Consider the following 114,027-nt stretch of genomic DNA (forward strand, 5'->3'; position numbering starts at 1 on the left):
TTATTGAGAGTTAGCACTGAAAAGATATTCTTCTAGATTATTCCTCCATATGAAAAGATTTTCTAGATAAGGGTTATTTATGTATTCTTGACTTCCTTCTCCTGAAAGAATTGGCCCTGCTGACTTTGGGAATTTAAGAAGGGATAATTGAGCTGCAATTGAAATATCTGCAATTGATAAACTATCTCCAACTAAATATTTTTTGTTGATCAACGATTTAGATAAAGCTTCTAGTAATTTTTGGAGTTCTAAATTATCTTTAGAAGACAAAACTACATTAGAGATTTTACTAAGATTTTTAAAAGGTAATTTATCAAAAATACTTTTAACTGAAGAAGGTATTTCATCTGGAAGTAATGCAGCTCTTAGCTGTGGATTCTCTATCGCAGATTTTATTAAAGTTTTTCTACAAGTTGTAGCCATTGTAGTATCTGCCCAGTCTTCAATTAGTTTGCATTGCGCAAATAATATTGGGTCTTCAGGAAAGAGTTGATTGTTATCATTTTTTTTATCTATATATTCGCAAATATTTGAAGAGTCATTAATAATTTGATCATTACTATCGACTATTACAGGGACTTGTTTTTGACCTGATAATTTGAAAATTGCAAATTGACCTATTCCAGGTGTTACTTCTTCCACTCGATATTGTAGTTTTTTTGCATGAAGAGCCATTCTTGTTTTTAAACAAAAAGCACTATGCCTAAATTGATATAATGTAATCATGCTGTTTAATGTTTTTTAAAACTTAGCTAAAAAAGTAATCTATTTGTGGAGCTGATGGGCGAATTTTTCTCTAATGTTGCAAGATATCCCAAGTATTTAATATCTATTATTATTGGAGGACTTGTTGCACTGCTTGAACCTTTATTCAAGAATCGATCAAATCCACTCACAATAGTAGGTTTAATATCTTCTGTTTTAAGTGCTTTCATAACAGTCTATTTTGTCTTGCAAGCAATGACAAATCCAATAAATTTACAATCATAATGCCAAATAATTTCCGTCTTGCAAAAGTTTCTTCTCTTTTAAAGAAAGAAATCACCCTTATTTTGCAAAATGATTTGGAAAATGATCTTATTAGAGATTATTTCGTCAATATTTCTAAGATTGATTTATCAGGTGATTTACAACACTGTAAAATTTACATAACTTCAACTGCTAAAGAGACAGTAAGGAAAGAGATTGTGGCAAATTTGAATACCGCTAAAAGCTTTATAAGAAATAATTTAGGAAAAAGAATAGAGATGAGAAGAGTTCCAGAGATAATTTTTAAAGAAGATATTGTTCTTGACAAAGGATTATCAGTCTTGAAACTTCTTGATGAATTAAAAAATAAACATCAAGACAAGAATTATGAGGATAAGGATGCCAATAGTTGATCGACCCCTTGATCAAAGAAATATAATTATCACTCGATCAAAAGAGGGGATATTGGATATCAAAAAGATATTCACAAGCAAAGGCGCTAATATATATGAGTTTCCTGCAATAAGTATTGGAGATCCTGATGATTTAGATCCTCTTGACGAAGCGTTAAATCAAATAAATGATTTTCATTGGATTATTTTTTCTAGTAGTAATGGGATCAAATTTGTTGATAAAAGACTTAGATATTTTCAAAGTTCATTAAAGGAGTGTTCTAAAAAAACAAAAATCGCTGTAGTCGGAGAAAAAACTGCACAAACTCTTGATGATTTTGGGATTAAGGCTGATTTCATACCCCCAGAATATGTTGCCGAAAGTTTAATTGATAATTTTCCAATATCTGGATATGGACTTCGAGTATTTTTGCCAAGAGTCCAAACAGGAGGAAGGGATCTAATTGCAGATCAATTTAGAAAGGCTGGTTCGCGTGTATTTGAGGTTGCTGCGTATGAAACTAGATGTCCGGATTCAATCCCAGAAGAGACAATTGATATTATTGTTAATCGAAAAGTCGATGCATTTATTTTCTCAAGTGGCAAAACTGTATCAAATTCTGCTGTTTTACTAGAAAAAGCCTTTGGTAAAGAATGGTTAAAATATTTAGATCAAACTAGGTTCTTAACTATTGGACCTCAAACAACAAAAATATGTAAAAAGATTTTTGGCAGAGTTGATAGTCAGGCACAAAAATATACTTTTGATGGACTACTGGATGTAGCAATTAGTATTTTTAGTTAGAAAAATCTTTTTTATAATTCTTTTCCACTAATTCTTTAAATCTATCAATATTAGCCTGTAATTCGTTAGTGACCATTTTGCCTAAAATATTCTCTTCCATAAACCGCGCAATCATTTTAGGTAGCTCATATGTTATTGCTAAATTTACTGTTGTTATTTGATCACTTTTGCTTTCGAAAACTACTGATCCTTCAGTTGGTAAACCTCCTATAGATTTCCACTTAAGTTTACTTTTATCAATTCTTTCTGTAATTTGAGCTTTCCATTTAAACTTAAAACCATTTGCAGCTAAAGTCCATTCTGTTAAATCTGGTAATGTCGTTGTTTCTTCATCAACTGTTTTTACTGATTCAATCCAGCTCATCCACAGTGACATTGAGTCTAAATCACTCCATGTATTCCAAACATTTTCAAGCGGCGCATTAACGACTGTTATTACGTCATGTTTTAGCCAGGTACCCATTAGTTAATTTACTGTAAGATTTTTTGCTAATTCAGCTTTCTTCTCTAAAATTGCTGCTGCAGCTAAATGCCCACTCATTGTAGCTCCCTCCATAGAGTCTATATAATCTTGTTTTGTGTAACTACCAGCCATAAAGAAATTAGGTATAGATGTTTTTTGATCGGGTCTAAATTTTTCCATACCTGGAGATTCTCTATAAAGAGATTGCGGAATTTGTACTACGTTACTCCAAAGCAATTTAAGGTTTTTTGAAGATGGGAATAGACGGCGAACTTCTTTATCAATTTCTTGTGTAATTCTTTCTGTAGATCTTCCCATCCATCTATCACCCGGAGTTAAAACACATTGAAGTAGTGATCCCACATCTTTTTTTCTATAATCTGCTGGACTTGCTAGTGCTAAATCAGCGAAACAACTGAAAGAAGCATCAGCAGAATATAGAAGGTTATCGAGTCCAGTAGGCGAGTTTCCAGTATTATCTTTTTGTAATTCAGTAACCCAACCGTCGTATCTTAATTGGATTGTGGCTACTGCAACTGCTCTAAGTTTTTTTAAACCTGCAAATTCTTTAAATTGATACCATTCTTCTGGAACTATTTTTTTTATCCCAGGAACGTCACAGGCAGCAAGAAATTTATCTGCAAAAACTGTCTTAGTTCCTTCAGGAGAGGATATTTTTAACTGATTAACGGAATAAGAGGAAGAATACTTTTCATAAATAATTTCTTCTACCTTATGGTTTAAATGGATTTTAGCCCCTTTCTTTGTGATGTAATCGACAATAGGTTGTGTAAGCCACTTATGAGGCGAACCTTTTAAAAGATTAAGTTTGGAGGCTTCCGTTTTTGAAGCAAACATCATGAAGATAGTTAGCATACATCTTGCTGAAATATCTTTGCAATTGATAAAGCCCAATGCATATGCAATGGGATCCCACATTCTTGCTAAACTTTTTTCACTACCACCATGGTTTAAGAACCATTCTTTAAAGCTAATCCTATCTAGATCCCTAATTATTTTCATTGCACCTTCATAATCTATTAATCCTCGAACTATTGGACTTGTCCCTAAAGCTAGAGCGTTTCTGAATTTGTCTACCCAAGTAAGTTGTTCAGTTGTAAAAAATGCTTTTAGCCCATTAAAAGGTGCACCTAATGGAAATCTGAAATCTAAAGATTTCAAATTGCCACCATTATTTATGAACAAATGAGTATGATCTTTCGGGAGTAAATTATCCAAAGCCCCCACTTTTTTCATTAACTTAAATAGATTTGCATAATTATAGAAAAATACATGTAATCCCATCTCTATATGGTTGCCATCCTTATCCTCCCAACTCCCAACTTTACCTCCCCAAAAAGATCTGCTCTCGTAAATTTCAACTTCGTGGCCTTCATCAACTAAATTGACTGCCGCTGTGAGACCAGCTAAACCAGAACCGACTATTGCAATTTTCACTTTTTTCTTAAAATTATAACAAATCAAGTTTGGATATTGGTTCATCTATGCACCCTAACGATTTAGTTTTTATATTATAAATAGTAGGAAATTTCTGGTTATGGAAAATTTAGAAGTTAAGCAGGAAATTAAGAATTCTGATGATGGTAAGGGCATTTTGATTACTAATGATGCAATAGAGCAAATTTCAAATTTATTAAAAGGCCAAATTGATAAGAAAGCACTCAGGGTTGGCGTAAGATCAGGAGGCTGCAGTGGGATGAGTTATACGATGGATTTTATAGGAAGTAATGAAATAAACCCCGATGATAAAGTTTATGATTATTCATTGAATTCTAATCAAAGCTTTCAAGTTGTTTGCGATCCCAAAAGTCTCTTGTATATATATGGAATGCAATTAGATTTTAGTAAGGAATTAATTGGCGGTGGCTTTAATTTTGTAAACCCTAATGCTTCTCAAACTTGTGGTTGTGGAAGTTCCTTTGCAGTTTAAATTACAATGAATAACGAAATTAATCCCATCGAAGAGGATTTTAATGCAGCTCTATCAAAGTATAAAGATGGGCAAGATTTAATTCCTATCGTTCAAGATTTTCAAAAAATTATACAGCAAATACCAAATCATTTTGCTGCCTGGACTTGTCTTTCATGGCTTCAATTACTTTTGAAAAATAATGAAGAAGCTTTAGAAGCAGCCAGACAAGCTGTTCGATTAAATCAGCAAGATCCACAAGCTCGAATGAATTTGTCTTTAGCGCTTTTGGCAACAAATAATAAAGGTGTTAGGGATCATGTTGAGTTAATAAAAAAAATGTCTATGATGATGCCAGATGTTAAAAGTGAGTTGAAAGAATCTGTTGAAGACGGATTTAGTAGATATCCAGATTGGCCTGAGTTAAACAAAGTTAAAAAATGGTTGGAATTTTAAATTGTCTAGAATTTTATTATTGAGTAACGGACATGGAGAAGATTTATCTGGGAGCTTGATAGCTAAGCAAATTGTAAAAAGTGGTCATTCTGTAGAAGCTTTACCAATTGTTGGTAAAGGAACTCATTACGAAAAAGAAAAAATTAAGATTTATGGAATAACTCAAGAATTTAGTACTGGAGGTATTGGCTATAATTCTTTTAAGGGGAGACTAATAGAGATATTTAGAGGAGAAGTAGTTTATCTTCTAAAAAGATTATATTTAACTTATAAATTAAGAAAAAAATATGATTATTTTTTTGTAGTTGGAGATATTGTGCCAGTTTTTTTTGCATGGATTTGTAAGAAAGATTTTTTTACATATCTAGTTGCTTATTCCAGTCATTATGAAGGAAAGTTAAAATTACCATGGCCTTCTAAATTTTTCTTGGTCTCACAAAAGGCAAAAAAAATATATACAAGAGATTCTCTTACAGCTAATGATTTAACTTTGCAATTAAAAAAGAAAGTGTCTTTTTTAGGTAATCCATTTATGGATAAGTTTTTTCCTAGAAATAAAGAATTAAAGAAATCTGAATTTAGTATTGGATTATTTCCAGGAAGTAGATTCCCCGAGATTTTAGATAATTTTGTTTTGATTTTAGAGGTATTAGAGGCACTGTCAGATTTAAGATATTTTCAAAAAATTGAGTTTAATTTTGCAATAGTTAATGCTTTATCTCCATCAAAAATCAAGGAGATATTTCAAAATAGAAAATGGTTATACCTAGAAAAAATAAAAGAGAAGTATCTCTTGAAATTTCAATATAAAACTATAGAAGTAAATATATATTGGAATAATTTTGACAAAATATTATTGAAAAGTAGATGCTGTATCAGCATGGCAGGAACGGCAGCAGAGCAAGCGATTGGATTAGGAAAACCGGTTATTCAGATTGAAGGTAAAGGTCCACAATTTACAAAATCTTTTGCAGAAGCACAAAGACGTTTGCTTGGAAAATTTGTTTTTTGTGCCAGTAATTATAAAGATAAGAATGATCAAATAAATGAGACAATAAAATTGATCATAAAAGTAATATATCTAATAAAGCTAAATAAGAGGTTTATGATCTCATGTAATGAAAATGCCAAAAAAAGACTTGGTGAAAAGAAAGCTTGTCTTAAGATGGTTGATGATATGAATATTGTTATCAAAAATGACTCAGGAAAATAATCAAAATTACTTAAAACAAATAATTGATAATTTGTTATTAATAAACTTATTTACAGTAATTTTTTTTGCAATATTTTTTATTTTTGCAATCATCATGCAATTAAATGGGATATTTATTTTTATTAATTTTATTCAGATAGTTTGGAATCCTCTTATAGTCCCATTAATAACAATTCTTATTATTGGTGCTTTACTAAACGGTATTAATTCTTGGTGGAGGCGTAAATTGCTTTCTCAAGAAGAGGATATTTAAAATTATAATTTTTGAGTTTACTGCTTATTACTTTTTGTCCTTCTAATACAACTTTTGCTCCATCTCCTAACAAAATTTTTAAAACCGCCCCAGGTACTGGAAGTAAATTAGGTCTATTCAGACATTTGCCTAAAGTCTCAGAAAAGTCTCTCATTAATACTGGATTTGGTGCAACAGCATTAAATACTCCTGAATACTTTTTATTATCTAATGCTTGAGTAATTAATGCACATAAATCACTCCTATGAATCCAACTCATCCATTGCTTACCATCTCCAATTGGTCCACCTAATCCAATTTTAAATATAGGTAGCATTTTTCCTAATGCTCCTCCATCTGCCTCTAGAACAATTCCAATTCTAAAAATAACTAACCTTGAGAAGAATGGTTTTTCCGCAGCTACCGCTTCCCATTTTTTGCAAAGATTAGCTAAAAAGTCTTTTCCTCCAATACTATTTTCAGTGAATTCACCAGACAAACTTGTACCGTAATAACCTATTGCTGATCCATTTATAATGACTTTTGGGTTTATTTTGAAATTTTTAAGGGTCTTCATCATAAATTTCGTAGTGTTAATACGACTATTTTCAATCTCCTGTTTTTGTGCAGAAGTCCATTTTTTTTCTGCTATAGGTTCTCCCATTAAGTTAATGATTCCATCTGTCTCTCTTAAAATATTTAGAAGATTTTCATTATTCCAGTTTTTTTCTTTTGATAAATCTATTTGCAAAAATTTAAATTTATTGAAATCTAAATCAAGCTTTAATTTACTTATGGGTTTTCTACTTACGATGTATATTTCGTGATTTTCATTGAGTATTGTTGGTACTAATTCTTTACCAACAAATCCAGTGCAGCCAATTAATAAAAGACGCATATTTTATAGATATTTATCATTTAAGCCTATTAAATTTTTTAGACGTTTGTAATTATTATTCTGTTATCAATTTTTTTAAATATTTATCAAATAAGTTTTTGTATAATAAATTTCAAATAACTTTGTTGACTTTATTATGACAGATTCTATTCCAAAGAAACCTCTCAAGAAAGGAAGCTTAGTTTTTGTCGATAGAGGAAATTATATAAAAAGTATCGAGGCGTTAGCCAGTGATAATGATCTCCCTAATTATGTCTTTGAAGGTCCTGGAGAGATTCTTTCTGTCAAGGACGAATATGCTCAGGTTCGATGGCGCAGGCCTGTGCCAGATGTTTGGTTTAAATTGGATCAACTTAAAGAATATATTCAATAAATTTTTTTATCTAAAAGTTTTTATTTTTTTTCTCTGCAGACATCTTTGATTGAATTCTTTTTGCTTCTTTAATCATTTCTTTACCATCAAATAAGTAATCATCTACGTATCCTTGTGTATATCTATCAAATTCTGATAGTGCATCTTTAACTTGTGAAAAACAATGATAAAGATCTAGGCCTAAAGCTGTAATAGACTTGGGAACTATTTTTTTGTTATAAATTTTTTCAACTTTTTCTATTTTCTTTTGTGAAAGACTTATATAACTGCAAAAATTTTCCATTAGTTGGTCATCATATGGATCCGCAGAAAGTTCTTTGATTTCGTTTTTCAAAGGTTTAATTATTTGGCTAATTGATCTATTGATCGGAGTGTAAATTTCTTTAAGCCATGTTTTAACTTCTCTGTCTTTAATTGACGAATTATATTTTTTTGAATTAAATTTCTCTTCCCAATTTTCATTTAATGAATCAAAGGATGAACTGGAAGAGAATAAACTTCTATCATATTGTTCTTTTTTTACAGGATCATTTAGAACCTCCCAGGCATTTTGTATTGCAAGAAATCGTTCTTTGTCTCCGCCTGCATCAGGATGATGTTGCTTAACTAAAGAACGATATGAAGATTTAATTTCACTTTTGGGTGCATTTTTTTTGAGGCCTAATTCTTCATATAAATTTTTTTCCATTTTTATAAATTAGGAATTAAAGATAACCATCTGTTCTTGCTTGAATTGAGGTATTGGATTCAAACATTGCGGTTGATAAATATCTTTCACCAAAACTTGGCAGAATTACTATCAATCTTTTATTAATTAGTTCTTTCCTTTCACCAATTTTTATAGTTGCTGCTAAAGCGGCTCCGCTGCTGATGCCTGATAAAAGACCTTCCAATCGAGCTAATAAACGCCCATAATAAAATGCTTCGTCGTCATCAATTTTTATAATTTCATCAATTAATTTAGTATTCAGGACTTTCGGTACGAAACCTGCCCCTATTCCTTGAATCGAATGAGATCCTGCTTTTTCTCCGGAAATGACAGCACTTTTTCTGGGCTCTACAGCATAAATTTTGCAATTTGGATTAACTTTTTTCAAAAAACGTGCGCAACCAGTAATTGTGCCTCCTGTGCCTACTCCCGTAACTAGTCCATCTAAATTGTTATTGGATTGGGCCCATATTTCTTGAGCGGTTGTTCTTTCATGAATATCTGGATTAGCAAAGTTTTCAAATTGATTAAATTGATAGCTATTTGCAATGCTAGAAGACAACTCATTAGCTAAATCTAAGGCTCCTTTCATTCCTTCTTGACCTGGCGTTAGCTGTAATTCAGCCCCATATGCTCGCAACATTGCCCTTCTTTCAATACTCATCGTATCAGGCATAGTTAATATCAATTTATAGCCTTTAGCTGCAGCAACCATTGCTAATGCGATGCCAGTATTTCCACTTGTTGCTTCAATCAATGTTGTTTTGTCTGGTGTTATCAATCCTTCTTCTTCAGCTTTGCATAACATTGAATAAGCAATACGATCTTTTACAGACGCTGATGGATTGAAACTTTCGAGTTTGGCTATTATTTCTGGATAACAATTAAAGTAATTTCTGATTCGACTTAATTTAACTAATGGAGTATTTCCAACTAGAGAAGTGATATCATTTGCTATTTCCATGAAATGATTATTTAAATTGCCAAATTAACTCTCCTCTTTACATAATAATTGTATTTAAAGATCTTTTATATGATTTTCATAAAAGAATTTAATTAAAAATAACTTTCTGCTGAAGAATATTATTATTATAAAAGTGAGTTTAATAATTTTTATGTATTCGCTGGAACTAAGTCTCAGATATTCACCTTTTCCGATTGCAATTCAGAAGAAAGAATTCGAGGATGTTAAAAGAATTTATGAAGAAATAAAAAATTCTATGAATGAACCTTTAGAAACTTCAAACTTGGTTGAATTAAGGTGTGATAAAGTGCAAGATAAATTAATTGCTGTAAGAGCTCAAGAAATCATTTCAGTGCAGATATATGAAAAATCATCAGTAGCAGGAGGAGCTAAAAGACCAGGATTTTCTCTCGATATAGATTAATAGAATTAATGCGAGATTCTCTAGAAAATGGAATACCTCATATTCATTTCAAAGATGTCTCTTTTTCATATCCTGGGAAAAAAGACAATTTAATTTTTAAATGTAATTTTTCAATAAAAAAACCTGGATTTTGGATGGTTGTCGGTAAAAACGGGAGTGGAAAAAGTACCCTTTTAAAATTAATTAATGGAATAATTAAACCCAAAAATGGAGTCATTAATTCTAAAGCAGATATAGGGATGGTATTTCAAAACCCTGATCATCAAATATTGATGCCAAATTGCAGAAGCGAACTTCTGATAAATATTAACCAAAATATAAGTGATTATGAAATTAATAAAAAAATTGAATATGTGCTTGCTCAGGTGGGATTGACTGGTTTTGAAAAAAGGCCAGTACACACGTTAAGCGGAGGTCAAAAACAACGCTTAACTATTGCATGCGTTCTTATTAGTAATAGGAATTTTATTCTTTTAGATGAGCCTACAGCGTTACTTGATCAAACCAGCCAATTAAAAGTTTTAAAAACTATTAAGAATCTTACAAGTGACCATAAAAAACCTTTATCCGCTTTGTGGATTACACATCGTTATGAAGAATTAAATTACGCTGATTCAGTAGCAGAGCTGAAAAATGGTTTTTTATCTAGATGGCAAGAACCATCAAAATTTCAATATAATTAAATCTTTTACTTGTCATAAGGCACTTTAAAGAGCTAAATTCATTTTATATTCCTCGGTAGCTCAGCGGTAGAGCGATCGACTGTTAATCGATTGGTCGCAGGTTCGAATCCCGCCCGGGGAGTCCTTAAGTCGCAAAAGTCATGCAAAGTCACCGAAAAAAGGTGACTTTTTTATGTCTATGAATACCTCCTCAATAAAAAATGTCTAGACAAATAGATACATATTAATAAATTGTTTATTAGTACATTTATTCGTACATATTTTTATCATTCTTTAGATATGAAATTATAGGTAATTACTTTCTTTCTGAATGCCGAAACAAGACGAATTTGATTATGAATTACAAAAGTATTTAGACAAGTAAATACCCTCTTTTTTTATTTTATATAACTCCATCTATTTAAAATCCACAAATTTTATGAACATTTGAATCATAAAAACCCACAAAACAATTTAAATATAAGATAAGGGAAAAGTAAAGAAGGAAGATTTTATATACTTTTTAGTATAGTTATGAGAACATATAAATTGATTAATTAACTAATGATTTAAATATATATTGTGACTAGAATGACAAGTTTTAAGAACAGTACTTGGAGCATTAATATCAAATTCCTCATAAAAAGTTCTTGGATTAATTTTTAAGTCCCATATAGTCCGTATATATTTTCTGTTTGTATCTTATGAATTACCCCTTTCAGGGAATTCTAGTCATCCCACATATCCTTTTTCTCTTGATCTAAGTTATTCCTTTCCAGTAATTCTATTCTTTGTTTCTGAGTATCTATTGCTGTGTCATGAACGTTTTTATCATTACTGTATTTTGTTTGCATTTCTAAGATAATAATTTCAAATTGCTCTCCAAAGAAATCTGACATTTCTCTCCATGCTTCCATTTCTTCTTCTTTGTCAATAGTATCGTTTATTTGATGAGAAATGCTTTCTAGTACATGTTGTTTAATTTCTTGATGACTCATCGATTCTACTTTTTTTTGAATATAAAATTCTTTAAGATTTTCGAGTTGTTTTTTTGATAAGTCGGAATAGATAAATGACTTCTTTTTCATAAATACTTAGATTTTTTTTAATATAGACAAAATTCTTAGCTTAAACACTCAGAAGAAATCAAAAATGGTGAAATCTGTTCAATCCTCTTTTAAAAAGGAGAAATATCATTTAATTCTATTTTGATATACCTTACTAAGAAAATTTGAATTGGATATTATTTCATATTGAATGAATATTTTTTATAAGTATTCTTTTGATTATTAAGAAATAATTAATAAAATCAAAAGAAATTGTGAAATTTAAACTTTTTAAAAATTTGTAATTTTTATCTAATAGCCTGCTATTATTAAGTTAATTGATAAATCTAATTGATAAAATTGTTTACACTAATTCAACAATCTTTCTAAATTCTTGAGAGAATCTTAATACTGAAACTTATTCTTAATTTAATACTGTATAAGTATGAAAATTTCAATCCTTTTAATTGAAGATGATCGTGATATGCGTGATTTGGTAGCTAGGCATTTAGAACATTCTGGTTTCGATGTCCAAAAAGCGGAAGATGGCATCAAAGGGCAGGCATTAGCTCTTCAATACTCGCCAGATTTAATTCTTTTAGATTTAATGTTACCAAGTGTTGATGGATTAACTTTATGCCAGAGACTGAGAAGAGATGAAAGAACTTCAAATATCCCAATTTTGATGATAACTGCCTTAGGTGGACTAAAAGATAAAGTTACTGGTTTTAATTCTGGTGCCGATGACTACATTACTAAACCATTTGATTTAGAAGAATTACATGTACGCATAAAAGCATTATTAAGAAGAACAAATAGAGCACAGTTGAACTCTAGTAATCAGCAAGAAATTTTAAATTATGGACCTCTCACTCTTGTGCCGGAAAGATTTGAAGCTATCTGGTTTGAATCTCCTGTTAGATTAACTCATCTTGAATTTGAATTAATTCATTGTCTTTTACAAAGGCATGGTCAAACTGTATCACCAGCATTGATTCTCAAAGAAGTATGGGGATATGAACCCGACGATGATATTGAGACAATCAGAGTTCATATTAGGCATTTACGTACTAAGCTAGAACCTGATCCACGTAAGCCTATATACATAAAAACTGTATATGGAGCTGGATATTGTCTTGAGTTACCTATTGGCTCTCAAGTTGAAGCTGCCAAGCAAGATTTTATTCAAGCACGAAATCCTAATCTAATGAATTCTGTAATAGATTAAATTTCATATATCTTCCATTGAAATTTTTAAAAAGGTTATTTCCCATGCCAACCTTGGTTGAATATTTGTTCTTAAATAAAATTTTAAATTTTCAAGCTTTTTTACTAGATCAATATTTTTTGTATTTCTCCACCAAATAATTTGAATAAAATTGACTAAGCAAATCTGTTGATAAATTTCTAATTTTTCATATATTAATTTAGATACTTCTAAAATTTCTAGACTATTTTTTATTGGAAAAATTAATTTATTTGTAATTTCACTTGGTAATTCATTCCAAATTTCAATATTTTTCAATAATTGCCCTGGAGATCCATTTGCAGAGTTTATTACATCTTCGAATTTCAATTTTGTATTAATGTTAAATTGAGAAGGATCTAAATAATCTTTGAAAAGAGAGTTTATTTGTTTACTAGAAAAGGATCGAAACCTGACTAATTGACATCTTGATATGATCGTATCTAAGAGAAGATTTAATTTTGATGTTAATAAAATAAAAATGCCATTGTTGGGTTCTTCTAGTATTTTTAAAAGGCAATTTGAGGCTGCTTCGTTTAGAAGGTGGGCATCAATAATTAAAACAATTTTTTTGTCTGAGTTTATTGATTTTTGACCAAGAAAAGTTTTGATATTACGTATTTGAGCAATCTTAATAATCTCAGATCCACTTTTTGTTGTTTTTTCAAGATCGGAACTTTTTGACCTTTTAGATTCCAAAATCGAATTAGGTTCGATAATGAGAAAATCCGGATGGTTATTGTTTGTAATTCTTTCTTCAATATTTCCGACTGGAGAAGATTGCTTGAAAATCTCTTTTATAAATTGAAGAGCAGTTTGTTGTTTCCCTACTCCTTCAGCACCATTAAATATGTAACCATTAGCAAATGATTTATTTCTAATTATGCTTTTAAGATATGTATTAACTTCTTCATTAAAGAATAATTTTTTTTTTACCTCAATCATTTGTCATTAGAAAAATTGTTTAATAGAGTCTCTTTAATTTGATTAGAAATAGTTTTAATATTTTGTGAGGCAGATATTACTTTCCATTTTTTTTCTCTGGCAATTAGTTTGAAGCCTTCATTTACTTTTTCTAAAAATCTGATACCTTCTGATTCTATTCTATCTGGAATTTCATTTTTTCTTCGCATGATACTCTCTTCTGGAGAAATTTCTAAGAAGAAAGTTAGGTCAGGATATTCTCCTTGACAAACAATCGATTCAACTTTTTTAATTATTTCTAAATTTATTTTTCTTCCATAACCTTGATAAGCCAGGGTAGAATCGGAAAATCTATCACTAATTACCCAATCATTGTTATTTAAAGCAGGAGAAATAATTTTTGAAATATGTTCAGCTCTATCAGCTGAATAAAGTAATAATTCCGCAAGCGATGAAGGCTTGTTAGTTTTATTGTTATCAAGAATTAGTCCTCTAAGTTTTTTACCTAACAGGCTGCCTCCTGGTTCTCTTGTTGTGATTAATTTAGACCCTTTTTTTATTAGACCACTTTTAGGAAGCCATTTAGATAGTTCATTTATTTGGGTAGTCTTACCACATCCATCAATACCTTCAATAACAATAAATTTGCCTTTCATTTAATCCAAAGATAAAGCATTAATGACAACTGTAATAGAGCTTGTAGCCATTAATAATGCTGCTATTGAGGGAGTAAGAAGAATGTCATATTTAGGAAACAAAATACCTGCGGCTATTGGGATCGCTAGTAAGTTGTAACCAAAAGCCCATATTAGATTCTGCTTTATTTTTCTCATAGTTTTTTTTGCAAGATTTAATGAGTATGGTAATCCATTAAGTTGATCTCCCATTAATACTATATCTGCATTTGCCTTCGCTATTTGAGTTCCTGATCCTACTGCAATTCCTAAGTCAGAGGATGCTAAGGCTGGGACATCATTAATTCCATCACCAACCATAGCCACTTTATTATCGATTTTTAAATTTTCTATAGTTTTAAGTTTCATATGAGGAAGAAGGTTCCATTTTACTTCCGTTTCTTTAAAACCAATTTTTTTTGCTAAAGCTAAAACTGTTTGTTTTCTATCTCCACTTAAAATATTAATTTTAAATTTGTTTTGTCTCAAATTTTGAACTGTTTTTATTGAATCCTCTCTGAGTAAATCTCCTAATAAGATAAATCCTAGTAACTTATCTTTTATACTGACTCCAATAATTGTATGCGTTTGTGTTTCTTCATTTTCAATGACTTTTTTTGCATTATTATCAATAACTATCCCTTTGCTTAGTAGCCATTCAATATTTCCAATATTGATCAGTCCTTCAACTGACTCAAGTTCTCCAGATATACCTCTCCCTGAATGAGTTAATATTTTTTTTATTGGAAATAAACTTAAATTTTGTTTTTGGGCCTCTTGAATTAAGGCATTTGCGATTGGATGTCTGCTTTCCTTTTCTAAACTGGCAGCAATTCTTAATAAGTATGTATGATCGTTATTATTTTTATAATCAACGATGAAAAGCTTACCTTTTGTTAATGTACCAGTCTTATCAAAAATAATATGATTAATTTTTGAAGCCATCTCTATTTTGTCACCTCCTTTGAATAAAACCCCTTTTTTTGCGGCTTTACCTGATGCGACAGTGATTACTGTTGGTGTGGCTAAACCTAATGCACAAGGACAAGCTATTACTAAAACAGCAATTGACAATTGAATTGCTAAACTCAGGAAATTCTCAGCATTACTACCAAGAGAACTATGAAGTGTGTGGCTTGAATTTGTTAATAATTGATGATGATTGTGACTTAATAAATCAGGCCAAATGTGTTTTGCCCCCTTCCACCAAAAAAAGAAACTTAAAGTGGCAAATATAAGTACAAAGTAAGTAAATTTTCCTGCAATTTTGTCAGCAATTCTTTGAATTGGAGGTTTATTAGCGTTTACAGACTCAATAAGACTTACTAGTTGTGCAAGAGAAGAATCCCCGCCGACCTTCTGTACTTTTAGTCTAAGAGTTGAATTAAGATTTAAAGACCCACTGGATAACTTTTCACCTTCTTTTACTTCGATAGGTTTGGATTCTCCAGTAATATGTGAAACATCAACATATGAATTACCCTGAGTAACAATGCAGTCAGCAGGGACTCTGTCACCTGCTAAAATTTGAATCTCTTGATCAGGCTTTAAAGCATTGACTCTTATTGACTTTATTTGATTATCTTTTGTGTAGATATTTGCCATTTCAGGTTGAAGATCTAATAACTCTCCAATTGATGAACCAGTTTGATATCTAGCTCTTTCTTCTAAGAAACGCCCAATCAATATAAAACCTAAAAGCATAACTGGTTCATTAAAAAAACAAGGAAAACCACTAGCAGGGAATATTAAGGATAGAAGACTTGTTATATAAGCGCTAGTTACTCCAAGAGCTACTAAAGAATCCATATCCGGACGATTCTTTATAAATGATTTAAATCCATTAATAATTATTCTTCTTCCTGGAAATAATAAAGCTATTGTTGCTAATGAGGCATGAAAAAATATATTACCTAATATTGGAAAATTTATATATTTTCCTTCTGCCAGATGACCTAAACCTGAAAATAGTAAAAGTAATAGAGCAAAAGTTAGCTTTTGCCATTGATTATTCCATTTCTTTTTTTTTGATAATTCTTCTTTATTTATTTTTTTTGAAAAATCATTTATGTAAATCTTTGATGGGAAACCATTCTCTTTAAGTTTTTCGAGAACTGTTTCTATTTCTATATGTTTATAGCTAATTTCAAAATATGCACTTTCAGTGAGTAAGTTAACAGAAACATTTTCAATACCATCAGAATTATTTAATATTGTTTCAACAGTACTAACGCAACCACCGCACTTCATTCCTGTAATGCTTAATTGAATGCTCTCCTTTCTTATCACAATAGAAGCAAATTAATTCTTGGTTTCATTTGTAATTATAATAAAAAATGTAATAGACTTTTTAAATAGTTATTTTAAATTACTATAATAATTTTATTGATTTAAAGCAGTGCCTAGTAATCAAAACAGAGACAATTTTATTGATAAAGCTTTTACTGTAATTGCTGAATCAATAGTTAAAATAATGCCTATTGAAGAGAAAGAAAAAAAGGCTTACATCTACTATAGAGATGGGCTGGCAGCCCAAAATAATGGAGATTATTCCGAAGCATTAGAGTATTACAAAGAGAGTTTACTACTTGAAGAAAATAAAATAGATAGGGGTGAGACTCTTAAAAATATGGCAATTATATTTATGAGTAATGGTGAAGAGGATTTGTCTATAGAAACTTATGAAAAAGCATTGGTAGAAAATCCTAAACAGCCATCATGCCTAAAAAACATAGGTTTAATTTATGAAAAAAGAGGGAGAAATGCTGAACAAAATGGTGATTTAGATCAGAGAGATATATGGTTTGATAAAGCTGCTGAAGTTTGGACTAAAGCAGTAAAATTATATCCTGGGGGGTATCTTGATATTGAGAATTGGCTGAAAAACTCAGGAAGAAGTTCAATTGATATGTATCTCTAATATTTTTACTCTGATAAAGAATATTCAACTGCTTCTTTAATATTCGAAATCTCTTTGATATTGATTAAATTTTGAAAATTATTTAGATCCTCCTCTAATTTTGGCACTACGATATTTTTGATTCCTAGTCTTGCAGCCTCTTCTATCTTTGTTCGAAGGTTATTCGATTTTCTAACTTGACCGCTCAAACCCAATTCTCCAATAAATGAGCTATTGGCCAAAGGAGGAATATTTTTTAAACTTGATAAAATTGATATGGCTACACCTAAGTCAGATGAAGGATCATTAATTTCAAAACCACCCCCAGTAGCTACATAACAATCAAATTCAGATAATTTAATGCCGACGTGTTTTTCAATAACAGCTAGAATTTGATGTAATCTGTTAATGCTAATTCCAGTTGTGGTTCGTCTTGGGTTACTGTAGAAAGTTTTATTTACCAGTGCTTGTATATCAACTGCAAATGGTCTAGTACCTTCTTTTGTAATCGTGGTTGTCACACCTGCAATATTCTCTTTATTTGTAAAGATTGAACTTGGGTTTTTTACCTCCCGTAAGCCTTTTTCAAGCATTTCAAAAATTCCAATTTCAAAGGTAGATCCAAATCGATTTTTTATACTTCTTAGTAATCTATGAGAGGAAATATTATCTCCTTCAAAGTTTATTACTGCATCAACTAAATGCTCTAGAGTTTTTGGACCAGCTAAAGTCCCATCTTTGGTGACATGACCAATTATTAGAAGTGCAATATTATTTTGTTTAGCGAGATTCTGTAATTCAGATGAACATTCTCTAACTTGAGAAACTGATCCTGGCGAACTTTCCATCTCATGATTATGGATGGCTTGAATACTATCGATAATTGCGAAACTTGGATTTACACGTTTTATCTCTTTAATTATTAGAGATAAATTGGTTTCTGCAAAAATTTTTAAATCTATACTATTTTGATTTAATCTTTCCCATCTGATTTTTACTTGTTCTAAAGATTCCTCGGCAGTTACGTATAAAACTTTCTCGTTGAGAGATATTTTTCCTGCTGATTGAAGAACTATTGTGCTTTTACCTATCCCTGGCTCTCCTCCAAGTAACACAACAGATCCAGGGACTATCCCGCCTCCAAGAACTCGATCAAACTCATTAAAACCACTTGTAAATCTTGATATTTTTTTAGATGAAATTTCATTAAATGGTATAGCTTTTTGACTATTATTTACACCTTGATGCTTAGATCTCTTGCTTTTAATTTCTTCAACAATGGAATTCCATGAGTTGCAATTAAGGCATTTCCCAAAGTATTGAGAAGTTTCAGTTCCGCAATTTTGACAAATAAAAGTTGACAATTTGCTAGACATTTAGTTTTTAAAAAAGTACATGGAACTAGAATGTTTGGGATATTGCCCCTCTACAAGTTAGATTAGGTTAATAACAAATTCTCATACTGATTAGCTAATAGAAACAAATGGCTGGATCTAGTCAAACTAAAGAAACAATCCTTGTCGCAGATGATGAGGCAAGTATTAGAAGAATTCTGGAGACGCGTCTCTCCATGATTGGCTACAAAGTTGTAACTGCAAGTGATGGTAAAGAAGCACTAAAGTTATTTAAAGATTATGAGCCTGATCTAGTAGTACTAGACGTCATGATGCCAAAGTTAGACGGTTATGGAGTGTGTCAAGAATTAAGGAAAGATTCTGATGTTCCAATTGTTATGTTAACTGCATTAGGAGATGTTGCAGATAGGATAACAGGTTTAGAATTAGGAGCTGATGACTATGTAGTTAAACCATTTAGTCCCAAGGAATTAGAAGCTAGAATTAGGTGTGTTCTTAGAAGAATTGACAAGGATCAAATTCCTGGGATGCCTAATTCAGGTTTGATTTTGGTTACTGATATAAAAATTGATACCAATAGAAGACAAGTTTTTAAAAGCGATGAGAGAATTAGATTAACTGGGATGGAATTTAGTCTCCTAGAGCTTTTGGTAAGTAGGTCAGGAGAACCATTTAGTAGAGGAGAGATTTTAAAAGAGGTTTGGGGATATACACCTGAGAGGCATGTAGATACAAGAGTAGTCGATGTTCATATATCGAGATTAAGGTCAAAACTGGAGGCCGATCCGGCCAATCCTGAATTGATACTAACAGCAAGAGGCACAGGATATCTTTTTCAAAGGATTGTCGATATTGCTCCTTTTGATGGTAAATAAATGGGAAAAGAAACTTTACCTAAAAATAATAAGTCCAGAGCTATCAGAAGATTGGTTATTTGGTATAAAAGAAACTCGGCTGTAACTTCTATAGTTGATACTGCTGCTAGTTCTGCAGTAACTGCTGGTAATGTAGCGGGCAACGTTGTTTCTGGTGCTGGATCTGTCGTAAGCACAGCTGGTAATGTTGCTAGCAATGTTGCAGGCAATGTTGCAGGCAATGTAGTTTCAAGCGCTGAGTCTGTTGTAAATACTGCTAGCAGTGTAGTTTCAAATGCTAGTACATTAGCTAAAAATACACTACAGCCATTAGTTTTTGACCCATTAAAAAGATTACAAAATAGCGATAATAACTTAGATAAGTTGGACGACTCGCAATCTAATAGAATTTGGATTGCAGTTGATGGTATGGGTGGGGATTATGCTCCTGGGCCAATTCTTGAGGGTTGTCTTGAAGCAATAAGCAGATTTCCGATAAATATAAAGTTTGTTGGCAACATTGAAAAAGTTAAAAATGCAGCAGAAAAAATTGGTTTAGTAGAATTACTTGAAAAAGAAATAGAAAATAATCGTCTTGAATTAATTGATAGTGGAGATCCTATAGGAATGAATGAAGAAGCTACTGCAGTCAGAAAAAGGAAAAACGCAAGTATAAATGTTGCAATGGATTTAGTAAGAAACAATAAAGCACAAGCTGTTTACTCAGCTGGTAATTCAGGAGCAATGATGGCTTCTGCGATATTTAGAGTTGGGAGATTAAAAGGGATCGATAGACCTGCTATAGGCGCATTATTTCCCACAAGGGATCAAACTCGCCCTGTCTTAGTGTTAGATGTTGGTGCAAATACCGATTGTAAACCCTCTTATCTTCATCAGTTTGCTCTTCTAGGTAATATTTATGCAAAAGATGTCTTGCAAGTAAAACAACCAAGAATTGGCCTCTTAAATATTGGAGAAGAAGAATGTAAAGGTAATGATTTATCCCTTAAAACATTCGAACTATTATCTGCTGAAAAAAATTTTGATTTTGGAGGTAATTGTGAAGGTCGAGATGTATTGTCAGGGAGTTTTGATGTGGTGGTCTGTGATGGGTTTACCGGTAATATATTATTAAAGTTTCTTGAGTCTGTAGGTGGCGTTTTATTAGACATTTTGAGATCTGAGCTGCCAAGAGGAAGGCGTGGGAAAGTTGGTTCAGCTTTTTTAAGAAGTAATCTACTCAGAATAAAGAAAAGGTTGGATCATGCTGAACATGGCGGTGCCTTATTACTTGGGGTAAATGGTATTTGTGTGATCGGCCATGGTAGCAGTAAGTCTTTATCAGTCGTTAGCGCTCTTCGCTTAGCTCACTCGGCAGTGAATCATAACGTGATGGAAAATTTAAATCAACTTCAAAAGCTTCAAGTTTTAAATTCATAAAACATATTTTGTCAAATTTTATGTTTGACTTATATAAGTAACTAAAAAAACTCTTTTGGAAGGAATAAAGTTTAATCAGATTGGAGTCTCATTTAAAGGTAGTGGAAGTTATGTACCCGATCAAATACTAACCAATGAAACAATTAGTCAAAAAGTAGATACTAGTGATGAATGGATAAAATCTAGAACTGGCATTTCTGAGAGGAGAATTTCTGGCTTAGGAGATAATGTCAATGATATGGCTTATGAGGCGGCACTATCAGCGATTGAAATGACTAATTGGGATATTAAAACGATTGATTTAATTGTCTTAGCTACTTCTACACCTCATGATTTATTTGGTTCAGCGCCATCTATACAAGCTAAATTGGGTGCCCATAATGCTGTAGCTTTCGATTTAACTGCAGCATGTAGTGGTTTTTTATTCGCCTTAATAACAGCCTCACAATTTTTAAAAGGAGGTAGTTTTAAGAGAGCTATTGTTATAGGAGCGGATCAATTATCAAGCTTTGTTGATTGGAATGATAGAAGAAGTTGTATTCTATTTGGAGACGGTGCGGGTGCATTGGCAATTGAAGCCACAAATGAATTTGATAATTTCCTTGGTTTTGATATGAGAACAGATGGGGAAAGAGGTTCTTTCCTAAATCTTCCATCAAAAAATAATAAGGATTTAATAATTGATAACATTGATTTTTTAAATGGGGGTTTTTCTCCAATTCAGATGAATGGTCAGGAAGTCTATAAATTTGCGGTTAGAGAAGTTCCGATAATTCTTGATAATTTGTTTAGAAAAACGAATTATACTTCTGACGAAGTTGATTGGCTCATACTGCATCAAGCTAATCAAAGAATATTGGATTCTGTAGGAGACAGATTAAAAATTCCTAGAGAAAAAATTCTTAGCAATTTAGCAAAATATGGCAATACCTCAGCAGCAACAATTCCACTAGTGATGGATGAGGCTATTAGAAATAATAGAATTAAACAAAATGATATTATTGCCACAAGTGGTTTTGGTGCTGGGCTAAGTTGGGGTGCAGCCCTCATTAAATGGGGTTAAAACAAAATTAGGAAAATTATGACAGTTGCATGGGTATTCCCTGGACAAGGTTCGCAAAAAATTGGGATGGCAAAACAAATTGAAAATTTGCCTAACACAAAGGAGAGGTTTAGATTCGCGTCTGAGATATTTGATAGAAATTTATTTGAAATTTGTGAGTTGAATTCTGAACCAATTAATTCCCTTAATGATTTAAATAACACAATAAATACACAAATTTGTCTTTTTTTAGTTGAATCGATTTTATTAGATGCACTAAAGGAAAATGGTTATAAACCAAATTATGTTGCTGGGCATAGTCTAGGAGAAATCACGGCACTCTATTGTGCAGATGTTTTTTCATTCGAAGATTGTGTATCACTAATAAAAGTAAGATCTCAATTAATGGTTAATACTGGGAAAGGATCTATGGCAGCATTAATTGGTTTTGATAGAGATCAACTTGATTTATTAGTAAATCAAATTGATGATGTTGTAATAGCTAATGATAATAGTTCCTCCCAAGTTGTCTTATCAGGATCTTATGAAGCATTAGATTATTTGTCTAAAGAAATTTCTTGTAAACGATTCCTCAAATTAAATGTTTCAGGTGCATTTCACTCACCATTCATGAATGATCCTTCAGCAAAATTTGCTGAGTATTTAAAAAAGATTGAATTTAAAAATCCTTCTTTTCCAGTCATAAGTAACTATAAACCTTCATTTTGTAGCGATCCAAACGAGCTTAAAATAAGATTGGAAAATCAAATGTGTAATGGGGTAAGGTGGCGAGAAACTATGGATTTAATGGCGAAAGATAGTGATCTTCATATTGTTGAAATTGGCCCCTCCAATGTACTTAGCGGTTTAGGAAAAAGACATTTGAAGGGTGTAAAAATTTCTCAAATTTCATCTTCTGATCAAATAACATATTAATTCCTATGAAAAATGATTTTTTTCAAAAATTAACCTATCAATTAGTTAGTAATTTATTTGTGTTACCTATTTATAAATTTGTATTTCGCGGTCATTTAATAGGTGAAGAAAATATTCCGCAAAAAGATTCTTTTATAATGGTCTCTAATCATGGCTCTTTACTAGATCCTCCTTTGTTAGGTCATGCTCTTGGACGTAATATATCTTTTATGGCCAAATCGGAGCTTTTTGAGATTCCTTTTCTTGGCTTTGTTATTAAGGCTTGTGGAGCATATCCTGTAAAGAGGGGAATTGCTGATAAAAATACAATTAAAACAGCATGTAAGAAATTATCAAATAATAATTGTATCGGAATTTTTATTGATGGTACTCGTCAAAAAAATGGACGAGTTAATAAACCAAAACAAGGTGCTGCATTATTAGCCTTTAAAAATCAAAAATTATTATTGCCTGTTGCGATAGTTAATTCACATAGATTAGTGAGATTTAAATTCTGCATTCCCTTCTTTTCAAAAATAGTTATTAAGGTGGGAAAACCTTTTCAACCTCCGCAAAGCTTATCAAGGGATGATTTAAATTCTGTAACCATGGATCTTCAAGAAAATATTAATAATTTGATTGGATAAATATCTAGTTAATGGGAGAAATTGGGTAAAGTGGTAAAACTTTTTGCCATGAATTTAAATTAGAATTTGATAAATTTTTATTTGATAAATCTAGTAATTCTTCTAAATCCTCTTTATCCTTAAAATTAGCCTCAAAAAAAAGTTCTTTACTCTCCAATTCTTTAACAACTTTTGGTAACACTATTTCTCGAATTATAAGACCTCCATTTTTTTGTTCCTTATTAAAAATCTCATACTTACCTGCAATAAATCCCTGTCGTTTTAATTTTTTGTAAATCCAGAATGATTGTTTTTTTTTAAAAATATCATTTTTTAATGCAATTCTTTTTGCCATTATTTCAAATGAACTAAAACTGTCTAGAGGACAATTTATTTGTTGTGAGATAGTTCTTGCTAAAACTACAATAAGTCTTGAAGCATTGAAATTTGCTGGCCCTGTACTTACAGAAAGCTTATTTACTTTTTGTAAATTTTCGCGGGAGATAAATTTATTAAAATCAACAATCAAGTTGTTAGATAAGTCTTTATCAAATTTTTTTATAAATAATTTATTAGATTCAATATTATTGTTTGCTCTAAATCCAAATCCAAAGGAATTGTCTGTGCTATGTATCACTAATGTAGTGAAGTTTTGCCTTCCTTGGGGGTTAAGTGTCATGTATTACCTTTAAACAGGTAATTCCAAGCCTGGATTACATTTAGACCATTTACCAAATTCTTTTATAAAACTTTCACAAGTTTGCACATCCCAATCTGTTTTATAAGCACCATTCTTATCTTTAACTATACTGACATGAATGAATGGTTTTTTTGCTTTAAAATCAGGCATAACGCAAATATTATCAACACCATGCTTATTTTCAACGTCATGATATGTGATACATCTATCAACCCATTTACAGTTGATGCAAATGCACATAATTAATAAATAAAATGAAGGGTAATAACGTTCTTACTGATCATACACTAATCATTGATGAATTAGAAAGAAGTATAAAATTTTATAATTGGCATTTTATCTTATCTTTTCTACCTAAAGGATCATTTTTAGTTGGTGGTTACATAAGGGATATTATTTTGGGAAGATTAACTGAAGATGTAGATGTTGATATTGTGGTACCCCTAAATGCTATTGAAATTGGGAAAAAAATTTCAGACAATTTCGAGTCTAAATTTATAATTTTAGATAAGAAAAGAGAAGTGGTAAGGGTTATTCTTGATCATATTTCAATTGATATTGCTAATCAGATTTCCTCCACGATCGAAGGAGATTTGAGTAGTAGGGACTTCTCGATTAATTCAATTGCTTTTTTATTTGATAATAAATGTTTGTTTGATCCATTTAATGGTCTAAAAGATCTAGAATCTTCCTTGCTGAGAACTCATTCAGAAAAAAATTTAATGAATGATCCTTTACGAATATTAAGATGTTTTCGATTTGTTTCTGAATTTAATTTTAAAATTGATCAAGATTTAATAACTTATATAAAAAAAAATAAAGGGAAATTATATTTTGTTGCCAAAGAAAGGATTAATTATGAAATTCAGAAGATAGTAACTGGGGCAAATGCTTTAGAGGCGATAATTTTAGTAAAAAATTTTAATATTTTTGGATCGGATAATTTATACAAAGATTCATTTTTTTTGGATTTACAGAATATTAATTATGAAGAACTTAATCAGTATGAAAAGAAGAATTTTTTACCATTTTTTTTTATTACCCAAATTTTAGATGAAGTATCTTTAAGTAAATATAAATTTAGTAGAGCTGAAATTGTAAGAACAAAGTTATTGCGAAAATGGCACGTTTTTTTAAAGAAAAAAAATATCACTCAGTTAAATGAATTAGATAGATTTGCATTACATCAAGAATTAGAAATGTTTCTTCCATCTTTTATTTTTTATTTACCTCAAAAATTACGTTTCGATTGGCTCAATAGGTGGCGGGACAAGGATGATAGATTATTTCATCCTTCAAATTTAATTAATGGTGATGTAATCAAAAAAAATTTAAAAATAAAGGATGGCCCTCTGTTAGGCAAGCTTTTACAATATCTTTCAAAGGAGCTTGCATATAAAAGATTGAATAATTTTGATGAAGCTATTTATAAAGCAAAGCAATGGATTGAACAAAATGCGCCAAAATGTGATTAAATACACATAGCTTAGTTTTGTTTAGAAGTTCAGACTTCAAAAATCATTTTTAAAAATTTATGAGTATTCGAATTTACATTGGCAATTTACCACAAGGATTTAATCAAAAAGAATTTGATAACCTTTTAAAATCAGTTTCTGATTCGATTAGATTTAAAGCAGTTTTAGATAAGGAAACCAAGGAATGCAGGGGATTTGGTTTTGCGACAGCAAGTAATGAAGAAAATGCTGATTTAATAATTCAGAAATTAAACGGTTTTGAATTTAATGGTTCCAAATTAAGAGTAGAGTTATCAGAAAAAAAAGATTCTCTTTCAAAAAAAAGAAATAGTGGAAATTTTAACAAGAATAAGAAGAAGAAAGATTTTAAGAAAATTGTTCATAGTGACGCCCCTAACCTTGAAGCACCTGATCCAAGATGGGCTGGAGAACTGTCTAAATTAAAAGATTTATTAGCTAATCAGAAGACACCTGCTTAGTTATTTAATTCGAGAAATTAAAAAAGATATTGGTATCTCAAAGGCTTTAACTGAATTCTTTACAAAAGCTCTATTATTAAAGACATCATAGTCTAACCTTTCAATTGAATCTAATATTCCTCTGTAAAGACGTAACGATGTCCAAACTGGCCATCTTGCGTCAGAGGAGAGCCACTTAATCCCTTCTTCAGATTTATGAAACCAATCGCGAGCCCTACTTAATTGAAACTTCATCAATGCTTTCCATTGTTTATTTATTTCGCCGTTTAAAAGTTTTTCTTCAGAATAATTAAATTTTTCAATATCTGCTTGTGGGAGATAAATTCTACCTCGTTCTCTGTCTTCTCCTACATCTCTCAATATATTAGTTAATTGGTTGGCTATTCCTAAAGCTATAGCTGCTTCTGAGGGGTCAGGCTTAGAACTCCATGGTGCGGATGTATAAGCTTTATCAATGCCCATGACATTCTGAGTCATTAAACCAACAGTCCCTGCCACTCTATAACAATAGAGTTTTAATTCATCAAAATCTTTGTATCTGAATTTATTAAGATCCATCCTCTGACCTTCTATCATGTCTAGGTAGGGTTGAATACTTTGTGGATATTTTTCGATGGTATCTAATAGAACTGAATCTAGTTCAGATTTAATATTCCCTTTGAATACATTCTTTGTATTTTCTTCCCATGCATCTAAATTATCTGAAAGCTCATCTTGCGATTTAGTTGAAGCTTCTAAGCTATCCATTATTTCATCTGTTCTTCTGCACCATACATAAATAGCCCAAATAGCTTTTCTCTTTTCTACTGGTAGTAGAAGAGTTCCCAAGTAAAAGGTTTTAGCCCATTGTTGAGTTTCTTTACGGCATATTTCATATGCTTGATCTAGTTGAGAAATTGAATTTTTCAAAAAGTTTTAGCTGAATTTAGAAATTTTTTTAATGTTTTTAAGAAACATTTTTGGGTTTTTTGGAATACTCTTTATTAATTGACTCCGCGCATAATTTACCACTTAAAACAGCTCCTTCCATAGAAGCTAAATATTTTTGCATTGTATAATCACCAGCTAAAAAGAAATTTTTAATGGGAGATTTTTGACTAGGTCTAAACTCTTGACATCCAGGAACTGCCTTATAAACAGATCTTGGAGTTTTGACTACTTTATATTTTCTTAATTTTGTCTTTTCATCGCCCATGAAATGCGTTGGGAATAATTTTTTTAGTTCTTCCATAGTTGCATCAACAATATCTTGATCACTTCTATTTATCCAATCTTTTGCTGGTGCGAAAACTAATTCAAGCATTGATCTATTTGGATCTTCATATTCTTTACATGTAATGCTCATATCCGCATAAACACTGAGAAGTGGTGATCTGCTAAATAGCAAATGGTCAATATCTGTTAATTTTTTGTCAAACCATAAATGAATATTAATAACTGGCACACCATTTAAACCATCTAATTTAGAAAAAACATCTAGCCCCTTCCATTGTTCAGGTATCATTAATTTAAAAAGATCTACTGGCATTGCACTAACATAAGCGTCCGCAGTTAACTCTTTCTTTTCGTTTTCATTTAAAGAAGCAATAGTAAAACTTTTAACAGTGCTATCTTCATTTAGGTTGATTTGCCTTAATGGGCTATTCATGTGAACTTCTCCACCACGAGCGGTTATATAGTCGACCATTGGTTGGCAAAGTCTTTCTGGAGGAGCTCCGTCAAGAAATGCCATTTTCGAACCATTTTTTTCTTGTAAAAATCTGTTTAGTGCTGTTAATAAAACTGTAGATGATATTTCATCTGGCCCAATGAAATTTAAAGCTTTACTCATGGCTATAAAAACTTCGTCATTAACTCTTTCAGGAATATTATGTTCTTTGAGCCAATCAGTCCATGATTTGCTATCACATTTATCTAGATACTTTTGACCTCTTAACATTGCAGGTACTAAACCCAATCCAAAAAGTATCTTTTCATTCCATGAAAGCATATCATTATTACTTAATATTGCTGAAACTCCATTTACGGGAGCTGGTATATCTGGAAAGTCAAATCTACTGTAAGTTCCTGGCTCAGATGGTTGATTGAAAATCATTGAATGGCTTTTCCATTGAAGTCTATCTTCAATATCTAATTCCTTGAAAAGTTGCAACATATTAGGGTAAGCTCCAAAGAATATATGCAAACCAGTTTCATACCAGTCTCCATCATCATCTTTCCAAGCAGCGACTTTCCCCCCTAGAACATCTCTAGCTTCTAACACAATTGGAATGTGACCATTATCAACTAGATATTTAGCGCAAGATAAACCTGCTAAACCAGCACCAGCAATTACAACACGCATTATTAAATTAATAAATAAATTAACACTTACTAATAAGCTACATTAAAGTTAGGACATTATAGTTTTTTTCGTTGATTATTTCGCAAAATTATGGAAAAAATGCTTTTAAAATCAACTACTCGACATGTAAGAATTTTTACTGCTGAAGTTGTTGACAATGAATTACAGTTTCATCCAAACAAACTGACTCTTGATTTAGATCCCGATAACGAGTTTATTTGGAATGAAGATTCTTTAAACGAAATAAATAAGAAGTTTAATGAATTAATTAAAGAGAGAGCAGGAAAAGATTTAGATGATTATGAACTTCGCAAAATAGGCTCAGAGATCGAAGGCTTAATTAAAATTTTGCTTCAAAATGGGCAATTAAGTTATAACCCAGATTGTAGAGTAATGAATTATTCCATGGGTTTACCAAAGACAAATGAAGTGCTGTGAATAGACCACCCTCAAATAGAAGGCCAAGGAGAGGCTCAAATAGAAGTTACTACTCTTCAAATCCAAGAGATATGAATCCTTATGGACAAAAAAATAGTCGATTGCCTGCTTCATCTCCTGAACAAAAGGTTAATTTTAGTACTGGAACCATTGCAGTTCTTGCGGGAGTATTAATTTTAGGAGTTGGCATTGGGAGCGCGATTACAAGTACAACAGATGGTGGACAGGGAAATATAGCTAGTCAACAACAATTAGATATGGCTGTTCCAGATCCTGAATTTTGCAGACAATGGGGTGCAAGCGCCTTCGTCATTGATGTTGAAATGTATACAACTTTGAATCCATCCACGAGTTTTGTGACTCAACCAGCTCTCCAGCCAGGTTGTGTGATTAGAAGAGAGAATTGGACAGTTTTACAAAAACAGGGAGCAATTAGTAATGAAGATGTAAGAGAATGTAAGCAAAGAATGAATACTTTTGCTTACATTGGATCTATAAGAGATAAGCCAATAGTTAAGTGCGTTTATCAGACTGATGTGAATGAAAATAAATTTATCATCAAAGGAGATGGACAAGCCGAAGATGGAGGAGTAGGAATCAATAAAGAAGCAATTCAGTTCTGATCAAAATTTATTTGCCTTAATGGACTTTTTAAACTAGCAAATTGTGGAAGAATATTTTTCTTAAAAACTTCTGATGCTCTTGATGTATATCTTGATGGATTAGTAATTAATTTCAGTTCTCTTTTAACCTCTAAGTCAGCAACAAATGCTTTATGGATTGTTCCAGCCGCTAATTCTCTTTCAATTGAAACAACAGGTAAAAACGAAGCTCCTAGACCTGATTGAACTGCATTCTTAATTGCTTCAAGAGAGTTAAGTTCCATCTCAATTTTTAATCGTTGAATATCAAGTCCAGAATCTTGAAGAAGTTTATCAACAACTTTTCTGGTTGTAGATTGAGAATCCAACGTTACAAAATTTAATTTATATAAATCTTCTTTTAAAAGTTCTTTTTTGTTAGAAAGTGGGTGTTTGGAATGTAAAACAAGTGCTAACTCATCTGTCGAATATGGAATTACTTGTAGTAAGTTTTCTAAATCTCCAGGTAATTGTCCTCCAATAATGGCTAAGTCAATTTGTCCATTGGCAACACTCCATCCAGTTCTTCTAGTACTATGCACCTGAAGTTGAACTGATACATCAGGATATTTTTGTCTGAATACTCCTATCATTCTTGGCATTAAATAAGTTCCTGTTGTTTGACTGGCTCCAATGACAAGAGTCCCACCTTTTAAACTATTTAAATCTTCGATAGCTTTACAAGCTTCGTCGCATTGATTCAAAATTCGTTCACAATATTCAAGTAGTAATCTTCCTGCTTCAGTTAAAAGAGCTTTTCTACCGCCTCTGTCGAAAATTGTAATTTCAAGTTGTTTTTCTAGATTTTGAATTTGTAAACTTACAGCAGGTTGGGTTACATATAAGAGATCTGCAGCTTTTTTAAAACTTCCTTGAGCTGCTATTGCTTTTAGTATTCTTAATTGATCGAGAGTAAATGGTAATTCGGGCATCCATTATGCCAACAATTATTTATAATTCTAATGCCTAGAAGTATTCTTGTTAAGAATTAAAATTATTTGAAAATTAAAATTTATGGAGATTCATGAAACTTCTTTAGTTATTTTATTATTGATTTTGATTTTTGCAGTCATTCATAGTGGTGGAGCTGCTTTAAGAATTAAGGCTGAATCTTTGATGGGACCAAGATTATGGAGGTTATGTTTTGTTTTTTTAAGTTTACCATCAGCCATTATCTTGATTAGTTATTTTTTGGCTCATAGATATGACGGAATTAGATTGTGGAATTTTCAAGGTAATAGTTTCGTTTTTATAATTGTCTGGTCTTTAACTGCAATAAGTTTTTTGTTTTTATATCCCGCCACTTACAATTTGCTGGAAATTCCATCGGTCTTAAAGCCTAAAGTGCGAATTTACGGAACCGGGATAATGAGAATCACAAGACACCCACAAGCATTTGGTCAGATAATTTGGTGTTTAGCACATACTTTATGGATTGGTTCATCATTCACATTAATAACTTCTATTGGCTTAATTTTGCATCATCTATTTGCCATCTGGCATGGGGATAAGAGATTAGCTAATAGATTTGGAGAAGAATTTGAAAAGTTTAAAAAAAATACATCTATAATACCCTTTCTGGCAATAATTGAAGGAAGGCAAGAATTTAAAATTAAAGAATTTTTTCGGTTATCTCAACTTGGTATATTAGTTGCAATAGGGGTACTATGGTGGTCCCATCAGTACATAAATATTGCTGTTAAAACATTTAATTCATCATTTTTGTCTGAATTTTTCAATTGACAGTTTAAAATCTAAAATATAAGTTTTTTAAAAATATGCCTCAAGCTTCAGAAATTGCCTGGTTAATTCCTGTTTTCCCACTTATTGGAGCAGTGCTTTCTGGTTTAGGACTTATAAGTATCAATAAGAAAATTAATAATTCTAGAGAAATAGTTTCTGTAGGTCTGATTTCTTTTGTTGGCATTTCTGCGGTAATTAGTTATAAAGCTCTGATTGAACAAGTGAATGGTTATCAATCTGTAGAAAAATTATTTGTATGGGCTAGTGCTGGCGATTTCACAATTCCGATGGGTTTTGTCCTTGACCCTTTGGGCAGTGTAATGCTTGCTCTAGTAACCACAATAACTTTGCTGGTTATGATTTACTCTCATGGTTATATGGCGCATGATAAAGGTTATGTCAGATTTTTTACATATTTAGCTCTTTTTAGTAGTTCAATGATGGGATTAATAATTAGTCCAAATTTGTTAGAAATTTACGTTTTTTGGGAATTAGTGGGAATGTGTTCATACTTATTGGTTGGTTTTTGGTACGACAGAGATGGTGCTGCCCACGCTGCACAAAAAGCATTCGTTGTTAATAGGGTGGGAGACTTTGGCTTATTACTAGGTATTCTTGGTCTATTTTGGGCAACTAATAGTTTTGATTTTAATGAAATAGCTATTGGAATTTCTCAATCAATATCTGACAATTCAATACCTATTTGGGCTGCTTTACTACTTTGTTTTTTGGTTTTTTTAGGTCCAATGGCCAAATCTGCACAGTTTCCTCTTCATGTATGGTTACCTGATGCAATGGAGGGGCCGACACCGATCTCTGCACTTATCCATGCAGCTACGATGGTTGCCGCAGGGATATTTCTAGTGGCGAGGCTGCAACCTTTGTATTCAATATTCCCCTATATTCAGTTTATTATTGCTTTAGTTGGTACCATTACTTGTTTTTTAGGCGCTTCTATAGCTTTGACCCAAATGGATTTAAAAAAGGGGTTAGCGTACAGTACTGTCTCCCAACTGGGTTATATGATGCTTGCGATGGGTTGTGGAGCTCCAGTAGCAGGAATATTCCATTTGGTTACTCATGCTTGCTTCAAGGCAATGTTATTTTTGGGATCCGGTTCTGTAATACATGCTATGGAAGAAGTCGTTGGTCATCAGCCTATATTGGCTCAAGATATGAGATTGATGGGCGGTCTAAGAAAAAAAATGCCATATACTTCCGCAACATTTCTAATAGGTTGTGTGGCAATTAGTGGTATTCCCCCATTGGCAGGTTTTTGGAGTAAAGACGAGATACTAGGAAATGCATTTATATCATTTCCAGCTTTTTGGTTTGTAGGGCTTTTAACAGCTGGCATGACTGCATTTTATATGTTTAGGCTTTATTTCTTGACATTTGAAGGAGATTTCAGAGGGGAGAATAAAGAATTACAAAAGGAGCTTTTAATCGCTTCCAACGTAAATTTAGATGAGGAAAATGTAGAAGAGCATGAAGAGCATGGCTCTATTCATGAGTCTCCCTGGTCAATGACATTTCCTTTGGTTTTTCTGGCTGTGCCATCTTTAATTATAGGTTTTATGGGACTTCCATGGGATAGTAAATTTGCAAATTTACTAGATCCTGAAGAAGCAGAGATTGCTGCAAAAACCTTCGAGATAAAAGAATTTATGCCTTTAGCGATAGCTTCAGTTCTTATTGCATCAGCTGGGATCGTTATTGCCTATCAGGCATATTTCTTGAAAAAAATTAATTTGTCAGTTTTATTTGCCAAGAAGTTTCCTTCTATTAATCAATTCTTGTCAAATAAATGGTATCTAGATGATATTAATGAAAAACTTTTTGTTAAGGGTAGTAGAAAACTTGCTAAAGAAGTTTTAGAAGTTGATTCTAAGGTTGTTGATGGCGTTGTTAATCTTACTGGACTCGTAACTTTAGGCAGTGGAGAAGGTTTAAAATATTTTGAGACTGGTAGAGCTCAATTTTACGCTCTTATTATTTTTGGAGGAGTTATTCTATTAGTTGCTATATTTGGTTTTCAATCTCCTCAAGTAACTTAATTACAATTGTGTGTCTTCACTGTCCATTGGGATGAAAAAATACAGATAATTTCTAGACTTTATTTAAGAGAAACTTCTTATTAAATTGAGTAATTATTATTTTACAAATTTTGCGACACAAATGTTGGGAACTTTGGGATCTGGATTCTCTAATTTTCCTTGGCTATCTGCCTCAATTTTGTTTCCAATTGGTAGTGCATTTGTTATACCTTTTTTCCCAGATAAAGGCGATGGGAAAGAGGTTAGATGGTTTGCATTATCTATTGCATTAACAACTTTTTTAATAACTGTAGGTTCATACATAAATGGCTTTGATATTAATAATGAAAATGTTCAACTGAAAGAAAATGTTAGTTGGCTCCCTGATTTAGGTCTTACTTGGTCTGTTGGTGCTGATGGTATTTCGATGCCGTTAATATTATTAACTAGTTTTATAACTGCTTTAGCAGTTCTAGCTGCATGGCCTGTCAAGTTCAAGCCAAAGTTATTTTTCTTTTTGATATTGGTCATGGATGGTGGGCAAATCGCTGTATTCGCAGTTCAAGATATGCTTTTATTCTTTCTAACTTGGGAACTTGAGTTAATTCCCGTTTATTTACTATTGGCTATATGGGGTGGCAAAAATAGACAATATGCAGCAACAAAATTCATTATTTATACAGCTGGAAGTTCTATATTTATCCTACTAGCAGCATTGGCAATGGGTTTCTACGGAACAGAAATTCCTAACTTTGAGTTTTCGCACTTGGCAGCTCAAGATTTTACTCAAAAATTCCAAATTCTTTGTTACGTTGGGCTTTTAATTGCATTTGGAGTAAAGCTACCAATAGTGCCTCTTCATACTTGGCTTCCAGACGCTCATGGAGAGGCTACAGCTCCTGTTCATATGCTGCTAGCTGGAATTTTATTAAAAATGGGAGGATATGCTCTTTTAAGATTTAATGCTCAATTATTACCCGCTGCTCATGCACAATTTGCTCCATTATTAATAGTTTTGGGAGTAGTAAATATAATTTATGCTGCATTAACTTCTTTTGCACAAAGAAATCTCAAAAGAAAAATTGCATACAGTTCTATAAGTCATATGGGTTTTGTTCTTATTGGAATAGGCAGTTTTAGTAGTCTTGGAACAAGCGGAGCAATGCTACAAATGGTTAGTCATGGATTAATTGGAGCTAGTTTATTTTTTCTTGTTGGAGCAACCTATGACAGAACAAAGACTCTTAAACTTGATGAAATGAGTGGTGTAGGACAAAAAATGAGAATAATGTTTGCCTTATGGACTGCTTGCTCCCTTGCTTCACTTGCTTTGCCAGGTATGAGTGGATTTGTTTCCGAATTAATGGTATTCACAGGATTTGTTACCGATGAAGTTTATACACTTCCGTTTAGGGTGATTATGGCCTCTTTAGCTGCTATAGGTGTAATACTTACTCCTATTTATCTACTTTCAATGTTACGAGAAATTTTCTTTGGTAAAGAAAATCCTAAATTAACCGAAGAACGTAAACTTATCGATGCAGAGCCCAGGGAAGTTTATATTATTGCTTGTTTACTTTTGCCGATAATTGGAATAGGTCTATACCCAAGATTAGTTACTGAAAGTTATCTTGCATCTATTAATAATTTAGTTGATAGAGATTTAACTGCTGTTAAAAGTGCTGTGAAAACAAATATTTTTTCAGGAACAAAAAAAAATGAGATCCTAAAAGCTCCAACAATATAATTTTTTAAATTAATTCAATATTGTTTGGCATTAAATAATTAAGGAGATATCTTATGGGTAGATATTTAAAATTTTAAAATACCTTATTTCAATTCCATTGATAGGCAACAATTAGGACCTAGATTGTTGATTAAGTTTCTTCAAGATGCCGCTGGAAAAGGTGATCTTGATCCATGGGATATTGATGTAATAAGTGTAATTGATAGCTTTTTAGAGCAATACTCACAATCTTTTGGAAGAAAATCAAATAATCAGAGTTCATATCATAAGGATTTATCTGAGACTAGTGAGGCTTTTTTTGCAGCTTCCGTACTAGTCAATTTAAAGGCTCAAGTTTTGGAATCTGATGTTTTCAAAGAAAATTCTTCAGATTTTGAAGATGATTTTGACGTGGATGATCATGATTGGATTGATCAAGAATTTGATATTCCAAAATACCCTGAAAAATATCTAAGGAGAAGATCAATAGCACAACCAATTCTCAAACGTACAACAACTCTTGGAGAACTGGTAAGTCAGTTAGAGTCTATTGCTGAAGTGATAGAAACCCAAGATCTCTTGCTAATGAAGAGAAAAAGAAATAAAAAATATTCTGATAAGGCTTTAATTTCTCAAGTTAAATCATTAGCGCATCGCGAGAAACTACCAGAAACCACTAAAGCATTAGGTGAATTTATTGAGGGGTGGGAAAAAGCATTACAGTGGACAGATTTTGAATGCTTAGTTGAGAAATGGAAAACAGTTGTAAAAAATGATTTAGATAAAGATCGTCTTGGGGTCTTTTGGGCTTTGTTATTTTTATTATCTGAAAACAAAATTGAAATTAAACAAATTAATTCCTTATATGGTCCAATTCAAATTAAAAGAATAATTCCTGAAGGGGGTTTAGCTCAATTGCCTATAGAAAATCTTGAGGCAACCAATACCTATCATTCTGCTGTTTAGGAGCTTAGTAGTAATAACGTATAATCTTTAAAAAGAGGTTTTGAATTCATGAAGGCAATGATACTTGCGGCAGGTAAAGGTACACGTGTTCAGCCCATAACTCATATTATTCCAAAACCAATGATACCGATTCTACAAAAGCCTGTAATGGAGTTTCTTTTAGAACTCTTAAAAGAGCATGGCTTTAAAGAAATAATGGTTAATGTTTCCCATCTCGCTGAAGAAATTGAAAATTACTTTCGGGATGGTCAAAGATTCGGTGTGGAGATAGCGTATAGTTTCGAAGGTAGAATTGAAGATGGGGAATTAATTGGAGATGCTTTAGGTTCGGCAGGAGGATTAAAAAAAATTCAAGATTTCCAAAAATTCTTTGATGAAACTTTTGTTGTGCTTTGTGGAGATGCTTTAGTTGACTTAGATTTGACTGAAGCAGTTAAGAAACATAAGGAAAAGGGAGCAATTGCAAGTTTAATAACTAAAAAAGTAACTAGAGATCAGGTATCAAGTTATGGTGTAGTAGTCTCTGATGAAAATGGTCGAATTAAGGCTTTTCAAGAAAAGCCATCTATAGATAAAGCTTTAAGTGATTCTATTAATACAGGTATTTATCTTTTTGAACCTGAAATTTTTAATTACATACCATCAGGTGAAAAATTTGATATTGGGGCTGATCTTTTCCCTAAACTTGTTGAAATGGATTTGCCATTTTTTGCACTACCAATGGATTTCGAATGGGTGGATATTGGCAAAGTTCCTGATTATTGGAGTGCTATTCGTAATGTATTGCAAGGCAAGGTAAGACAAGTAGAAATTCCTGGCAAAGAAATTAAACCAGGGGTTTTCACCGGATTAAATGTTGCTGCTAATTGGGATAAAGTTGATATTACCGGGCCAGTATATATAGGTGGAATGACAAGAATAGAAGATGGTGCAACAATTATTGGGCCTGCAATGATTGGTCCAAGTTGTTGTATTTGCGAGGGTGCAACAATTGATAACTCAATTATTTTCGATTATTCCAAAATTGGTAAGGGTGTTCGACTGGTGGATAAATTAGTATTTGGCCGTTACTGCGTAGGCAAAAATGGTGATCACTTTGATTTGCAAGATGCATCTTTGGATTGGTTGATAACAGATTCAAGAAGATCTGACATGACCGAGCCATCTCCACAGCAGAAGGCAATGGCGGAATTGTTAGGTACTGATTTGATTAATATTCCAGAGTAAGATCAGCTTTTTCAAGGATCTTAGGTATTAAATGCTCTGCCTTCACTGCCATTAGATGAATACCATTTGCGATGTTAATAAAATCATGAGCTTGCTCAGCGGCAATGTTAATACCTTCCTGTAAAGGGTCTTTAGCATCTTTAAGACGATTTAAGATTTTTTCAGGTATATTTGCACCAGGGACATATTTGTTTATAAAGAGAGCGTTTTTGTAAGACTTTAAAAGGAATACCCCTGCAATTACAGGAATTTCAAGAGGGTTGCTAATTTTTTCACAAAATTCTATCAAATTTTCTTTTTTCATAACCATTTGAGTTTGTACGAATCCAGCTCCGGCCTCTTTTTTCTTTTTCATTCTATTTTCTAAACTTCTTTGATTTCTGCAACTAGGATCAGCTGCAGCCCCTGAAAAAATAAATGTTTTTTTATCGGAAAGTTTTCCTAGAGTAGGATCTATTCCTTTATTGAAGGACTGAATTTGTTGAAGTAATCTAACTGACTCAAACTCATGTACTGCTTTAGCATCTTGTTGATCCCCGGCTTTTACTGAATCACCGGTAATGCATAAAATGTTTCTAATTCCTAAAGCATTTGCTCCCAAAATGTCTGATTGTAAAGCAATTTTATTACGATCTCTGCAAGATATCTGCATTACTGGTTCTATTCCATTTTCCAGTAATAGTTTGGACATTGCCAAGCTGCACATTCTCATTACAGCTCTGCTCCCGTCGGTAATGTTAACAGCATGTACCTTATCTTTCAAAAGTTGTGCTATCTTAAGAGATCTTATGGGGTTTCCACCTCTGGGCGGCATTAACTCTGCTGTTATCACCTTGGATTTTTTTTCTAAAGTCTGCTGAAGTTTTGATTTCAATTGCTTTTGTTTCCTACTTAGTTAACAAGTGTACTGAGATTGCTAAACTTATCTAATATAAAAAAGGAACTGTTTAAATGCAAATGGTTGAAGAAGAAGTAAACAACATTGATATGATGGGTCTCTCAACAAGAGAGATGGAAATCATTGATCTAGTAGCTGATGGGCTTACAAATCAAGAAATTGCGGTAAAACTAACTATTAGTAAAAGAACTGTTGATAATCATGTAAGTAATATGTTTACAAAAACTGGTTCTAAAAATAGAGTGGCACTTTTGAATTGGGCAATGGATAATGGAAAGATCTGTAGAGATGGATTTAATTGTTGTTCGCTTCCAGAGTCAGATCAAGATTAGTATTAGCCTTAACTTTTGTTGTATTATGAGCTAAATCCATCAAACAATAATTTGTAGAACCTAATTCGAAGAGTTCAGCATATGCAATGCATGCATCTTTGTCTGAATCAATAAATCTCAGGATTCCTTCTTTGTCGTAAAGACCATACATTTGAAGAAAATAAATTTACTTTAAAATATAAAGAAAATATAAAGGATTAGTGGATCCTTTGACTAGTTGCTTTTGAAATTTGTCAAATAGTCTTCTTCCCATTTTGAAAAAGGTTTTTTAGCAAGCCTGAAATTTGAGTAATGTTTCAGCCCAGTAATTTCTTTTGATATGAAAGATGGAAGACTGAAATCTTCTTCTTCATTGGAAAGTTCAATTTCGGCAATTTCAAGTGGATAATTAGTTTCTTTAAAGCAATCTATAATCCAAGATTTTTTTTCAACTTCTAAAAAGAATCTCTCTTTTTTAATTGTATTTGAAAGATTTGACATTATTGTTTCCCCGTCTTTTCGTGGAATGGAGTATTCAAATTCAAAGTTGGTAAAGCTTTCAATATGCTTTTTGAGTGCAATTTTAAAATCTTTACCTGTAAACCTTATCCTAATAATCCAATCATCTAAACTTTTTGATAAATATCCTTGTTCAATAAAGATTTTTTTAGTGATGAATTCTTTCCAGTTATCATTTTTTATAAGAAAGCGTCTTTCTATTTCTAAGGCCATTTAATTTTTGGAATTTTTTAGAGATAAATCACCTTTCCAATCTAGTTTTTTTATTAAAGTATTGTAATAGTTAGTGCTTTTTTTAAACTTTATTATTTTGCAGGGTGCTTTCCCTTTTTTGATCTCACAATAATAAGTTTCCTTAATGGTCATACATTTTGAACCATCTCGCCATAATTTAATTTCCCCTTTACTTTTTTTTACTGGTTTAATGATCACTTTACTTGTATTAGGTATGACAATTGGTCTACTAGCTAAACTCATTGGGCAAATAGGGTTAATTATCATTGCATCTATACTAGGATGTACTATTGGACCACCTGCAGCCATTGAGTATGCTGTTGAACCAGTAGAAGTAGATATAATCAATCCATCACCTTTATATTCATTCACTTTCTCATTATCGATTTCAATTTGTATTTGGTTCGTAGGAGAAATAGCCTCTTCCACTGATTTAAAATAAAAATCATTTAATGCGTCGTAGCTTTTTATAATTTTTTTCTCAGGACTTCTTTCACTAATACAGACATTACAATTTAATCTATTACGAGAATCAATTATATATTCTTCGTTTTCAAGGATTTCAATAAAAGATTTGTCAAATAAAAAATCTTTTTCCTGAGTAAGAAACCCCAAATTACCACCAATATTAATGCTCAATAAAGGAATATCATAATCTGCTAATGCATTTGCACATTTTAGGAAGGTTCCATCCCCACCAAGAACGATTCCAATATCTGGTTGAAATTTTGTATTATAAAGATTTTTTTCAATTTCATCTCTATGAAAATCACTTGCAATCCTGTTTGATTTAATATTTTTTGCTTTGAGGACCTCTTCACAGAATTTAGAAGCCTCTAAAGCGATAGAACTATCTGAACGATATATAATAAGCACTAATGAAAGTTTCATTTAATGCTTTTACCATTTTAATAAATTAAAACTTTCCATATCTACAGTAACCCTATTTCTGTAAAGCGATAGCAGTATAGCTAAGCCAACGGCTGCTTCTGCAGCTGCAACAGTAATTACAAAAATTGTAAAAACTTGTCCTTGAATTACATTATTATCAATATAAGAAGAAAAAGCCATCAAGTTTATATTTACCGCATTGAGCATTAATTCAATACTCATTAGAACTCTAACTGCATTTCTGCTATTTAATAATCCCCAAATACCAATACAAAATAGTACTGAAGATACTATCAAAAAGGCTTGAATAGGAATTGATTCTAAATTCATCATAAAAAAAGTGAAAGATTAATTTTTATTAGTAAGTAATGGTTCTGATGATTTTTCAATTAACTCTTGATCAACAGGTAATCCAGTTGAAATATCTTTGTTCATAACATCCCTTCTCGCTAAAACAATGGCTCCAATCATTGCCATTAGAAGTAAAACTGAAGCTAATTCAAATGGAAGTAAATAATCACTAAAAAGATGCTCCCCTATTCTAATAGTGGACTCTTCACCTATAGAGTTTTCGGGGCTTGCTAATCTCCATACATTTGTCAAGTCAACTCTTATTAAAAGGCTGAGTAGGGTTAAACAAATAGATGTTGATATGATTCTTCTTGATTTAATGTTATTGATGGGCTTTAAATCTTCTTTTTTATTAACTAACATTATCGCAAAAATTATTAGTACATTCACTGCACCCACATAAACTAAAACTTGCGCTGCAGCAACAAAACTTGCATTTAGAAGTAGATATAATCCTGCAACACTCATGAAAACTCCTCCAAGCAGAAAGGCTGAATAAACAATACTTTCGAGCAATACAACTCCTAGCGCTCCAATAAGAACAACTAAAGATAGAACTATAAAACAAATTATTTGAGTTGTTACTGCAATGGTCATAAATTAATGAAATTAATTATTTGAATTAGAAATTTTATCTTTATTTTCATTGGAGGTTGGTCTCATCCAATCATAAACTTCTTCAGGTAATTTACCAACTCTGATATCGGAAGCTGGTATCTCATGAGGATCCATTACGCCTTTGGGAAGATAGGCAAGTTCTCTTAGTGGTTTGATTGACGGATCTGTTGTGACGTTAGTAGGGAGCCTCCCAAGTGCGACGTTATCAAAGTTTAGATTATGTCTGTCAAAAGTAGCTAATTCGTATTCTTCTGTCATTGATAAGCAATTAGTTGGACAATATTCAACACAATTTCCACAAAATATACATACTCCAAAATCTATTGAATAATTTCTAAGTTCCTTTTTTTTGGTTTCTTTATTCATTACCCAATCAACTACTGGTAGATTTATTGGACATACTCTCACACAAACTTCACAAGCTATACATTTATCAAATTCATAATGAATCCTTCCTCTATATCTTTCAGAGGGTATTAGTTTTTCATATGGATATTGGACTGTAACAGGTCTTCTCCGAAGATGATCAAAAGTTACTGATAAGCCATTGTATAAATATTTGCCAGCATTAAATGCTTCTTTGATATAGCTATTTATTTGTTGAAGGAAATTTTTCATTTTGAAGAATTTACTTTGTTTTTGTATTTTAGTGGATTAATTTTAAATTTAAGTATTTTTACTTAAATTTAACCACCAAAGAATTGAGGAAAAGCAAGTTTTAATCCTGCAGTTATCAAAAGATTAGCAAGAGAAATTGGAAGAAGAAACTTCCATCCTAGATCTAAAAGTTGATCTATTCTTACTCTAGGAGTTGTCCAACGTAATAATATTGCGATGAAAACTAAAAGATACGCTTTCAATACAGTCATTACAATTCCTATTGATGCAGTGAAAACTTGTATGACGGGTGCATTAATGGGCAAATGAAGAAATTTAGCTATTAATTCAACTGGGATAGGAAAACCCCATCCTCCTAAATAAAGTATTGATACCAATAATGCTGAAAGTATTAGATTAATGTAACTACCAAGGTAGAACAAAGCGAATTTCATACCTGCATATTCAGTTTGATATCCTGCAACTAATTCTTCTTCAGCTTCAGGTAAGTCAAATGGAAGTCTTTCGCATTCTGCAAGAGCACAAATCCAAAAGACTATAAAACCAACGGGTTGTCTCCAAATATTCCAACTTAGGATTCCAGCACCACTTTGTTGGTTAACAATGTCAATAGTACTTAGAGAATTTGTCATTAGTACGATAGCTAGTACAGATAAAGCTAAAGGTATTTCGTAACTTATAGATTGAGCAGCAGCTCTTAATCCGCCTAATAATGAATATTTATTATTTGATGCGTAACCGCTCATAAGGAGTCCAATTGGTTGGATACTGCTTAAAGCAATCCATAGGAAAATTCCAATGCCAACGTTACTTATTAACAGGTTTTGTCCAAAAGGTACAATTAGCCAAGAAAGAATAACTGGAACAAGAACTAATATAGGTCCAGCGGTGAAGAGAATTCCATCTGCTTTAGCAGGGATTATATCCTCTTTGACAAGTAATTTAAGACCATCCGCAATTGGTTGGAGTACGCCTAATGCTCCTGCATATTCGGGACCTATTCTTTGTTGAGCAGCAGCAGATATTTTTCTTTCAAGCCAAACTGTTACTAAAACTCCAACAACTGCCGCTACTAAAACCAAAAGCATAGGTATAGGGAGCCAAATTATATGAGCGATTTCACTAGAAAGGCCAAAACCTTTGAAGAATTCATTAAAACTATATTCAAGATCTAATCCGTATTCCAAAATTTTAATGTTATTTACTTAATACATTAACTCGTCACCAACAATATGTGTGTTTTTTATGAAAAGCTGCAAATATTAATCTCTATTTTCTAAGCTTATCCATTCCCTTGGAGCTGAACCAGTATAGATTTGCGATGGTCTAAAGATTCTATTAGCTCCAAGTTGCTCTCTCCAATGAGCTAACCAACCAGCAACCCTTGATATGGCAAAAATTGGAGTAAATAAATCACGAGGAATACCAAGTTTCCTATAAACAAGACCGGAATAAAAATCTACATTAGGGAATATACCTTTTGGTCCAAGTCTTGGTATTGCTTCTGCCTCTAGTGATTTAGCAACTTCATACATTTCATCTGCCCCAAATCTAATAAAAAGCTCTTCTGCAAGTTTTTGAAGAATAATTGCTCTTGGATCTTTGACTTTGTATTCTCTATGACCGAAGCCCATTATCTTACTTTTATTTTTTATCGCGTTATCCAAAAAGGAGGCGGCATTTTTTGGAGTTTTGATTTCTTCTAACATTGCAATCACATCTTCATTTGCTCCTCCATGAAGCGGGCCAGCAAGGGTTCCTACTGCAGAGGCAATGACTGCATATGGGTCTGTAAGAGTGCTTGCGGTAACTCTAGCGCTAAATGTACTTGCGTTTAAACTATGTTCGGCATGTAGAATTAAACACCTATCAAAAACTTTTGCAGCTATAGGATCTTGTTCTTTTTCAGTAAGCATGTAAAGAAAATTTGATGAGTAAGTTAAATCATCTCGAGGTTGAATAGGGTCTTGTCCTTTTCTAATAAGTTGAAAGGCAGCAATCATAGTTGGTATTTTTGCTATTAGTCTTATCACTGCGTTGTAGATGTAATTAGGATCATCTATTGCTCTGCGTGAATAGAAAAGACCCAAAGAAGCTGCACTAGACTGAAGCGCGTCCATAGGATGACCTGTTGCAGGAAAACATTTCATCATATCTCTGACTCTAAAACTTAACCTTCGATGCATTTGAACTTCTTGTTCAAAATCTCTTAGTTGAATAGCTGTAGGTAAATCACCCCAAATCAATAGATAAGCAGTTTCTAAAAAACTGCTTTTTTTTGATAATTCCTCAATGGAGTAGCCTCTATATAATAATTTACCTTTGTTGCCGTCAATATCACAGATAGATGAATTAGTAACTGGGACACCCTCTAATCCGGGTTTTAAAATTAGTTTGTTGCTATCCAATTTCCTAATTCAATATCAAATACTTATAGATTAAAGATAGTCAAATAATTTTTAATTAACCACAAGTTATTAACCTCAAAAAAATTTATTTTGATTTTTTTTGAGGCTTTTTTGAATAACTTTATTAAAGTATTTTTAAACTTGTTTCTGTATAAAGAATTGGATTTTTTTCAGGAATAGATTGTCTTATGATTTCAAGAGATTCTTCATTTGATATTTTTAAAATATTTCTAATAAGAAAATTTAGATCTTCCAAATCAGAAAAATATTGTATTTTATTAGAATTTGCATCTTTGATATCAACTTCTGCATAAAGAAAAGCAGAATTATCTTTATTACTTTTTAGGTCAAAAAATTTTTTTGAGATTGTTTCTAGTTTTTTACCATCAATTAAATGGTTACTTATGATTTGCAAACCTCCAGATTCTATTGAATAGATATTTTCATAAGTTAATTTTTTTATTACATCGTCTTTTTCTTCAAGAATATCTTTGGAGTATATCGAGTAAATATCTTCATTTTTTTTCAAAGTGTATTTATTTAAATCTTTTATTTTTTTCATATCACTTAAATCAATTTGATCTTCAGTATTTTTTTCACATGTAATAATCCAATCTTTATTTGAATTGAGAATTAAAATATTTTGATTTACTTTTTGATTAAACTCTTCAAAAAAACTGTTTTCAAAATCATTAATCAAAGGTTTAAGATGGTTTTCAAAATTTTTTATATCACTAAAAATTGAAACTTGAGGATTATCTTTATTAGTATCCTCTTTATTAATTAGATTATCGTAAACATTAATATCAAGATTTTTTTTATTATTTAGTAAATATGATTTTAAAATTAAATGTTTATTTTTTAAATCAAATGTTGTTACTATAACATCCTCATTTTTCTCGGAAAAAATTTCATTATTAAAAAATATACTTTCGCCAAATTTCTTTGTAAATAGTATATTTTTTTCGTTTTTTAGTCCAAAAATTTCTCTCTCATATTGAAATTTTTTTTCTTTAAAATCATTATTAGAGCTTATACTATTTTTGATTAATTTCTTATTAGATGAAGCAATAATATAATTATCTTCGGTCCGATATATAAAGTTAAGAAAATTTATTTTATTTTCCCTATAAATTGGTATTATTTCGTTATTAATATCAATTTGATTAGAAAAATGCAATATATCATCTAGGTTTTTTTCTGGCTTAATTTTAAAAACCATTAAAATATCATCTTTAAGCTTTTTATTATTCTCAAAAGTTGAAATCAAAAGTTCATTATTATAAATATCTTGTAATTTATTATTGCCTAAATCTATACCTAAGTAATCTAATATAGAATCTTTTATTAAAGCAAAGTTATCTAGATTTTTTGGATTTTTATCGTTTTCAATATTATTAATAATTTTAGAACTATCTAAATTTGAAATGAATAATGATTTATTATTTTCTGGTAAATATTTTAATATTTTTAGTTGCTCAATATTTATACTTTCCTCCTTATTTTTATTGGCAGAAATTTTTTTAAAACCAAAAAAAAGTAATAAAGATAATAATAGTATTATTGCTACTACTTTAAGTTTCATTCTCAATGTTTATTTTTATTTTTAACAATAAATTTACTCCTGCAACTTAATTTATTAAATTGTAAATAACACATAATTTATCCTTGCAATTGGGAAATTATCCAAAATCTATAAATGCTTCTAGTCTCAATGATTGGTTTAATTCTGAGAAAGAAGATCCAGTCTTGATTGATGTGAGAGAACATTCAGAGCTCGAAATAGTGCGTTTCTCAAAAGAATTTTTACATATACCAATTAGTAAAGTTACATCTGAATACGTTGGAGACATATTTGCCGGTTTATTAGATAGAGAAATCGTTGTTACTTGTCATGCAGGAATAAGAAGTTATAACTTTTGTCAATGGGCCTTAGATAATAATTTTGTGAGTGAAATATGGAATTTGGAGGAGGGTATTGATGGATGGAGTAGATATATTGATCCATCACTTCCCAGGTATTGATTAAATATCTAATGAAGATGCAACAGTATTAACATCTTTGTCACCTCTACCAGAGCAATTGATAACTATATGAGTATCTTTTTCCAGAGTAGGGCATAATTTATCTAACCAAGCAAAGGCATGGGACGTTTCAAGCGCTGGTATAATTCCTTCAAGTTCACTAACAAGTCTCAAAGCATCTAAAGCTTCTTGATCTGTGACTGACCCATATTCTGCTCTGCCTATATCTTTTAAATGGCTATGTTCAGGTCCTACTCCAGGGTAATCTAACCCTGCACTTATTGAGTGGGCTTCTTGTACTTGACCATTATCATCTTGTAAAAGAAGACTCATTGATCCATGCAAAATTCCAACTGACCCTTTAGTAATAGTTGCAGCATGTTTGTCAGTATCAACTCCGCTTCCTGCGGCTTCAACTCCAATTAGTCGTACAGATGTTTCTTTAATGAAAGGATGGAAAAGGCCCATTGCATTTGATCCCCCACCTACACAAGCAAGTAAAATATCTGGTAAAGATCCAAACGATTCCTGACATTGTTTTTTAGTTTCTTCTCCTATAACTGCATGAAAATCTCGTACAATTTTTGGGAAAGGGTGCGGGCCCGCAACAGATCCTAAAATGTAATGTGTGGTTTCGACATTAGAAACCCAATCCCTAATAGCTTCACTAGTGGCATCTTTAAGTGTTGCAGTTCCAGAATTGACAACTTTAACTTCGGCTCCTAGCAGTTTCATTCTAAAGACGTTGAGGGATTGTCTTTTTATGTCCTCAGCACCCATATAGATAATACATTTCATGCCAAATCTGGCACAAACAGTAGCCGTAGCAACTCCATGCTGACCTGCTCCAGTTTCTGCGATTATCCTTTTTTTACCCATTCTTATTGCTAATAAAGCTTGTCCAAGGGCATTATTAATTTTGTGAGCACCTGTATGATTTAAATCTTCTCTTTTTAGCCATATTCTTGTAGTTGCATGTTTAGTTTTGTAATGTTCAGTAAGTCTTTTGGCTTCATAAAGTGGTGTTTCTCTTCCTACATAAGTCTTAAGTAGATGATTTAATTCTTTTACAAAAAGTTTATCTTTCCATGCATTTGATGCAGCTGTTTCAAGCTCAAAAAGAGCAGGCATTAGTGTTTCAGGAACATATTGACCACCATATTTTCCAAATCTTCCCTCTTTGGAGGGTTGATTTAAATCGTCATTTTTATAATTTTGATCTTGGCGAGAAAATGTACTTACCACTTTTCTATAGAATAAGTATTAACTAACTATAGATTATATTAAAAATAATGGGAAAAAAGAATTGGATCGAATTTGATAATCATGAGAATAAATCTGAAGAAACAGCTAAGGTAGATACTTTGAATAAAAGATCAAAAATAAATATTTCAAAACAAAAAAAAGGTAAAAAGGGCAAGACGATCACTTTAATTAAAGGTTTAGGAAGCGAAGATGAAATCTTATTAAAAGAATTGCTTAAAAAAATTAAAGTTTTTTGTGGTACTGGAGGGACATTAATTGATAGTAATATCCAGTTACAGGGCGATATGGTATTGAAATCAATTGAGTTTCTTCGTAAAGAGGGATTTCATAATTTATGAAGCAAGGGTTAAGATAGGTTTTTAATTTTGATGATGCAAAAAATGAAAGAACAAGATCAAACAAATTCAACCAATATAAAGTGGCACAATTTAACTATTGATAGAGATAAGTTAGAGAAAATGAGAGGTCATAAAGGAATGGTCATTTGGTTTACAGGTTTATCAGGCTCTGGTAAAAGTACTTTGGCCAACGCTTTAAATGAAGTTTTACACTTAGATGGTTTTTCAACTTACGTGTTGGATGGAGATAATATAAGGCACGGTTTATGTAGAGATCTTGGTTTTTCGGATGAAGATAGAGAAGAAAATATAAGAAGAATTGGAGAAGTTGCGAATTTATTTATGAATGCTGGGATAATAACTATTACAGCATTCGTTTCACCATTTATTAGCGATAGAGATAAGGTGAGAAAAATTATTGGATCTAAAGATTTTATTGAAGTTTATTGTGCTGCAGATATCAAAGTTTGCGAAAACAGGGATACTAAAGGTCTTTATAAGAAAGCTCGTTTAGGGGAAATTAAGGATTTTACTGGGATTTCTAGTCCATATGAAGCTCCTCATAATCCAGAAATTATTGTTGATACAGGTTCGTTAGATTTAAAGGATTCTGTTGAAAAAGTTATTAACTATCTTAAAAAAGAAAACTTCCTTAAAAAGGGTTAATAGAGAAATATAAGTTCATTTATTTTGAAGATAATTGTCCGCTCCAATATTTGATAACTTACTATTTTTAGTTCTTACCTGTGTATGAAGATTTTCTCTGAATTCTTTTAAATTTTTCTTTATGGATTCATCAAATAAACTGATCATCTCTATTGCCAATAATCCAGCATTTTGACCTCCATTAATTGCAACTGTTGCTACTGGTATCCCAGCAGGCATTTGAACAATTGATAAAAGAGAGTCAATCCCCTTAAGTGTTTTACTCTCTACTGGTACACCAATTACAGGAATGCAAGTTATCGATGCCAACATTCCTGGAAGATGAGCGGCACCACCAGCACCGGCAATTATTACTTTTATTTTTTCTGATTCTGCATTTTTTGCATATTCCATCATCTCAATAGGTGTTCTATGGGCAGAAAGTATACAAACTTCAGTTTGTATTCCAAATTCTCTTAAAATGTCAATAGCAGGTTTCAATGTTTTTAGATCTGAATCACTACCCATTACGACAGCGATTTTATAAATATCTTTAGAATTCAATTCTGACAAAATAACAAATCAATTCTTTCCTATAATGGCGTGCAATTAATTTAGCGCCAGTTAGTTAGGATAAAAAGAATAAATTTCCATTGAATATTATGACATCAAATAAGATTATCGAAAAAAGTGAAGTTAGGGAGTATTTTAATGGCACTGGCTTTGAAAGATGGAACAAAATTTATAGCAAATCTGATGAAATTAATACAGTTCAAAAAAATATTAGAAAAGGACATCAAAAGACTGTAGATGATGTAGTTTCATATATCAAAAATTATCCTGAACTAACAAAAAAAAGTTTTTGTGATGCAGGATGTGGTGTAGGAAGTCTATCTATACCTTTACTAAGACTTGGTATAAAAGATTTACAGGTAAGCGATATTTCTTGTGAAATGATTAAAGAAACAAAGAAACGCATAAAAGAATTAGCTTTGAACAAAGCTAAAATCAAATATGAAGTCTGTGATCTGGAACAATTAAAAGGATTATTTGATGTTGTAGTTTGTTTGGATGTATTTATTCATTATCCTCAACCGGTCGCAGAAGAAATGGTTCAACATTTATGCGATTTAAGCAAAGAAAAACTAATTGTTAGCTTTGCTCCGTATACTCCAGTTCTTGCTGTTCTAAAAAATATAGGTAAATTATTTCCTGGCCCAAGTAAAACTACAAGAGCTTATACTTTAAAAGAAAAGGGCATTATTAATGCTGCTAAAGAAAAAGGATTTAACGTCGTGAAAACGAAATTAAATCAAGCTCCTTTTTATTTTTCAAAACTAATTGTATTCGAAAAAAATAAATAATTTATTTTACTAAATTATTTTCAAGTGCATAACGAACTAATTCGGTTCGGCTAGATGTACCTGTCTTGATAAAAAGTCTACTTACATATTTTTCAACATTTCTAATCGATGTTTCAAGCTGTCTTGCAATTTCCTTGTTCATCAGCCCCTCTGCTACTAGTTGAAGTACACTTGCTTCTCTTGGAGTAAAACTAGGAAGATTTATTTTATTTTCTGAATTAGTCGGATTTTGGTCTGTTAGCATAGATTTTATTTCAGTAATTTGCTTAGCCATTTTGCTTACATCAATATCTGCGAATCGTGCTGCTTCTTTTAGTAAACGTTCTTGTCTATTGATTACATTTTTAACTCTCGCAGCTAATTCATCGGGGTCGAAAGGTTTGGAAATATAATCATCAACTCCTGCAAGATAACCCTCTGTTCTGTCTAAGGTCATTCCTTTTGCGGTTAAAAATATAACTGGAGTTCCTCCTAATTTTTCATCTTCTCTAATTTTTTCTAATAAAGCATAACCGTTAGCTCGGGGCATCATAACGTCGCTAATAATCAAATCAGGAAAAATTGTTTGAGCTTTTTCCCAACCGTCCTCTCCATCAACTGCAATAAATATTTCAAACCCTTCATCTTCTAGAAATGTTTTAACAGCTGTTCTTAAACCAGGTTCATCATCAACTAATAAAATTCTTGATTTTCTTACTGTTTCATTATTTATTTGATTAATTTCATTCATTTTTTAAATTCTTTAATTTGGTTTCTAGTAATAATGAGAATTTTATATACTAAATACAATGCTATCAACTCCCATACTACTAGACTACCAATCATCAACTCCTTGCTCTAAAGATGTTGTTGATTCTATGAAACCTTTTTGGAGTGAGATATTTTCTAACCCTTCAAGCAAATCTAATTTGGCGGGTATAAACGCAAGCGCTATCTTGGAAGCCTCAAGAGAAAGTATAGAAAAAACTTTATTTCTCCATAATAAAAAGGTTGTCTTTACAAGTGGGGCGACAGAATCTAATAACTTAGCCTTAATAGGTTTTGCAAGAAATTACTATAAAAAAACAAGGCATTATGGACATATTATTACCTTAAAAACAGAGCATAAAGCTGTATTGGAGCCCCTAAATCAACTAAAAAAAGAGGGATTTATGGTTACAGAAATCACTCCAGAAAGAGATGGGTTGATCTCAGAAGAAAAGTTCAAAAAGAACATAAGAGAAGATACATTTATGGTGAGTGTCATGTTGGCAAATAACGAAATAGGAGTTATTCAGCCCATAAAGAATATTTCAAAGATATGTAACTCGAGAGGAATAGCTTTTCACTCAGATTTTGCACAATGTTTAGGTTACATAGAGTTAAACGATCTTTTATCAAATGTAAATATGATAACGATGAGTTCTCATAAAATTTATGGCCCAAAAGGGATAGGTCTTCTTTTGATTGATGAAGAAATTAATCTGGAACCTTTAATTGTTGGAGGAGGGCAGGAATATGGTCTAAGATCTGGCACATTACCTCTCCCTCTAGTAGTAGGCTTTGCTAAGGCAATAGAGATAGCCGTTCTTAATCAAAAAAAGAATGCTGAAAAATTACTTTTGTATAGAAACAACCTTTTAAAGGGTTTGTTAGAAAATAATTCTGGTTTATTAATTAATGGCTCCATAAAAAAAAGGTTACCTCACAATTTGAATTTGACTGTATTGGATTTAAACGGAGCAAACTTTCATAAACTTTTAAAATCTAAAATAATTTGTTCTAGTGGATCAGCATGCAGTAATGGTGAACCTTCTCACGTTTTACTCGCCTTAGGTAGATCTTTTAAAGAAGCACAATCTTCAATAAGGCTAAGTATTGGATTAAGCACTAGTTCAAAAGATATAAAACAAGCAATTCAAATACTTACTAATACAATCAAAGCATTACGTTAGGAATTATTGGCTCACTAATTTAATTGAGCAACTCTTAATTTTCCACTTCTAGCTCTTTTATTTATTTCTACTTCTTGTTCGGAGGGAGTTATTGGCTTTTTTGTCAGGTTTTTTAATCTTTGATCATTCTTAAAAGAACTTTTAACTAACCTATCCTCTAGGGAATGAAAACTAATAATAGAAATAATTCCGCCTGGCAATAGCCAATCAGGGACAATTTGCAAAAATTTTTCTAATACTTCAATTTCTTTATTAACGGCAATTCTTAGTGCTTGGAATGTTCTAGTTGCTGGGTGTATTTTTTTATATCTTTGTTTTGGTGGGAAGCAGCCTGCAATAGAATAAGCTAACTCTTTTGTCCCAGAATATTTCCCATTTACCTTTAAATCCATTTTTATTTTCCTAGCAATCTTTCTTGATAATCTCTCATCTCCATATTTATAAATTAAGTTAGCTAGATCTTTTTCTTGTAAAGTCTCAATTAATTTCTCTGCATCAACCTCAAGAAAAGGATTCATGCGCATATCAAGTGGACCATCTTTTTGGAAACTAAATCCTCTTTTAGGGTCATCAATTTGGTTACTATTTACTCCAAGATCTGCAATTACAAAAGAAACTTTTTCTTTTGGTTCAAAATCCGCAAAATTTGCAGCCCTTATGTCAATCCTATTTTTAAATTCATCAAGCTTTTTTGATGCTGATTTTCTTGCGAATGGATCTTGATCAAGTCCAATTATATGTAAATCCGAATATTTTCTCAGTAAATGATAAGAGTGCCCGCCTCCGCCTAAAGTTGCGTCTATTCCTTTAAGTTGGTTGTTATGTATTAATGGGTAATGCTCTAATGAGGCTAAAATTTCATCTGTCATCACTGATTTATGATTGAAAAAAGATGAATCAGATAGGTCAGTTTGCATAACTTTCGACTAAGATTTATTTAGAAGTTAAATTTCGAATGGCCCAGCTAGAGACTAGAACAGAACCAATGGTGGTCAATTTTGGCCCTCACCATCCCTCAATGCATGGGGTTTTAAGGTTAGTTGTAACTCTTGATGGTGAGAATGTCATTGATTGTGAGCCGGTAATTGGATATTTGCATAGAGGAATGGAAAAGATAGCTGAAAATAGGACAAATGTTATGTATGTCCCTTATGTAAGCAGAATGGATTATGCCGCAGGAATGTTTTATGAAGCTATTGTAGTAAATGCTCCTGAAAGATTAGCTAATATTCCAGTTCCTAAAAGAGCTAGTTATATCAGAGTTCTTATGTTGGAACTTAATCGTATTGCTAATCATCTTTTATGGCTTGGTCCCTTTTTAGCAGACGTAGGAGCTCAAACTCCATTTTTCTATATCTTTAGAGAAAGAGAAATGATTTATGATCTTTGGGAAGCTGCTACTGGACAAAGGCTCATAAATAATAATTTCTTTAGGATAGGTGGTGTAGCATGTGATCTTCCATACGGATGGTTAGAAAAATGTATAGACTTTTGCGATTGGTTCGGTCCTAAGATAGATGAATACGAAAAATTAATCACAAATAATCCAATCTTTAGAAAAAGAATTGAAGGTCTGGGAACAATAGAAAGAGATCAGGCAATTAATTGGTCTTTGTCTGGCCCAATGCTGAGAGCCTCTGGAGTTTCCTGGGATTTAAGGAAAGTAGATAGTTATGAATGTTATGATGATTTTGATTGGCAGATTGCTTCAGAAAAAGAAGGAGATTGTTATGCGAGATATCGAGTAAGAGTTGAAGAGATGAGACAATCATTAAGCATCATTCGCCAAGCTTGTAAAATGATTCCAGGAGGTCCAACAGAAAATTTAGAAGCTCAAAGAATGGCGACTGAAGATAAGAAGAGTGAAATATTTGGTATTGATTATCAATATGTAGCTAAGAAGGTTGCTCCAACTTTTAAAATTCCTAATGGAGAATTGTATACAAGATTAGAGTCTGGGAAAGGAGAAATAGGTGTATTTATTCAAGGAAATAATGAAGTTACCCCATGGAGATTTAAAATCAGAGCAGCTGATTTAAATAATCTGCAAATATTGCCTCATATTCTTAAAGGTGCCAAAATCGCCGATATTATGGCAATTCTTGGTTCCATAGATGTCATTATGGGATCCGTCGATAGATAAGTTTTTTAAATGAAACCCTCTGATTGGTTAATATTGCAGAAGAAAGTACGATTTGGTGATTGTGATTCTGCAGGTGTAATTCATTTTCATAACTTATTAAAATGGTCACACGAAGCTTGGGAAGAGAGTATTGAAATTTATGGGATTCCTTATCAAGATATTTTTCCAGATTTTTCTATACGTAAAAGTCAAATTATTTTTCCCATAGTAAATTGCGAAGCGAACTACCTTGCGCCCATTAAAATTGGAGATTTATTAAAAGTAAAAATTTACCCTCATAAAATTAATCCTCATTTGTTCCGAGTAAATAGCTTTTTTATGAAAAATGGAAATAAAGTAGCAGAAGGAAAAATAATACATTGTTCTTTAGATGTTGATTCAAGAAATAAAATAGAACTTCCCGATCAGCTAGAAAGATGGATAGAGGCTTCAAATATAAGTACAAATTTAAAAGAGTGCTAATTTTTATTTATTATTTTTTAAATTGATAGTTTATTTTTTCTGTACTTGTATTTTTGTTTTTAATAATCCACTTTTCTGGTTTTTCATGTTTAGGCCAACTTTGAGAAAAGTTTTTTAATAAATTTAATGAATTTTCAATATTTTTATGATTTGTAAGTTCTCTAAATTCAACAATTATACTAATTTTATTTCCCCATAATTTGTCGGGTACTTTTGAAATATTGAATTTATTAATTGGGATATTTTCTTTCATAATGAAATCATTTAATCGAGATTCAATTACTTCTGGGAAAACGATTTCTCCTCCTGAATTAAAAGCGTTATCAATTCTTCCAATAAACTTTAAATATAAAGAATTATTGATTTGATTAATTTCACCTAAATCACCAGTTTGCCACCACCCATTTTTATTTTTGAAATTTTCAGTTTTTGAAGATTCTATTATTTCGATTCCAATTCTGGCTGATTTTATCTCGATTAATCCTTGTTTGTTAATTCTTATTTTTGTATCAGGTAGTATTTCTCCAACGTTTTCAAAACCCATTAAGAATTCTTTTGGTTTTAAACTCGTAACCATTGCTGCTGTTTCAGTTGAGCCGTAACAAGGTGCTAATTTTATTTGTTCTTGTATACATTTTTCTGCAGTTTCCCGGGTAATTGAAGCTCCACCTACCCAAATTAAATCAAAAATTTTTAGCCAATTAATACCATCTTTTTCAGATAAAAGTCTGTTTAATTGGGTAGGTACTAATGACGTAATCAAGTGCTTTTTGTTTTTTTTATATTTAATTGTAAAAAGTAAAAGTTCTCGAGTTTTTTTTATTAAATTCGGAGAAATATTAATACAATTACATCCCCAAGTTTGACTTCTAAAAATTGGCATTAATCCACTTATATGGTTAAGGGGTAAAGTATTGAAAATTAAGCAGTTTTGCAATTCAAATCCTTGCTCTTTTAGCCATTGTCCTGAAGAAGCGGCAGATAATTTGAGATTATCTAAATGGTGAATACATTTTCTAGGTTTACCACTGCTCCCACTGCTGTTTAAGATAATTGCTGGCCCATTTTTATGAATCGTATCTAGCACCTCTTCGTTTTTATAAAATTTGTTTCTTATATAAATTATTTTATTCTCTCTAATTTTCTGAATAATTTTCTTTATAGATTGAGTTTCATTATTTTCAACTTCAATAATATGAATTTTATTTTTCATAATTGATTCCATATCTTTTGTGCTTCATTTGTAAATAGGAAAGAGTTAGGGAATTTATTCATTGCTAAACCAGGAACTTTTGGTGTTGGTCCTTGTAACTGCAGAGATGATAAATGATAAAGCCATCTCCTTCCTATTCCAGTTTCAAATGAAGTACTTATGGATATTAAAGCTTTTTTATTTTCCAAGTCTCTTAAAAGCTTATCTGGATTCTTTTCTTGAGAAGGCCTTCGAATTTGCCAACCCTTCCACTCATTAATCAAAGTTGGAAATTTTAAAAGTGATTCGTCTAAAGCTATTGGAATTTTTTTGTTCAGTTCTTTTAGTCCATCAATATCATCAACAGAAAGAGGTTGTTCCAACCAATCTATATTTTTGTTATCTTTCAAAATTTCAGCCCATCTGTTAGCTATCTCTCTTCCCCAAGAACCATTAGCATCTATCCGCAACTTAATATTATTATCTATTTGGCTTAAAATTTCTTCTAAAATCGCTTCTTCCTCATTATTATTTCTTAAAGCTACTTTCCATTTTATTGTTACTGATTTTCCAATATTAGATTGACTTTTTTTAATTTCATTTAAATCTGAAATGACATTTTTAGGATTTAAAAGTATGGCTGTTTTATCAATTTCATCAAAAAAATAGTTTTCTTTAAAAATTATTTTTCCATTTATTTCTGCTAAAGCTGAATTTATTGCAGATTGAATACATGGGTGAAAAATATTTATTTGCTTAGATAAATTTAATACTCCTACATGCTCAGGAATCATATTTAATTGTTCTTCACATTTTTTTAAGTCTTCTTTTAGAAGAGGTGAAACCTCTCCAAATCCAATTTTCTTATCATTATTTTTTAATTTAATGATCCAACCCGATTTTGTAAGGTAAGCAGTTTTAGAATTTTCTACTTTTGTTGATAACTTAAAGCAATAAGATTTTTTTTTAAAATTTAAGTTCATTTATTAATCAAGTAATTAAAAATTAATCCTGTTATTAAGCCAATTCCATTAAGAGTTTGGAATTTTATTGCAATGAATTTACAATTTTTTATTGCTAAAGGTTTGTTATACGAAGAGTGTAATAAATTTATAAGCCTTATTGCTTGAGGAAAACTAATCAAATATAGGATACAAAAAATTGGAATAAATCCAGTAAGTATGGTGAAAAGTTGAAAAATATATATAGTAAAGATTATCCAAGGCACAAATTGAGAACCTTTTTTTGCTCCCAGGCGAACTAAAGGTGAATGTTTGCCATGCTTTTCATCTTCAATAATTTGATGAAAATGAGAACAAAATAATACTAGAGTTGTTGCTAAGGAAGGTCCTGAACCAAGTAATAAAGAAACTTTCCAAGGAATATCTTCGAAATAAATATTAGATGGATTTAACGCTATTAAGACTGCAGAGTAAGCAAAAGGTCCAAATGCAAGCCAGCATAATGGTTCTCCTAACCCTTGATAGCCAAATCTAAAAGGAGGTCCTTGATATAAATATCCTAAGAAGCAGCAAGCTGCTACTAAAATCAAAATGTTTACGCTTGTTGATACTGAAATAATTGAAATTATTAATAAACCAATAACTAAAGATGTATAGGCAATAAATGAAATTAATTTTTTATTTTTTATAAGATTTACAATTGAATGGAATTTAAATTCATCGATTCCTGTTTCTGCATCGAATAAATCATTAGTTAGATTTTCCCAAAGTAATATCAAAATTGCAGCTAACGTAAATGCAAGCAAATTATATATTTTTACTGTTTCATATTGATTTAGTAGATAAGCCCCTGTAATAAAAACTGGAAGTATTGCAACAGAATAAAGAGGCCATTTTATTGCTTGTTTCCATAATTTTTTTTTATTTTCATCCATTTTTAATTAACACACAAAATTCCATCATTATTAAATATAGTTTATAAATTGAGTTACATTTTTTACTTTATTGCATGATTTTTAGTTATTTTCAATAAGTAATGAAAAATGATTTAAAGTTTACAGATTTTTTAAAAGATTTATTTTCCACTTTCGATAAGAAGGTGGAAAATTCTGGATTAGTAAGTATTTGTGTTGAGATACCTTGTATTGATTTATTTCAAGTATATGAATTGTTTATAAATAAATATCAGTTTTCTTCATTTTGGGAGGAATCTGATGGTATTTCCTACATTGCTTTCGATAAATGTAAATATGTTACTTTGGATGGTCCAAGAAGATATGAGGTAGCAAAAGAGTTTAATACTGAAAATTTTAAAAATTTAATTAACTTAACAAATGAATCACATATTTGCTCACTTTCAAAAATAATTTATTTATTTTCTTTTTCTGAAAATTTGAATAATAAGAATTTATCTTCAGATGTTCCTAGTTTGGAAGCTATCTTACCAAAAATATTAATTATCAAAAGCGATAATAATTGCTGGTTAAGAATTAATGGTCATGTTGAAGGTAAGTCATCATTAAGAATATTAATTGAAGAAATATGGGCAATTAGAAATCAAGTTATTAATTCTGGCTCAGAATTAAAAAAATTATCTAGTTTAAAAAATAGTTTTGATTTTCCTATTATTGATGATTTCTTAAGTTCCCTTAAAATTTCTAATGTAAATTTGAAAAAAATAGTAAATAAAGGAATTCAATTAGTAGATAAGGGTATCCTCGAAAAGATAGTTTTAGCAAATAGGATTAAAATAAAACTTAAAAATAAATTAGATTTAGTAGAAATTTTAAAAAGATTAAAAAATAATCAACCAAATACATGCAGATACGTTTGGAAAAGAAATAGTAAAGATATTTTTTTTGGAGCATCTCCAGAAAAATTATTTTCTTTTACTAAACCAAATTTAACTTTTGAGGCTCTTGCCGGAACGATCTCAACTAACTCTAATTTTAATAACCTCCTTGGAAGTTCTAAAGACTTAAAGGAACATAATTATGTAATAAACTATTTAATTAAATGTTTAGAAATTTTAAAAATAAAAAAATTTAAAAAAAGTGATATCAAGGTAAATTCATTTGGAGATATTTCACATTTGCAAACACTTATTTTCTCTAAAGTTGAAAATATATGTCCTTTTGAATTGCTTAAAAATTTGCATCCATCGCCGGCTGTTTGTGGATATCCTAAGAATGAGGCATTGTATTGGATTAATACTCTTGAGTCTTTTGCTAGAGGAAATTATGCTTCTCCAATGGGCTGGGTTGATTCATCAGGAAATGCTTCATTTCTTGTAGCAATAAGAGGCGCTAGATATATTGAAGAAAATATTGAATTCACTGCCGGTTCAGGGATAGTTTCAGGATCTGTTTTAGAAAAAGAAATAGATGAGATTAGATTAAAATTTGAATCTTTAGTAAAACAAATAGTTTTTGCTAAAACTTCTAAATAATTTCTATTAACTTTTCAATAACTTCTTCTGAAACATTTTTATTAGATAAATTTTCTATTTCTCTTAAACCTGTTGGACTGGTTACATTAATCTCGCTAAGCATTCCATTTATTACATCAATACCTACAAAAAACAAACCTTCATCTTTGAAATGTTGAGATAACTCTGAGCAAATACTTTTTTCTTTTTCTGTTAATAATGTGGGTTCAGCCTTCCCTCCCAACGCTAAATTACTCCTAAAATCGCCTCCTTGAGGAATCCTATTTATAGATCCAATTGCTTCACCGTTTACGATAATTATTCTTTTATCACCCTCTATGACTTTAGGAATAAATTTTTGCATCATAACGGGTAATTCTTCTTGAGAAGTGATTAATTCAATGATTGATTTAATTCCTGGAGAATTTTTATTTATCCTTATAACACCTTGTCCACCTTTTCCTCCAAGAGGTTTTATGACTACTTCATTATTTATATTTGCAAAATTAATAAGATCTTTTACCTTACTCGCAACTATTGTAGGTGCCATTAAGTGGCTGTATCTCAAAGCACCTAGCTTTTCATTCCATGCTCTTAACGATGAGGGTTTGTTAATTACTTTTACTCCTTTTCTTTCGGCAACTTCTAAAAGATGGGTTGCATATAAATAAGCCTCATTTACAGGAGGATCTTTTCTCATCCAAATGCAATTAAATTCGGCGAGAGGTATGCAATCATTCTCTTTGAAAGAAATCCACGGATTTACTTCAACTTTTACGGAAGATGCCCATACTTCATCACCTCTAGCTTCAAGGTCTTGAGGAGTACAACTCCAGATTTCAATATTTTTTTTTGATGATGCTTGCATTAAAGCAGCAGTTGAATCTTTTAAGGGATTTATATTTTTAATTGGATCTATTACGAATAGAAATTTCATAAGATCTAGTTTAATAATGCTTCTAATTTATTTTCATTTTCTAATGCGTAGAGATCATCGCAGCCTCCGATACCCTCATTATCTATAAAGATTTGTGGTAATGTTCTTCTACCATCAGCTCTTTCAATCATCAATTCTCTGGCATCTTCGTCGCCATCTATTTTATATTCTGTAAAATTTACATTTTTTTTCTTAAGTAGTGATTTTGCTCGAATACAGAATGGGCAATATTGCCAAGTATAAATTTCAACTTTGGACATTTTTTTAAAATAATACTTAGTTTATACTATTAAACAAAAGTGCTTGTTAGATTATAAATAACGATTAAATTCTATTTTGATAGATATTACAGATTTCAAAAAAGATCTTTCGGAACTGACAGTGCGCCTGGGTAATGCTCAGGATTGTCTTTGACGTACCAAGATTAAAAGCAAAAAGGAGAGAGTTAGAGCAAATTTCTGCTCAGCCTGAATTTTGGGAGAATCAAGAAGCAGCTAAAAAGCAAATGTTAATCCTTGATGATGTCAAAGCCCAACTCGAATTGTTAGATAAATGGAAAACTTTTATTTCTGATGCTAATGCCTCTCTTGAGCTTTATTCTTTAGAACCTGAAGAGGAAATGATTTTGGAGTCCCAGCAGGGCTTAAAGAAATTAAGAGATAATTTAGATAAATGGGAATTCGAAAGATTGTTATGTGGTGAATACGATAAGGAAGGAGCAGTAGTTTCTATTAAAGCAGGTGCCGGTGGAACAGATGCGCAGGATTGGGTAGAGATATTATTGAGAATGTATTCAAGATGGGCCGATAATAATCAAATGAGCCTTATAATCAATGAATTATCTCAAGGAGAAGAAGCAGGTATTAAAAGTGTAACGTTTGAAATTGATGGAAAATATGCATACGGCTATCTGCAATATGAAAAAGGAACTCATAGATTAGTAAGAATTTCTCCTTTTAATGCTAATGGCAAAAGGCAAACCAGCTTTGCTGGGGTAGAGGTTATGCCAAAATTAGATGATAATATTTCGCTTGATATACCTGAAAAAGATTTAGAAATTACAACGAGTAGATCCGGTGGAGCGGGAGGACAAAATGTTAATAAAGTAGAAACAGCAGTAAGAATTGTTCATTTGCCTTCCGGGATTTCAGTAAGATGCACCCAAGAAAGATCTCAATTACAAAATAAAGAAAAAGCTATGTTACTTCTAAAGTCTAAACTATTAGTGATTGCTAAAGAACAACGAGCTGCTGAAATCGCTGATATTAAAGGTGATATTGTAGAAGCTGCATGGGGCAATCAAATAAGAAATTATGTTTTCCATCCCTATCAAATGGTAAAAGATCTTAGGACTATGCAGGAGACTAACGAGTTAGATAGTGTTTTAGATGGTGGACTTGAACCATTTATTCATGAATTATTACGTATGAATATTTCTTCGAACGAATCTATTGAATAACTAATGGAAAATAAAAAAGAAATTTTAGAAAAAAAAGTTGCTCCTCCAAGCTTTATAAAGCTTGCTATGAGAAATATGGTAAGGAAAGGTTCAAAAAGTATTTCTCATTTTTCAATAACCTTTCTAGTCTTAATTGGGATATTAATACTTGTGGCCACTATAGGTAAGCCCAATATTCCTGTTTAAGAATGTATGAAAGAAAAAATTATTTCTGAAATCAATTTAGATTTGGTTTTTCAATGTAATGATTTTTCTCAATTTTCAAATAAGTTAAAAGATAGTAAAACTAAGCTTATTTTTGAATCTATTTTTTGGGAGAAAGTTTTTTTATCTTGGATAAACACAATATTAAAAAAAGAGGATTATGAATTGCCATATTATATTTTTGAAAAAAAATCTTTTTCATTAGGATTACAGATAATATCTAATCAAGAAATTGCTTCTTTGAATAAGAAGTGGATGCAAAAAAATGGTCCAACTGATGTTCTATCTTTTCCAATCATTTCTGATGAATCTCTAAATAATTTAGATCAAATAGAGTTGGGAGATATATTTATATCATTAGAGATGGCACTTGAGCAATCTTATGAATATAAACATTCAATCTATAGAGAGATGATCTGGTTGGCTAGTCATGGATTTTTACATCTTTTGGGATGGGAACATAATAATGAACATGATTTAGAAAATATGTTAAATTTTCAAGAATATTTAATTACTCGATTAAATTAAAAATCAATGGAAAAAAAAATAAACTATTTAGAAAATAGAAAAGAATCATACAAAACTTCTAGTAGTGTATTTATAAGTTTTAAATATGCTTTCAGTGGAATTAGTTATGTAATAAAAACTTCAAGAAATTTTAAAATTCAATTAATTTTTGCAGTTACAAGTTTAATAATTGGTTTTTTACTCAAAATTAGTCTAAGTAGTTATGTAATTTTGATTGCAACAATTATGTCTGTTTTAATATTAGAAATATTAAACACATCTATTGAATCAATCGTTGATTTAGTAGTGAAAAAAGAATTTAGTATTTTGGCTAAAATTTCAAAAGATACTTCTGCAGGAGCAGTATTATTAGCTTCCATTAATTCTGTTATTATTGCTGTATATATATTTGTTCCTAAAATAAAGTTGTTATTTTAAATACATATAAATATGTTTCTTGTTATTGATAATTACGATAGTTTTACTTATAACCTTGTTCAATATTTAGGAGAACTTTCAGTTGAGCATGAAATAACTAAAGAATTAATAGTTAAAAGAAATGATGAAATTACTTTAGAAGAAATTATCAAACTCAATCCTAGTGGCATTTTATTATCTCCAGGTCCAGGCAATCCAGATCAATCTGGAATTTGTCTGCCAATACTAAAAAAATTATCTAAAAATATTCCGACATTGGGAGTTTGTTTAGGTCATCAAGCTTTGGCTCAAGCTTTTGGAGGTAAGGTTATAGTTGGTAAAGAACTTATGCATGGTAAGACATCCAAAATATTTCATAATCAAAAAGGATTGTTTAAAGATATCGAGACTCCATTTGTAGCGACTAGATACCATAGTCTTATAGTTGATTCAAGTTCTTTACCATCTTGTTTCGACATAAATGCGACTTTAGAAGATTCAACTATTATGGCTATATCTCACAAAGAATATAAACATTTACATGGGGTACAGTTTCATCCTGAAAGTGTGTTGACGCAATTTGGTCATAAATTAATTAGTAATTTTCTAAAAATGGCTGAACAAAAGTAGAATAAAAAAAAATTAATATTATGATTTCTCAAATTAAAAACTTTTTATTTTTGATACTATTTAGCTTTTTTTTACCTACCTCATTATTGGCAAGGGATTTAGTAATAAAAAGTTTGGGACATAGTAGTTTTTTAATTAATAGTGCAGATAAATCTATTCTTATAAATCCCTTTAAAGCAATAGGTTGTGCAAGTAATTTAAAGGAGCCAAAAGAAGTTAACGTAGATTTTATTTTAGCTAGTTCTAGGCTTTCAGATGAAGGATATAATCCTAATGATCAATTAATGTTTGTTGAGCCAGGAATCTATAAATTTGAGGATATTTTATTAAATGGAATTTCTGTCCCACATGACAGAGTAGATGGAAGAAGATTTGGGATGGCAACTGTTTGGAGTTGGGAGCAGAATGAACTTAAAATTGTTCATATGGGAGGAGCTGCTGGTGATATTGATATAAATAGTCAAATTATTTTGTCTCATCCAGATATCTTATTTATTTCAATTGGAGGAGGAATAAAATCTTACAATGGGAAAGAAGCCTCAAGAATAGTTAAGATCTTAAAACCTAATGTAGTCATTCCTGTTCACTTTGAACGTGGCAAACAAATTAATAAAGAATGTGACTTCTCAAATGCTGATTTATTTATCGAAAATATGAAAGATTTTCAAGTAAAATATGTTGGAAAAGATTTTCAAATAAAACCTAAAAGAATCGATCAAAATACAATTTATATTTTCAGTAATTAATTTATTAAATCTAAGATCTTGTAATTTTCCCAGAAAAAAATCATTTGTTCTTTAGTTCCAATACTAACCCTTATTGAGTCACCAATATCTTTTTTGTTTTCCATACTTCTAATAAGAATACCTTTTTCTCTCATCTTTTGTATTAAGATTTTAGGATCTTTTATTGGCCAAATTAAGAAATAATTACCTCCACTAAAGTGAGTTCTGATTTTTGTTGATTTAAATTTATTTAAAATCCATTCTCTCGCCTTTTTTACTTCTAAAACATAATTATCAATATATGATTTGTCTTTAAGTGCTGCTAATGCTGCTGTTATAGCAAAGCTATTTACATCATATGGTCCTGTAACATTATTAATGTACTGTATTAAAATTTTATTGCCAAAAGTAAAACCTATTCTTAAACCAGCTAAACCTGCAGTTTTTGAAAGAGATTGGATTATTAGTATATTGTTATTCTTTTCAAAATCTATCGATTCAAGAAGACTATCTCCATTAAATTTTTCATATAGTTCATCAACAATTATTAATGAATCGTGATTGATATTAGCTAAGTTAATTATTTCCTGAGAGCTTATAACCGTTCCTGTTGGATTATTTGGATTGCAAATAAATATTAACTTTGGATTATGCTTTATTATTTTTTCCCTAAATTCTTCGATGGGGAATAGGAAATTTTCTCCAATGTAAGAACAACTTATTTTTTTCATTCCTCGCATTTCTGCACAAGGAGAATAGTAACCAAAAGTTGGATTTGTGGTTAGAAATATTTGATCTTTTTCTCCAAAGCAATTGAAAATTGCATTTATTGCTGCATCTGCTCCATTGAAAATTCCGATTTCATCATTACCAAATTTTCTTGAATCAAGATATTTATCACATAAAAATTTTTTTAAAAAATTATATTCTGGATAAATTGAAATCTCATCTAATTTTATCGCTTGTAATGCCTCTAAAACCTTAGGACTTGGACCTAAAGTATTTTCATTAAAGTCTAAGCGGAGTAAATTTCTTCTATTTTCTAAAGGTGCAGAGTAAGACTGCATATTTATTATTTCTTCTCTTGGTTTTGGGAAAAGATTATTTAATGGATCAAAATCATTCATTACATTCTTTCTAAAGTTTCAATTCCTAAAAGCTCTAAGCTTAATTTTAGTGTTTTTGCAGTTAGGTCACATAAATTAAGTCTAGAAATTTTTATATTTTTTTCTTCTTTGAGTATTGGAACTTGATCATAGAATCTATTAAAAGTTTGACATAGCTCGAACAGATAATTGCATAGTCTATTTGGCATTAAGTCTTTTTCAATAGAAATTATGACTTCATCGAACTTAAGTAATTTTCTGATAAGTTTCCACTCAGATTTATGTTCATAATTTATGTACTGAAAATCTTCAGAGTCATAAACAAAATCATTTTTTCTTTTAATTCCTGAAATTCTTACAAGTGTATATAGCAAATAAGGAGCAGTATTTCCATTAAGGGAAAGCATTTTATCAAAACTAAATTGATAATTAGTAATCCTATTTTGACTTAAATCTGCATACTTAACAGCTCCTAATCCAATAATTCTTGAAGTATTTGCAATAAACTCTTCGGTCTCGTAACGATCTTCATCTTCTAATCTTTTCAATAGATCTTCTTTAGCTCTTCTAACCGCTTCATTTAATAAATCTTTTAGACGTATTGTTTCACCTTCTCTTGTCTTAAGTTTTTTGCCATCAATTCCTTGAACTAATCCAAAAGGTACATGGTCTACTTGACACTTATCTGGGATCCATTTTGCTTTTTTTGCAACTTGAAAAACTCCAGCAAAATGATTTGCTTGTCCATGATCAGTTACATAAATAATTCTTGAAGCATCATCCCCATTAGGCGCTTTATTGAATCTGTATCTTATGGCAGCAAGATCCGTGGTGGCATAATTAAAACCGCCATCTTTTTTTTGAACAATTAGCGGTAAAGGTTTGCCTTCTTTATTAGTCATCCCATCTAAAAATACACATTTAGCTCCTTGATCTTCTATGAGTATTTTTTTAAACTTCAAATCCTCAATAACTGACTTTAAAAATGGATTATAAAAAGATTCACCTCTTTCTTTTATTTTGATTTTTAAATTTTTATAGATTTCATCAAATTCCTTTCTCGATTGATCACATAACAATTTCCAGGCTTGGATAGATTTACTATCTCCACTTTGTAACTTGACTACTTCCTCCCTAGATCTTTTTTGGAATTCAGATTCATTATCAAATCTTTTTTTTGATGCTTTATAAAATTCAACTAAATCACTTATCTTGATCTTTCCTATTTCTTCTAGATCATTTGAATATAAATCTTTGAGCTGAGTAATAAGCATTCCAAATTGTGTTCCCCAATCACCAACATGATTGAGTCTTAATACTTGATAACCCCTTAACTCGAAAATTCTAGATATTGAGTCACCTATTATTGTTGATCTTAAATGCCCTACATGCATTTCTTTAGCAATATTCGGACTAGAAAAATCTACAATCACTTTATTAGACAAACCACTATCTAAATCTTTTTTAATTAGAGGTATGCCAGCCCTAGGGCATTGAATATTTGATTTGATTTCATTTATTAGAACTTCATCTTTTAATTTTATATTTATAAATCCAGGTCCTGCTATTTCTAGACTCTTGCATAATTTTGATATGCTTTTATTTTTATTTAAAAGATAAACAAAATCTTCAGAGATTTCTCGTGGTTTCTTTTTATATATTTTAGATAAACATAGACAAACATTACATTGATAATCACCAAACTCTTCTTTTGATGATTGTGTAACTAAATTTTTTCTAAGATTGTCGAATTCTCCTCTTTTATCATTTTTTTCAAGACTATCTAAAAGAGATTGTTCAAATTGTTTTGTTAATTCTTTAAAAATGATTAGCATTAATTATTCAATTATTTATCTATATAATTAATTAATATAACGCATACTTAAATCAATCCAATTACTTTTGGTAATTGAAGAACTTGTTGAAATCAAATCAATACCTTTTATTAGATATTTACTAATTTCTTTAGGGTTAATTCCAGAAACTTCTATTATCAAATTTTTATTGACTTCTTTTTTTAAGCTATTCATTGATAAATCTCTTAATTCTTGAACGTTTTTTTGGATTATTTCAGGGCTAAGTTCATCCAATAAGACACTATCTGCTCCTGCTAATACTGCTTCTTTTGCCTGTTCGATATTCTCAGCTTCAATTATGATATGAGTTGTAAAAGGCGAATTTAGTCGAATTTTTTTTACTGCATTATTAAGATTATCTGTCCATGCAATGTGATTTTCTTTTATCATAGCTGCATCGTATAATCCCATTCTATGATTCACTCCACCTCCACATTTGAATGCATATTTTTCAAATATTCTTAAGCCAGGAGTAGTTTTCCTAGTATCTGCTAATTTTATATTTGTACCTTCTAACTTATTTACAAGATTCTTTGTATATGTTGATATTCCAGATAAATGCATTGCTATATTTAAGCCTATTCTTTCACTGGCTAGCAAACTTTTTGAAGGTCCATATATTTCCAGGAGTTTTTGATCTTTAAAAAATTGATTTCCATCAGAGATATTAAATTTTGAACTGATGTTTAAATCAATTTTTTTAAAAATTTCTTTTATGATTTCGACACCACAAAATATACCACCTTCTTTTGCAATCCAATATGCATTACCATTCTCTTCTGTAATAGAAGGCCTTGTAAGATCTCCCCTACCTATATCTTCATCGATCCAATTATCAATGATCTTACTTATTATTGGAGTATTTAAATCCACTAAACTAAAAAATAATTAATTAATAAAAATTAAACTGAAGTTAGAGAATCAACTATATATCACTATGTAATTTAACTCAAATTTATTTACCAATACAAAACTTAGAAAAAATATTATCTAGAAGTTCCTCTGTTAATTCTTGACCAGTTATTTTAGATAAGTTTTGAATTCCATCTCTCAGTTCTATTGATAACAAATCAAATGGCAATTTATTTTTAATTATTACATCAGTATCATTTAAATTAGATAGGCAAGAAGACAAATTTGTTAGATGTCTTTCGTTTAAAAATATATTGATATTTTCTACTTGTTTTAATCCGCATTTTTTTATGATTGTGTCGATTAATAATCTTTCGCCATCATTATTCTTAATGCTCATAAGAATTGTGTTTTTTAACTCATTTGAATTAATATTTTTGCAATCAATTAAATCTTTTTTATTGCCCAAAATAGTAATTAATTTTTCTTTGGGGATTTCTTGTATTATTTTTTTGTCTTCTTTATTAAATCCTTCTTCAAGACTATAAATATAAATTATAAAATCTGACTCTTTAATTTTCCTAAAACTTTTTTTAATTCCAATACTTTCAATTTGTTCATGAGTTTCTCTTATGCCAGCAGTATCAATTATTTTCATTGGAATATCATTAATAGTTAAATTAACTTCAATAACATCTCTAGTTGTTCCAGGAATATTAGTTACGATTGCCTTCTCTTTTTTTGCAAGCAAATTTAGTAAAGAGCTTTTACCAACATTCGTTTTACCTATAAGGGCAATGGATATTCCATTGTGAATATATGAATTTCTTTTTGCATTTTCTATTAGTAATTCTATTTTTTCTTTTACTTTTTTAATGTTTTTTAGATATTTGTTGTAATCAAAATCTGTGAAGTCTTCTTCAAAATCAACTCTTGCTTCTATTTCGCAAAGTTGATTTATAAGGTCATTTTTAATATCATTAATTTTTTTCTTTATTTTCCCTTGAACCCCACTAAAAGCTAGCTCTGCTGATCTGGTATTGCTTGCATTAATTAATTGATTAATCGACTCGGCTTGAGTAAGGTCTATTTTCCCATTAAGAAAAGCTCTTTGACTAAATTCTCCTGGGTTTGCAAGTCTAACTCTAGAATTACTAGATAATAATCTCTGTAGAACTTTATTTACTAGGATTATTCCTCCATGGCAATGAAGTTCAACAACATCCTCTCCTGTGAAGCTATTTGGTGATTTCATTACTAAAATTAAAACCTCATCTATAAATTTATTTTGTTTATTTTCCAGAATAAAACCATGAAAAACTCTATGTGATTCCCATGCATATTTAGATTTAGTTTGAACAATCTTTTTGCAAGAATTTATTGAGTCTTTCCCTGATACTCTTATTATCGCAACTCCTCCTTTCCCTATACTTATAGCTGAAGCAATTGCGGCTATGGTATCTTCTGTAGTAACGATCGAATCCATCTCTAGCTTTGTTATGGATAATTAAGTAAGATTATCAAGAATTTAATTTTGAAATTTTCTTTCTGAATGAGATTTAAAAGAGATATTACCTATAAGAAAATTCTATCATTATTTAGGAATCAGAATGGAAGTCCTTTCTTTAATGCTAAAGGTTTAGCTATAGGGGTATTTAGTGGCTGCTTTCCTTTTTTTGGGTTTCAGACTTTAATAGGGGTATTTTTTGCTAAAATAGCTAAGGGAAATATTGTTCTAGCTGCAATTGGTACCTGGATCAGCAACCCTTTTACTTATATTCCACTTTATTATTTTAACTATAAAGTTGGTTCGATTTTTTTAACTAATTCTTCTAATAAAATTCTTGAAAAAGGTTTAGTTATTGATGACTTATGGAAACAAGGTAGAATTTTTTCCCTGAAATTACTCTTAGGTTCATCTTGTGTAGGTATTTTATTAGCTTTGATTTGCGGCAGTATTGTTTTCTTTATCTACAAGATAAAAAGTAAAAGATAGATAGATCTGATTTTAAAATTAACTTTGTCCAACTCTGGCAATATCTAAAACATCTGCCATTGATTTAATTTGTTCAATTGTTTTGTGAAGTTGATTAAAACTTTCAAGACCTACACAAAGATTTATAATAGCTGGTTTACCATAAGCAGTTTTAACATTGGCATCGCTAACGTTTATACCTTTATCAGATAACCGCATAAGAATATCTTTAAGAACTCCAACTCTATCAATTACTTCTATTCGTAGCTGAATTGGAAACTTATTATCGCCAGTTTTATTATCTTGATTCCAACCAACAGGTAATCTTCTCTCTATTGGAATTGGTATTACATTTTCACAATCTTCCCTATGTATGGTTATCCCATGGTTGCCGAGCGATACTGTGCCGACTATATCTTCGCCTGGGAGTGGGGAACAGCATTTACCTATTCTGTAATCAAGACCTTCTATCCCGGAAATTGGTGATCTAGCTGCCGTATTAGATTTATTAGTGGATAAATTACTATTACTTTTAAGAGATTTTGCTATTTCAGAGTCAGAATCATTTTTTACATCTTCTGTCTGTAATTTTATTTCTTCTCTTAGTCTGTTTAATACTTGATGCAAAGTTAAACCACCAAAACCAAGAGATGCAAGAAGGTCTTCAGAAGTTTTTAAATTGCATCGATTTGCAACTTTTTTCATGGCTTCACTAGAAATTAATGCTTCAAAACCGTTTCGACCTACTTCTTTTTCAAGTAAATCTCTACCTCTTTTAATCGTTTCATCACGATGGCTTTTCTTATACCATTGGCGGATTCTATTTTTAGCAGTTGGCGTAACTACAAAGTTCAGCCAATCCAAGCTTGGAGTAGCATTATTACTTGTCAAAATTTCTATGAAGTCACCATTTTGAAGTGCTGTAGATAATGGAGAAAGCTTTTCATTAATTCTTATTCCATTACAGTGATTTCCAACTTCAGAATGAATTCTGTAGGCGAAATCTATCGCGGTAGATCCTTTCCTTAAACCAACAACATCTCCTTTTGGAGTGATCACAAATACTTCTTCATCAAATAAATCTTCTTTAATTGAAGCTAAATAATCATTATGATCCCCTTCATTACCTTCTTGTTGCCATTCTACTAATTGTCTTAGCCAATTAAATCTCTCGGCATTACTTTTAGCAGGAGAACCACCCTCTTTGTATTGCCAATGAGCGGCAATACCATATTCAGCAATTTGATGCATGGAAGTAGTTCTAATTTGAACTTCAATAGGTCGATGTCTTCCAATCACAGAAGTGTGTAAGGACTGGTATCCATTGGGTTTTGGTAATCCTATATAGTCTTTAAATCTACCTGGAATTGGTTTGAAAGTATCATGAACCACTGCTAAAGCTCTATAACAACTATCAGAATTGTCCACGATAATTCTTAGGGCAGCAACATCATAAATCTCGTGAAAATGCTTTTGTTGTCTTTCCATTTTGCTCCAGATGCCATAAAGATGTTTTGGCCTGCCTGTTATTTCAAAATTTTTCAAACCTGCTGAAACCAAGTTTTCCTTCATAAGATTCAAAGTTACTTTTAATCTTTTTTCTCTATCACTTCTTTTAACAGCGATTTGATCTTTAAGATCTTTATATTCTTTAGGCTCTAGGAATTTAAAAGCTAAATCTTCTAATTCCCATTTAAATCTGTTTATTCCTAGTCGATTAGCTAATGGTGCATAAATCTCTCTTGTTTCTCTTGCTATTCTTAGTTTTTTCTCATCATTTAGCCATTCAATTGTTCTCATGTTATGAAGTCGATCTGCAAGTTTTACTAAAACAACTCTGATATCGCTGGCCATAGCCAAAAACATTTTCCTAAGATTTTCAGCTTGTGCTTCAGTCCTGTTGTTAAAGTGAATGCCTCCTAATTTTGTTACACCTTCTACAAGTATTTTTACTTCTAATCCAAAATTTGTTTCTATTTCGGATAAATCAATGCCAGTATCTTCAACAACATCATGTAAAAGGCCTGCAGCAATAACAGATGTACTAGCACCTATTTCTTTGAGGAGATTTGCAACAGCAACCGGGTGGATAATGTATGGCTCGCCACTCGCGCGGAATTGTCCATCATGAGCTTTATAAGCAAGTTTAAAAGCCTTTACTAAAAGGTTTTGATTCTCATCATTTTCTTTATTTGATTTTTCAAAATTATGAATATCTTTAAGAAGCCAATCGGGAATTTTTATTTGATAATTCAAAGATTCACTTTCATATTTTTTATTTTCAGGCAAAATGGTTTTGGAAACTTCAATTTCGTTTTTTTCTTTTGAATTTGCAGCTGCCTCAGACATTTTATATTGCTTTAGATGTATTTTATTTAGGTCTAGAAAAATTTGCTATAAATCATGGAAATAAATAAAGAAAAAATTATTTTAGTTAAAAATCTTACTGTTAAATATGGTTTAAAAAAGCAACCTATTATCAAAAATTTTAATTTGGAAATAGATAGTGGAGATCATTTGGCCATAATAGGACCTTCTGGATGTGGAAAGACCACTTTTGCAAAAACTTTAGTAAATATATTGCCTGAAAAGGCCACTTCTAAAGGGTATTTATCTATTTCTAGTGTAGATCCTAGGAAAATAAATAATAAAGATGCACAATTATTTAGAAGAAAGAATTTTGGATTTATTTATCAAGACTCTATAAAAAAACTTAATCCGTTAATGAGTGTTGGGGATCATTTATATGAATTATTTAAAACGCATGATCAAACTAAATCATCTGTACTTATTAAAAAATTAGTAAAAGAAGTTTTTCAAAAAGTAGGAATTGAAGAAAGTAGACTTGATTCTTTCCCACATCAATTTAGCGGTGGAATGAGACAGAGAGTTTCTATAGCAATGGCACTTGCTTTGAAACCTAAATTATTAATAGCTGATGAACCTACAACAAGCTTAGATACCAAAACAAGTTTTGAAATTATGCAAGAAATAATTCATCTATGTAATGAATTTGATACTACTTTAATTTTAATTAGTCACGATATAAATCTTGCAGCAAAGTGGTGTAAAAAAGTTGCAATAATTGAAAAGGGATCGATTGTTGAAAAAGGGAATATATTAGATATTTTTCAATCACCAAAATCAGATATCGGGAAAAAGTTAGTAAATGCTTCAAAAATAGTATTAGAACCAAATACGAAAAATAATGCTCGAGATGAGGTCGTTCTAGAGGTGAATAACCTAAGACATTGGTATAAATTAAATTCTTCAATTTTCATTAATAAATGGAATAAGGCTTTAAATGAAGTTAGTTTCAAGTTATATGAGAATGAGACTCTTGGAATAGTTGGTTCTTCAGGGAGCGGTAAAAGTACATTATGTAGGGCTTTAATTGGACTTCTTAAAGTAAGAGGTGGTGAAATCAAAATTTATGATAAAAATCATGCATCGAAAAAAAATAAATCTTTTAAAAAGAACAATAATATGCAAATCATTTTTCAAGATCCTTTTTCAAGTTTGAATCCGAAAATGAAAATTAAAAATATTTTGGAAGATATATTTTTTATGCAAAAAATTTCAGATAAAAGAAAAATCGAAAAAGAAATAAAATTAATGTTAAGAAATTTAGATCTTCCCTTAAACAATGATTTTTTTAATTCTTATCCTAGCCAATTATCTGGTGGTCAATTGCAAAGAATTTCATTAGCCAGAGCGCTATTGTTGAAACCAAAAATTTTGATTTGTGATGAGAGCGTAAATATGTTGGATGCTTCAGTGAAAATAGAGATTCTTGAATTACTTAGATTCTTGCAAGAAAAAATGAATTTAACGATTATCTTTATTACTCATGATTTAGGCATTGCTAAAAGATTTTGTGATAGGTTGTTAGTCATGAATCACGGCAAGATAGTTGATGAAGGACAAAGTTCTACAATATTCACTGAAACTCAAAACATGTATACAAAATCGCTTCTAAATTCCTCTTTAAATCTTATTTAACTTTAAGAACTCTTAGTAATTTTTGAAAATCTAATGGTAATTCTGATTCAAATATCATTTCTTTACCATTTATTGGATGTATAAGTCCAAGCTTTATAGCGTGTAAAGCTTGGCCATCTAATTGACATGGTAGTTTTTTACATCTTCCATATAACGGATCACCTACAATTGGATGATTAATGTGAGCGCAATGAACTCTTATTTGATGCGTTCGCCCCGTATCTAGTTTGAAACTCATTAATGAGTAATTGCCAAATCTTTCTTCTAATTTCCAATAGGTACAGGCATACCTTCCTGTAGTTTCTTCAACTACTTTATATTTCAATCTATTTAATTTATCTCTGCCAATGTGTCCCACTATTTGGCCTTCTTCAGAATTAGGTGCTCCATGAATGACTGCAATATATTCGCGTGATGCTATTTTTTCTTTAATTTGTTTCTGGAGATTTACTAATGCCTCTTGGCTTTTTGCAACCACCATACATCCGGAGGTATCTTTATCTAATCTGTGAACAATCCCAGGTCTTAGTTTCCCATTAATTCCAGGTAGATCTTTACAGTGAAAAAGTAATCCATTCACTAAAGTTCCAGATTTGTGTCCAGGGGCTGGATGAACAATTAGTCCTGATTGTTTATTGATTACTATAATGTGCTTGTCTTCAAAGAGGATATTTAAATCCATTTTTTCAGGTTTCAAATAAATAAGAGGTTCTGGAGGAGGCATCCATATTTGAACATTGTCGCCATTTTTTAATGGGGTCTTTGCTTTCGCGGTCTTATAGTTTACAAGTACTAAACCTGAATTTATAAAATGTTGAATTCTTGCTCTACTTTGTTCTGGCCTTTTACTTACCAACCATCTGTCTAGCCTCATAGGAAGAGGTAGCTCATAAATAATTTCTATACGCTCGCCTTCTCCAATGCCGAAAGAATTTTGATTATTTAATTCCATAGTGGGACTTCTAAAGCAATTTTACCCAGCATTTGATTTCTATAATCTTCTAATAACTTATGAGACATTCTCCTTTTATCGCCTGAGGTATGTTTTGAAGCTGCTTCGTCGATCCAAGCAGAAGGACTCTTAAAGCCTTTTGTAATATCAACTCCATATCTATTCGATATTTTTTTAACTGAAATATTCGCATTCTTATCTTTGTTGAGAGTGGATATAATTTTGATAAATTCAATTGCGACACTCTCTATTTCATAAGCAGCTTCACCAATATCGTCACATAGTGCAAGATTAAGTGCTGATTTTTGATCTTCTAAATTTGGAGGTATAACTCCAGGAGCATCTAGCAGATCTATACCACTGTCTAATTTTATCCATCTTAAATTACGAGTCACGCCTGCTTTCCTAGCGCTATCTACAACTCTTTTTTTTGCAATTCTATTAATTAATGCTGACTTTCCTACGTTTGGAAAACCAAGTGTAAGGGCTCTAATTGGCCTAATTCGCATTCCTCTAGAGAGTCTTCTATCGTCGATTGACGACCTAGAATCTTTGGCTGACTTACAAATTTCTTTAATACCTATTCCTCTTTTAGCATCACACCAAAGAGGATATTGATCTTTAGCATTAAACCAATTATTCCAACTATTGATTGTATTATGGGAGATCATGTCTGATCTGTTAATAACAAGAATATGTTTTTTATTATTTATCCATTTATTTAAGTGTGGATGTCCTGTTGACAAAGGAATTCGTGCATCTCTAACTTCTATAACTAAATCTACTTTATTGATAATTTCAGATAATTTCTTTTCTGCTTTTGCGATATGGCCTGGGTACCATTGAATTTTGGGTATGTCCACTTCAATAAATCAAATAAAGTTTTGTATTCCTTTTAGTTTTTATAAGTTTCAAAAGTATTTACTTCTAAAGTTTAGTATAAATTTAATGACTAAAAAATTTTTATAATCGTTAATTCTTAAAATTTATTAAGGCATAGGTAACAGTAACTACTTTTTAACCCAATAAGCCCAAATTAACGTTAGGGTCTTAAGATTAAAAATTAAGCTTGTTTAATGTCAAAATTATCTCTTTCCAGTCTTGATAAGACAAATTTAGAAGGAAAAAAAGTTCTTGTAAGAGTAGATTTTAATGTTCCATTAAATGAAGATGGTCAAATAACCGACGATACGCGTATTCGCGCAGCGATCCCAACTATTGAATATCTTATTAATCATTCTGCAAAAGTTATTTTAGCTGCTCATTTTGGTAGACCAAAAGGTCAGGTAAATGAAAAAATGAGATTAACTCCAGTAGCAGCAAGATTAAGTGAATTGTTGGGGCAAAATGTTGCACTTACTAACAGTTGTATTGGTGATGAAGCAGTTGCACAATCAAATAGCTTATCTAATGGAGATGTTCTTTTACTTGAAAATGTTCGTTTTTTTGGTGAAGAGGAAAAGAACGACTTGGAGTTTGCTAAAAAATTAGCATCACATGCAGATATGTATGTAAATGATGCTTTCGGTGCTGCTCATAGAGCTCATGCGTCAACTCAGGGAGTTACTAATTATTTAAGTCCCTCAGTAGCTGGATTCCTTTTAGAAAAAGAATTGAAATACTTACAGGGAGCAATAGATTCCCCAAAGCGTCCATTGGCAGCAATAGTTGGAGGATCAAAGGTTAGTAGCAAAATAGGAGTACTTGATTCTTTACTAGATAAGTGTGACAAAATCATGATTGGTGGAGGTATGATTTTCACTTTTTATAAAGCTAGAGGTTTAGATGTCGGAAAGAGCCTTGTAGAAGAAGATAAACTCGAGCTTGCTAAAGATTTAGAAGCAAAAGCAAAAGCAAAAGGAGTAGAATTATTATTACCCACTGATGTTGTTTTAGCTGATGAATTTTCTCCGGACGCCAATAGTAAAATATCCCAAATTGATTCAATTAGTGGGAATTGGATGGGTCTCGATATTGGTCCAGATTCCATTAAAGTTTTTCAGAATGCTCTTGCAGAATGTAAGACAATTATTTGGAATGGTCCAATGGGAGTTTTTGAATTTGATAAATTTGCAGACGGTACAAATGCAATAGCTACGACTCTTGCGGACTTAAGTGCTTTTTCTGAAGTTTGTACAATAATTGGTGGTGGAGATTCAGTCGCAGCAGTAGAGAAAGCAGGATTAGCTGAGAAAATGTCTCATATATCTACTGGAGGTGGCGCAAGTTTGGAACTTTTAGAAGGTAAAACCTTACCAGGAGTAGCTGCGTTAAACGACGCTTAGGCTATATCTCATTAACAATATCAATGCTCTTTGTGAAAGTAATCATTCCCTCAGGGTGAGCTATTATTCCTGACCAAATTTGTATCCCTGGTTTTGAAGGGGCTCTTGTTATTTTGAAAATCCCTCCAGACGCCAATGGCTCCAATAATATTTCTTGTTCAAAAAATGAATTAACTTGATGAGGTTTTATAGCTCCAGCAATAATAACTTCTTCAAGAGGCTTATTTAGAATTATATCGATATCATATTTTGAACCAGTAAGAACTCTATCAGGAATTTTAAAACTAATATCTATCTTTTTATTATCGTTTCTTATAGTTGTGAATAAATTTTTGATAATCCCTTCATCTATTTTCCCATTTACGATTGAAAATAAATAATCAAAATTGGATTCGAGTATATAAGTTTCTCCATTCACTATTTTTTCCCCAGAAACTTTTATTCGCAAAATATCTTCATTTGGAATATTAGATTTTAATCTTTTGATCTTCCATTTGCTGTTAGGGAAATCATTAATAATCTTTGAAAATTGTTTTGGTATATTTTGGCTTTCTTCAGTTCTAAAATTTTTTCTAATGAATTCTAAATCTCTTGCATTTAATGAGTTTTCTAGATTTCTTATGAAATCAACTTTTAAAGTTTGCGTTATTGCTGAATAGGGAATAATAAGATAAACAAATAAGTAGAGAAGAAATCCTATATTTTTGAATAAGTTTAAATTAAACATATTAATCATTGGTTATTTTAATTCTACTAATTTAAGTTTTTATGTCTAAAAAAAATAATTTATTAGTTGCAGCTAGTGGGACAGGGGGGCATATTTTCCCAGCCTTAGCCGTTTCTAAAGAGGTGGAAGATGAATGGAATATTCATTGGTTGGGTGTTCGTCAAAGACTTGATGCAAATTTTATTCCCAAAAAATATAATTTGAGGACTTTGAATATAAAGACACCAAGAAAAAATATTTTTTTGTTTTATCAATATATAGAAATTTTAATTTCAACTTTCCAAATAATTAGGATCTTAAAAGAAAAAAAAATTAACTTAGTTTTTACGACTGGCGGTTATATATCAGCACCTACTATTGTTGCTTCAAAACTTCTCAGGATACCTATCATTATTCATGAATCAAATGTAATTCCAGGAATGGTCACGAAATATTTTGGTTTTTTATGTAACTATGTTCTTTTAGGATTTAAGAAAACAAATTCTTATTTAAAAAATTGTAAAACTATTTTCACTGGAACACCTTTAAGAGAGCAATTCTATAAATTTAATTTTTTGCCAGAATGGGTTCCAAAAGGAAGAGGACCTCTTTTGATTGTTATGGGAGGTAGTCAAGGAGCAAAAGCTATAAATCAAATTCTTTATGAATCTCTAGAGTTTTTAATAAAAAAACAGTTTCGGATAGTTCATATTATTGGCGAATCTAATCAACAACCTTTTCATGTAAAAAACTCCAAAAATTATATTCAAAAGAAATTTACTAATGAAATAGCAGCTTTAATTCAAAACTGTGATCTTGTAATATCTAGATCTGGAGCAGGAACAATCAATGAACTAATAGAGGCTGAAAAACCTTCAATTTTAATTCCATATCCAGATTCTAAAAATAATCATCAGGAGAAAAATGCATTGATTCTTGCTGAAAGTGGAGGCTCAGTTTTAATCAATCAGAATAAAATTTCTAAAGAAGTTTTTGAAGAAACTCTAGAAAGAATTTTTAAAATAAAATCAAAAAAGGGAAAAAATCATTATGAAATATTAGATCTCATGAAGAAGAACATGGAAAATAATAATAAAATTAAATCTAACAATGAGATTAAAAAATTTATTAATTATTTTTTAAAGGAATTCTGAATTTCTTTACATAAAAGAGTGTTATTTTTCCTATTCTGCAAACTTATTCTTGCCCACTTTTCGTCAAGAAATCTAAATGAAGTGCATTCTCTAAGCAATATTCCCTTATTTTCTAAGTATTTAATATTCGGCGACAAAGATGTTTTACTTTCTATTAAAAAAAAGTTGGTTGAAGAGTTATGAACTTTAAGGTTTTCTATTTTTGATAGTTTGTCATAGACTATCTCTCTTTCATTCTTTATCCAGCTATGAATCTGCCTTATCCATTCTCCATAGAATTTATTATTATTTAGTAGGTCAATTCCGGCTTTAATGGCAAAGGAATTTAATGGCCAAGGATCTCTATTCATTTTCCATTGCTTAAGTTTTTTCGAAGAACCGATAACGTAACCTAATCTAAGACCAGGAATATTGAAGATTTTGGTCAAGCTCCGCAAGACTAATAAATTATCATATTTTTTGGTTAATGGTATTAAAGATTCTTTGTCCCCATTAGGTGTTATTGATAAAAAAGCTTCATCACAGATAACTAATTTATATTTTTTTATAATTGCCTCTAATGAATTCTTACACCACAATTGGCCAGTAGGGTTGTGTGGATTTGTTATCCAAATAACATCACCTTTAGGGGAAATTGGAAATGATTGAGGAAAAATATTATTCCAGTTTCTTGGTAATTCGTAATTTATGAAATTGCTATTCCAACAATTTAAAGATCTTTCATAATCAACAAAGCCTGGGGAAGGAATACAATTGATTTTAAATTTGGATGCTTCATAACCTGCCCAGGTTATTAGCTCAGAAGCACCATTCCCAGGTAATATATTGTCTGGATTTATTCCATGAAATTCACCAATTATTTCTTTCAAATCACTCAAATTTCTCTCAGGGTAATATCTAAATCCAAGATTCTTAATTTCCGCATTTAATGAATCTATTAGTATTTTAGGGGGGTCAAAGGGTACTAATGAGGCACTTGCGTCAATGATTTCAGAGGGTAATAAATTTAATTTTTTTGCATTTGCATATACATTTCCTCCATGTTTTAAGTTTGAAATATGCATGGCTTCTTTTGTGTAATCATTAGGGTCCGATTTATTCATTATTCATCTTCTGATTTTATTCAACCCATTTTAAACCTGATCCAACGGCCTCTTTTATATTAGATAATTTATGGTTATTGAGTTGCTTTATAATCCCCTCAAGTATATTGGGGACTAATTGTGGCCCCTGATATATCCATCCTGTATAAAGTTGAATTAATGATGCTCCAGAACAAATCCTTTCCCAAGCTGACTCAGGACTATCGATTCCACCAACGCCAATTAAAATAATCTTTTTATCAAAATTATGAATATGTTTTATTATTTGATTTGCTTTTTTTTGTAGAGGCCTTCCACTTAATCCTCCATTCTCTTCAGAAAGTAATAATCCTGTTTGCTCGATCTTTCTATTCTCAAGACCTAATCTATCAATGCTGGTGTTCGTAGCAATTATGCCATTGATGTTTTCCTCGATTATTAATTGACAAATATCTTCAATATCTTTAAGGCTTAAATCTGGCGCAATTTTTACAAATAATGGTGGACAATTAGGTAACTTTTTGATTTCTTTAAGAAGTTCTTTTAGAAGAATTGGATCTTGCAACTTTCTGAGGCCCTCAGTATTTGGAGAACTTACGTTTATTGCTGCGTAATCACAATATGGAATTAATAATTTTAGAGAAGTTAAATAATCATCTTTTGCTTGAGATAAACCTGTAATTTTAGATTTGCCAAAATTTATTCCCAAACAAATATTTTTCCTGTTTTTTTTTAACTCAATACCTTGTTCAAGAAAGTTTTTAACTAGATTCTCAGCACCATTGTTATTGAAACCCATCCTATTTAATGCCGCCTCTTCTTTTGCTAATCTAAATAACCTCGGTTTGGGATTGCCATTTTGGGCAAATTTAGTTACTGTACCAAGTTCAGCGAATCCAAAACCAAAATCTTTCCATATATTTGCTGCGTTTCCATTTTTGTCAAAACCTGCAGCTAAACCAATTGGATTGCAAAAATTTATTCCACATATGTTCTGACTTAACCTTTTATCAACTATAGATAATTCATCATTTAGATTTTTTAGGATTGATGAAACTAAAGGCCAATTATGTTTTCTTGAACTGAATGATAGAAGGCTAATAGATAAATTAGTTAAATATTCTGCATCTATTCCAGAGTCTTTTTTTAGTATAGGGGTCATCAAGCTTTTATAAAGTTTATTAAATACCCCCTTCTGTTCATTCATAAAAAATTAGGATTCTTTTTTTTCTATTATCCAATATTTTTTATCTTTAGGAATCAATCTCCAATTACGCCATTCAAAAAGTAAATATTGTTTTATCTTTAAGTGGTTTTCTTTGCCCAATAAGTTACTCAGTTCTAATGAACTTAACAAGTAACTTTTTTCTGCAAATTTTTGAATTAATTCATTTCTTGAAAATAATGCCTGAATTTCTGCAGGTGCATTTTTTTCAAAAAGGTCAACTGAGGATTCTGCTTCTTTTAAGTTACTTCCTATAGATATACCTTTGCTGTAATTAGTTGCTATTTTATCAACCCTATCATTTTGTTTATCCCCGCTATGACCCTTAACATATTCCATTATTAGGCCATTAATTCTTAATTGATCAATTTTTTGCCATAAATCAAGATTCTGTACTGGTTTTCCTGCGCTTGTTTTCCATCCATTTCTCTTCCAGTTTATAATCCATTTTGTATACCCTTCTATTACATATTTACTATCGGTTCTTAATTTAAAGTTCTCTTTTAATTTATAGGTTGTTAATTTTTCAAGAGTTTTTATAGCTGCAGTTAATTCCATTCTATTATTAGTGGTATTTTGCTCGGAACCACCTATTTCTAATTCACTGTTATCGTCAAAAATTATTAAACCACCCCAACCCCCTGGACCTGGATTACCGCTGCAGGCTCCATCAGTTGCAGCTTCAATTGCAATACAATCGCTATTCATAATTTTTGAAGCCGATATAAAGGTTATCGGCTTAAAAAAATGTACTCTTACTTAAGTGTAACCTTACCGCCAGCTTCTTCAATCTCTTTTTTTAGAGATTCAGCATCAGCTTTAGCAATTCCTTCTTTAACTGTTTTTGGTGCTGATTCAACAAGTGCTTTTGCATCACCAAGTCCTAGACCAGTTGCATTTCTTACGACCTTAAGGACTTTGATTTTTGCAGCTGCATCAAAGCTTTCGAGAACTACATCAAACTCAGTTTTTTCTTCAGCAGCGCCACCATCTCCATCACCGCCAGTTGCTCCTGGAGCTGCCATTACTACACCTGCAGAAGCTGCAGCAGATACACCAAATGCCTCTTCAATTTGCTTCACAAGCTCAGATGCTTCTAAAAGTGAGAGAGATTTTAATGATTCAAGAATTTCTTCAGTTTTTGCGGACATTTTCTTAAAAGTTAATTAGGTTTTGAATTTAAGATTCTGGTTTTTCAGAATGTTGTTTAAGTGATCTAGCAAGCCCAGAAGGCACTTCATTGATAGAGATAGCAATTTTTGTTGCAACGCCATTTAGAGCGCCAGCAATTTTTGCCATCAATACTTCTTTAGATGGAAGACTTGCAATTTCTTTTATTTCAGAATTGCTAAGAAGTCTGCCTTCAAATAAAGCTCCTTTGGTTTCGGATTTTTTGGTGTCTTTTTGAAAAGATTGGATCGCTTTTACAGCGCCTCCTACATCTTCTTTAATTAAGACAAAAGCATTTGTTCCGGTCAGTAAAGATTCAAGATCATTCCAATTACTATCTCCATCAATAGCTTTACGCATTAATGAATTTTTAGTAACTTTACAAATGCCGTTAGTTGTTTGCAATCTAGATCGCAAATCTGACATCTCTTTGATAGTTAAACCTTTATAGTCAAGAACTACAGCCATTTCCGAGTCGTTTAAGAGAGATTTAATCTCAGTAACGATTTGTTGCTTATTCTCTAGTGTTCGGCCCATTGTTGTTTTTTTGGATCGTAATTTAGGGAGAGCAGGAAATGCGGCAAAGTCCTTTTTAAAGAGGCCGCTTTTATTAGATCCAAAAAGAAATAATTAAGACGAATCCTCGGTAGGAATTAAAAATTTAGAATAACTAAATTAACCTACTTTCTTTGGCCGTATTATTGCACTTTAAATTATACTACAATGAGTTAACCTTCAGGTTGGTAATCTTGTACGGCACTTATATCTACTTGAACGGAAGGTCCCATAGTTGAAGTTACATAAAAACTTTTCCAATACTTTCCTTTAGAGCCACTTGGTTTGTTTTTATCAATTGATTCTTGTAAGGTTTTTAAATTGTCAAATAGCGCCTCTTTTGTAAAACTTGCTTTTCCAAAGCGGACATGAACGATACCTGCTTTATCTGCTCTAAATTCGAGCTTACCAGCTTTGAATTCTTTTATTGCATTAGCAATATCATTAGTTACTGTACCAGCTTTAGGATTAGGCATTAAACCTCTAGGTCCTAAAACTCGTCCTAATTTTGCAACCTTTGGCATCATATCTGGGGTTGCAATAAGTAGATCAAAGTCCATATTTCCTTTGTTGATGCTTTCCACAAGATCTTCTTCTCCAAATAAATCGGCACCAGCAGACTTGGCTTTAGATACATTCTCTCCGCTTGTGATTACTGCGATTTTGATACTTTGGCCAGTACCATGTGGTAAAGCGACTGTGGTCCTTAATTGTTGATCAGTATATTTTGGATCAATACCTAAACGTATATGCGCTTCAATAGTTTCATCAAATTTAGCGTTGGCATTTTCCTTGATAATACTAAGAGCTTCAAGTGGAGGGTAAATGCGATCTTCTATCTTTGTTGATAGAGCCGCCATTCTTTTTGATAGTTTTTTCATAGTAATTTTGGGTGCAAACGGTTATTAACTAACCTCCCCTAAATAGTGAGTAATTTTGTCTTGAACTCAATCAGTAATTGAGACGCCCATATTACGAGCAGTACCCTCTATTACTTTCATAGCTGATTCAACACTAGAACAGTTTAGATCAGGAAGCTTAGTTTTGGCTATTTCTTCTAATTGAGCTTTACTTATATTCCCAACAGAGCCTTTTGAAGATTCACCTGATCCTTTATCTATACCAGCTGCTTTTGTTATTAATACGGCAGCAGGAGGTGTTTTTGTGATAAAAGTAAAGCTTCTATCTTCAAAAACAGAAATCTCAACTGGAATTACAAAACCTGCTTTATCTTGTGTCTTTGCATTGTATTCTTTACAAAATGCCATGATATTGACACCATGTTGTCCTAAAGCTGGCCCTACAGGCGGAGCAGGATTTGCTTTGCCTGCTTGTAGAGCAAGCTTGATAACTGCAACAATTTTTTTTGCCATTAGATTAGAGAATTTAAGCTGAGGTAGAAAATCATCATTTTACTAGATAAACAAGAACTATTTGAATTTAATTTTGTTTATTGATTTGGGAGAATTCTAATTCTACAGGAGTCTCGCGCCCAAATATTGAAAGTAATGCTTTTAATTTATTTCTTTCCCCGGAAACTTCTATAACTTCCCCCTGGAAATCCTTGAATGGGCCACTAGTTACTAAGATTCTATCTTTTTCTTCAATATCTAACTTGATGACAGCTTTTTTCTCTGATGCGCGCTTAAAGATTCTATTAACTTCTTGTCTGGATAATGGTCGAGGTTTGATATGACCTCTAGATCTTCCACTACCTCTACCGTCTTCAGCACCAACAAAGTTAATTACATTAGGAGTACTTTTTACAGCCATCATTGTATCTTCATCCAAAATCATTCTTACTAAGACATAACCTGGGAAAACTTTTTCTTCGGTGGTTTGTCTACTTCCATCTTTTTTTAATTTAATTCCTGGAGTTTGGGGGATTTCAATTTCAATAATTCGATTATTAACTCCTAAAGTTACTGATCTTTGCTCAAGAGTTGCTTTTACTTTTTTTTCACAGCTTGATGCTACTTGAACTGCATACCATCTTGCGATGCTAGTATTTGCTTTTGAAGAAGCAAGGTTTGTAGTCAATTCATTACTCATTTTTTTTTACTGGAAGCTTAATTAAGATCTTTATAAAAATGGATATTTAGGGATAATTCAACCAAAAATTTGTGAGGCTGCCCATCCATAGAATCTGCTGACAGATGCTATGGCTGCTGCAGAAAAGGATACCATAATTATAACCGCTACCGATTCGCTAAAAAGTTGTTGTTTGTTTGGCCACACGACAAGTTTAAGCTCATCGTAAGTAGATCTAAAAAAATTCTTCTTTTTTTTAGACCCTTCAATTTTAGGGGAATCCTTTTTTAGAGGCTCTTTATTAGTAGTAGGACTTGTCACAAATTTTTTTTGAAATTAAGCTTTACGCTTTAATTTTTATTTTAGCTTATCAATTTACTCCTCAGCTAGGTCTGAAAACAATCTCATCCTTTTTAGAGGGGTTAAGTTTAATTGTGATATTTTTTTTGTTTTTAAAGTTATCCTCTAAAAGTTTTGCAGCTAAGGGATTTTCTATTTGTCTTCTAAGTTCCCTACTAAGAGGTCTAGCGCCATATTTAGGTTCGTAAGAATCGTTTGCAATTTTATTGATAACTTTTTTGTCTATAGTGATATTTATTTTCTGTTCAAGAAGCAGATTTTTTAAATCTTCTGTTTGTAGAATAATTATTTTTTGAAGTTCATCAATAGATAATGGATCAAACTTTACTACTTCATCAATTCTATTTAAAAATTCCGGTCTAAAAATTGAAGACAATGTATTACTAATAGAATCATCTAGAATTTGTTGATCTTTTTCTAACTTTCCCTCACTCTTAGAAATCTTTTGTGAATACTCAAGTATAAATTTCCCGGCTAGGTTACTTGTCATAATGATTACTGTATTTTTGAAGTCTACGGTCCTTCCTTGAGAATCAGTTAATCTTCCTTCATCTAAGACTTGTAAAAGGATATTAAAAACTTCTGTATGAGCTTTTTCTATCTCATCAAGAAGTATTACTGAATAGGGTTTGCGTCTGACAGCTTCAGTTAATTGTCCTCCCTCTTCATAACCAACATAACCTGGTGGAGCTCCCAAAAGTCTTGCTACTGCATTTTTCTCCATATATTCACTCATGTCTAATCTTAAAAGTGCCTCTTCTTCATCAAATAAAGATGATGCAAGAGACTTTGCTAATTCTGTTTTACCAACACCTGTAGGACCCATAAATAAAAAAGATCCAATAGGTCTTTTAGGACTTTTCATGCCAACGCGAGCCCTTCTGATTGCAGCAGAAACAGCTTCTATAGCTTTTTCTTGTCCAATAACTTTTTCACTTAATTCTTTCTCAAGATTGACTAATTTCTTACGTTCATTTGAAACGACTTTAGAAATTGGAATACCTGTGATTTTTGAGATAACATCAGCGATATCATCAGGTTCAACTTGATATTTAAAAGGGGAATTTCTATTTTTCTTTATTTTATTAAAATTTTCTTCAACGTTTTGTATTTCATTCTCAATTTCACTTAAATCTTCTTCAAGTTTTTCTAAAAAATTCAGATTATTTTCAATCTTGTGATTTGATTTGTCTTTAATTTGTTTAGTTAGCTTATCTTTTTCTGTCATCAAGATAGCTAATTGTTCCATTTTTTCCCGCAAATTATTCCAATTCTCAAAAAGAACATTCAATTTTGACTGTGCTTGTTGCTTCATATTTAATAGTTTTTCTTGCACTTCGATATTTTCACCTTGCAAATTATTCAGTTTTTCATCGATAGTATAAATTTTGTTTTCTTGTTGGAGAATTATTTGAGGCTTTTTATTAGACTCGATTTTTAACTGTGCAGCTGCTTCATCAATTAAATCTATTGCTTTATCAGGAAGACATTTATCGTTGATGTATCTGTCGGCCAGTTTTGCAGAATAATTAACTGCGTCTTCAGAAATTCTGATGCCATGATGTAATTCATATTTCTTTTTGATACCTTGCAGTATTTTTGCGCTCAATTCTACTGAAGGTTCATTAACAGCTATCTTTTGAAAGCAATTATTCAATGCCTGATCTTTTTCAATAGTTTCACGAAATTTCTCAGGTGTGGTTGTACCAATACATCTAAGTTCTCCTTCAGCTAGTAAAGGTTTTAAGATATTACTAATATCTGTAGTAGATCTGTCAGAACTTAATATTGAGTGAATTTCATCAATAAATAAAATCATTCCTTGGCTTGGATCTTTTAATTCCTGCAGGATTAAGCTTAATCGTTCTTCTAGTTGGCCTCTGAATTTTGTCCCAGAAACTAATGCCCCCAAGTCAAGTGAAATAATTTTAAAGTCTTTTAAAGAATCAGGAACTTTTTTGTCTACAATTAATTGTGCAAGTAATTTCGCAATTGAGGTTTTACCAACTCCTGGATTGCCGATAAGTATGGGGTTATTTTTGTTTCTTCGGCAGAGCACCCTCATTAAATTATTGATCTCATTTTCTCTTCCTATAACAGGATCCAATAAGCCTTTTTTAGCTGATTCTGTTAAATCTTTTCCATAAATTAAAAGAACATTTTCATCTTGTTCAACTTGTTTTTTGGTTTTGATTTGAAGTTCACTTTTAGGTAATGGAACAATAGCTTTTTCTGATTTGTCCTCTTTAACTAAAGTATCTTTGCTTGATTCAAAATTAGATTGATTATTTAATTCAATTACGTTCTTATAATCAACAGAATCTTTTGATTGATTAATATTTGGGAAAAACTTTAATTCTTCCTCTAATTTTTCCATTGAAAGATTGCCTTCTTCAAAAACATAATTACCAATTCTTAAATCTCTTCCAAGAGCAATTAGTAAATGAGGGATTTCTATTAATCTCGATCCCCATTGAATTTTAATTTGATTTGCATTATCTAATAAAATTTCTAAATCTTCTCCGATAGTAAAAATATCTGACTCATTTGTTGGTGTCTCTTCTAAAAAATCTTCTGTTATATCTAAAACTGTATCTTGGTCGATTGATAATTTCTCAATGAAAGCAAAGAATTCTCTTGATGAGAACAATGTATGAATTATGTGTTCAATATTAAATTCGCTATGATCCCATTTTTTTGCGGTTTCTTCACCTAATAGAAGAAGATTCCAACTTATATCGCTAAAAAGTTCAGGACTGGATGTAAGGGTTTCTCTCATAAACTATAAAAACTATAGTTGATTATTAATTAATATTCTAAATAGAATCTGCATTAATAATCATCCAATAATTTTCAAATTGTAAGATGAAATTTAAAAGCATGTTTATCAAAGGGGTTGTGTAGAGTTTGGAATTAATAAAACTCTTAATTCATATCTAAGTTGTTCTGAAATCAAAAAAAATTATATTTGATTAACATATATATTTCAGATATTAGCCAAATAGTTCAGCTATTAATAGGATTTAAATAGTAATAATTAAATTGTGAAAGAAACTATTGATTTTCTTATTGATACTATTGAAGCAAGGCAAGTCCTTGATTCAAGAGGCAATCCGACTGTAGAGGCAGAAGTATTTTTGGAATGTGGGGCAAGTGGTAGAGCAATTGTGCCTAGCGGAGCCAGCACTGGTGCTCATGAGGCGCATGAATTAAGAGATGGCGGTTCAAAATATATGGGGAAAGGTGTTTTAAACGCTGTTAATAAAATTCATGAAACAATATCGCCTGCTTTATGTGGTTTGTCAGCTTTAGATCAAACTACAGTAGATAAATTAATGATTGAAATTGATGGGACTTTTAATAAGTCTAACCTTGGAGCAAATTCTATCCTTGCAGTAAGTCTTGCAACTGCTAGAGCATCAGCAAATGCTTTAGACGTGCCCCTTTATAGGTATCTTGGAGATCCATTATCCAATCTTCTTCCAGTCCCATTGATGAATGTAATAAATGGTGGTGCTCATGCTCCAAATAGTCTTGATTTTCAGGAATTTATGCTTGTCCCACATGGAGTTCAAAATTTTAGTGAATCATTAAGAATGGGTACTGAAATTTTTCACTCATTAAAATCATTACTTGATAAAAAAGGTCTATCTACTGCTGTAGGCGATGAGGGAGGATTTGCACCTAATTTGTCATCCAGCGAAGAAGCAGGGGACTTATTATTAGAAGCAATTCAAAAAGCCGGATTTATTCCTGGTGAGCAAGTATCTTTAGCTTTAGATGCTGCTAGTACTGAATTTTATAGTGATGGTATTTATAAATATGAAGGAAAAAGTTTAAATAGTTCTGAAATGATTTCATATCTTTCAAGATTAGTTTCTAATTATCCAATAGTTTCAATAGAGGACGGTTTAGCAGAGGATGATTGGGAGGGTTGGTCAGAATTAAATAAAGAATTAGGAAATAAAGTTCAGCTCGTAGGTGATGATTTATTCGTTACTAATACAGAAAGGTTAAGGAAAGGGATTATGGAAAAATCTGCTAATTCAATCCTAATAAAGGTAAATCAAATTGGAACATTAACTGAAACTTTGGAAGCTATTGAGTTAGCCAAAACTTCTGGTTTTACAAGTGTGATAAGTCATAGAAGTGGTGAGACTGAAGATACAACAATTGCTGATTTATCTGTCGCCACAAGATCTGGTCAGATCAAGACCGGCTCTTTGAGTAGAAGTGAAAGGATTGCTAAATATAATAGGCTTTTAAAAATTGAGGAGGAGTTGGGAAATCAAGCAAGATTCGCTGGAGCTTTAGGTTTAGGACCCAAAAATATATAGTTTTTCTAGCGCTTAAGTTTTTCTAAACGTGAGCCTTTACTCATAATTAATTGGCATTTTATCCAATCAATACTTATTGGTACTGCAAAAAATAATGGTAACAATGCAAAATTATTTTGTTTATTAGTTACAAGTAAAGCGGATGCAATTGATAAGCTTCCTATAAGAATTGAATGGCCTAAAGTTTTTTGAGCGGTAAACATTTTTTTGAATTGTCTATCAGACTCCCCCATTCTTATTTGCAATTGTAAATCTCCCTGCTCTAATCTTTCTAAACTTTCATCTATTCTTTTGGGAATTCCTACAGCTTTGGATCCTAGTTCACCTACTTGCCTTCCAAATTGGTTAATTAAATCGTTAGGAGTTTGATTATTAGAAGTCATAAGTTCTATTAAATAAGGCTTGGTAACTGATACAAGGTTAAACCCTGGGTCAAGCATTCTACCAACTCCTTCAAAAGTTGATAAAGCTCTCATTACAAAGATTAGATCCACAGGCAGTTGAAATGGTGTTTCATAAACAAGTTCGTATAAATCTCCAGATAATTTTTCAATAATATTTGAACTAAATGGAGGAGTTAAGGCTTCTTTAAGCATTAATCTAACTAATCTTCTTACTGGCCCGATATCAATATCTTTTGAAATTAGACCAGCTTGTTGTAATTGACTTACAAGTGATGAGGCATCTCTTAAAGCTGCAGCCTTAACCATCCCCCCTAATCTTGTTTGAAGGTTATTGGAGATATTCCCCATCATGCCAAAATCATAAAAAATCAATTTACCTGTATTTGAAACTGCTAGATTCCCTGGATGAGGGTCTGCATGAAAAAAACCGTAATTTACTAATTGTTTTAAGTAGCTGATGGCACCTATTTCTGCAATTTTTGGCAAATCAATTTTTTGGGATTCTAATTTTTCTAAATCGCTTATTTTTGTTCCCTCTAGATAACTTAAACAAAGCACTTTTTCGCTACTCATATCCCAAATTACTTCAGGAATTTCAACATTTTCATCATCAAGAAATTGCTGTCTAAATCTTGCTGCATATTGCGCTTCACACTTAAAATCAAGCTCCTTCATAAGAACTTTCCTACACTCTTTAGCAATCTCAATCCAGTTTCTACCTCGACTCCAATTCTTATTTTTCTGCAATAATCCTGCTATTTGCTGCATTATACCTAAATCGATAACAAACAATTCTTTTAAATTGGGTCTTTGAACTTTAAATACTACATTCTTACCATCTTTTAAAGTCGCCCTATGAACCTGAGCTAGTGATGCTGATCCAACAGGATCAGTTATTATAAAATCTATTTCATTAAATTTTGATCCTATTTCTTCTCTGATAGTTTCTTCAACTTGTTCAAATGAAAAATTAGGAACTTGATCCTGTAATTTAGCTAATTCCTGTATCCAGGTATTAGGAATTAAATCAGGTCTCGCTGATAGTAATTGTCCAATTTTAATAAATGCTGAACCAAGCTTAATTAATTGATTAGTAAAACACTTAGCTCGTTTAATTTGGACCCTACTTTTTTTATTGCTCTTAGTTTGGAAAATTGTAAATCTAATATTATCTAGCCACAAATTTATTAATAGCGAAATAAGGGTTATCCAAATAAGAAAGCCTCTCTTCAATTTTTTTAAACGATAATGAAGAATGTGATAACTCATTAAATTTGATTATTTATTGTTTTATTAAATAGATCAATTTGCTTATTGATACCTTCTATTTCATTTAAAGCTTTTTTTATTTTCGAATTTTGATAAGTATTTGTGGTTTTATTTTCTTGAACATTCTCTGCTTTCTCCATTCTTGAGGCTTCTTCGATGATGGAATCCTTTAAACTATCAAATTCTTTTTTGAGGATTTCCGGAGCATCCTGAGCAATATTTGTTGCTTCTTCAATTTTCCCAACCAATATCTCGTTGAATTTTTCGGTTACTTTTTTAATTGCAGCTTTTAGAAGGTAATCAGAGTTGGTCATGAAAAATATAATGTTTCTATTGCAATTAATTTACTCGACATTAACTAATAATAGATCAATAAAGAACATTTCACGTAATTGATCATTTTGATAATTAATTTTTTTTATATATCCTATGTAAGATTGTTTCTATATTATGCTTTTTTCTATTTTTTCTTTTAACTTATATCTATATAAAGGTTAGGTTTTAACATTAAAGATATCTTCTAACCAAAAACTCATCTAATTAACTAATAAAAGGAGTTTTATTAAATTGGAAATCATCGAGTCAGATGTAGTTATTATCGGAGGAGGTCCGGCAGGATGTACTTGCGCACTTTATACATCTCGTTCAAACTTAAAGACGGTAATTTTAGATAAAAATCCATCTGTTGGCGCCTTAGCAATAACTCATCAGATAGCTAATTATCCAGGCGTGCCAGTTGATATAAGTGGAGAGAAATTACTTACTTTAATGAGAGAACAGGCTGTGCAATACGGTACAGACTACAGAAGAGCACAAGTGTTTGGAATAGACGCTAGTGGAGAATGGAAAACGGTTTTTACGCCTGAGGGCACCTTCAAGGCCAAAGCACTTGTTCTTGCAAGTGGAGCTATGGGTAGGCCTGCATCATTTAAGGGTGAAGCTGATTTTCTTGGCAAAGGAGTAAGTTATTGTGCTACATGTGATGGAGCTTTTTATAAAAATAGAGAAGTTGCCGTTGTTGGAGTGAACAAGGAGGCAATTGAAGAGGCAACTGTTCTTACTAAATTTGCTTCTACTGTACATTGGATTACATCAAGTGATCCTAAATCAGATAATGAAGAAGCTATGGAATTGATTGATAATTCAAATATAAAGCATTGGAGTAGAACGAGATTATTGGAAATATTGGGTGATGATATGGGGGTAAATGGGGTTATTGTAAAAAATAAGCAAGAAGAAAATCCTATTAATTTAAATTTAGATGGAGTCTTTGTCTACATGAGTGGTTCAAAGCCAATTACTGATTTTTTAGGGGATCAAATTGCTTTAAAAGATGACGGAGGAGTTATTGTGGATGACTTTATGTCTACAAACTCTGATGGAGTATGGGCTATTGGAGATATAAGAAATACACCATTTAAGCAAGCCGTTGTTGCAGCTTCAGATGGATGTATTGCCGCAATGTCAATTGATAGATATTTGAATAGTAGAAAAAATATAAGAGTTGATTGGATTCATTCTTAAAAAATAAATATTACTTCTTTAATTTAGAGGGGTGTTGCTTCAGAAATATAAGCGACTCCGCCGTAATAGCTTAAATCTTCCCTAATGTTATCTCTCATTTTATCTATTAATTCTTGCTCACAAAAAACAATTACATGAGCATTTGCACCTAAGCCTGTAAATTCCATATCTTCAGTGACCACTCTTTCAGGCCCCCTACCTGTGGCGTGTTTCATAACTGTATATCCAGGAACATTAGCTTTTTCTAATGTTTTAATGATTGCATCTAGTTCTCTTTCACTAAATATTAAGTCTAATCTTTTCATCTTTATAAAGGAGAAAGTGGGATAATGGTATTTACTAAACTCATATATATGGGAATGCCAAGAACTATATTAAATGGGAAAGTTAAACCTAATGTTGTTGAAATATAATAACTAGATTTAGCTTCTGGAACTGTCATCCTCATAGCTGCAGGAACTGCTAAATATGAGGCGCTTGCACATAAAACCACAAATAAAAGTGCGTTGCCAGGTTCTAAAGATAAAAATCTTGCAACCAAAACTCCTATGAATGCATTAAATAGAGGCATGAAAATTGCAAAGCCAATCAAGAAAGAACCTGCATTTTTCAGTCTCGGTAATCTTTGAGCAGCTACTATTCCCATATCTAACAAGAAGAAGCATTCTGCACCATAGAATAATTGTCCAGTAAATGGCTCCATTTTTGTAATCCCTGAGGGATTACTGGAAGCAGTCAGAAATCCCACAATTAAGCTTGAAAGCAATAAATACACTGATCCATTCAAAAATGATTCATGTAATATTGCGCTTAAATGCATTTTTCTTGATTTTGGTCTATTTTTGGGAGCTGCAAATTTTACAAGTAATAATCCAACAATTATTGCCGGAGATTCCATTAAAGCTAAGGCGCCAACCATAAACCCATCAAAAGCTATTTTTTGACTTTCTAAGAAACTTTCTGCGGAAATAAATGTAACAGCACTAATTGAACCGTATGCTGCTGCTATTGCTGCTGAATTAAAGACATCAAACTTAAATCTTAAAATTAAAAATCCAATCAGCGGAATTATTAGCGACATTAGTATTGCAGCACTTAGAGTCGGCAATACTTGATCAGTAAACCCACTTTTCTGAATCTCTATACCTCCTTTAAAACCAATAGCTAAGAGCAGATATAAGGAAAAGAGTTTAGGTAATGGAGCTGGAATTTCCAAATCAGATTTAAACAGTACTGATATTGCTCCAATCAAAAAGAAAAGAACTGGGGGGGCTAATACATTTTGCAGAATTGTATTTATTTCCATAAATTACTAGCCAAGTTCATTTAGAGCGGTTTCTAATGCTTCTTTCCTTGTTTCAATGATGCCTTCAACTCCAAACTTAGCTAATCTATCCTTTACTTTTTGATTGGCCCCAGCAACAAATGCTTTTCTGGAATTATTTTTTGCTTCTTGCATCATATCCTCTATTGCGAGAGTCGCTGTCACTCCAAGTCTTGGTACATCAGTAATATCTAATATCAAAATCTTGTAGTTTCTTACAAGCATCATTCTCTCAGATATACCTTTAGCTGCTCCAAAACTAAGTGGCCCTTTTAGTCTAAATAGCATTACTTCTCCTGAACATCTATCTAGTAGTGCTTTCTCATCAGCAGGTAATGCATTTTTAGCTTGATCATCTTTTGATAAAGGATTATCCTCATCCATGCCTTCTAGTTGAGTTTCGGTGATTGAATCAATAGTGAGCATATTTGCTATGAATACACCGACTAAAACTGCCCAAATTAAATCCCAAAAAACAGTCATTAGAAGTACGCCGTACATTACTACTGAAGTTTTTAAAGATAATTTGTGAGCCCTCCTTAAGAATCCCCAATCAATAATATCTAGACCTACTTTGATAAGAATTCCTGCTAGCAAAGCAGTGGGTATTTGCTCAGCTAAAGGCCCTGCACCAACTAAAACTATCAACAACACAACTGAGTGAACCATACCAGAAATGGGAGTTGAGCCTCCAGATTTAACATTTATAACTGTTCTCATTGTTGCTCCTGCTCCAGGTAAACCTGAAAACAGACCTGCAACAGCATTTCCTATTCCTTGACCAATCAGTTCTCTATCAGAATTATGTTTTGTTTGAGAGATATTGTCTGCTACTAGAGATGTCAGTAAAGAGTCAATTGCGCCAAGTACTGCGAGGACTAATCCTGCCTTGAAAATAATTGGAAAATATTGATTAAAACTTGGAAAATTTAAAGATGGAACTCCTCTTGGAATTTCTCCAATTCTATCAATAGCCCCATCTCCAAAAATCAATATTGATATTGGAGTTACTATTAATAGGGCCAAGAGAGGAGAAGGAACCCATTGACTTATTTTTCTAGGAGTTAGAAATACTATACCTAGTGTCATTATCGCTACTCCAATAGCAGCCCCGTTGGGCTGGAAATTTGAAAAAACAGTAGATAAAGATTCGACTACTCCACCACGAGTGCTAATTCCTAGTAACGGCCCAATCTGAAGTGCAATGATTATTACTCCAATACCAGACATAAATCCTGAAACAACAGAATATGGAACTAAAGTAATGTATTTACCTAGTTTTAGAATCCCAAATAATATTTGCAATAACCCACCAATTACTACCGCTGCCATCACTAAAGGTAAAATTTGTCCTGCAGATAGATCTCTTGGGACTCCTACTGCTGCTAAGCCTGCTACTACACCAGCAACAGTTACACTCATGGGACCGGTAGGCCCACTAACTTGAGCAGGTGTTCCTCCGAATAATGCTGCTAAAAACCCAACTACTACCGCCCCATATAGTCCATAAATTGCTCCCCCAGGTCCTAACGCAGCATTACCAAAGGCGAGAGCGAGAGGTAAAGCCACCACTGCGGCTGTGATCCCTCCAAGAATATCGCCTCTTACATTCTTTAGATGAAATCCATTAATTATTTGCAAAGGTACTCTCCTTAAAATAAATACTTAACTAAAAGATATTATCTCTTTATGATGTAAATTTGTAAGAAATTAAGTTTCTGCAAAATATTTTTTAACTTTTTACTCTCTTCAATTTAGGATAATTAAGTTAATTTTCCTCAACAAAAGGAGTCTCTGATTGATTTATGTGCGAGGCAAGCGACTAATGTATTAGATAAATATTTTTCAACTTAAAAAATATTCAAATGAATTCGATTATTCGCCCAAGAAGATTAAGAAGGACTGAGGCAATTAGAGAAATGGTAAGAGAAAACCATCTAAAGGCTTCGGACTTTATATATCCATTATTTATTCATGAAAAAGATTTTAAAGAGGAAATTTCGGCAATGCCGGGAACTTTTAGATGGGATATGAATGGCTTAATAAAGGAGGTTACTAGGGCATGGGAATTAGGAATAAGGTGTGTGGTCCTTTTCCCAAAAATAAACGATAGCTTAAAGACTGAAGATGGATCAGAGTGTTTTAATGAAGACGGTTTAATACCTAAAGCTATTCGAATATTAAAAAAAGAGATTCCAGAAATGGCAATAATGACAGATGTTGCCTTGGACCCATACTCGTGTGATGGACATGATGGATTAGTTGATGAAACTGGAAAAATATTGAATGATGAAACAATCGAAGTTTTAACAAAACAAGCCTTAACACAAGCTAGAGCTGGAGCAGATTTTATTGGCCCTAGTGACATGATGGATGGGAGAGTTGGAGCAATAAGAACTGCTCTTGATAGTCAAGGATTTAGTGATATAGGTATTATTAGTTATACAGCAAAATATTCATCTGCTTATTATGGTCCATTTAGAACTGCTTTAGATTCGGCTCCTAGAGAAAATAGTAAAAAAATAATTCCAGATAATAAGTCTACATATCAAATGGATCCCGCCAATTCAAAAGAGGCTTTAATTGAATCTGCATTAGATCAGTATGAAGGAGCTGATATTTTAATGGTAAAACCAGGAATTGCATATTTGGATATTGTTTATAGACTAAGCACTTTTTCAAATAAACCCATAGCTGCATATAACGTTAGTGGGGAGTATTCCATGGTCAAGTCTGCTGCTATGAAGAACTGGATTAATGAAAAAGATATTGTTTTAGAAACGTTGCTTAGTTTTAAAAGAGCAGGAGCAAAATTAATACTCACTTATCATGCTTGTGATGCATCTCAATGGTTGCAGGATACTTAAAAACTCATTAATTAACAAAAATTTGGTTTATTCTTAGATTAATAATAAATTCACTGCTTTGTTTTGAAGTTTTCACAAGGAGTAAATAGGATTGGTCACATCGCACTTAGAGTAGAGAATCTCGAAAGGGCCAAATCTTTTTATATTAAATTGGGTATGAATTTGGTTTGGGATGATAAAGATTGGTCTTATTTGGAAGCCGGTAAAGGGAAAGATGGAATTGCATTGCTAGCCCCTAGCTATAAAGCTGCAGGACCGCACTTTGCTTTTCATTTTGAAAATAAAAAAGAAGTGGTAAATATTCAAAATGATTTAAAAAATTCTGGTGTAAAAGTTGGCCCTTTACATGAACATAGAGACGGAACAGCATCTTTTTATATGAAAGATACTGAAGGGAACTGGCTCGAGATGCTTTATGTTCCTCCTGAAGGGATTCAATCGAATGTTTGATTCTTTTTTTTTGTATGCAAGAGAAAAGTTTTTCTAAAAAATCATATTCAGAGAACACCTTAGAAGATGAATCTATAAGCCTTTTAGAGTGGGATTCAATAAAAACGCATTTATCCTCATTTGCCTCTACAGAAATGGGTAAACGAGCAATTTTAAGTTTTAAAATTCCTTCAGAATACGAAGTTGCTAAAAGACTTTTGAATGAAACAGTTGAAATAACTGAGCTAGAAAATAATTTAGAAAAATCAATTAGTTTTTCTGGTGTTTGTGACATTAGTAGAAATATTGAGATTTGCTCAAAAGGAGGTGTAATTTTATCTTCTGAATTGTTAGAAATTGCAATAACAATTTCTGCGGCAAGAAATTTAAAAAAAATCTTATTAGATTTTGAAAAAAGGCCTTTTATTTCATCATTTACAAAAAATTTAATTGACCATCATAATATCGAAACGATTTTAAAAAATGGTATCGAATCTAATGGAAGGATTTCAGATGATGCTAGTAGTAAATTATCTATTCTCAGAAAAGAATTATTATCTAAGAAACTGGAAAGAAAAATATTAGTTGATAAATTTATTCAAAAGAATCTAGCTTATTTGCAAGATACTATTATTGGAGATAGATATGGTAGACCTGTTTTAGCAGTAAAGGTTAATTATATTGATAAATTCAAGGGCATAATTCATGACTCTTCATCTTCAGGAAATACGGTATATTTTGAACCTGATAGCGTAGTCACTAAAGGTAATAAGATCGCGTCTTTAGAGGCAAGGATCGCAGCAGAAGAATTTAAATTACTTCAGAAATGGTCTCAAGTTATTAGTGATAATTCAGAAAATCTCATTGCAATGGCATCTATTTTATTAAGATTAGAAAATGCTTTAACCCGTTCAAGATATTCGAAATGGATTGGAGGCAAAACTCCTATTTTTGAGGAAAATCCCATTATTTCCTTAATTGGTTTTTCTCATCCGTTATTGATTTGGGAAAATAAGAAAAAAGGTTCCCCTCCCCCAGTGGCTGTTGATTTTCAAATAAATAGAAATATTAAGGTTGTGGCTATTACAGGTCCAAATACTGGGGGGAAAACGGCAGCTTTAAAAGGTTTGGGTTTGTCGTTATTAATGGCTAGAGCAGGATTATTGATACCTTCAACTAATAATCCAATTATCCCGTTTTGTCCAAATATATATGTTGATATAGGAGATAATCAATCATTAGAAGAAAATTTATCTACCTTCAGTGGGCATATATCCCGCATAAAAGAGATTTTAGAATCACTTGATAATAGGAGAGGATTATCAGTTGTTTTGTTAGATGAAATTGGATCTGGTACAGATCCTCTTGAAGGTAGCGCTCTTGCGATGGCTTTGTTAAAAGAATTTGCAAATAAATCTGATATCACTTTAGCAACTACACATTATGGAGATATTAAGGCATTAAAATATAATGACTCCAGATTCGAAAACGTTTCAGTTGCTTTTGATGAAGATTCTTTGAAGCCAAAATATATACTTAACTGGGGCATTCCTGGGAGAAGTAATGCTTTGTCAATCTCGAAGAGAATTGGTCTCAATGAAAGCATACTAAATGAAGCTGCAAATTATCTAAAGCCAAAAGAAGTTGATAATATTAACAGTATTATTAAAGGACTTGAGGAAGAGAGGATCAAGCAACAAAATTCTGCAGAAGCCGCTGCAGAACTTATTGCTAGGACTGAAATATTACATGATGAACTGAAGAGAAATTATGAATATCAAAAAATAAATGCTGAAAAAATTCAGGAAATTGAAAGGTATAAATTATCAAAAAAAATTATATCTGCTAAAAAAGAGGTAATAGATTTGATTAGAAAATTAAGAGATCAAAATGTTAACGGAGAGGACACGAGAATTATTGGAAAAAGATTAAAAGAAATTGAGACAGAACATTTAACCCAAAAAAAAGTTGATAAGTCAATATCATGGAATCCCAAGGTAGGAGATTTTGTGAAAATTAAAAGTCTAAATAGTACTGGACAAATTGTAGATTTAGATAAAAAAGGTGGTTTTTACGAAGTTAAATGTGGTTCATTCAGGAGCATATTATCTGTAAATGACTTTGAAGGTATTAATGGGGAAAAGCCTAATTTCAAAAGATCAAAAATTGAGATCAAGTCTTCAAGAGAAGATTTTTCTTTTTCTAAAGTTAGAACGAGTAAAAATACAATTGACGTAAGAGGACTAAGAGTTCACGAAGCCGAAATAATTATTGAGGAGAAAATTAGAAAATTTCATGGACCGCTATGGATTGTTCATGGAATTGGAACAGGCAAATTAAAACAAGGTTTAAGAAAATGGTTATCAGGTTTAAATTATGTTGATAAGATTGAAGATGCTGCACTCAACGAGGGTGGACCTGGTTGCAGTATTGCGTGGATAAAATAAAATTTAAAATATTTAAAAACCATTGTTTAACTACATTAAGTGCAATTTATTGATCAAGCAAACATTATTCTTAAAGCTGGAAAAGGTGGGAATGGAATAGTTTCATTTAGAAGAGAAAAATTCGTTCCTGCTGGAGGACCATCGGGGGGGAATGGTGGCAGAGGGGGGTCAATAATATTGGTGGCTGATAATAATCTTCAAACATTATTAGATTTTAAATTCAAAAGAGAAATAATTGCTGAAGATGGATGCAAAGGAGGTCCTAATAAAAGATCTGGTGCTTCAGGTGAGGATACAATCCTTAAAGTTCCTTGCGGTACAGAAATAAGGGATTTTAAAACCGGCATTATTTTAGGAGACTTAACTAAAAATAAAGAGAGTTTAACTATTGCCATTGGGGGAAGAGGTGGACATGGTAATGCTTACTATTTAAGTAATCAAAATAGAGCCCCAGAATCATTTACTGAAGGACAAGATGGTGAGATATGGGAGGTTCAATTAGAACTTAAACTCCTTGCAGAGGTCGGGATTATAGGCCTACCAAATGCAGGGAAAAGTACTTTAATATCCGTCCTGTCATCTGCTCGTCCAAAAATAGCAAACTATCCTTTCACAACTTTAATACCTAACTTAGGTGTAGTTAGAAAAGTAGATGGAAATGGTTGTCTTTTTGCCGATATACCTGGATTAATATCAGGGGCAGCAGATGGAGTAGGTTTAGGTCATGATTTTTTGAGGCACATTCAAAGAACGAAGATACTTGTGCACTTAATTGATTCAATTGCAGAAAATCCTATTCATGATTTTGAGATAATTGAGCAGGAATTAAGAAAATATGGAAAAGGTCTTATAGACAAAGAGAGGATAATAGTATTAAATAAAATGGAACTTGTAGATGATGATTATTTGCAAATAATCACAAAAAAGTTAGAAGAATTATCTAAAAAAAAAGTTTTAGCAATTTCTTCATCTTTAAAAAAAGGTTTATCTTCACTGCTTTTTGAGGTATGGAAAAGGATCTAAATTAAATTAAATTTTTTTTGTAAATAAATATACTTGATTTAATAATGAAAATTAGCCATAAATAAGATACTTCTTTAACCTAAACATGAATTTCTACAGTTGCTTTGATCAACAAGGAAAAATAATAGCCAGATGCCAAACCATTCAAGATATTGAGGTTCTTAAAAAAATGGGAAGACCAATTGTAGAAGTTAAGGAAATGAAAAATGAGGAGTCGGTGGTATGTTCCTTGACAGGTAGCCCATCCGATTTTAATCGGGATTACTAAAAGAATTTAAGAAATAAAAAAAGGGCTTTTTTAGAGCCCTTTTTTTATGGATTATTCATTAATTAAGAAAACTTAATCATCATAAACAAGACACTTTGGTTCATCTGGGTTGGCATCACAAAATAATTCTAAAGCATTTGGATCATGTTTATCCTCTGGATGATGATCTTTATACTCTTCGAGTTCTTTTAGTTCTTCAGTTAGATGTCTGACCTTTGGAAGATTGCCCTCTGCTTTAGCAGATTCGATTTCCGATTGATCTTTTTCGATGTGTTCGTCAATGGATTTCATTTGAAGCTTTTTCGTACTTTAGTAGACATACATAACATAGTTAATTTCTAATGAAATTGCATTATCTATGAACAAAATAAGTGTTCATTACAACATCATTTTTTTTTAATTGTTTTTTATATTTTAAGACTCTGATCTAATTATTTCCCTTAGTGATGGTAATACTGGGATTATTTGATTTGGGTTTAAAGGGAACAAAGCTTTGTAGTAATCTTTTTTCCATTCATTGTCAAAACAAGTCTTATCTACATTTGATATTTTAAAAAATTTTAATCTCCATTCAATGATTTCTTCAAAATAAGATAGTTCTTGTTCAGTACATTTAAAAAGTTTGCTATATATCAATTCCCATCTTATGAGTGTTGGGAAAAGGTAAATATCTGCGTAAGTTAACTCTTCTCCAAATATCCAATCTCCTTTATTCCGGCTCATTGTATCTTCGATCTCGTTTAAGGCTGCGAAAAGATTTTTACTAGCTTTTTCATATGCTGACTGGTTCCTGGCGAATCCGCACTTATATACTCCATCATTTATGTTGTTATGAATTAAATCTAAAATTTTTTGATTACAGTCTTTGATTGTCAATATATTGTCTTTTGACTTACTTTCTATTGAGTTAAGTAACCTTATTATTTGAGAACTTTCATTAGATATTATATTTACTTTATCTTTTACAAAACTAATTAAAAGAGGTAATGTCGCTCTGAAAATTATTTTTTTATTAGCTTTTTTGTAAAGGTCAGAAAGCCTTGTACAACCTTTAAAATTTTTATTGAAAATCCATTCGCCATGCTCAACATCTGCTTTTAAAAAAACAACTTTAACTTCTTTAGATAGTTGTTTTATTTTATGGACGAGTAATGTTCTTTGACACCAAGGACAAGAATTACCTACCAACAAACAAATTTCTCCATTTTCATTATTAATATCGTATTCACTATTAATTGTTATTCCTAAAGGCCTTTTATAATTACCTTGTATATCTGATGGTGCGAAACCATTCATCAATTGCATCCAAAACCAAAACCAAAATTTCTTGGAGGCCTTGATTAGGTATTTATTTTGCATAAGATTTTATTTTTAAAGAAAAAATGACTGTTCAAAGAATACTTATCGTTGCAGGCACTCATGGGAATGAAATTAATCCTATTTGGGCTGTTAAGCAATTTAATAGAAATGAGAATAGTTTAAAACATGGGATTGAGTATGAGTACATCATAGGTAATCCTATTGCCTATGAAAAAGGCTGTAGATATATAGATGCAGATTTAAATAGATCTTTTAAAAAAAGTAAGAATTATGATCAAAACGAGAATAGTTTTTATGAAATTAGTAGAGCTAATTTTTTAGTAGATCAATTTGGAATTAATGGTTCTAAACCCTGTCAAATTGCTATCGATTTGCATACTACTACTGCAAATATGGGAACAAGTATTGTTATGTATGGGAGGAGATTTAAAGATTTTTGTTTAGCTGCATTACTCCAGAATAAATTTGGATTGCCTATTTATTTACACGAAAAAGATAAATCCCAAACAGGGTTTCTTGTAGAAGCTTGGCCATGTGGCTTAGTTATTGAAATAGGAGCTGTCGCACAAAATTTTTATGATCCAAAAATCATAAATAGATTTTTAATAATAATTAGCTCTTTAAGGGACGAGATAGATAAATTGAAAAAAAACCTTATAGAACTACCAAAGGATTTGGTCGTTCACGTTCATCAAGGGAGTGTAGATTATCCAAGAGATGAAAAAGGAGATATTGATGGCTTAATTCATCCAAAGAGAATAAACAGAGATTGGAAAATGATTAAAAAAGGAGATCCATTATTTCTTAATAGCCAAGGGATTATTTATAAATATGATGGAGACCAGTTTATTTGGCCTGTTTTTATTGGCGAAGTTGCTTACAAAGAAAAACAAATTGCGATGAGCTATACAAATAAAGAAGTGATTTGTTCCAAAAATGAATGGGTTCAAGAGTTTCACAGACTTTAAATTTAAAAACCAAAACAATAAACTGCTGATAGCTAATAAGGATTTTTTATTTAATAGATAAGTTTATTTAATATTTAATGCTCATGCTTTTTTTTGCTAACTTTTAAACCTAAATCCTTTCGCTCCAGTAAACAACAGCTCCAAAACCCTCTAATTGCAATCTTCTGTACTTAGCCTCTTTTAAGGAAACTACCTCTTTTGATCTTTTTCCGTTAAGAAGCCATTCGATTATTACCAAATTAAATCCTTAATAATAAAGAAAATATTAAGACATAAAGGTTCTTTCCTTTCTAATTCGCAAAAATAAGTTTACGTAAAGAAAAATAATTTACACATTTTTAGCGATTTTGGTCTAGAATTTCGAAGCGGAATTAATTTCCGTTTTATTTACACGTCTCACTTTAGAGACATACTTTACGAACTCATGACAACTATTCAGCAGCAGCGTTCTTCGCTGTTAAAGGGTTGGCCACAGTTTTGTGAGTGGGTAACATCAACTAACAACAGAATTTATGTTGGTTGGTTCGGCGTCTTAATGATCCCATGCCTACTTGCAGCAGCGGCTTGCTTCATCGTTGCATTCATCGCAGCACCACCAGTAGACATCGACGGAATTAGAGAGCCAGTTGCTGGTTCATTCCTATATGGAAACAACATCATCTCAGGTGCAGTTGTTCCTTCATCCAACGCTATTGGTCTACACTTCTACCCAATTTGGGAAGCAGCTACTGTAGATGAGTGGTTATACAACGGTGGTCCTTACCAGCTTGTAATTTTCCACTTCCTAATCGGTATCTCAGCATACATGGGAAGACAGTGGGAGCTTTCATACCGTTTAGGTATGCGTCCTTGGATCTGTGTTGCATACTCTGCACCAGTTTCAGCAGCTTTCGCAGTATTTCTTGTATATCCATTCGGTCAAGGTTCATTCTCTGACGGAATGCCTTTAGGTATCTCTGGAACATTCAACTTCATGTTTGTTTTCCAGGCAGAGCACAACATTCTTATGCACCCATTCCACATGGCTGGTGTTGCTGGTATGTTCGGAGGATCTCTATTCTCAGCTATGCACGGTTCACTTGTTACTTCATCTCTAATCAGAGAAACAACTGAGACAGAGTCTCAGAACTATGGTTACAAGTTCGGACAAGAAGAAGAAACATATAACATCGTTGCAGCTCATGGCTACTTCGGTCGTTTGATCTTCCAATATGCAAGTTTCAACAACAGCAGAAGTCTTCACTTCTTCCTAGCTGTATTCCCAGTTGTTTGTGTATGGTTAACTTCAATGGGTATCTGCACAATGGCATTCAACCTTAACGGTTTCAACTTCAACCAGTCAGTTGTTGATGCAAACGGTAAGATTGTTCCTACATGGGGTGACGTTCTTAACAGAGCAAACCTAGGTATGGAAGTAATGCACGAGCGTAACGCTCACAACTTCCCACTTGATCTAGCAGCAGCTGAGTCTACAACAGTAGCTCTTTCAGCTCCAGCTATCGGTTAAGATTAAAGTTCTTAATTTTACAAGCCCCCTTTTTGGGGGCTTTTTTTTGTTTAATTTTCAATTATTTTCATATAATGTTTATATATAGATAAAACATTTGATATTTCTATGAGTAGTAGTTTTGGAAAAATTTTTCGGGTTAGTACTTTTGGAGAATCACATGGCGGTGGAGTAGGAGTTATCCTTGATGGATGTCCACCTAAGTTAAAAATAGATATAAAACTGATACAAAATGAATTAGATAGGCGTAGACCTGGTCAAAGTGACATTACAACACCACGAAATGAAGACGATAAAATTGAGATATTAAGTGGGATAAAGGAAGGTTTAACACTTGGAACTCCAATAGCGATGTTGGTAAGAAACAAGGATCAAAGACCAGGAGATTATAATAATTTGGAGCAAGTATTTAGACCATCTCATGCAGATGGTACATATCATCTGAAATATGGAATTCAGGCTGGTTCTGGAGGTGGAAGAGCGTCTGCAAGAGAAACAATTGGGCGAGTAGCAGCTGGTGCTGTAGCAAAACAATTATTAAAAAACTTGTGTAACACTGAAATATTATCTTGGGTAAAGCGTATACATGATATTGATTCTGATGTAAATAAAGAGAAGATTTCTCTCAATAAAATAGATTCTAATATTGTCAGATGTCCTGATGAAAAGGTATCAGCAGAAATGATCGATAGAATTAAGGATTTAAAGCGTCAAGGAGACTCTTGTGGAGGTGTAATTGAATGTCTGGTAAGGAATGTTCCGTCTGGTCTTGGGATGCCTGTTTTTGATAAATTGGAAGCTGATTTAGCGAAGGCTTTGATGTCTTTGCCAGCCACGAAAGGCTTTGAAATAGGTTCAGGTTTCTCTGGAACTTATTTAAAAGGAAGCGAACATAATGATTCATTCATTAAGTCTGATGATATTAGTAAGTTAAGAACAACATCTAACAATTCAGGAGGTATACAGGGCGGAATAAGTAATGGAGAAAATATTGAGATGAAGATAGCTTTTAAACCCACAGCAACCATTGGGAAAGAACAGAAAACCGTAAATGCTGAAGGGAAAGAAGTATTGATGAAAGCAAAAGGGAGACATGATCCATGCGTTCTACCAAGAGCAGTTCCTATGGTTGACGCTATGGTCGCTTTAGTACTTGCTGATCATTTGCTTCTGAATAATGCTCAATGTGGATTAATGAAAAATTAGTAGTTTTGTTGAATCAATTATATTTGTCCTTAATTTAACTATTTTCGAGCCATTCAAATATTTTTGGATCAAAATTTTTATTTTTTATACCTTTATCTCCAATTACGATTGCTTTATATCCTAAAGATTTATAATTTTTTACATCATTGATTGATAGTCCTCCAGCAGCAATGAAATCAATATTTTTATATTTGATTATATCTATCGAACTATCTTTACTTTTTATTGGATAAATTTTGATAATGTTGCAATTTAAATTTATCGCTTCCTCAAGATCTTTTAAATTTTTAATTCCGGGAATTAATAAATAATTTTTTGACTTCGCATAATTGAAAAGATCTTTATCCCAAAATTTCATCATCGAAAAATTTAATCCAATTTTTAAAGAATCTTCTATTGATTGCTTATTAACTACGGAAGCAGAGCCTAAATTAATTCTTGGATATTTGACTTTGATATCGGATACAAAATCTAACCAATTTTCGTTGTTAGACCAACTTATTTCAATATTCTTTAATCCTACTTTTACTAAGCTTTCTAATTCGTCGAAAAATGAATTCCTTATAGAGGTATTTGAGTAAATATTATCTTCAGGTTTTATAAGTAAAAAAAAAGATTCTTTTTTCAGTAACTCCGAAAAAGAATCTTCTTTATTATTCATTAAATTTAAATTTTTTAACTAGATATAGTTTGCAACTTTAACTTCTGAGCGGTCAAGCAAATCTTGGATATCTTCAGTGTCTATTGTTTCTCTTTCGATAAGCATTTGAGCCATTTCGTCTAGTACAGTTCTATTATCTGATAAAACTTTTGTAGCTCTCTTGTAGGCAATATCAACAAGTTCTGAAACCTCTACATCAATTGTTGCAGCAGTGTCTTCAGAAAAGTCTCTTGTAGAACTCATATCTCTTCCTAGAAACATTCCACCTTGGGATTGCCCTAAAGCGACTGGACCTATTTTGTCGCTCATTCCAAATTTAGTGATCATTTGTCTGGCTACATTAGCAACTTGTTGTAAATCATTTGAAGCTCCAGTTGTAACTTCTTCTTCCCCATAGACTATTTCTTCAGCCACTCTTCCCCCTAAGGCTACAGCCATTTGATTTTGAAGGTAAGAACGAGAGTATAGACCTGATTCCATTCTTTCTTCACTTGGAGTAAAGAAGGTTAAACCTCCAGCTTGACCTCTAGGAATTATAGAAACTTTTGCTACAGGATCATAGTCAGGCATTAATGCTCCTACAAGAGCATGACCAGCCTCGTGATATGCAACTAATTCTTTTTTCTTATCACTTATAACTCTATCTTTCTTTTCTGGTCCAGCCATAACTCTTTCAATAGCATCGCCGACTTCATCATTGCTTACTTTATCTAGGTCTTTTCTAGCTGCTAGTATTGCTGCTTCATTCAATAAATTAGCTAAATCGGCACCCGTAAATCCTGGCGTTCGTCTAGCAACCTTATCTAAATCAACATCTTTCGAAAGGGTTTTATCTTTGGCATGAACATTTAATATTTGTAATCTTCCAGCGTAATCTGGTCTATCTACGGTTACCTGTCTATCGAATCTTCCAGGACGCATTAAAGCTGAATCTAATACATCAGGTCTATTAGTAGCAGCAACTATTATTATGCCTGAATTTCCTTCGAAACCGTCCATTTCGGTAAGGAGTTGGTTTAAAGTTTGTTCCCTTTCATCGTTTCCTCCACCCATACCAGCTCCTCTTTGTCTTCCAACGGCATCAATTTCGTCAATAAATACAATGCAAGGAGCATTCTTTTTGGCTTGGTCAAAAAGATCTCTAACTCGGCTAGCACCAACACCTACAAACATTTCTACAAATTCTGAACCTGATATAGAGAAAAAAGGAACACCCGCTTCTCCAGCAACCGCTTTGGCTAGTAAAGTTTTTCCTGTACCAGGAGGGCCAACAAGAAGAACACCTTTTGGAATTTTTGCTCCTACTGCAGTGAATCTATCTGGACTCTTAAGAAAATCTACAACTTCAGTTAATTCTAACTTGGCACCTTCAACACCAGCAACGTCTGAAAAAGTTACCTGTGTGGATGGTTCCATTTGAAGTCTGGCCTTGCTTTTGCCAAAACTCATGGCAGGATTACCTCCACCTGCATTTCCACTTTGAGATCTTCTGAAAAGAAAAAATAATCCACCTATCAAGAGTACTGGAAAAATTAAGCTACTCAAAGCCTGTTGCCATGGATTAGCTAATTTTGTAGGGGTTACAGCTATATCAACATTATTTTCGGTTAGGATTTTTAATAAATCTTTATCAGGGGCTAAATTCACCTCAGACCTGCTCCCATCATTTTCAACAACTTGAGCGGTTGCATTGTCTGGAGATATTAAAACTCTACTAATTTCTTTATCTTGAACTGCCTCTATAAAATCACTATATCTTAAGGTTTTTGTAGCATTATCTGGACTAGGTTTATCAAAAACGGAAGTACCTATGAAAATGACAGTAATAACAGCTAGGACATAAAGTCCTACGTTTCTCCAACGTTTGTTCACGATAAATAATATTTAATAAATCTATAATACTAATAATAAAACAATATTAAGACCTTCTTAGAACATCTACTACACTTTTGAATGCAAACCATTCTGGAATAGGTTCACCATTCCTTAATTTTTTTCTAAATTCTGTACCGCTAAGTTTCATAATTTGATAATTAGATTCTTTAGCTTCTTCAGCTGTAATATATCCTTTTTCTTTGGTATAGACTAGATTTTTTGAAGGAACAGTTTGCATCATCAATTCTTTTGAACATTTATTCGCAAAATTTTGAGCGTCATAGGGACCATAAAAATCTTCGCCAGTAGATGATGATTTACAACCAGCCATATCTCTTCCAATAATAAAATGTGTGCAGCCATAATTCCTTCTAATAATCATATGTTGAAGAGCTTCTCTTGGCCCTGCCATATGCATCGAATAAGGCAAAAATGCCCATCTTATTCTTTCATCAGATATTTCTTCTTCTAATTCTTTATATGTCAAATATCGAACTTTACCAGGAATATCATCTTGCTGTGTCGGCCCACAAGTTGGATGTACTAAAACAACTGAATTTGGAGATACATTATCTGAAAGTAGGGCATTAGTAAATAATTCATAATGTGCTCTATGAATTGGATTTCTGCATTGAAATGCAACTACATCATAATTTGATGGCAGTGTAGCTCTAACTTCTTCAGGGGTTTTACATGGAAACTCTCTAATTGGCAGTTCGAAACCATAAACTCTCCCTCCTATATAAAATCTTCCTCTCTCATTAAAAATCATTTTAACAGCAGGATGATCTAAAGAATTAGTGCCATAACACAGTTCAGCTTCTAAGGATTTATCAGGCTCCCATATAGAACTAACTTCTAAAACAGCTATGTTTTGTTTTTTATAGGTAAGCAATATTGTTTCGCCAGCTTTTACTTCTTCATTATTTGAATCAAATACAATCGGTAAGCCAAAAAGCAAACCTGTTGTATCTCTGTTATTTTGAATTACAGATTTGTAGTTATTTTCATCCATAAAACCTTCCAATGGAGAAAAAGCACCAACCATCAACAGTTCTACATCGCATGCATTTCTCTCGCTACATTCAAACTCATAGGTAACTTTAGAGATAAGATTATTTTTGAGGTTATTATCTTTGATAATTAAATTTTTTAGTTCCCCTCCATAAGGGGGTATTAGTCCATTAGGGTATCTTGTTGTTTTTTGTTGTAATTCCATCTTTTGGTTTGATAAAGAAAAATTTTAAAAAAAAAAAAGGGGGGTTTAACCCCCTTTTTTGCTTAAACTAGGATTTAAGCTTTTCTTCCGTAAAGTTCTCCGATTATTTTTACATCAAGTGGATCTTTTGACCCCATATCTGTATCTGAAGGTTGGATAGCTTCAAAAGTACCAGTAAATTCGTCTGTATCAGAATCCACATTATTGATTGAAAGAGTAATAATTCCAGTGCCGTTTACATCAACTTTAATATTTTCTTTGGCAAGTTCTTCATCATCTCCTCCTAATGCAACTAAACCTTGTGCATATTCAACACCAGTATTTTTAGCTCTTGCTTTAGGATCTAAAAAATCACCAGTTCTGTAGTTAGGTGTAAATGTTGAACCACTAAACTCAGTGCCTGGCTCAATAGATGAAGGTAAATCAGCTGTAAGCTCTTTTGCTGAGAATGCAAATGGTACTTCTAAGCCTCCAGGAGTTAAGACAGTAATAAGTTGAAAGTCAATTCCACCTTTTTCGGTGAAAGTGCCTTTATCTATATCTCCATAAACTTCGGTCACTGTTGTGTTATTTCTGGGACTAATAATTTTTGTAGAAACAAATTCTGCAGCTTTTCTTTTCGTCCCTGGCACTTTGACATAAACTTCAGTTGGATGCATGCATATTCCTTTAAGGGTATCTCCATTCCCTATGGATATTGATCCGACAAGAGATGAGTCTAATGTAGGACAATCATTAGCTTTCCCAGTGTTAACAACATCTGTGAATTGTGCATTTCCTCTTTCAGAAAAAGCAAATGTTTCCACAGGTACGAAAGCAAAAGTTATGCAAATTGAAATAACAAAAGCTAAGAAAGAACGAATTCTCATAATTTAAAGTAGCAGTAAAGTTCTGTGACAAATGATTAATGGTCACCTAAATTGTTCAGTACGGATATTACTTGGGAAAGGACCATAAAAGTTAGGACTTTTAAATCCTCGAAACAACCCGTAGTTTTTTGAGATTTTTAAAAACTGGAATTATTGTAAGCTATCACATTATTTTTAATGATTAAGATTACAAAAAAATACAAATTAGAAATTTTTTTTTAATTTTTTACTGAAATAATTTGAGTGATTAATTTATTTGCTAAATCAATTTTTGATGTTTTATGTATATGATGTTCCATATTTTTTGTATCGAATAGCCAACCTTCATTTTGCGCCAAAAAGCCAAATCCTTGCCCTTCAAGATCAATTGGATTTGCGAATAGATAATCGCAACCTTTTTGAATAATCTTTTTTTTAATTATTGTTCTTGCTTCTCCAATAGATCCTGTAAAAGCGCAAAAGCCTACAAAAACTTGGTTATCTTTTTTTGATTCACTTATTGTTTTTAAAATATCTGGCACTAGCTCAAAATTTTTATTCAAATGATCATTAATTTTATGTTTGGGAATTTTAGCAGAAGTATCAGAGGTTATCTTGAAATCAGATACTGCTGCATTCATGAAAAAATAATCACAATTTGAAATTTCATTTTGAAGTGACCTAATTAAATCAACACTTGTCTCGATTTCATATCTTTTTATTCCATCAGTAAGATCTTTATCAATTTTCAGAGGCCCATGGATATATTTTACTTGTGCTCCTCTGAACCTTGCTACTTGAGAAAGAAGTAAGCCCATAGCTCCAGAACTTTTGTTAGTAATATTTCTTGCTGCGTCAATTTTTTCTGAGGTACAACCTCCAGTTATTAAAATTTCTTTGTTTAGTAAATCTTTGCGATAAATATTTTGATTATGTGAAGTTATAAATTCAAGAGCTAATTGAATTAGATCATTTGGAGGTATCTTACCTATGCCAATAGCATCGCATGCTAAGAGACCTTCACTTGGATGCAAAGACAAAACATTTTCGTAATTCTGTAAATTCTCATAATTTTCTTGGACAGCTTTATTTAGCCACATTTGTGTATTCATTGCTGGTGCAACAACAATTGGCTTAATATTTGCAATTAATATGCTTGGAATCAATCCTTCTGCATTTCCAGTTACCCATTTTGATAATGTTGTAGCTGTTAAAGGGGCAATGATTAAAATATCAGCCCATTTGGTTAGTTCTATATGAAGAGGTGTTGATTGACTATTTAACCATTGATCATTTTCTAAAATGCAAGGGTTTCTACTTAAGATAGAAAGAGAAAGCGGTTTTATTAATTTTTCTGCATTTTTAGATAAAACGCACCTTATTTCATAATTTTCTTTTGCTAATTGGCTAACTAATAATGGAATTCTTACAGCTGCAATACTCCCCGTTATTAATAAAAGAACCTTTATTTTGGAGTCTGTACTTTTAGTTTTCATCGAAAGGTTCCTGATCGAGTAGATGGATATAATCAGTTGTTAATTCAGGTCTATTGATTGCAAGGGCCCTCAGTAAGTGCCAGTCTTTTAAACCATCAAATGGTGTCTTATAGTTATCTTCTTCTAGCCTTGTTGCAAGCTCAAGGGTCATTTTTTCATCAAAAGAATTTACTAGTTCCTCACTTATTTTAGTTTTAGAAACAAATTCCATATTGAGTTCAGCCAATATTTAATAATAATAGAGCCTTAAGTAATTTTTTAAAATTGATGCCAGTATAAAGTTCATATGTTCAAGAATATGAAAAATTTTAAAAGGCATTATTTCTAGGTTTTGTTTACAAAATTATCTTCATTCTCAATCATAAATATGCAAACTCTCCTTATCAAAAATATTATTTCTTAAAATATTACCTTCTCAAGGTTACACCATGTCACAAACCAAGAAAGAGCAGGTCATTAGTCACTTACGTTACTTAAGGGAAGAACTAAGAGAAATGCATTTAGGCATAAAAGAAGATAGTCTCTTCCCTGATCCAAGCGAACTTAGAGGAATAATGGCTCAGTTGGAGGCTTTACTTGAATTAGTCGAGGGAAACATTAGAATTCAATCAAATTCTGAAGCAGCTTAGTTAAAATTAAAATGGTTTTTAGACCTCAGAAGACAAATTTTCAACTAAAGATTGTAGAAAATATTCAAACTCTAAGTATTTGGGCTAATAATCCATGGCGAAGATATTCAATATCTTTAATTATTCTTTTAATTGGTTATTTTTTAGGAAGTTCTCTTGGCATGGTAAGTGCAGTAGTGGAACTAATGGATCCTGTGGCTGCTTTCTTATCGGTTGTTTTTATTGAAATTTTGATAGTTCTTAGAAGAAATTTTAGATTTGAAAGGAAAAAGAAATTTTTAGTACTTTTATTAGATTCTTTAAGATTGGGATTATTTTATGGCTTCTTTACTGAAAGTCTTAAGTTACTATAGAATTATTTGTTGTATTTCTGTAATAGATAAAGTAAAGCCATTCTTATTGGGATACCATTTGCAACTTGATTATTGATTAAGCAATTAGGATATTCATCTACTACTTTACTTGTGATTTCAATACCTCTATTAATAGGTCCAGGATGAAGAATTGGAATTTCTTTACTATTTAAAGATAATTTTTCTGGAGTTAAGCCATAATCCAAACTATATGAATCAATGCTGCTTAGTAAATTCTCCATCATTCGCTCTTTCTGGAGTCTTAAAACAATAATTGCATCTGCAATTTTAATTGATTCTTCTAATGATCTAGAAATTGTTATGGAGCCTCTTGATTTAACCGGATCTTCTTTTTGCTTTGGAGCAGGGGTTTTTAAAAAATTTATAAATTCATCAGGTATTAATGTTTTAGGACCACATAAGATGATGTCTGCGCCGAATGCACTCAAAGCCCAAAGATTTGATCTTGCAACCCTTGAATGATTAACATCTCCAATTATTAAAATTTTTTTGGAATTTAAAACATCTGGACTCAGTGACTTTTTGGAAAAGAATTTTATTAATGTATAAATGTCAAGCAACCCTTGGCTAGGATGACTATGTAATCCATCTCCCGCATTAAGAACCGAAGTCTTCGCATTTATTGCATCAAGTTTTTTAGCTATCTCAAAAGTTATGTAACTCGATGAATGTCTAATAACTAATGTATCCGCTCCCATAGCAGAATAAGTTAAGGCAGTATCAATTATTGTTTCGCCTTTAGTTAAAGAACTAGAGGATGGTGCAAACGTTTGTACATCGGCAGAGAGCCTTTTTGCTGCAAGTTCAAAGCTATTTTTTGTTCTTGTACTAGCTTCAAAAAACAAAGACGTTACCAAAGTCCCCTGTAAAGCCGGTATTTTTTTCGTTCCTGCATTCTTTAGTACATCAAATCTATGAGCCAATTCAAATACTGATTTGTAATCTTGAA

Annotated in this window: 126 protein-coding genes and 1 tRNA gene (2 of these 127 only partly in view); 59 read left to right on the forward strand and 68 right to left on the reverse strand. The window is 31.8% G+C overall.

The features are described from left to right. On the forward strand, positions 1–14 hold the end of the coding sequence (locus tag PMT9312_RS00565; RefSeq protein WP_011375678.1) for a DUF6816 family protein. It extends 697 nt beyond the left edge of the window; only the last 14 of its 711 coding nucleotides appear in the window; its start codon lies off the left edge, out of view; the stop codon is at positions 12–14. On the opposite strand, the gene PMT9312_RS00570 is transcribed toward PMT9312_RS00565, so the two are convergent. Then, positions 1–726, reverse strand: coding sequence for a glutathione S-transferase family protein (locus PMT9312_RS00570; RefSeq protein WP_011375679.1), 726 nt, complete (start codon positions 724–726; stop codon positions 1–3). The genes PMT9312_RS00565 and PMT9312_RS00570 overlap by 14 nt on opposite strands. A gap of 54 nt (positions 727–780) precedes the next feature. Here PMT9312_RS00570 and PMT9312_RS00575 point away from each other — a divergent pair, with 54 nt between their 5' ends. Genes PMT9312_RS00575 through PMT9312_RS00585 form a run of 3 tightly spaced genes read left to right on the forward strand, consistent with a single transcriptional unit; the run spans position 781 to position 2,166 of the window. Beyond that, positions 781–990: a DUF751 family protein gene (locus PMT9312_RS00575; protein WP_011375680.1), complete on the forward strand. Its 210-nt coding sequence runs from the start codon at positions 781–783 to the stop codon at positions 988–990. Then, complete coding sequence (gene rbfA / locus PMT9312_RS00580; RefSeq protein ID WP_011375681.1) at positions 990–1,382, forward strand: 30S ribosome-binding factor RbfA; 393 nt, start codon at positions 990–992, stop codon at positions 1,380–1,382. The genes PMT9312_RS00575 and rbfA overlap by 1 nt, the downstream gene beginning before the upstream one ends. Then, positions 1,369–2,166, forward strand: coding sequence for a uroporphyrinogen-III synthase (locus tag PMT9312_RS00585; RefSeq protein ID WP_011375682.1), 798 nt, complete (start codon positions 1,369–1,371; stop codon positions 2,164–2,166). The genes rbfA and PMT9312_RS00585 overlap by 14 nt, the downstream gene beginning before the upstream one ends. Here PMT9312_RS00585 and PMT9312_RS00590 read toward each other — a convergent pair. Together PMT9312_RS00590 and zds are read right to left on the reverse strand one after the other, a co-directional pair. Next, positions 2,159–2,629, reverse strand: a complete 471-nt coding sequence (locus PMT9312_RS00590; protein ID WP_011375683.1) for an SRPBCC family protein — start codon at positions 2,627–2,629, stop codon at positions 2,159–2,161. The two genes, PMT9312_RS00585 and PMT9312_RS00590, sit on opposite strands and share 8 nt — an antisense overlap. 3 nt (positions 2,630–2,632) lie before the next feature. Then, complete coding sequence (gene zds / locus PMT9312_RS00595) at positions 2,633–4,087, reverse strand: 9,9'-di-cis-zeta-carotene desaturase (RefSeq protein WP_036924468.1); 1,455 nt, start codon at positions 4,085–4,087, stop codon at positions 2,633–2,635. A gap of 100 nt (positions 4,088–4,187) precedes the next feature. Between zds and PMT9312_RS00600 the strand changes: the two genes are divergently transcribed. From PMT9312_RS00600 to PMT9312_RS09955, 4 genes are read left to right on the forward strand one after another with little or no spacing between them, the layout of a single operon-like run. Continuing rightward, positions 4,188–4,580, forward strand: a complete 393-nt coding sequence (locus PMT9312_RS00600) for a HesB/IscA family protein (protein WP_011375685.1) — start codon at positions 4,188–4,190, stop codon at positions 4,578–4,580. 6 nt (positions 4,581–4,586) lie between these two features. Further along, the gene (locus PMT9312_RS00605) at positions 4,587–5,015 is read left to right on the forward strand and encodes a tetratricopeptide repeat protein (RefSeq protein WP_011375686.1); all 429 of its coding nucleotides are present in this window, start codon (positions 4,587–4,589) and stop codon (positions 5,013–5,015) included. 1 nt (position 5,016) lies between these two features. Next, complete coding sequence (locus PMT9312_RS00610; protein ID WP_011375687.1) at positions 5,017–6,228, forward strand: lipid-A-disaccharide synthase-related protein; 1,212 nt, start codon at positions 5,017–5,019, stop codon at positions 6,226–6,228. Then, positions 6,212–6,481 (forward strand): hypothetical protein, encoded by a 270-nt coding sequence (locus PMT9312_RS09955; RefSeq protein WP_036924426.1) that lies wholly within the window; start codon positions 6,212–6,214, stop codon positions 6,479–6,481. The genes PMT9312_RS00610 and PMT9312_RS09955 overlap by 17 nt, the downstream gene beginning before the upstream one ends. On the opposite strand, the gene PMT9312_RS00620 is transcribed toward PMT9312_RS09955, so the two are convergent. Next, positions 6,432–7,358: a TIGR01777 family oxidoreductase gene (locus tag PMT9312_RS00620; protein ID WP_011375689.1), complete on the reverse strand. Its 927-nt coding sequence runs from the start codon at positions 7,356–7,358 to the stop codon at positions 6,432–6,434. The genes PMT9312_RS09955 and PMT9312_RS00620 overlap by 50 nt on opposite strands. A gap of 136 nt (positions 7,359–7,494) precedes the next feature. Here PMT9312_RS00620 and PMT9312_RS00625 point away from each other — a divergent pair, with 136 nt between their 5' ends. Further along, complete coding sequence (locus tag PMT9312_RS00625; protein ID WP_011375690.1) at positions 7,495–7,731, forward strand: NAD(P)H-quinone oxidoreductase subunit O; 237 nt, start codon at positions 7,495–7,497, stop codon at positions 7,729–7,731. A 10-nt stretch (positions 7,732–7,741) separates the two neighbouring features. On the opposite strand, the gene PMT9312_RS00630 is transcribed toward PMT9312_RS00625, so the two are convergent. Together PMT9312_RS00630 and cysK are read right to left on the reverse strand one after the other, a co-directional pair. Continuing rightward, positions 7,742–8,419, reverse strand: a complete 678-nt coding sequence (locus PMT9312_RS00630; RefSeq protein WP_011375691.1) for a DnaJ domain-containing protein — start codon at positions 8,417–8,419, stop codon at positions 7,742–7,744. Between the two features lie 16 nt (positions 8,420–8,435). Then, positions 8,436–9,404 carry a cysteine synthase A gene (gene cysK, locus PMT9312_RS00635; protein WP_011375692.1) on the reverse strand — a complete coding sequence of 323 codons (969 nt, stop codon included), beginning with the start codon at positions 9,402–9,404 and terminating at the stop codon, positions 8,436–8,438. A 151-nt stretch (positions 9,405–9,555) separates the two neighbouring features. On the opposite strand from cysK, the gene PMT9312_RS00640 reads away from it, so the two are divergent. The 3 genes from PMT9312_RS00640 to PMT9312_RS00650 all read left to right on the forward strand — a co-directional run bounded on the left by PMT9312_RS00640 (position 9,556) and on the right by PMT9312_RS00650 (position 10,632). Next, entirely contained in the window at positions 9,556–9,828 is a 273-nt protein-coding gene (locus tag PMT9312_RS00640) for a hypothetical protein (protein ID WP_011375693.1), read from the forward strand. Positions 9,829–9,836: 8 nt separating this feature from the next. Next, positions 9,837–10,511 carry an ABC transporter ATP-binding protein gene (locus PMT9312_RS00645; RefSeq protein WP_011375694.1) on the forward strand — a complete coding sequence of 225 codons (675 nt, stop codon included), beginning with the start codon at positions 9,837–9,839 and terminating at the stop codon, positions 10,509–10,511. A 49-nt stretch (positions 10,512–10,560) separates the two neighbouring features. After that, positions 10,561–10,632, forward strand: a tRNA-Asn gene (locus PMT9312_RS00650). 586 nt (positions 10,633–11,218) lie between these two features. On the opposite strand, the gene PMT9312_RS00655 is transcribed toward PMT9312_RS00650, so the two are convergent. Beyond that, positions 11,219–11,578: a DUF7326 family protein gene (locus tag PMT9312_RS00655; protein WP_011375695.1), complete on the reverse strand. Its 360-nt coding sequence runs from the start codon at positions 11,576–11,578 to the stop codon at positions 11,219–11,221. Positions 11,579–11,981: 403 nt separating this feature from the next. Here PMT9312_RS00655 and PMT9312_RS00660 point away from each other — a divergent pair, with 403 nt between their 5' ends. Beyond that, complete coding sequence (locus PMT9312_RS00660; protein ID WP_011375696.1) at positions 11,982–12,764, forward strand: response regulator transcription factor; 783 nt, start codon at positions 11,982–11,984, stop codon at positions 12,762–12,764. Between the two features lie 3 nt (positions 12,765–12,767). On the opposite strand, the gene PMT9312_RS00665 is transcribed toward PMT9312_RS00660, so the two are convergent. Genes PMT9312_RS00665 through PMT9312_RS00675 form a run of 3 tightly spaced genes read right to left on the reverse strand, consistent with a single transcriptional unit; the run spans position 12,768 to position 16,669 of the window. Then, the gene (locus PMT9312_RS00665; RefSeq protein WP_011375697.1) at positions 12,768–13,727 is read right to left on the reverse strand and encodes a DNA polymerase III subunit delta'; all 960 of its coding nucleotides are present in this window, start codon (positions 13,725–13,727) and stop codon (positions 12,768–12,770) included. Continuing rightward, positions 13,724–14,362 (reverse strand): dTMP kinase, encoded by a 639-nt coding sequence (gene tmk, locus PMT9312_RS00670; protein WP_011375698.1) that lies wholly within the window; start codon positions 14,360–14,362, stop codon positions 13,724–13,726. Before tmk ends, PMT9312_RS00665 begins: the two co-directional genes overlap by 4 nt. After that, positions 14,363–16,669, reverse strand: a complete 2,307-nt coding sequence (locus PMT9312_RS00675) for a heavy metal translocating P-type ATPase (RefSeq protein WP_011375699.1) — start codon at positions 16,667–16,669, stop codon at positions 14,363–14,365. A 109-nt stretch (positions 16,670–16,778) separates the two neighbouring features. Between PMT9312_RS00675 and PMT9312_RS00680 the strand changes: the two genes are divergently transcribed. After that, a complete protein-coding gene (locus PMT9312_RS00680; protein WP_011375700.1) occupies positions 16,779–17,300 on the forward strand; it encodes a photosystem I assembly protein Ycf3 in 522 nt (173 codons plus the stop codon). Between the two features lie 5 nt (positions 17,301–17,305). Here the strand turns inward: PMT9312_RS00680 and radA are convergent, their stop codons facing one another. Beyond that, positions 17,306–18,655: a DNA repair protein RadA gene (radA, locus tag PMT9312_RS00685; RefSeq protein WP_011375701.1), complete on the reverse strand. Its 1,350-nt coding sequence runs from the start codon at positions 18,653–18,655 to the stop codon at positions 17,306–17,308. Positions 18,656–18,762: 107 nt separating this feature from the next. Here radA and rpaB point away from each other — a divergent pair, with 107 nt between their 5' ends. From rpaB to PMT9312_RS00710, 5 genes are read left to right on the forward strand one after another with little or no spacing between them, the layout of a single operon-like run. Next, positions 18,763–19,509: a response regulator transcription factor RpaB gene (rpaB, locus tag PMT9312_RS00690; protein WP_011375702.1), complete on the forward strand. Its 747-nt coding sequence runs from the start codon at positions 18,763–18,765 to the stop codon at positions 19,507–19,509. Then, positions 19,510–20,928, forward strand: coding sequence for a phosphate acyltransferase PlsX (gene plsX / locus PMT9312_RS00695; protein ID WP_011375703.1), 1,419 nt, complete (start codon positions 19,510–19,512; stop codon positions 20,926–20,928). A gap of 55 nt (positions 20,929–20,983) precedes the next feature. Beyond that, the gene (locus tag PMT9312_RS00700; RefSeq protein ID WP_011375704.1) at positions 20,984–21,991 is read left to right on the forward strand and encodes a beta-ketoacyl-ACP synthase III; all 1,008 of its coding nucleotides are present in this window, start codon (positions 20,984–20,986) and stop codon (positions 21,989–21,991) included. Between the two features lie 18 nt (positions 21,992–22,009). Next, the gene (gene fabD, locus PMT9312_RS00705) at positions 22,010–22,906 is read left to right on the forward strand and encodes an ACP S-malonyltransferase (protein ID WP_011375705.1); all 897 of its coding nucleotides are present in this window, start codon (positions 22,010–22,012) and stop codon (positions 22,904–22,906) included. 5 nt (positions 22,907–22,911) lie between these two features. After that, positions 22,912–23,532: a lysophospholipid acyltransferase family protein gene (locus PMT9312_RS00710; RefSeq protein ID WP_011375706.1), complete on the forward strand. Its 621-nt coding sequence runs from the start codon at positions 22,912–22,914 to the stop codon at positions 23,530–23,532. Positions 23,533–23,536: 4 nt separating this feature from the next. Here the strand turns inward: PMT9312_RS00710 and PMT9312_RS00715 are convergent, their stop codons facing one another. Beyond that, complete coding sequence (locus PMT9312_RS00715; RefSeq protein WP_011375707.1) at positions 23,537–24,190, reverse strand: hypothetical protein; 654 nt, start codon at positions 24,188–24,190, stop codon at positions 23,537–23,539. 9 nt (positions 24,191–24,199) lie between these two features. Next, entirely contained in the window at positions 24,200–24,451 is a 252-nt protein-coding gene (locus PMT9312_RS00720) for a Ycf34 family protein (RefSeq protein WP_011375708.1), read from the reverse strand. Positions 24,452–24,465: 14 nt separating this feature from the next. Here PMT9312_RS00720 and PMT9312_RS00725 point away from each other — a divergent pair, with 14 nt between their 5' ends. Both PMT9312_RS00725 and PMT9312_RS00730 read left to right on the forward strand, forming a co-directional pair. Then, complete coding sequence (locus PMT9312_RS00725; protein WP_011375709.1) at positions 24,466–25,686, forward strand: CCA tRNA nucleotidyltransferase; 1,221 nt, start codon at positions 24,466–24,468, stop codon at positions 25,684–25,686. Positions 25,687–25,745: 59 nt separating this feature from the next. After that, positions 25,746–26,165, forward strand: coding sequence for an RNA recognition motif domain-containing protein (locus tag PMT9312_RS00730; protein WP_011375710.1), 420 nt, complete (start codon positions 25,746–25,748; stop codon positions 26,163–26,165). On the opposite strand, the gene PMT9312_RS00735 is transcribed toward PMT9312_RS00730, so the two are convergent. Both PMT9312_RS00735 and pds read right to left on the reverse strand, forming a co-directional pair. Next, a complete protein-coding gene (locus tag PMT9312_RS00735) occupies positions 26,166–27,074 on the reverse strand; it encodes a phytoene synthase (protein WP_011375711.1) in 909 nt (302 codons plus the stop codon). Positions 27,075–27,111: 37 nt separating this feature from the next. After that, positions 27,112–28,509, reverse strand: coding sequence for a 15-cis-phytoene desaturase (pds, locus tag PMT9312_RS00740; RefSeq protein WP_011375712.1), 1,398 nt, complete (start codon positions 28,507–28,509; stop codon positions 27,112–27,114). Positions 28,510–28,599: 90 nt separating this feature from the next. Between pds and ndhM the strand changes: the two genes are divergently transcribed. Both ndhM and PMT9312_RS00750 read left to right on the forward strand, forming a co-directional pair. Beyond that, positions 28,600–28,947: an NAD(P)H-quinone oxidoreductase subunit M gene (ndhM, locus tag PMT9312_RS00745; RefSeq protein ID WP_011375713.1), complete on the forward strand. Its 348-nt coding sequence runs from the start codon at positions 28,600–28,602 to the stop codon at positions 28,945–28,947. Beyond that, positions 28,944–29,570, forward strand: coding sequence for a DUF3172 domain-containing protein (locus tag PMT9312_RS00750; protein ID WP_036924422.1), 627 nt, complete (start codon positions 28,944–28,946; stop codon positions 29,568–29,570). The genes ndhM and PMT9312_RS00750 overlap by 4 nt, the downstream gene beginning before the upstream one ends. Here PMT9312_RS00750 and PMT9312_RS00755 read toward each other — a convergent pair. Then, on the reverse strand, positions 29,561–30,520 hold the full coding sequence (locus tag PMT9312_RS00755) for a LysR family transcriptional regulator (RefSeq protein ID WP_011375715.1): 960 nt from the start codon (positions 30,518–30,520) through the stop codon (positions 29,561–29,563). The two genes, PMT9312_RS00750 and PMT9312_RS00755, sit on opposite strands and share 10 nt — an antisense overlap. Positions 30,521–30,602: 82 nt before the next feature. Between PMT9312_RS00755 and PMT9312_RS00760 the strand changes: the two genes are divergently transcribed. From PMT9312_RS00760 to PMT9312_RS00780, 5 genes are all read left to right on the forward strand, one after another. Beyond that, complete coding sequence (locus PMT9312_RS00760; RefSeq protein WP_011375716.1) at positions 30,603–31,331, forward strand: NnrU family protein; 729 nt, start codon at positions 30,603–30,605, stop codon at positions 31,329–31,331. A gap of 35 nt (positions 31,332–31,366) precedes the next feature. Beyond that, positions 31,367–33,388 (forward strand): NAD(P)H-quinone oxidoreductase subunit 5, encoded by a 2,022-nt coding sequence (locus PMT9312_RS00765; RefSeq protein WP_011375717.1) that lies wholly within the window; start codon positions 31,367–31,369, stop codon positions 33,386–33,388. A 121-nt stretch (positions 33,389–33,509) separates the two neighbouring features. Next, positions 33,510–35,114, forward strand: coding sequence for an NAD(P)H-quinone oxidoreductase subunit 4 (locus tag PMT9312_RS00770; protein WP_011375718.1), 1,605 nt, complete (start codon positions 33,510–33,512; stop codon positions 35,112–35,114). Positions 35,115–35,237: 123 nt separating this feature from the next. Then, positions 35,238–36,059 (forward strand): segregation/condensation protein A, encoded by an 822-nt coding sequence (locus PMT9312_RS00775; RefSeq protein ID WP_011375719.1) that lies wholly within the window; start codon positions 35,238–35,240, stop codon positions 36,057–36,059. 48 nt (positions 36,060–36,107) lie between these two features. Beyond that, positions 36,108–37,286 carry a nucleotidyltransferase family protein gene (locus PMT9312_RS00780; protein WP_011375720.1) on the forward strand — a complete coding sequence of 393 codons (1,179 nt, stop codon included), beginning with the start codon at positions 36,108–36,110 and terminating at the stop codon, positions 37,284–37,286. On the opposite strand, the gene PMT9312_RS00785 is transcribed toward PMT9312_RS00780, so the two are convergent. Next, positions 37,270–38,160 (reverse strand): methylenetetrahydrofolate reductase, encoded by an 891-nt coding sequence (locus PMT9312_RS00785; protein WP_011375721.1) that lies wholly within the window; start codon positions 38,158–38,160, stop codon positions 37,270–37,272. The two genes, PMT9312_RS00780 and PMT9312_RS00785, sit on opposite strands and share 17 nt — an antisense overlap. Before the next feature lie 77 nt (positions 38,161–38,237). Between PMT9312_RS00785 and PMT9312_RS00790 the strand changes: the two genes are divergently transcribed. Then, positions 38,238–38,516: a helix-turn-helix domain-containing protein gene (locus PMT9312_RS00790; protein ID WP_011375722.1), complete on the forward strand. Its 279-nt coding sequence runs from the start codon at positions 38,238–38,240 to the stop codon at positions 38,514–38,516. Here PMT9312_RS00790 and PMT9312_RS09400 read toward each other — a convergent pair. The 9 genes from PMT9312_RS09400 to PMT9312_RS00830 form a co-directional block, all read right to left on the reverse strand. Beyond that, positions 38,479–38,667 carry a hypothetical protein gene (locus PMT9312_RS09400; RefSeq protein WP_071813294.1) on the reverse strand — a complete coding sequence of 63 codons (189 nt, stop codon included), beginning with the start codon at positions 38,665–38,667 and terminating at the stop codon, positions 38,479–38,481. The genes PMT9312_RS00790 and PMT9312_RS09400 overlap by 38 nt on opposite strands. 62 nt (positions 38,668–38,729) lie before the next feature. Further along, complete coding sequence (locus PMT9312_RS00795; RefSeq protein ID WP_011375723.1) at positions 38,730–39,227, reverse strand: CYTH domain-containing protein; 498 nt, start codon at positions 39,225–39,227, stop codon at positions 38,730–38,732. Continuing rightward, a complete protein-coding gene (locus PMT9312_RS00800; protein ID WP_011375724.1) occupies positions 39,228–40,139 on the reverse strand; it encodes an NAD(+) kinase in 912 nt (303 codons plus the stop codon). 9 nt (positions 40,140–40,148) lie between these two features. After that, complete coding sequence (gene nuoK / locus PMT9312_RS00805) at positions 40,149–40,469, reverse strand: NADH-quinone oxidoreductase subunit NuoK (RefSeq protein ID WP_036924418.1); 321 nt, start codon at positions 40,467–40,469, stop codon at positions 40,149–40,151. An 18-nt stretch (positions 40,470–40,487) separates the two neighbouring features. After that, positions 40,488–41,087 (reverse strand): NADH-quinone oxidoreductase subunit J, encoded by a 600-nt coding sequence (locus PMT9312_RS00810; protein WP_011375726.1) that lies wholly within the window; start codon positions 41,085–41,087, stop codon positions 40,488–40,490. A gap of 12 nt (positions 41,088–41,099) precedes the next feature. After that, complete coding sequence (gene ndhI, locus PMT9312_RS00815) at positions 41,100–41,726, reverse strand: NAD(P)H-quinone oxidoreductase subunit I (protein WP_011375727.1); 627 nt, start codon at positions 41,724–41,726, stop codon at positions 41,100–41,102. Between the two features lie 68 nt (positions 41,727–41,794). After that, positions 41,795–42,913 carry an NADH-quinone oxidoreductase subunit NuoH gene (gene nuoH, locus PMT9312_RS00820; RefSeq protein WP_011375728.1) on the reverse strand — a complete coding sequence of 373 codons (1,119 nt, stop codon included), beginning with the start codon at positions 42,911–42,913 and terminating at the stop codon, positions 41,795–41,797. 75 nt (positions 42,914–42,988) lie between these two features. Then, positions 42,989–44,134 (reverse strand): citrate synthase, encoded by a 1,146-nt coding sequence (locus PMT9312_RS00825; RefSeq protein ID WP_011375729.1) that lies wholly within the window; start codon positions 44,132–44,134, stop codon positions 42,989–42,991. Between the two features lie 124 nt (positions 44,135–44,258). After that, complete coding sequence (locus PMT9312_RS00830) at positions 44,259–45,719, reverse strand: hypothetical protein (RefSeq protein ID WP_011375730.1); 1,461 nt, start codon at positions 45,717–45,719, stop codon at positions 44,259–44,261. Positions 45,720–45,808: 89 nt separating this feature from the next. Between PMT9312_RS00830 and PMT9312_RS00835 the strand changes: the two genes are divergently transcribed. Further along, positions 45,809–46,159 carry a rhodanese-like domain-containing protein gene (locus tag PMT9312_RS00835; RefSeq protein ID WP_036924463.1) on the forward strand — a complete coding sequence of 117 codons (351 nt, stop codon included), beginning with the start codon at positions 45,809–45,811 and terminating at the stop codon, positions 46,157–46,159. On the opposite strand, the gene trpB is transcribed toward PMT9312_RS00835, so the two are convergent. Continuing rightward, positions 46,160–47,404, reverse strand: coding sequence for a tryptophan synthase subunit beta (gene trpB, locus PMT9312_RS00840; protein ID WP_011375732.1), 1,245 nt, complete (start codon positions 47,402–47,404; stop codon positions 46,160–46,162). Positions 47,405–47,451: 47 nt separating this feature from the next. Between trpB and PMT9312_RS00845 the strand changes: the two genes are divergently transcribed. Further along, positions 47,452–47,763, forward strand: a complete 312-nt coding sequence (locus tag PMT9312_RS00845) for a translation initiation factor SUI1 (RefSeq protein ID WP_011375733.1) — start codon at positions 47,452–47,454, stop codon at positions 47,761–47,763. Positions 47,764–47,805: 42 nt separating this feature from the next. Beyond that, positions 47,806–48,429, forward strand: coding sequence for an adenylyl-sulfate kinase (gene cysC, locus PMT9312_RS00850; protein ID WP_036924458.1), 624 nt, complete (start codon positions 47,806–47,808; stop codon positions 48,427–48,429). A 15-nt stretch (positions 48,430–48,444) separates the two neighbouring features. On the opposite strand, the gene purE is transcribed toward cysC, so the two are convergent. Beyond that, positions 48,445–48,981, reverse strand: a complete 537-nt coding sequence (gene purE / locus PMT9312_RS00855) for a 5-(carboxyamino)imidazole ribonucleotide mutase (protein ID WP_011375735.1) — start codon at positions 48,979–48,981, stop codon at positions 48,445–48,447. Positions 48,982–49,070: 89 nt separating this feature from the next. Here purE and bchM point away from each other — a divergent pair, with 89 nt between their 5' ends. Beyond that, positions 49,071–49,772 (forward strand): magnesium protoporphyrin IX methyltransferase, encoded by a 702-nt coding sequence (bchM, locus tag PMT9312_RS00860; RefSeq protein WP_011375736.1) that lies wholly within the window; start codon positions 49,071–49,073, stop codon positions 49,770–49,772. A gap of 1 nt (position 49,773) precedes the next feature. On the opposite strand, the gene PMT9312_RS00865 is transcribed toward bchM, so the two are convergent. Beyond that, positions 49,774–50,502: a response regulator transcription factor gene (locus PMT9312_RS00865; protein WP_011375737.1), complete on the reverse strand. Its 729-nt coding sequence runs from the start codon at positions 50,500–50,502 to the stop codon at positions 49,774–49,776. A gap of 58 nt (positions 50,503–50,560) precedes the next feature. On the opposite strand from PMT9312_RS00865, the gene PMT9312_RS00870 reads away from it, so the two are divergent. Then, entirely contained in the window at positions 50,561–51,706 is a 1,146-nt protein-coding gene (locus PMT9312_RS00870) for a cysteine desulfurase family protein (protein WP_011375738.1), read from the forward strand. Positions 51,707–51,720: 14 nt separating this feature from the next. Here the strand turns inward: PMT9312_RS00870 and rsmH are convergent, their stop codons facing one another. Continuing rightward, positions 51,721–52,623: a 16S rRNA (cytosine(1402)-N(4))-methyltransferase RsmH gene (gene rsmH / locus PMT9312_RS00875; protein WP_011375739.1), complete on the reverse strand. Its 903-nt coding sequence runs from the start codon at positions 52,621–52,623 to the stop codon at positions 51,721–51,723. 38 nt (positions 52,624–52,661) lie between these two features. Between rsmH and PMT9312_RS00880 the strand changes: the two genes are divergently transcribed. Beyond that, complete coding sequence (locus PMT9312_RS00880) at positions 52,662–53,849, forward strand: NAD(P)H-quinone oxidoreductase subunit H (RefSeq protein WP_011375740.1); 1,188 nt, start codon at positions 52,662–52,664, stop codon at positions 53,847–53,849. A gap of 9 nt (positions 53,850–53,858) precedes the next feature. Continuing rightward, a complete protein-coding gene (locus PMT9312_RS00885; RefSeq protein ID WP_011375741.1) occupies positions 53,859–54,311 on the forward strand; it encodes an acyl-CoA thioesterase in 453 nt (150 codons plus the stop codon). 10 nt (positions 54,312–54,321) lie between these two features. Here PMT9312_RS00885 and PMT9312_RS00890 read toward each other — a convergent pair whose 3' ends face one another. From PMT9312_RS00890 to menA, 3 genes are read right to left on the reverse strand one after another with little or no spacing between them, the layout of a single operon-like run. Further along, positions 54,322–55,524: an AMP-binding protein gene (locus PMT9312_RS00890; protein WP_036924455.1), complete on the reverse strand. Its 1,203-nt coding sequence runs from the start codon at positions 55,522–55,524 to the stop codon at positions 54,322–54,324. After that, complete coding sequence (locus tag PMT9312_RS00895; protein WP_011375743.1) at positions 55,521–56,486, reverse strand: o-succinylbenzoate synthase; 966 nt, start codon at positions 56,484–56,486, stop codon at positions 55,521–55,523. The genes PMT9312_RS00890 and PMT9312_RS00895 overlap by 4 nt, the downstream gene beginning before the upstream one ends. Then, positions 56,483–57,400: a 2-carboxy-1,4-naphthoquinone phytyltransferase gene (menA, locus tag PMT9312_RS00900; protein WP_011375744.1), complete on the reverse strand. Its 918-nt coding sequence runs from the start codon at positions 57,398–57,400 to the stop codon at positions 56,483–56,485. The genes PMT9312_RS00895 and menA overlap by 4 nt, the downstream gene beginning before the upstream one ends. A 101-nt stretch (positions 57,401–57,501) precedes the next feature. On the opposite strand from menA, the gene PMT9312_RS00905 reads away from it, so the two are divergent. Then, positions 57,502–58,914: an isochorismate synthase gene (locus tag PMT9312_RS00905; RefSeq protein ID WP_011375745.1), complete on the forward strand. Its 1,413-nt coding sequence runs from the start codon at positions 57,502–57,504 to the stop codon at positions 58,912–58,914. On the opposite strand, the gene gshB is transcribed toward PMT9312_RS00905, so the two are convergent. Together gshB and grxC are read right to left on the reverse strand one after the other, a co-directional pair. Continuing rightward, positions 58,907–59,830: a glutathione synthase gene (gene gshB, locus PMT9312_RS00910; protein WP_011375746.1), complete on the reverse strand. Its 924-nt coding sequence runs from the start codon at positions 59,828–59,830 to the stop codon at positions 58,907–58,909. The genes PMT9312_RS00905 and gshB overlap by 8 nt on opposite strands. Before the next feature lie 5 nt (positions 59,831–59,835). After that, positions 59,836–60,090, reverse strand: a complete 255-nt coding sequence (gene grxC, locus PMT9312_RS00915; RefSeq protein ID WP_011375747.1) for a glutaredoxin 3 — start codon at positions 60,088–60,090, stop codon at positions 59,836–59,838. A gap of 76 nt (positions 60,091–60,166) precedes the next feature. On the opposite strand from grxC, the gene prfB reads away from it, so the two are divergent. The 6 genes from prfB (at position 60,167) to PMT9312_RS00945 (ending at position 63,793) form a co-directional block, all read left to right on the forward strand. Beyond that, positions 60,167–61,289 (forward strand): peptide chain release factor 2 gene (prfB, locus tag PMT9312_RS00920; RefSeq protein ID WP_152556513.1). Its coding sequence is split into 2 segments (ribosomal slippage): positions 60,167–60,241 and positions 60,243–61,289, totalling 1,122 coding nucleotides; the frame shifts between segments, so codons are not numbered across the junction. Positions 61,290–61,292: 3 nt separating this feature from the next. Next, a complete protein-coding gene (locus PMT9312_RS00925; protein WP_011375749.1) occupies positions 61,293–61,475 on the forward strand; it encodes a DUF3285 domain-containing protein in 183 nt (60 codons plus the stop codon). 6 nt (positions 61,476–61,481) lie between these two features. Beyond that, on the forward strand, positions 61,482–62,021 hold the full coding sequence (ybeY, locus tag PMT9312_RS00930) for an rRNA maturation RNase YbeY (protein ID WP_011375750.1): 540 nt from the start codon (positions 61,482–61,484) through the stop codon (positions 62,019–62,021). Positions 62,022–62,027: 6 nt separating this feature from the next. Then, positions 62,028–62,438: a diacylglycerol kinase family protein gene (locus PMT9312_RS00935; protein WP_011375751.1), complete on the forward strand. Its 411-nt coding sequence runs from the start codon at positions 62,028–62,030 to the stop codon at positions 62,436–62,438. Positions 62,439–62,450: 12 nt separating this feature from the next. Next, on the forward strand, positions 62,451–63,047 hold the full coding sequence (locus PMT9312_RS00940) for an anthranilate synthase component II (protein WP_011375752.1): 597 nt from the start codon (positions 62,451–62,453) through the stop codon (positions 63,045–63,047). A 20-nt stretch (positions 63,048–63,067) separates the two neighbouring features. Beyond that, a complete protein-coding gene (locus PMT9312_RS00945) occupies positions 63,068–63,793 on the forward strand; it encodes an MBL fold metallo-hydrolase (protein WP_011375753.1) in 726 nt (241 codons plus the stop codon). Here PMT9312_RS00945 and PMT9312_RS00950 read toward each other — a convergent pair. The 4 genes from PMT9312_RS00950 to mnmE all read right to left on the reverse strand — a co-directional run bounded on the left by PMT9312_RS00950 (position 63,790) and on the right by mnmE (position 69,072). After that, a complete protein-coding gene (locus PMT9312_RS00950) occupies positions 63,790–64,899 on the reverse strand; it encodes a pyridoxal phosphate-dependent aminotransferase (protein ID WP_011375754.1) in 1,110 nt (369 codons plus the stop codon). The two genes, PMT9312_RS00945 and PMT9312_RS00950, sit on opposite strands and share 4 nt — an antisense overlap. Continuing rightward, on the reverse strand, positions 64,899–66,713 hold the full coding sequence (gene argS, locus PMT9312_RS00955) for an arginine--tRNA ligase (RefSeq protein ID WP_011375755.1): 1,815 nt from the start codon (positions 66,711–66,713) through the stop codon (positions 64,899–64,901). Before argS ends, PMT9312_RS00950 begins: the two co-directional genes overlap by 1 nt. A 27-nt stretch (positions 66,714–66,740) precedes the next feature. Beyond that, complete coding sequence (gene nadC / locus PMT9312_RS00960) at positions 66,741–67,607, reverse strand: carboxylating nicotinate-nucleotide diphosphorylase (protein ID WP_011375756.1); 867 nt, start codon at positions 67,605–67,607, stop codon at positions 66,741–66,743. Between the two features lie 82 nt (positions 67,608–67,689). Further along, complete coding sequence (gene mnmE, locus PMT9312_RS00965) at positions 67,690–69,072, reverse strand: tRNA uridine-5-carboxymethylaminomethyl(34) synthesis GTPase MnmE (protein ID WP_011375757.1); 1,383 nt, start codon at positions 69,070–69,072, stop codon at positions 67,690–67,692. Between the two features lie 66 nt (positions 69,073–69,138). On the opposite strand from mnmE, the gene PMT9312_RS00970 reads away from it, so the two are divergent. Beyond that, positions 69,139–69,582 (forward strand): DUF2062 domain-containing protein, encoded by a 444-nt coding sequence (locus tag PMT9312_RS00970; RefSeq protein ID WP_011375758.1) that lies wholly within the window; start codon positions 69,139–69,141, stop codon positions 69,580–69,582. A gap of 18 nt (positions 69,583–69,600) precedes the next feature. On the opposite strand, the gene PMT9312_RS00975 is transcribed toward PMT9312_RS00970, so the two are convergent. Continuing rightward, positions 69,601–71,910 (reverse strand): RelA/SpoT family protein, encoded by a 2,310-nt coding sequence (locus tag PMT9312_RS00975; protein WP_011375759.1) that lies wholly within the window; start codon positions 71,908–71,910, stop codon positions 69,601–69,603. Between the two features lie 54 nt (positions 71,911–71,964). On the opposite strand from PMT9312_RS00975, the gene PMT9312_RS00980 reads away from it, so the two are divergent. Beyond that, positions 71,965–73,563 carry an ABC transporter ATP-binding protein gene (locus tag PMT9312_RS00980; protein WP_011375760.1) on the forward strand — a complete coding sequence of 533 codons (1,599 nt, stop codon included), beginning with the start codon at positions 71,965–71,967 and terminating at the stop codon, positions 73,561–73,563. Here the strand turns inward: PMT9312_RS00980 and PMT9312_RS00985 are convergent. Together PMT9312_RS00985 and ylqF are read right to left on the reverse strand one after the other, a co-directional pair. Continuing rightward, positions 73,556–74,515 (reverse strand): RluA family pseudouridine synthase, encoded by a 960-nt coding sequence (locus PMT9312_RS00985; protein WP_011375761.1) that lies wholly within the window; start codon positions 74,513–74,515, stop codon positions 73,556–73,558. The genes PMT9312_RS00980 and PMT9312_RS00985 overlap by 8 nt on opposite strands. Next, complete coding sequence (gene ylqF, locus PMT9312_RS00990) at positions 74,506–75,378, reverse strand: ribosome biogenesis GTPase YlqF (RefSeq protein ID WP_011375762.1); 873 nt, start codon at positions 75,376–75,378, stop codon at positions 74,506–74,508. The genes PMT9312_RS00985 and ylqF overlap by 10 nt, the downstream gene beginning before the upstream one ends. Positions 75,379–75,591: 213 nt before the next feature. Here ylqF and PMT9312_RS00995 point away from each other — a divergent pair, with 213 nt between their 5' ends. Next, on the forward strand, positions 75,592–76,800 hold the full coding sequence (locus PMT9312_RS00995) for a phosphoglycerate kinase (RefSeq protein WP_011375763.1): 1,209 nt from the start codon (positions 75,592–75,594) through the stop codon (positions 76,798–76,800). A gap of 1 nt (position 76,801) precedes the next feature. Here PMT9312_RS00995 and PMT9312_RS01000 read toward each other — a convergent pair whose 3' ends face one another. Next, the gene (locus tag PMT9312_RS01000; protein ID WP_036924411.1) at positions 76,802–77,527 is read right to left on the reverse strand and encodes a hypothetical protein; all 726 of its coding nucleotides are present in this window, start codon (positions 77,525–77,527) and stop codon (positions 76,802–76,804) included. Between the two features lie 41 nt (positions 77,528–77,568). Between PMT9312_RS01000 and PMT9312_RS01005 the strand changes: the two genes are divergently transcribed. Beyond that, the gene (locus PMT9312_RS01005) at positions 77,569–78,660 is read left to right on the forward strand and encodes a UDP-N-acetylglucosamine--N-acetylmuramyl-(pentapeptide) pyrophosphoryl-undecaprenol N-acetylglucosamine transferase (protein WP_011375765.1); all 1,092 of its coding nucleotides are present in this window, start codon (positions 77,569–77,571) and stop codon (positions 78,658–78,660) included. Here the strand turns inward: PMT9312_RS01005 and PMT9312_RS01010 are convergent. From PMT9312_RS01010 to PMT9312_RS01055, 10 genes are all read right to left on the reverse strand, one after another. Then, positions 78,639–79,763 (reverse strand): pyridoxal phosphate-dependent aminotransferase, encoded by a 1,125-nt coding sequence (locus PMT9312_RS01010; protein ID WP_011375766.1) that lies wholly within the window; start codon positions 79,761–79,763, stop codon positions 78,639–78,641. The genes PMT9312_RS01005 and PMT9312_RS01010 overlap by 22 nt on opposite strands. Before the next feature lie 16 nt (positions 79,764–79,779). Beyond that, positions 79,780–80,949 (reverse strand): quinone-dependent dihydroorotate dehydrogenase, encoded by a 1,170-nt coding sequence (locus PMT9312_RS01015; protein WP_011375767.1) that lies wholly within the window; start codon positions 80,947–80,949, stop codon positions 79,780–79,782. A gap of 6 nt (positions 80,950–80,955) precedes the next feature. After that, a complete protein-coding gene (gene rnhA, locus PMT9312_RS01020) occupies positions 80,956–81,675 on the reverse strand; it encodes a ribonuclease HI (RefSeq protein WP_011375768.1) in 720 nt (239 codons plus the stop codon). Positions 81,676–81,722: 47 nt separating this feature from the next. After that, positions 81,723–82,118: a 50S ribosomal protein L7/L12 gene (gene rplL / locus PMT9312_RS01025; RefSeq protein WP_011375769.1), complete on the reverse strand. Its 396-nt coding sequence runs from the start codon at positions 82,116–82,118 to the stop codon at positions 81,723–81,725. A 28-nt stretch (positions 82,119–82,146) separates the two neighbouring features. Next, complete coding sequence (rplJ, locus tag PMT9312_RS01030; RefSeq protein ID WP_011375770.1) at positions 82,147–82,674, reverse strand: 50S ribosomal protein L10; 528 nt, start codon at positions 82,672–82,674, stop codon at positions 82,147–82,149. Between the two features lie 191 nt (positions 82,675–82,865). Continuing rightward, on the reverse strand, positions 82,866–83,573 hold the full coding sequence (gene rplA, locus PMT9312_RS01035) for a 50S ribosomal protein L1 (protein WP_011375771.1): 708 nt from the start codon (positions 83,571–83,573) through the stop codon (positions 82,866–82,868). 66 nt (positions 83,574–83,639) lie between these two features. Further along, complete coding sequence (gene rplK / locus PMT9312_RS01040; RefSeq protein ID WP_011375772.1) at positions 83,640–84,065, reverse strand: 50S ribosomal protein L11; 426 nt, start codon at positions 84,063–84,065, stop codon at positions 83,640–83,642. Positions 84,066–84,132: 67 nt separating this feature from the next. After that, positions 84,133–84,744 carry a transcription termination/antitermination protein NusG gene (gene nusG, locus PMT9312_RS01045; protein WP_011375773.1) on the reverse strand — a complete coding sequence of 204 codons (612 nt, stop codon included), beginning with the start codon at positions 84,742–84,744 and terminating at the stop codon, positions 84,133–84,135. A 57-nt stretch (positions 84,745–84,801) separates the two neighbouring features. Then, entirely contained in the window at positions 84,802–85,044 is a 243-nt protein-coding gene (gene secE, locus PMT9312_RS01050; protein WP_011375774.1) for a preprotein translocase subunit SecE, read from the reverse strand. A gap of 61 nt (positions 85,045–85,105) precedes the next feature. Continuing rightward, a complete protein-coding gene (locus tag PMT9312_RS01055; RefSeq protein WP_011375775.1) occupies positions 85,106–87,862 on the reverse strand; it encodes an ATP-dependent Clp protease ATP-binding subunit in 2,757 nt (918 codons plus the stop codon). A 265-nt stretch (positions 87,863–88,127) separates the two neighbouring features. On the opposite strand from PMT9312_RS01055, the gene eno reads away from it, so the two are divergent. Beyond that, positions 88,128–89,420 (forward strand): phosphopyruvate hydratase, encoded by a 1,293-nt coding sequence (gene eno / locus PMT9312_RS01060; protein ID WP_011375776.1) that lies wholly within the window; start codon positions 88,128–88,130, stop codon positions 89,418–89,420. A 5-nt stretch (positions 89,421–89,425) separates the two neighbouring features. On the opposite strand, the gene PMT9312_RS01065 is transcribed toward eno, so the two are convergent. Beyond that, on the reverse strand, positions 89,426–91,093 hold the full coding sequence (locus PMT9312_RS01065) for an ABC1 kinase family protein (protein ID WP_011375777.1): 1,668 nt from the start codon (positions 91,091–91,093) through the stop codon (positions 89,426–89,428). Then, positions 91,093–91,407, reverse strand: a complete 315-nt coding sequence (locus PMT9312_RS01070; RefSeq protein WP_011375778.1) for a hypothetical protein — start codon at positions 91,405–91,407, stop codon at positions 91,093–91,095. Before PMT9312_RS01070 ends, PMT9312_RS01065 begins: the two co-directional genes overlap by 1 nt. Before the next feature lie 253 nt (positions 91,408–91,660). On the opposite strand from PMT9312_RS01070, the gene PMT9312_RS01075 reads away from it, so the two are divergent. Further along, on the forward strand, positions 91,661–92,617 hold the full coding sequence (locus tag PMT9312_RS01075; RefSeq protein WP_011375779.1) for an NAD(P)/FAD-dependent oxidoreductase: 957 nt from the start codon (positions 91,661–91,663) through the stop codon (positions 92,615–92,617). 23 nt (positions 92,618–92,640) lie between these two features. Here PMT9312_RS01075 and PMT9312_RS01080 read toward each other — a convergent pair whose 3' ends face one another. The 3 genes from PMT9312_RS01080 to PMT9312_RS01090 are packed head-to-tail and all read right to left on the reverse strand — an operon-like array spanning position 92,641 to position 95,582. After that, positions 92,641–92,922: a P-II family nitrogen regulator gene (locus tag PMT9312_RS01080; RefSeq protein ID WP_011375780.1), complete on the reverse strand. Its 282-nt coding sequence runs from the start codon at positions 92,920–92,922 to the stop codon at positions 92,641–92,643. Positions 92,923–92,924: 2 nt separating this feature from the next. Next, positions 92,925–93,923, reverse strand: coding sequence for a sodium-dependent bicarbonate transport family permease (locus tag PMT9312_RS01085; RefSeq protein WP_011375781.1), 999 nt, complete (start codon positions 93,921–93,923; stop codon positions 92,925–92,927). A 6-nt stretch (positions 93,924–93,929) separates the two neighbouring features. Then, positions 93,930–95,582, reverse strand: coding sequence for a SulP family inorganic anion transporter (locus tag PMT9312_RS01090; RefSeq protein WP_011375782.1), 1,653 nt, complete (start codon positions 95,580–95,582; stop codon positions 93,930–93,932). Positions 95,583–95,806: 224 nt separating this feature from the next. Between PMT9312_RS01090 and hemB the strand changes: the two genes are divergently transcribed. The 5 genes from hemB (at position 95,807) to PMT9312_RS09960 (ending at position 100,975) form a co-directional block, all read left to right on the forward strand. Then, entirely contained in the window at positions 95,807–96,808 is a 1,002-nt protein-coding gene (gene hemB / locus PMT9312_RS01095; RefSeq protein WP_011375783.1) for a porphobilinogen synthase, read from the forward strand. A 63-nt stretch (positions 96,809–96,871) separates the two neighbouring features. Beyond that, positions 96,872–97,258 carry a VOC family protein gene (locus tag PMT9312_RS01100; protein ID WP_011375784.1) on the forward strand — a complete coding sequence of 129 codons (387 nt, stop codon included), beginning with the start codon at positions 96,872–96,874 and terminating at the stop codon, positions 97,256–97,258. A 14-nt stretch (positions 97,259–97,272) separates the two neighbouring features. After that, a complete protein-coding gene (locus tag PMT9312_RS01105) occupies positions 97,273–99,684 on the forward strand; it encodes an endonuclease MutS2 (protein WP_011375785.1) in 2,412 nt (803 codons plus the stop codon). 39 nt (positions 99,685–99,723) lie between these two features. Next, positions 99,724–100,707: a GTPase ObgE gene (obgE, locus tag PMT9312_RS01110; protein WP_011375786.1), complete on the forward strand. Its 984-nt coding sequence runs from the start codon at positions 99,724–99,726 to the stop codon at positions 100,705–100,707. Positions 100,708–100,792: 85 nt separating this feature from the next. After that, positions 100,793–100,975 (forward strand): hypothetical protein, encoded by a 183-nt coding sequence (locus PMT9312_RS09960; protein WP_011375787.1) that lies wholly within the window; start codon positions 100,793–100,795, stop codon positions 100,973–100,975. 72 nt (positions 100,976–101,047) lie between these two features. On the opposite strand, the gene PMT9312_RS01120 is transcribed toward PMT9312_RS09960, so the two are convergent. Both PMT9312_RS01120 and PMT9312_RS01125 read right to left on the reverse strand, forming a co-directional pair. Beyond that, a complete protein-coding gene (locus PMT9312_RS01120; RefSeq protein WP_011375788.1) occupies positions 101,048–101,266 on the reverse strand; it encodes a CP12 domain-containing protein in 219 nt (72 codons plus the stop codon). A gap of 123 nt (positions 101,267–101,389) precedes the next feature. Beyond that, entirely contained in the window at positions 101,390–102,334 is a 945-nt protein-coding gene (locus PMT9312_RS01125) for a glutathione S-transferase (RefSeq protein WP_011375789.1), read from the reverse strand. 23 nt (positions 102,335–102,357) lie between these two features. Here PMT9312_RS01125 and PMT9312_RS01130 point away from each other — a divergent pair, with 23 nt between their 5' ends. Then, positions 102,358–103,263, forward strand: coding sequence for an aspartoacylase (locus PMT9312_RS01130; RefSeq protein ID WP_011375790.1), 906 nt, complete (start codon positions 102,358–102,360; stop codon positions 103,261–103,263). Between the two features lie 109 nt (positions 103,264–103,372). Here the strand turns inward: PMT9312_RS01130 and PMT9312_RS10015 are convergent, their stop codons facing one another. Continuing rightward, on the reverse strand, positions 103,373–103,501 hold the full coding sequence (locus PMT9312_RS10015; RefSeq protein WP_263891018.1) for a hypothetical protein: 129 nt from the start codon (positions 103,499–103,501) through the stop codon (positions 103,373–103,375). A 186-nt stretch (positions 103,502–103,687) separates the two neighbouring features. On the opposite strand from PMT9312_RS10015, the gene psbA reads away from it, so the two are divergent. After that, entirely contained in the window at positions 103,688–104,770 is a 1,083-nt protein-coding gene (psbA, locus tag PMT9312_RS01135; protein WP_011375791.1) for a photosystem II q(b) protein, read from the forward strand. A gap of 108 nt (positions 104,771–104,878) precedes the next feature. Next, the gene (gene aroC / locus PMT9312_RS01140) at positions 104,879–105,976 is read left to right on the forward strand and encodes a chorismate synthase (protein ID WP_011375792.1); all 1,098 of its coding nucleotides are present in this window, start codon (positions 104,879–104,881) and stop codon (positions 105,974–105,976) included. A gap of 34 nt (positions 105,977–106,010) precedes the next feature. Here the strand turns inward: aroC and PMT9312_RS01145 are convergent, their stop codons facing one another. The 6 genes from PMT9312_RS01145 to PMT9312_RS01170 all read right to left on the reverse strand — a co-directional run bounded on the left by PMT9312_RS01145 (position 106,011) and on the right by PMT9312_RS01170 (position 112,286). Beyond that, positions 106,011–106,637 (reverse strand): bifunctional 4-hydroxy-2-oxoglutarate aldolase/2-dehydro-3-deoxy-phosphogluconate aldolase, encoded by a 627-nt coding sequence (locus tag PMT9312_RS01145; protein ID WP_011375793.1) that lies wholly within the window; start codon positions 106,635–106,637, stop codon positions 106,011–106,013. A gap of 18 nt (positions 106,638–106,655) precedes the next feature. Next, positions 106,656–108,509 carry an ATP-dependent zinc metalloprotease FtsH gene (gene ftsH, locus PMT9312_RS01150; RefSeq protein ID WP_011375794.1) on the reverse strand — a complete coding sequence of 618 codons (1,854 nt, stop codon included), beginning with the start codon at positions 108,507–108,509 and terminating at the stop codon, positions 106,656–106,658. Between the two features lie 46 nt (positions 108,510–108,555). Further along, the gene (sat, locus tag PMT9312_RS01155) at positions 108,556–109,731 is read right to left on the reverse strand and encodes a sulfate adenylyltransferase (RefSeq protein WP_011375795.1); all 1,176 of its coding nucleotides are present in this window, start codon (positions 109,729–109,731) and stop codon (positions 108,556–108,558) included. 74 nt (positions 109,732–109,805) lie between these two features. Further along, positions 109,806–110,600, reverse strand: a complete 795-nt coding sequence (locus PMT9312_RS01160; protein WP_011375796.1) for a photosystem II manganese-stabilizing polypeptide — start codon at positions 110,598–110,600, stop codon at positions 109,806–109,808. 218 nt (positions 110,601–110,818) lie between these two features. Continuing rightward, positions 110,819–112,075 carry a bifunctional phosphopantothenoylcysteine decarboxylase/phosphopantothenate--cysteine ligase CoaBC gene (gene coaBC, locus PMT9312_RS01165; protein WP_011375797.1) on the reverse strand — a complete coding sequence of 419 codons (1,257 nt, stop codon included), beginning with the start codon at positions 112,073–112,075 and terminating at the stop codon, positions 110,819–110,821. After that, positions 112,065–112,286 (reverse strand): protein IsiD, encoded by a 222-nt coding sequence (locus PMT9312_RS01170; RefSeq protein ID WP_011375798.1) that lies wholly within the window; start codon positions 112,284–112,286, stop codon positions 112,065–112,067. The genes coaBC and PMT9312_RS01170 overlap by 11 nt, the downstream gene beginning before the upstream one ends. Positions 112,287–112,503: 217 nt before the next feature. On the opposite strand from PMT9312_RS01170, the gene PMT9312_RS01175 reads away from it, so the two are divergent. Both PMT9312_RS01175 and PMT9312_RS01180 read left to right on the forward strand, forming a co-directional pair. Beyond that, positions 112,504–112,704, forward strand: coding sequence for a hypothetical protein (locus PMT9312_RS01175; RefSeq protein WP_011375799.1), 201 nt, complete (start codon positions 112,504–112,506; stop codon positions 112,702–112,704). Between the two features lie 11 nt (positions 112,705–112,715). Beyond that, positions 112,716–113,057: a DUF565 domain-containing protein gene (locus PMT9312_RS01180; RefSeq protein ID WP_011375800.1), complete on the forward strand. Its 342-nt coding sequence runs from the start codon at positions 112,716–112,718 to the stop codon at positions 113,055–113,057. 2 nt (positions 113,058–113,059) lie between these two features. Here PMT9312_RS01180 and PMT9312_RS01185 read toward each other — a convergent pair whose 3' ends face one another. Next, positions 113,060–114,027 carry the 3' portion of an aspartate carbamoyltransferase catalytic subunit gene (locus PMT9312_RS01185; protein ID WP_011375801.1) on the reverse strand. It continues 52 nt past the right edge of the window, so 968 of the gene's 1,020 nt are visible here — the last part of the coding sequence; its start codon lies off the right edge, out of view — the gene reads right to left on this strand; its stop codon occupies positions 113,060–113,062.

Origin of the sequence: Prochlorococcus marinus str. MIT 9312 (assembly GCF_000012645.1) — a bacterium.
GTDB lineage: Bacteria > Cyanobacteriota > Cyanobacteriia > PCC-6307 > Cyanobiaceae > Prochlorococcus_A > Prochlorococcus_A marinus_L.

Excerpts from the sequence above, each read along its gene's own strand:
- mnmE (WP_011375757.1), bottom strand. The coding sequence starts at position 69,072 with ATGGATTCGATCGTTACTACAGAAGATACCATAGCCGCAATTGCTTCA.
- PMT9312_RS00810 (WP_011375726.1), bottom strand. The coding sequence starts at position 41,087 with ATGACCATTGCAGTAACAACTCAAATAATTTGTTTTATAGTTCTATCT.
- argS (WP_011375755.1), bottom strand. The coding sequence starts at position 66,713 with ATGCTAATCATTTTTAAAGAATTAACAAAACAATTTGAACAATCTCTT.
- PMT9312_RS00640 (WP_011375693.1), top strand. The coding sequence starts at position 9,556 with ATGTATTCGCTGGAACTAAGTCTCAGATATTCACCTTTTCCGATTGCA.
- PMT9312_RS01160 (WP_011375796.1), bottom strand. The coding sequence starts at position 110,600 with ATGAGAATTCGTTCTTTCTTAGCTTTTGTTATTTCAATTTGCATAACT.
- PMT9312_RS00880 (WP_011375740.1), top strand. The coding sequence starts at position 52,662 with ATGGCCCAGCTAGAGACTAGAACAGAACCAATGGTGGTCAATTTTGGC.
- rplA (WP_011375771.1), bottom strand. The coding sequence starts at position 83,573 with ATGAAAAAACTATCAAAAAGAATGGCGGCTCTATCAACAAAGATAGAA.
- PMT9312_RS00660 (WP_011375696.1), top strand. The coding sequence starts at position 11,982 with ATGAAAATTTCAATCCTTTTAATTGAAGATGATCGTGATATGCGTGAT.
- nuoK (WP_036924418.1), bottom strand. The coding sequence starts at position 40,469 with ATGAATTTAGAATCAATTCCTATTCAAGCCTTTTTGATAGTATCTTCA.
- PMT9312_RS00770 (WP_011375718.1), top strand. The coding sequence starts at position 33,510 with ATGTTGGGAACTTTGGGATCTGGATTCTCTAATTTTCCTTGGCTATCT.
- ndhI (WP_011375727.1), bottom strand. The coding sequence starts at position 41,726 with ATGAAAAATTTCCTTCAACAAATAAATAGCTATATCAAAGAAGCATTT.
- PMT9312_RS00890 (WP_036924455.1), bottom strand. The coding sequence starts at position 55,524 with ATGAAAAATAAAATTCATATTATTGAAGTTGAAAATAATGAAACTCAA.
- PMT9312_RS00630 (WP_011375691.1), bottom strand. The coding sequence starts at position 8,419 with ATGGAAAAAAATTTATATGAAGAATTAGGCCTCAAAAAAAATGCACCC.
- PMT9312_RS00755 (WP_011375715.1), bottom strand. The coding sequence starts at position 30,520 with ATGCCCGAATTACCATTTACTCTCGATCAATTAAGAATACTAAAAGCA.
- nusG (WP_011375773.1), bottom strand. The coding sequence starts at position 84,744 with ATGAGTAATGAATTGACTACAAACCTTGCTTCTTCAAAAGCAAATACT.
- PMT9312_RS01055 (WP_011375775.1), bottom strand. The coding sequence starts at position 87,862 with ATGAGAGAAACCCTTACATCCAGTCCTGAACTTTTTAGCGATATAAGT.
- rbfA (WP_011375681.1), top strand. The coding sequence starts at position 990 with ATGCCAAATAATTTCCGTCTTGCAAAAGTTTCTTCTCTTTTAAAGAAA.
- PMT9312_RS01125 (WP_011375789.1), bottom strand. The coding sequence starts at position 102,334 with ATGCAAAATAAATACCTAATCAAGGCCTCCAAGAAATTTTGGTTTTGG.
- PMT9312_RS00870 (WP_011375738.1), top strand. The coding sequence starts at position 50,561 with ATGCTATCAACTCCCATACTACTAGACTACCAATCATCAACTCCTTGC.
- rplL (WP_011375769.1), bottom strand. The coding sequence starts at position 82,118 with ATGTCCGCAAAAACTGAAGAAATTCTTGAATCATTAAAATCTCTCTCA.
- PMT9312_RS00970 (WP_011375758.1), top strand. The coding sequence starts at position 69,139 with ATGAGATTTAAAAGAGATATTACCTATAAGAAAATTCTATCATTATTT.
- tmk (WP_011375698.1), bottom strand. The coding sequence starts at position 14,362 with ATGAAAGGCAAATTTATTGTTATTGAAGGTATTGATGGATGTGGTAAG.
- PMT9312_RS00760 (WP_011375716.1), top strand. The coding sequence starts at position 30,603 with ATGGAGATTCATGAAACTTCTTTAGTTATTTTATTATTGATTTTGATT.
- rpaB (WP_011375702.1), top strand. The coding sequence starts at position 18,763 with ATGGCTGGATCTAGTCAAACTAAAGAAACAATCCTTGTCGCAGATGAT.
- rsmH (WP_011375739.1), bottom strand. The coding sequence starts at position 52,623 with ATGCAAACTGACCTATCTGATTCATCTTTTTTCAATCATAAATCAGTG.
- PMT9312_RS00665 (WP_011375697.1), bottom strand. The coding sequence starts at position 13,727 with ATGATTGAGGTAAAAAAAAAATTATTCTTTAATGAAGAAGTTAATACA.
- ndhM (WP_011375713.1), top strand. The coding sequence starts at position 28,600 with ATGGAAAAAATGCTTTTAAAATCAACTACTCGACATGTAAGAATTTTT.
- PMT9312_RS00605 (WP_011375686.1), top strand. The coding sequence starts at position 4,587 with ATGAATAACGAAATTAATCCCATCGAAGAGGATTTTAATGCAGCTCTA.
- PMT9312_RS00975 (WP_011375759.1), bottom strand. The coding sequence starts at position 71,910 with ATGTCTGAGGCAGCTGCAAATTCAAAAGAAAAAAACGAAATTGAAGTT.
- PMT9312_RS01065 (WP_011375777.1), bottom strand. The coding sequence starts at position 91,093 with ATGAGTTATCACATTCTTCATTATCGTTTAAAAAAATTGAAGAGAGGC.
- PMT9312_RS00590 (WP_011375683.1), bottom strand. The coding sequence starts at position 2,629 with ATGGGTACCTGGCTAAAACATGACGTAATAACAGTCGTTAATGCGCCG.
- PMT9312_RS00950 (WP_011375754.1), bottom strand. The coding sequence starts at position 64,899 with ATGAATGATTTTGATCCATTAAATAATCTTTTCCCAAAACCAAGAGAA.
- PMT9312_RS00795 (WP_011375723.1), bottom strand. The coding sequence starts at position 39,227 with ATGGCCTTAGAAATAGAAAGACGCTTTCTTATAAAAAATGATAACTGG.
- PMT9312_RS00945 (WP_011375753.1), top strand. The coding sequence starts at position 63,068 with ATGATTTCTCAAATTAAAAACTTTTTATTTTTGATACTATTTAGCTTT.
- PMT9312_RS00725 (WP_011375709.1), top strand. The coding sequence starts at position 24,466 with ATGAAGGGTAATAACGTTCTTACTGATCATACACTAATCATTGATGAA.
- menA (WP_011375744.1), bottom strand. The coding sequence starts at position 57,400 with ATGGATGAAAATAAAAAAAAATTATGGAAACAAGCAATAAAATGGCCT.
- PMT9312_RS01070 (WP_011375778.1), bottom strand. The coding sequence starts at position 91,407 with ATGACCAACTCTGATTACCTTCTAAAAGCTGCAATTAAAAAAGTAACC.
- PMT9312_RS01145 (WP_011375793.1), bottom strand. The coding sequence starts at position 106,637 with ATGAATAATAAAGAAGATTCTTTTTCGGAGTTACTGAAAAAAGAATCT.
- PMT9312_RS00995 (WP_011375763.1), top strand. The coding sequence starts at position 75,592 with ATGTCAAAATTATCTCTTTCCAGTCTTGATAAGACAAATTTAGAAGGA.
- psbA (WP_011375791.1), top strand. The coding sequence starts at position 103,688 with ATGACAACTATTCAGCAGCAGCGTTCTTCGCTGTTAAAGGGTTGGCCA.
- PMT9312_RS00585 (WP_011375682.1), top strand. The coding sequence starts at position 1,369 with ATGCCAATAGTTGATCGACCCCTTGATCAAAGAAATATAATTATCACT.
- PMT9312_RS00600 (WP_011375685.1), top strand. The coding sequence starts at position 4,188 with ATGGAAAATTTAGAAGTTAAGCAGGAAATTAAGAATTCTGATGATGGT.
- plsX (WP_011375703.1), top strand. The coding sequence starts at position 19,510 with ATGGGAAAAGAAACTTTACCTAAAAATAATAAGTCCAGAGCTATCAGA.
- PMT9312_RS00985 (WP_011375761.1), bottom strand. The coding sequence starts at position 74,515 with ATGGAATTAAATAATCAAAATTCTTTCGGCATTGGAGAAGGCGAGCGT.
- PMT9312_RS00800 (WP_011375724.1), bottom strand. The coding sequence starts at position 40,139 with ATGAAACTTTCATTAGTGCTTATTATATATCGTTCAGATAGTTCTATC.
- rnhA (WP_011375768.1), bottom strand. The coding sequence starts at position 81,675 with ATGAATAGCGATTGTATTGCAATTGAAGCTGCAACTGATGGAGCCTGC.
- PMT9312_RS00655 (WP_011375695.1), bottom strand. The coding sequence starts at position 11,578 with ATGAAAAAGAAGTCATTTATCTATTCCGACTTATCAAAAAAACAACTC.
- PMT9312_RS00710 (WP_011375706.1), top strand. The coding sequence starts at position 22,912 with ATGAAAAATGATTTTTTTCAAAAATTAACCTATCAATTAGTTAGTAAT.
- sat (WP_011375795.1), bottom strand. The coding sequence starts at position 109,731 with ATGGAATTACAACAAAAAACAACAAGATACCCTAATGGACTAATACCC.
- PMT9312_RS09955 (WP_036924426.1), top strand. The coding sequence starts at position 6,212 with ATGACTCAGGAAAATAATCAAAATTACTTAAAACAAATAATTGATAAT.
- hemB (WP_011375783.1), top strand. The coding sequence starts at position 95,807 with ATGAATTCGATTATTCGCCCAAGAAGATTAAGAAGGACTGAGGCAATT.
- PMT9312_RS00895 (WP_011375743.1), bottom strand. The coding sequence starts at position 56,486 with ATGAACTTAAATTTTAAAAAAAAATCTTATTGCTTTAAGTTATCAACA.
- PMT9312_RS00570 (WP_011375679.1), bottom strand. The coding sequence starts at position 726 with ATGATTACATTATATCAATTTAGGCATAGTGCTTTTTGTTTAAAAACA.
- PMT9312_RS00885 (WP_011375741.1), top strand. The coding sequence starts at position 53,859 with ATGAAACCCTCTGATTGGTTAATATTGCAGAAGAAAGTACGATTTGGT.
- PMT9312_RS00980 (WP_011375760.1), top strand. The coding sequence starts at position 71,965 with ATGGAAATAAATAAAGAAAAAATTATTTTAGTTAAAAATCTTACTGTT.
- PMT9312_RS01000 (WP_036924411.1), bottom strand. The coding sequence starts at position 77,527 with ATGTTTAATTTAAACTTATTCAAAAATATAGGATTTCTTCTCTACTTA.
- PMT9312_RS01180 (WP_011375800.1), top strand. The coding sequence starts at position 112,716 with ATGGTTTTTAGACCTCAGAAGACAAATTTTCAACTAAAGATTGTAGAA.
- PMT9312_RS00575 (WP_011375680.1), top strand. The coding sequence starts at position 781 with ATGGGCGAATTTTTCTCTAATGTTGCAAGATATCCCAAGTATTTAATA.
- PMT9312_RS00620 (WP_011375689.1), bottom strand. The coding sequence starts at position 7,358 with ATGCGTCTTTTATTAATTGGCTGCACTGGATTTGTTGGTAAAGAATTA.
- PMT9312_RS00940 (WP_011375752.1), top strand. The coding sequence starts at position 62,451 with ATGTTTCTTGTTATTGATAATTACGATAGTTTTACTTATAACCTTGTT.
- coaBC (WP_011375797.1), bottom strand. The coding sequence starts at position 112,075 with ATGAAAACTAAAAGTACAGACTCCAAAATAAAGGTTCTTTTATTAATA.
- PMT9312_RS00790 (WP_011375722.1), top strand. The coding sequence starts at position 38,238 with ATGCAAATGGTTGAAGAAGAAGTAAACAACATTGATATGATGGGTCTC.
- PMT9312_RS09960 (WP_011375787.1), top strand. The coding sequence starts at position 100,793 with ATGAATTTCTACAGTTGCTTTGATCAACAAGGAAAAATAATAGCCAGA.
- gshB (WP_011375746.1), bottom strand. The coding sequence starts at position 59,830 with ATGAAATTTCTATTCGTAATAGATCCAATTAAAAATATAAATCCCTTA.
- PMT9312_RS00830 (WP_011375730.1), bottom strand. The coding sequence starts at position 45,719 with ATGAAACTTAAAGTAGTAGCAATAATACTATTATTATCTTTATTACTT.
- PMT9312_RS00720 (WP_011375708.1), bottom strand. The coding sequence starts at position 24,451 with ATGTGCATTTGCATCAACTGTAAATGGGTTGATAGATGTATCACATAT.
- PMT9312_RS01015 (WP_011375767.1), bottom strand. The coding sequence starts at position 80,949 with ATGAATGAACAGAAGGGGGTATTTAATAAACTTTATAAAAGCTTGATG.
- PMT9312_RS00765 (WP_011375717.1), top strand. The coding sequence starts at position 31,367 with ATGCCTCAAGCTTCAGAAATTGCCTGGTTAATTCCTGTTTTCCCACTT.
- PMT9312_RS00925 (WP_011375749.1), top strand. The coding sequence starts at position 61,293 with ATGGAAAATAAAAAAGAAATTTTAGAAAAAAAAGTTGCTCCTCCAAGC.
- aroC (WP_011375792.1), top strand. The coding sequence starts at position 104,879 with ATGAGTAGTAGTTTTGGAAAAATTTTTCGGGTTAGTACTTTTGGAGAA.
- PMT9312_RS00715 (WP_011375707.1), bottom strand. The coding sequence starts at position 24,190 with ATGACACTTAACCCCCAAGGAAGGCAAAACTTCACTACATTAGTGATA.
- PMT9312_RS01130 (WP_011375790.1), top strand. The coding sequence starts at position 102,358 with ATGACTGTTCAAAGAATACTTATCGTTGCAGGCACTCATGGGAATGAA.
- rplK (WP_011375772.1), bottom strand. The coding sequence starts at position 84,065 with ATGGCAAAAAAAATTGTTGCAGTTATCAAGCTTGCTCTACAAGCAGGC.
- PMT9312_RS00645 (WP_011375694.1), top strand. The coding sequence starts at position 9,837 with ATGCGAGATTCTCTAGAAAATGGAATACCTCATATTCATTTCAAAGAT.
- PMT9312_RS00730 (WP_011375710.1), top strand. The coding sequence starts at position 25,746 with ATGAGTATTCGAATTTACATTGGCAATTTACCACAAGGATTTAATCAA.
- PMT9312_RS00935 (WP_011375751.1), top strand. The coding sequence starts at position 62,028 with ATGGAAAAAAAAATAAACTATTTAGAAAATAGAAAAGAATCATACAAA.
- PMT9312_RS01170 (WP_011375798.1), bottom strand. The coding sequence starts at position 112,286 with ATGGAATTTGTTTCTAAAACTAAAATAAGTGAGGAACTAGTAAATTCT.
- grxC (WP_011375747.1), bottom strand. The coding sequence starts at position 60,090 with ATGTCCAAAGTTGAAATTTATACTTGGCAATATTGCCCATTCTGTATT.
- cysC (WP_036924458.1), top strand. The coding sequence starts at position 47,806 with ATGAAAGAACAAGATCAAACAAATTCAACCAATATAAAGTGGCACAAT.
- PMT9312_RS01080 (WP_011375780.1), bottom strand. The coding sequence starts at position 92,922 with ATGAAAAGATTAGACTTAATATTTAGTGAAAGAGAACTAGATGCAATC.
- PMT9312_RS00625 (WP_011375690.1), top strand. The coding sequence starts at position 7,495 with ATGACAGATTCTATTCCAAAGAAACCTCTCAAGAAAGGAAGCTTAGTT.
- PMT9312_RS00845 (WP_011375733.1), top strand. The coding sequence starts at position 47,452 with ATGGGAAAAAAGAATTGGATCGAATTTGATAATCATGAGAATAAATCT.
- PMT9312_RS01085 (WP_011375781.1), bottom strand. The coding sequence starts at position 93,923 with ATGGAAATAAATACAATTCTGCAAAATGTATTAGCCCCCCCAGTTCTT.
- ybeY (WP_011375750.1), top strand. The coding sequence starts at position 61,482 with ATGAAAGAAAAAATTATTTCTGAAATCAATTTAGATTTGGTTTTTCAA.
- pds (WP_011375712.1), bottom strand. The coding sequence starts at position 28,509 with ATGCGTGTTGTAATTGCTGGTGCTGGTTTAGCAGGTTTATCTTGCGCT.
- PMT9312_RS00780 (WP_011375720.1), top strand. The coding sequence starts at position 36,108 with ATGAAGGCAATGATACTTGCGGCAGGTAAAGGTACACGTGTTCAGCCC.
- radA (WP_011375701.1), bottom strand. The coding sequence starts at position 18,655 with ATGTCTAGCAAATTGTCAACTTTTATTTGTCAAAATTGCGGAACTGAA.
- rplJ (WP_011375770.1), bottom strand. The coding sequence starts at position 82,674 with ATGGGCCGAACACTAGAGAATAAGCAACAAATCGTTACTGAGATTAAA.
- PMT9312_RS00905 (WP_011375745.1), top strand. The coding sequence starts at position 57,502 with ATGAAAAATGATTTAAAGTTTACAGATTTTTTAAAAGATTTATTTTCC.
- PMT9312_RS01175 (WP_011375799.1), top strand. The coding sequence starts at position 112,504 with ATGTCACAAACCAAGAAAGAGCAGGTCATTAGTCACTTACGTTACTTA.
- PMT9312_RS01105 (WP_011375785.1), top strand. The coding sequence starts at position 97,273 with ATGCAAGAGAAAAGTTTTTCTAAAAAATCATATTCAGAGAACACCTTA.
- PMT9312_RS01005 (WP_011375765.1), top strand. The coding sequence starts at position 77,569 with ATGTCTAAAAAAAATAATTTATTAGTTGCAGCTAGTGGGACAGGGGGG.
- PMT9312_RS01120 (WP_011375788.1), bottom strand. The coding sequence starts at position 101,266 with ATGAAATCCATTGACGAACACATCGAAAAAGATCAATCGGAAATCGAA.
- PMT9312_RS09400 (WP_071813294.1), bottom strand. The coding sequence starts at position 38,667 with ATGTATGGTCTTTACGACAAAGAAGGAATCCTGAGATTTATTGATTCA.
- PMT9312_RS01010 (WP_011375766.1), bottom strand. The coding sequence starts at position 79,763 with ATGAATAAATCGGACCCTAATGATTACACAAAAGAAGCCATGCATATT.
- PMT9312_RS00865 (WP_011375737.1), bottom strand. The coding sequence starts at position 50,502 with ATGAATGAAATTAATCAAATAAATAATGAAACAGTAAGAAAATCAAGA.
- cysK (WP_011375692.1), bottom strand. The coding sequence starts at position 9,404 with ATGGAAATAGCAAATGATATCACTTCTCTAGTTGGAAATACTCCATTA.
- fabD (WP_011375705.1), top strand. The coding sequence starts at position 22,010 with ATGACAGTTGCATGGGTATTCCCTGGACAAGGTTCGCAAAAAATTGGG.
- bchM (WP_011375736.1), top strand. The coding sequence starts at position 49,071 with ATGACATCAAATAAGATTATCGAAAAAAGTGAAGTTAGGGAGTATTTT.